Genomic DNA, 115,343 nt, shown 5'->3' with positions numbered 1-115,343 from the left:
CTCGGCCACCTGGGCGTAATGCTCGGACGGCCAGCGCTTGGCCTCGCCGAACTCCGCCCCAGGGCACAGCGCCAGCACCGGACGATCCAGTACCAGGCCGAACTTGGCCAGGGCCGCCTCACGGCTTTGCGGATCGATCTGCAGGCTCGGCCGTGGATAAGGCTGGGGCAGTTCGGCGCCCGGCTCATGGGCCAGGGCCATGAAGCGCTCGATCATCAGCGGGTAGCGCTCTTTGTCGAGCTTGCGCACGTCATTAAGCAGGCCGTAGCGGAACTCGCCGCGCCAGCCGGTGCGCTTGGGGATGCCGGCAAAGAACGGCACCAGGGCCGACTTCAGCGAGTTGGGCAGCAGGATCGCCTGATCGTACTGGCCGGCCAGGGACTTGCCGATCCGCCGGCGGGTGGCCAGCTCCAGGGCGCCGTGGCCCAGGGGAAAGCTCAAGGCCCGACGCACCTGGGGCATGCGCTCCAGGATCGGCCGGCTCCACTCGGGGGCCAGCACGTCGATCTCGCATTGTGGATGACGCTGTTTCAGGCACTCGAAGAGTGTCTGCGCCATCACCATGTCACCGACCCAACTGGGCCCAACGATCAGAATATTCATGTGGTTTCCATAAACGAGCCGGGGAGGCATATGCCTCCCCGCCTCGAGAATCCAGCACCGCGGCCTTCACCGCCGGTTCAGTTTGGGCGAGCCCACAAGGCTCGCCGAAATAGGAGTGGCCCTGTCAGGCCGCTTAGCTTAGCCCCAGCTCGCGCCAAATCCGTAACACTTCCCGTCGTTCGGTCACGAATTGATCACCGGTAATGATTCCGGCCTCATTCTGCAACGCCTGTCGGTGAGCCGCAGAACGATAGGCCTTGTAGACCTCGCGCAGCAGGCTGGCATCGCTCGCCGGCATCAGGCCGACCTGCTCCAGACCTTCCAGAATGCGGATGTTATCGGTGTAGCGCAGCAATGACGGGTGCTCTTCGGACCACGCCAGGGCCGCGTATTGCACCATAAATTCGATATCGACGATACCTCCGGCGTCCTGCTTGAGGTCGAACGGCGCCGTGGCTTCGAAGGCGTTGGCCGCGGTTCCGGCGGCGGTCAGGCGACTGCCCAGGTTGTCGCGCATCTTGGCCCGCATCTCACTGACTTCCTGGCGCAAGGTCGGCAGGTCGCGCTTTTTGCCCAACACCACGGCCCGGACTTTTTCAAAGGCCTGCCCCACATCCTGGCTGCCCACCAGCACCCGGGCCCGGACCAGCGCCTGATGCTCCCAGGTCCAGGCTTCGTTCTCCTGATAGCGGGCAAAGGCCCCCAGGGAACTCACCAGCAACCCCGACGCGCCGGACGGCCGCAGGCGCATGTCCACTTCGTACAACTGGCCGGAGTTGGTCTGGGTGGTCAGCAGATGGATGATGCGCTGCCCCAGCCGGGTGAAGAACTGTGCACCATCGATGGGTTTCGGACCGTCGGTTTCGGCCTGGGGGTCGCCATCATGGATGAACACCAGGTCCAGGTCGGAGCCGTGGCCCAGCTCGATGCCGCCGACCTTGCCGTAGCCGACGATGATGAACCCCGGATCACACAAGGTGCCATCGCTGCGCAGTGGCGCACCGTACTTGGCCACGGTCTGGCGCCAGGCCAGGGCCAGCACCTGCTCCAGAATCGCCTCGGCGAGCCAGGTCAGGTAATCGCTGACCTTCATTAAAGGCAGGCTGCCGGCGATCTCCGAGGCGGCCACCCGCAACCGGTGGGCCAGCTTGAAGTGGCGCAGCGCCTCCATCTGCTGCTCCAGGTCGTCCTCGGGAATCCGCGTCAGGCGCTCGCGCAGCTCGGCCGCCAGCTCCGGCGCCAGGGGCGGCTTGAACAGGCGCCCTTCATTGAGCAATTCATCCAGCAGCAGTGGAAAGCGGGTGATCTGCTCGGCAATCCATGGGCTGGCCGCGCACAGGGTCAGCAAGCGGCGCAAGGCGCCAGGGTTTTCGGTGAGCAGCACCAGATAGGCCGAACGCCGGGCTACGGCCTCGACCAATGGCAGCACCCGTTCCAGTACCAGATCCGGATTGGCGTGCTCCACGGCCTGGGCCAGCAAGCGTGGAATAAAGGCATCCAGGCGTTCGCGCCCCAGGCGCTGCATGGCGCGCAACTGCGGGCTGCCGCGCAAACTGGCCAGGGCCCGCAGGGCCTTGGGCGCATCGACAAAGCCGCCCTCCTGCAACTGCCGGCAGGCTGCCTCCTCGTCCTGGGCCTCCTCCCACAGCGGCAGCCACTCGCCGCCCACCACCACTTCGCTCTCCGCGCCGTCATCGTCATCGGGATCGGCAATCACCTGGCGGAAGTGCCACTCCACCCGTCCGCGCCAGTACATCAACTGTTCATGGAAGGCGCTCCAGTCGGCAAAGCCGAGCATGAAGGCGATTCGCGCCTGGTCCTGGGGATTGTCCGGCAGCATCTGCGTCTGGCGATCGGCAATGGCCTGGATCGCGTGCTCGGTATAACGCAGGAACTCGTAGCCCTCGCGCAGCTCGCTGATCACTGCCGCCGGCAAATAACCCTGCCCCTCCAGCGTGCCCAGCACCTTTAATAAAGGACGCTGCTGCAGGCTCAGGTCGCGACCGCCGTGAATCAGCTGGAAGGCCTGGGCGATGAACTCGACTTCGCGAATGCCTCCCGAACCCAGCTTGATGTTGTCGGCCATGCCCTTGCGCCGCACCTCCTGCTGGATCAGCTGCTTCATGGTGCGCAGCGCCTCGATGGCGGAGAAGTCCAGGTAACGGCGATAGACGAAGGGCCGCAGCATGTCCAGCAATTGCGCCCCGGCCACCTGATCCCCGGCGACCACCCGGGCCTTGATCATGGCGTAGCGCTCCCAGTCGCGCCCCTGATCCTGGTAGTACTGCTCCAGGGCATTGAAGCTCAGCACCAGGGCCCCGGCGGAACCGTAGGGCCGCAGGCGCATGTCGACGCGGAACACGAAACCGTCGACGGTCATCGGGTCCAGGGCCTTGATCAGCCGCTGGCCCAGGCGAATGAAGAACTCCTGGTTATCCAGGGCACGCTTGACCCCCACCGTCTCGCCGCCTTCGGGGTACGCGAAGATCAGGTCGATGTCCGACGACAGGTTGAGTTCCACCGCCCCCAGCTTGCCCATGCCGAGGATGACCATCTGCTGCGGCTCGCCGCTGCGGCCACCGGTGGGCACGCCGAATTGCTGGGTATGACGCAGATACAGCCATTGATAGGCCTGGTCGATGCAGGCGTCGGCCAGATCGGACAGGTCGCGGCAGGTCTGCACCAGATCCGCCCGGCGGGTCAGATCGCGCCAGATGATCCGCACCTGCTGCCGGGTGCGCTGACGCCGCAGCACCCGCCCCAATTGGTCGTCGCTCTCGGCGGTGTGCACGGCTGCGGCAATCTGTGCGCACAACTCTCCGGGGGCGAAACCGCGATCGAGTTCGCCGCTGCGCACCAGCTCCAGCAACATCAAAGGGTCACGCAGACTCTGTTCAATGACGAAGTCGCTGGCGGCACCGACCCGGGCAAACTCGGCCCAGCGCTCGGCAGTCCAATCCGCGACGCCGGGGCTGTCTTCCAGGGCCGCCACCGCAGCGCGGAACGACTGCTCTGCACGGCTGACCAATGGCAGAAGAATCGCGGGAACTGGGGCAAGCGCGGGCAGACTCATGGGCTATCCTTGATCGGCGTGGAAAAGGCAGGCGGAGAGGGATATCGAGGGCAAGCAGCCTGATGGACTGTCGAACAAAAGTTAGAAATAGCTGAAAATAGGTTTTTTTTGGCAGCCGGCATTAATTTTTTACCTATTCCCGTTAGTCACCGACCAACAGTAACGATTATTCTCACAACGCAGCAGGAGGCCATAAGCCGCTCTTCTGTAGTTTTACTACTCGTATATACATTCGAAAGGCTGAAATGGCCGACGATTTGTAGTAAAACTACACGCCGCCGGATCAACCTCCGGCAATCCAAGAATTTATAATCGTCTGCCCACAAGGCCAGTCGCAAACTCAGGCAACCGATTCTGGAAGCCTTTCCGCCCTGGAGCAAGCCATGCAAGACCTCGATCCCGTCGAAACCCAGGAATGGCTGGACGCCCTGGAATCGGTTCTCGACAAAGAAGGCGAAGACCGTGCTCACTATCTGATGACCCGTATGGGCGAACTCGCGACCCGCAGCGGCTCGCAACTGCCCTACGCCATCACCACGCCGTACCGCAACACGATTCCCGTCACCCACGAAGCACGCATGCCTGGCGACCTGTTCATGGAACGCCGCATTCGCTCGCTGGTACGTTGGAACGCGTTGGCCATGGTCATGCGTACGAACCTGAAAGATTCTGACCTGGGCGGTCACATCTCCAGCTTCGCCTCCAGCGCCACCCTGTATGACATCGGCTTCAACTACTTCTTCCAGGCCCCGACCGACGAACACGGCGGCGACCTGATCTACTTCCAGGGTCACGCATCGCCAGGCGTCTACGCCCGTGCGTTCATGGAAGGTCGCATCACCGAAGAGCAAATGAACAACTTCCGCCAGGAAGTGGATGGCAACGGCCTGTCGTCCTATCCACACCCTTGGCTGATGCCTGACTTCTGGCAGTTCCCGACCGTTTCCATGGGTCTGGGTCCGATCCAGGCGATCTACCAGGCGCGCTTCATGAAGTACCTGGAAGCCCGCGGCTTCATCCCGGCCGGCAAGCAGAAAGTCTGGTGCTTCATGGGCGACGGCGAGTGCGATGAGCCGGAATCCCTGGGCGCGATCTCCCTGGCCGGCCGCGAGAAGCTGGACAACCTGATCTTCGTCATCAACTGCAACCTGCAGCGCCTCGACGGCCCGGTTCGCGGCAACGGCAAGATCATCCAGGAACTCGAAGGCGTGTTCCGTGGTGCCCAGTGGAACGTCAACAAGGTGGTCTGGGGCCGTTTCTGGGACCCGCTGCTGGCCAAGGACGTCGACGGCATCCTGCAACGCCGCATGGACGAAGTCATCGACGGCGAGTACCAGAACTACAAGGCCAAGGACGGCGCGTTCGTCCGTGAGCACTTCTTCAACACCCCTGAACTCAAGGCGATGGTTGCCGATCTGTCCGACGACGAGATCTGGAAGCTCAACCGTGGCGGCCACGACCCGTACAAGGTCTATGCGGCCTACCACGAGGCGGTCAACCACAAAGAACAACCGACCGTGATCCTGGCCAAGACCATCAAGGGTTATGGCACCGGCGCCGGCGAAGCGAAGAACACCGCGCACAACACCAAGAAAGTCGACGTTGAAAGCCTGCGTCTGTTCCGCGACCGCTTCGACATTCCGGTGAAAGACGACGACCTCGAAAACCTGCCGTTCTTCAAGCCTGAAGAAGGCAGCGCCGAAGCCCGCTACCTGAGCGAGCGTCGTGCTGCACTGGGCGGTTTCGTGCCTCAGCGTCGCGCCAAGAGCTTCAGCATCCCGACTCCGCCACTGGATACCCTCAAGGCCATCCTCGACGGTTCCGGCGATCGCGAAATCTCCACCACCATGGCCTTCGTGCGGATCCTCGCGCAGCTGGTCAAGGACAAGGAAATCGGCCAGCGCATCGTGCCGATCATCCCGGACGAAGCCCGTACCTTCGGTATGGAAGGCATGTTCCGCCAGTTGGGCATCTACTCCTCCGTCGGCCAGCTCTACGAGCCAGTCGATAAAGACCAGGTGATGTTCTACCGCGAAGACAAGAAGGGCCAGATCCTCGAAGAAGGCATCAACGAAGCGGGCGCCATGAGCTCCTTCATCGCGGCCGGTACTTCGTACTCCAGCCACAACCAGCCGATGCTGCCGTTCTACATCTTCTATTCGATGTTCGGCTTCCAGCGTATTGGCGACCTGGCCTGGGCTGCCGGCGACAGCCGCACCCGCGGCTTCCTGATCGGCGGCACCGCCGGCCGTACCACCCTCAACGGTGAAGGCCTGCAGCACGAAGACGGTCACAGCCACATGCTGGCCGGGACCATCCCGAACTGCCGCACCTTTGATCCAACCTACGGCTACGAGCTGGCGGTGATCATCCAGGACGGCATGAAGAAGATGACCGAAGAGCAACAGGACGTCTTCTACTACATCACCGTGATGAACGAGTCCTACCAGCAGCCAGCCATGCCTGAAGGTGTCGAGGAAGGCATCATCAAGGGCATGTACCTGCTGGAAGAAGACACCCGCGAAGCCGCGCACCACGTGCAACTGATGGGCTCCGGCACCATCCTGCGCGAAGTCCGCGAAGCGGCGAAGATCCTGCGTGACGAGTTCAACGTCGCAGCCGACGTGTGGAGCGTGACCAGCTTCAACGAACTGCGTCGCGATGGCCTGGCCGTAGAGCGCAGCAACCGCCTGCACCCTGGCCAGAAGCCGAAGCTGAGCTACGTCGAAGAGTGCCTGAGCGGCCGCAAGGGTCCGGTCATTGCCTCTACCGACTACATGAAGCTGTTTGCCGAACAGATCCGCCAGTGGGTGCCGTCCAAGGAATTCAAAGTCCTGGGCACCGACGGTTTCGGCCGCAGCGACAGCCGCAAGAAACTGCGTCACTTCTTCGAAGTAGACCGTCACTTCGTGGTGTTGGCAGCCCTGGAAGCCTTGGCTGACCGTGGCGACATCGAACCCAAGGTCGTGGCTGAAGCCATTACCAAGTTCGGTATCGACCCGGAAAAACGCAACCCACTGGACTGCTGAGGAGACTTTCTGTGAGCGAACTCATTCGCGTACCTGACATCGGCAGCGGTGAAGGTGAAGTAATCGAACTGATGGTCAAGGTCGGCGATCGCATCGAAGCCGACCAGAGCATCCTGACCCTCGAGTCGGACAAGGCCAGCATGGAAATCCCTGCACCGAAGTCCGGCGTGGTCAAAAGCCTGAAAGTGAAGCTGGGCGACCGCCTGAAAGAAGGCGACGAACTGCTGGAGCTGGAAGTCGAGGGCGCCGCTGCTGCGGCCCCTGCCCCTGCCGCCGCTGCGCCAGCCCCTGCACAGCCAGCCGCTGCGCCTGCTGCTGCCGCTCCGGCTGCCGCACCGGCCAGCGCTTCGGTGCAACAGGTTCACGTGCCGGATATCGGCTCGTCGGGCAAGGCCCAGATCATCGAGATCCAGGTCAAGGTCGGCGACACCGTCGAGGCTGACCAGTCGCTGATCACCCTCGAATCCGACAAGGCCAGCATGGAAATCCCATCGCCGGCTGCCGGCGTGGTCGAGAGCATCAGCGTCAAGCTCAACGATGAAGTTGGCACGGGCGACCTGATCCTGGCCCTGAAAGTGGCCGGTGCCTCGGCGCCTGCCGCTGCCGCCCCGGCCCAGGCCGCAGCGCCGGCCGCCGCACCTGCGCCAGCCGCTGCACCCGCCGCCCCGGTGGCCGACAGCGTGCAGGACATCCACGTTCCGGATATCGGCTCGGCCGGCAAGGCCAAGATCATCGAAGTCCTGGTCAAGGCCGGCGACAGCGTGGTTGCCGACCAATCGCTGATCACCCTCGAATCCGACAAGGCCAGCATGGAAATCCCATCGCCAGCCGCCGGCATCGTGGAAAGCGTATCGATCAAGCTGGACGACGAAGTCGGCACCGGCGACCTGATTCTCAAGCTCAAGGTCAAGGGCGCCGCCCCGGCAGCCGCTCCGGCACCTGCCGCCGCCCCTGCCCCGGCGAAAGCTGAAGCTGCTCCTGCCGCCGCCGCGCCTGCCGCTGCAGCCCCGGTTGCCGCACCGGCCAAGCCTGGCGCGAAAGTTCACGCCGGCCCGGCCGTGCGTCAACTGGCCCGGGAATTCGGCGTCGAGTTGAGTGCCGTGAGCCCAAGCGGCCCACACGGTCGCATCCTCAAGGAAGACGTGCAGGTCTACGTCAAGGCGATGATGCAGAAGGCCAAGGAAGCACCGGCTGCCGGCGCAACCGGTGGCGCGGGCATCCCGCCGATCCCGGTCGTGGACTTCAGCCGCTTCGGTGAAATCGAAGAAGTGCCGATGACTCGCCTGATGCAGGCCGGCGCCGCCAACCTGCACCGCAGCTGGCTGAACGTGCCACACGTGACGCAGTTCGATTCGGCGGACATCACCGAACTGGAAGCCTTCCGCGTTGCCCAGAAGGCCGTGGCCGAGAAGGCCGGCGTCAAGCTGACCATCCTGCCGCTGCTGCTCAAGTCCTGCGCCCACCTGCTCAAGGAACTGCCTGACTTCAACAGCTCCCTGGCCCCAAGTGGCAAGGCGATCATCCGCAAGAAGTACGTGAACATCGGCTTCGCCGTGGACACCCCGGATGGCCTGCTGGTGCCGGTGATCAAGAACGTCGACCAGAAGAGCCTGCTGCAACTGGCCGCCGAGGCCGCTTCCCTGGCCGAAAAAGCCCGGACCAAGAAGCTCTCCGCGGACGAGATGCAAGGCGCCTGCTTCACTATCTCCAGCCTAGGGCACATTGGCGGCACCGGCTTCACGCCGATCGTCAACGCGCCGGAAGTGGCGATCCTCGGTGTGTCCAAGGCCACCATCCAGCCAGTCTGGGACGGCAAGGCCTTCCAGCCGAAGCTGATGCTGCCACTGTCCCTGTCCTACGATCACCGTGTGATCAACGGCGCGGCCGCCGCACGCTTCACCAAGCGTCTGAGCGACCTGCTGGCGGACATCCGCACCATTCTGCTGTAACCCGCGAACCGGCCCTACCGACAAGGGCGGGCCGGTATCGCACGCTTTCCGAGCGCCACGCTCGTACCTCAACCCCGTCAATTTGGCGGGGCTTTTTTTTGCCGAAAAAACCTCGCCATTGGCCCGTCAATCCGTGAGTCAAAGGCCCAGAAAAGTAACTTTGCAGAAATACTTGTGCCTGCCGATACAGGTTTATAGCACTTAGCCTTCATCTTACTTGTCAGTCGATGCGCCATGATGCAACCTTGCCGCAGGCAACAGTAAAGAGGGCGTGAGCCCGGCGCGATCAGCAATTTCGAAGCGAGTTTCCCCATGAAAAGCCAACCCGATGCCGCCAGCCGTATGGCGGCCGAGGTAGTGACGCAGTTGCCCGTGCCCTCGCGGCTCGGCATGTTGCGTTTCGAACGGCTGAATGAAGCAAGCTGGGCGCTGCTATTTCTCGATCCCAATTGCGAACGCCAGTTCGGTCTGCCCGCCGTCGAACTCTGTGCCCTGGTGGGTTCGCCCTACGCCAGCCTGATGGAGCCCGAAGCGCGCTATCAACTGCACGACACCATCCAGGAACAGCTGAGCAGCAGCCCCCATTACCTGATCCGCTACACCCTGCACACCGGCCAGGGCCCCTTGAGCATCCTGGAGCTGGGGGAAGCCTACAAACAGCACAACCGGCACCTGCTGCGCGGCTACCTGCTGGTCGTCGACGGCCTGTTCAGCGGCTCCGCGCCCCTGCCGACCCAGGACCTGGAAACCCAGAACACCAGACTGCAGATCGCCCTGGAACTCAACCAGCGGGCCCAGCAGGAACAACTTCAGCACCTGGAACGGGTGCGTGCCCAGCAGGACCTGATTCTGCTGCTGACCCGCCAGCGCTACAGCAGCGGCAACTCCCTGAAGGAAGCCGCCGAACTGATCACCCGCTGCGCCTGTGATATCTACCAGATCGACTGTGCCAGCATCTGGAACCTGGAAGACCGGCAACTGGTGCCGATTGCCGCCTACCATCGCGGCCCGCAGGAATACCGGATGCCGGAGCCCATCGACGCCAGCAGCTTTCCCGATTATCTGGAAGCCCTGCACAGCTCCCGCGCCATCGATGCGCAGAACGCCATGCGTGACCCGCGCACCCGGGAGATGGCCGAGAGCCTGCGCCCGAGGGACGTCAACGCCATGCTCGACGCCAGCATCCGTATCGATGGCCAGGTGGTCGGCGTCCTCTGCCTGGAACAGACCGGCATGACCCGCGCCTGGCAGTCCGACGAAATCGCCTTCGCTGGCGAGCTGGCGGACCAGTTCGCCCAGGTCATCAACAATCACAACCGGCGTGCCGCCACCAGCGCCCTGCATCTGTTCCAGCGCGCCGTGGAACAGAGCGCCAACGCCTTCCTGCTGGTCAACTGCGACGGCGTGGTGGAGTACGTCAACCCGAGCTTCACCGCCATCACCCAGTACAGCACCGAAGAGGTTCATGGCCATCGCCTGTCCGAACTTCCGGCCCTGGAGAACCTCAGCGAACTGCTGTTCGATGCCCCCTCCAGCCTGGCCAAGAGCAACAGCTGGCAAGGCGAGTTCAAGAGCCGGCGCAAGAACCTCGAGCCCTACTGGGGCCAGCTGTCGATCTCCAAGGTCTACGGCGACAATCGCGAGCTGACCCACTACATCGGCATCTACGAAGACATCACCCAGACCAAGCTGGCCCAGCAGCGCATCGAGCGCCTGGCCTACACCGACAACCTGACCAACCTAGGCAACCGCCCCGCGTTCATCCGCAACCTGGATGAGCGTTTCGCCCGAGACAGCGATACCCCGATCAGCCTGCTGCTGGTGGATATCGACAACTTCAAGCGGATCAACGACAGCCTCGGCCACCAGACCGGCGACAAACTGCTGATCAGCCTGGCCCGGCGCCTGCGCAACAGCCTGAGCCCCAGCGGCAGCCTGGCGCGTTTTGCCAGCAACGAGTTCGCGGTACTGCTGGACAACACCGACCTGGAATCCGGCCAGCAGATCGCCAGCCAACTGCTGATGACCCTGGACAAGCCGATGTTCGTCGACAACCAACTGATCAGCGTCACCGGCTCGGTGGGCCTGGCCAGTGCGCCGCTGCACGGCCGCGACCCCCAGACCCTGATGCGCAACGCCGGCCTGGCCCTGCACAAGGCCAAGGCCAACGGCAAGCACCAGGTGCAGGTGTTCACCGAAGCCCTCAACGCCGAGGCCAGCTACAAACTGTTCGTCGAGAACAACCTGCGTCGCGCCCTGACCCAGAACGAGCTGGACGTGTTCTACCAGCCCAAGCTGTGCCTGCGCAGCGGCCGCCTGCTGGGCATGGAAGCGCTGTTGCGCTGGAATCACCCGGAAAAGGGCATGATCCGTCCGGATCAGTTCATCAGCGTGGCGGAAGAAACCGGCCTGATCATCCCCATCGGCAAGTGGATCGCCCGTCAGGCCTGCCGCATGAGCAAACAGCTGACCGCCGCCGGCCTGGGCAACCTGCACGTGGCCATCAACCTGTCGCCCAAGCAGTTCTCCGACCCGGATCTGGTGGCCTCCATCGCCAGCATCCTCAGGGAAGAACAACTGCCGTCCTCACTGCTGGAGCTTGAGTTGACAGAGGGGCTGCTGCTGGAAGCCACCGAGGACACCCACCAGCAACTGGAACAGCTGAAAAAGCTCGGCCTGACCCTGGCCATGGACGACTTCGGCACCGGCTATTCGTCCCTGAGCTACCTGAAGAAATTCCCCATCGACATCATCAAGATCGATCGCAGCTTCATCCACGAGATCCCCGACAACCAGGACGACATGGAAATCACCTCGGCGGTGATCGCCATGGCCCACAACCTGAAGATCAAGGTGGTCGCCGAAGGCATCGAAACCGCCGAGCAGCTGGCGTTCCTGCGTCGCCATCGCTGCGACGTCGGCCAGGGCTACCTGTTCGACCGACCGATTCCCGGCACCGAGCTGATCGCCAAGCTCAAGCGCTATCCCCGCGGCCCAATTGCCTGACAGCGCTGTAACACTCGGGCAAACTGCGTGTCTGATTAATTACTCGATCCCACCCTGACTGAGAGGACTGATCATGGTTCTGCGCTCGGAAATTCTGGTGAAAAAAAACGTGCTACCTACCAAAGAACAAGCTCTGCCTGGCCGCGAAACCCCGATGACACTGCCTGAAAAGCACTTTGTCTTCGAAGACACCCCGCTGCTGGGTCCGTTCTTCCAGGACGTCGACTTCGCGATCTTCGGCCTGGGCTGTTTCTGGGGCGCCGAACGTCGCTTCTGGCAGCGCGAGGGCGTGGTCAGCACCGTGGTCGGTTACGCCGGCGGCTTCACGCCGAACCCGACATACGAAGAGGTCTGCTCGGGCTTAACCGGCCACACCGAAGTGGTACTGGTGGTGTATGACAAGGCCAAGGTCAGCTACAAAGAACTGCTGGCGATGTTCTGGGAACTGCACAACCCGACCCAGGGCATGCGCCAGGGCAATGACATCGGCACCCAGTACCGCTCGGTGATCTACACCACCAACCCGGCCCAGCTGGAGCAGGCGCTGCACAGCAGGGACGTGTTCCAGGCGGAGCTGACCAAGGCCGGCCTGGGCACCATCACCACGGAAATCGAAGAAGCGCCGACTGTGTACTTCGCCGAGGCTTACCACCAGCAGTACCTGGCGAAGAACCCTGAAGGCTACTGCGGGATCGGCGGCACCGGAGTGACTTGCCCCATTTGAAGCAGTTGCGAGCTGCAAGCCTCAAGCTGCAAGAGGTTCACCGTCGACTTGAGGCTTGTCGCTTGCCGCTTGCCGCTTATAGCTTGCGGCTTGTAGCTGCTACTCAGCTATGAGCCAGTCCATCTGCCAGCCACCCTGGGTCTGGCCGAGCTTCTTCGACAGCCAGGGCAGCAGCTCGCGCAGCTCCTCCTCCAGGCCCCAAGGCGGATTGGCAATCGCCAGGCCCGAGCCGTTGAGGCTGTTGGGCGTATCCAGCGGATGCACCAGCAACTCCACCCGCAGCAGTTTCGGCGCACCGGTGCCGGCCAGGTCCTGGTAGAAACGCCGCAGGGCGCGCTGGTCCTTGACCGGGTACCAGATGGCCGCCACGGTCTGGCGCATGCGGCCAATGGCTTCCTTGAGCGATGCCGCACAGCGCTGCATTTCGTCCAGCTGTTCAAAAGGCGGGTCGATCAGCATCACCGCGCGCTTCTCCGCCACCGGCAGCAAGGCCCGGGCCACATGCCAGCCTTCCCCCAGGTGCACCGCCACCCGCCGATCGCCCTTCATGTTGTCCTTGAGCAACAGGCCGTCTTCAGGGTGCTTCTCATTGAGCAGCACCCGGTCCTGGGAGCGGGTCAGGCGCCGCGCCAGCTCCGGCGACCCCGGGTAGTAACGCAGCTCGCCATCGGGGTTCATCTTGTGCAGCACCTGCATGTAGTCGGCGGTCAGCGCCGGCAGATCCTGTTCGCCCCACAAGCGGGCGATGCCTTCCAGATACTCGCCGGTACGGCTCGCCTGATCGCCCTTGAGGTCATACAGACCAATGCCGGCGTGGCTGTCGAGGTAGGCGAACGGCTGCTCCTTGCGCGACATCAGGGCGATGAGGCGGGTCAAGGTCAGGTGTTTGAAGACGTCGGCGTGATTGCCGGCGTGGAAGGCGTGACGATAGTTCATGGTTGCTCCTGCGCAGGAGCGCAAGTTTACCTTGTGTGCAGCCTGTCGTCAGTTCACGGCAGGCCCGTACCCGGCGCAGTCGACGACGGGTACGGGGGAGTGGCTCAGGCGAACTCGTGGCTGACCTCGGACCACAGGCTGACCCGCCGTCCCGAGGATTCGAAGACCTCGATCTCGCGCTTGATTCCGCCGCTGTCCTTCCAGCCAGGCAGGTCGAGCACGATCAGCTCCTCCATCATCGCCATGTACAGCGCATCCACCGGCGCCCAGAGCTTGCCGATGGCGGCGTTGTCCTTGCCCACCAGGCACAGGTTGATCGGGTGGGACATGCTCACCTGGCTGAACACGGCATGCCCGGCTTCCAGTATCTGCGCCGCCACCTGGTTGCACTTGAGAAAACGCTCATTGATGACGGCCGGCTCGGAGTGACTGTAGGGGCAGGCGAGGAAAATCTTGCGCATCGTGACCTCGAAATCATGGGGAGGTGGAGCGGGCCATTCAGGCCCGCGCGGGTTGCAGGGCAAAGGCCGCGGCCTGTTCCTGCTCTTGTTGCTCATAACGCTGGGCGGCCGGCACCGAGATACGAATGGCGATCGCCACCGCCAGCAGGCCGCCGAACAGTTTGCCGAACAGAATCGGCAGGATCAGGCTTGGCTGGAAGTTCGCGGTGAACGCCAGGTGGTCGCCGATCAGCGCCTGGGCACAGACCCCGAGGGCCACGCACAGCACCTTGTCGCGGGCAGTCATGTGCTTGAACAGGTGGTAGGTGGCGATGATGTTGGCGAACACCATGACAAAGCCCGCCGCACCGGTGCTCGACAGGTTCAGTTGGCGCCCCAGCAGTTCCATGGGCTTCTTGCAGTAGCGCTGGAACAGGTAGCAGATGGGGAAGGTGCCAGCGAGCATGATGCCGATGTAGCCAGCGATCTCGATGGCCCGGAACAGCTCCTTCTCGTCGGCAAACATCGGGTCGAAGCCCCAGCCGCCGAAGTTGATGCTGAAGAACTTGGTGAAGTGCTCGACGATGCTCAGCGCCAGGATCAGCTTGATCGCCGCGTCCATGATCTTGCCGAACACCAGGAAGCCCTTGACCATCATCTGCGGCCGGTAACGCAGCCCCGCCGCCAGCAGGAAGCAGAACACGAACAGCGGCGCCAGCAGCTTGAGCATGTCGACGAAGCCCAGGGACAGGTAATACAGCGCCTCGGAGTTGGTGGAAACGATGTCCCGCACCGGCAGCTGGGTCGCTGTGATGATCAACAGCGACATCAATACCGCGAAGGGAATGCTGATCAGCCCGGCCATGGCGCCCAGGGCCAGGTACTTGTGGTCCTTGCGTTCGAGCATCGTCAGGCCCACCGGGATCAGGTAGACGATGGTCGCCCCCGAGGTGTAGCCCACCAGCATCGCGGTGATCCACAGATCACGGTTGGCGGTCAGCGCATTGGCCAACTGGTAGCCGCCCATGTCCACGGCGATGATCGACAGCGCCGCAATCGACACATCCGACCCCAGGGCGTTGAAAAACGGTCCCAACGCATGGGAAATGCCCTGCGACAGGTAGGGAATCGCCACCATGATCCCGGCCTGGGCCAGGAACACCGGGCCGATGGAGTGGATACCGTTGACGAACTCCTTACCCAGGCCACTCTCGGGCTTGATGATGGATGACAAGGCGCCGATCACGGCGCCCAGCATGATCAGGTAAATGACGTAGTTTCCAAATTCAGCCATGTGGGTTCATCTCTCTGCGCGTCATTTATAGGGTTCCCCCATCGGGGAAGTTCTTGTTGAGGCCAGCACGGGTTACCCATCGCACAGGTGGCGATGGAGCAGGTGAGGAAACACAGGGCATATCCCGTGCCACAATGTGTATTAGTTGTGGTTTTTACAGACAAATAACCAAATATCGGTCAAAAAAAGCGCTCGGTGTTGCCCCGATAGGCCGACAGCCCTATTGAAATCTCATGACTGCTGAGCATTGTGAAACGTGCAAGTAAATGCTTAACTTTTCCAGCGAACTTGACCGAATACGCACATTTCTGAGTCATGAGTGTGCCTAAGTAACAAAAAATGCCCATTTGTGTGGCGAAGTACCACTAACGGAAAACACCATGCGCCCCAACGAACGACGACAGCACATTCTCGAACTCCTGCGCCAGCGCGAGCGGATCTCCGTGGAAGAGCTGGCGCGCATCACCGCCACCTCCCAGGAAACCATCCGCCGCGACCTCAGCGAACTGGCGGAAAGCGGCCTGGTCACCAAGTTCCACGGCGGTGCGGCGCTACCACCGACCGGCGAGCACGAAAACACCTTCCAGACCCGCATGAACGAACATGCGGTAGAGAAACGCGCCCTCGCCCGCTACGCCGCCGGCCTGTTCTGCGCCGGTGACAGCATCTTCATCGATACCGGCACCACCACCCTGTTCTTCGCTCGCGAACTGGCGCAGCACACGCGCCTGACGGTCATCACCAACTCCCTGCCGATCGCCGGCTGCATTGGCGAATCGGGCAACCGGGTGTTCATGATCGGTGGCGAATATCGCCCCGACTCGACCCAGAACGTCGGCACCCTGGCCCTGGAGCAGATCACCCGCTTCAACGCCGAGCATGCCGTGATCACCATCGGTGCACTGAATGAAGACGGCGCCATGGATTTCTCCATCGAAGAAGCCGAAGTGGCCCGCGCGATGATTGCCCAGGCCCGCCAACTGACGGTCATCGCCGACTCATCGAAGCTGGAACGCCGTGGCCTGTTCAAGGTATTCCCGCTGGAGCGCATCGACCGCCTGGTGATCGATCGCCAGCCCGGTGCCGAGCTGCTGGCCGCACTGGAGAAGGCCGGCGTGGACGTGCATGTCGTGACACAGCCCTGAGCCCCGGGCTATTGCAGGAAATAGTTTTCCACAGCAAAAACCACAGTATAGCGACCGATAAATGACCGAATAGAAAATAAAAACAACAAATATGGCGCGCATTATGCTTTGATTCCTGCACAGATCCTTGGGTGTTACCGCAGGAAACAGGCTTTTATATGACCGAACTTTATCCGAACAATGTGACTTTCGATGTGGCCGTCGTCGGTGGCGGGGTCGTCGGTTGCGCCATGGCCCGGCGCTTTGCCCTGGAAGGCGCACGGGTGGTGGTGCTGGAAAAGGGCAGCGACATTCTTTCCGGCGCCAGCAAGGCCAACAGCGCCATCCTGCACACCGGCTTCGATGCCCCCAGTGACAGCCTGGAATTGCAGTGCATGCAGGCCGGCTACCAGGAATACCTGGAAATTCACTCGGCGATGAATCTGCCGCTGCTCAAGTGCGGGGCACTGGTGGTGGCCTGGAACGCCGAGGACCAGGCCAAGCTGCCGGGGATCCTCGCCCAGGCCCAGGCCAATGGGGTCGACAATGCGCGCCTGTTGGAACGCAGCGAGATCCTCGCCCTTGAACCGCATCTGGCCAATCACGCCGTGGGCGCGGTGCTGGTGCCCGACGAACACCTGATCGACCCCTGGTCCGCGCCCCTGGGCTACCTGCAACAGGCCATGGCCCACGGTGCCCGGGTGCAGTTGCAGTGCGAGGTGCAGCAAGGCCAGTTCGACGGTGACGCCTGGACCCTGCATACCAACCAGGGCACCTTGCGCAGCGCCCAGGTGATCAACTGCGCCGGGCTGTTCGGCGACACCCTGGAGCACAACCTGCTGGGCCACAGCGAATTTCGCATCATGCCGCGCAAGGGCCAGTTCGTGGTCTTCGACAAGGCCGCGACCAAACTGCTGGAGCGCATCGTCCTGCCGGTGCCCAACGAACGCACCAAGGGCATCGTTCTGACCCGCACCGTCTACGGCAACCTGCTGGTGGGGCCCACCGCCGAAGAACAGGAAGACCGGGTGCATGCAGGGCTCGACGGCCCGACCCTGCAAAGCCTGATCGACGCCGCCGTGGAGCGGATTCCCGCCCTCGCGGGGATGCCGGTCACCGCCACCTACGCCGGGCTGCGCCCCGCCAGCGAAAAGAAGGAATACCGGATCCAGGCCGACCACTCCCGGCACTGGATCACCGTCGGCGGCATCCGCTCCACCGGGCTCACCGCCGCCCTGGGCATTGCCCGGCACGTCTATGGCCTGTACAGCCAGCGCCGCCAGCACCATCCGGTGCGGGAGCCGGTCTGGCCGCAGATGCCCAACCTCGCGGAGCACTTGCCCCGCGACTGGCAACGCCCCGGCTATGGCGAAATCGTCTGCCATTGCGAACTGGTGACCCGTCGCGAAATCGAGAGCGCCTTGCACAGCCCCCTGCCCCCTGGCGATCTGGGCGGGCTCAAGCGTCGCACCCGCGCCTGCATGGGACGCTGCCAGGGTTTCTATTGCTCGGCCCAGGTCGCCGAACTCAGTGCCAGCCAGCTGGCCGTCCCACTTGCCACAGGTCGTTGCCATGAACAGCACTGAACTTCTTCAGGCCGAAGCGGCCATTATCGGCAGCGGCCCGGCGGGCCTCGCGGCAGCCATTGAACTGCGGCGCCAGGGCATCGGCCCGGTGATTGTCATCGAGCGTGAAAGCGAGGCCGGCGGCATTCCCCGGCACTGCGCTCACCCGCCCTTCGGCATGGGTGAATACCAGCGTGTTCTCAGTGGCCCGGCCTACGCTCGGCGCAATGTCGAGGCCGCGTTGCAGGCCGGCGTGGTCGTGCTGCTGCGCCACACCGTGGTCAGCCTGGAACCCGGCGGCCTGTTGCGCCTGGCCAGCCCCGACGGGCCGCGGCAGATCCAGGCACAAAAGGTCCTGATCGCCACCGGCGCCCGGGAAACCCCGCGCTCGGCACGCCTGCTGTCCGGCGACCGCCCAGTGGGCGTGATCAACACCGGAGCGTTGCAGAACTTCCTTTATATGCAGCACCTCAAGCCCTTTGAGCGGCCGCTGATCGTCGGCACCGAACTGGTCAGCCTGTCCGCCGTGCTCAGTTGCCGGCGCGCCGGAATCCGCCCGGTGGCGGTGCTCGAAGCCAACACCCGGGCAACCGCGCGCTGGCCGCTGTCGCTGTTTCCACGCTTGCTGGGCATCCCCATGCATTTCGGCGCGCAACTGCTGGCAATCAATGGCACCGGCCGGGTGGAATCGGCCCAGGTGCGCCTGGCCGACGGTCAGCTGCGCGAGATTGCCTGCGACGGCGTGCTGCTCACGGGCCAGTTCACCCCGGAATCGAGCCTGGTGCGCCAGAGCCACCTGCAACTGGACAGCGGTAGCGGCGGGCCGAAGATCGACCAGTACGGGCGCTGCTCGGACCCGGCCTACTTCGCCGCCGGCAACCTGCTGCGGCCGATCGAGACCGCCGGCTGGTCGTACCGTGAAGGGCGGCGCATCGGCAGCCTGATGGCCCTGGCCCTGTGCGGCCAACTACCCGCCCCGCATGACGCGCTGACCCTGAAATACGCAGAGCCGATCAAGCTCGGCGTACCGAGCAGGCTGGTGCGCGGCGAGCTTGCGGGCCTGCGACACATCCAACTGCGGGTCAGCCGGGCGGTCAGTGGCACCTTGCGGGTCCGCGCCCAGGGCCTGGACCTCTGGAGCCGCCCGGTCTCGGCACTGCCGGAACGGCGCCTGCTGATTCCCCTCAAGGAACTGCAACTGCCGGAACACCTCGACCAACTGGACATCCGCATCGACTAGGCCCGTCCCACAACAAGAGAAAAGACCATGCGAATAGCCGCACTTGACCAGGGCACCACCAGCACCCGCGTACTGGTCGTGGACATGCAAGGCCGTGCCGACATCCAACTGGCGCTGCGCCACCAGCAGCACCACCCGCGTCCGGGCTGGGTCGAGCACGACCCGCTGGAACTGCTGGCCAACCTGCAACGCTGCCTGGAAGCCACCGGCCGGGTCGACGCCATCGGCCTGGCCAACCAGGGCGAAAGCTGCCTGGCCTGGGACGCCATCAGTGGCGCACCGCTGTCCCCGGTGATCGTCTGGCAGGACAACCGCAGCGCCGCACGCATCGAAGAACTGCGGGCCAATGGCGCCGAAGCCCTGACCCTGGAACGCGCCGGGCTGCCCCTGGACGCCTATTTTTCCGCCAGCAAGCTGGCCTGGATCGTGGAAAACCTGCCAGAGGCGCAAGCAGCCCTGAGCGCCGGCCGCCTGCGCCTGGGCACCACCGATGCCTACTTCCTCGACCGCCTGGCCGGGGTCTATGCCACCGACATCACCACCGCCTCGCGCACTTCGCTGATGAACCTCGCCAGCGGCCAGTGGGACCCGGAGCTGTGCGCGCTGTTCGGCGTGCCCCTGCAGGCCCTGCCGGAAATCCGCGCCACGGTCGGCGACTTCGGGCGCATCGGCCAAACCCCCATCAGCGCTTCGGTGGTCGACCAGCAGGCTTCGCTCTATGGTCACGGCTGCCGCAAACCCGGAGATGCCAAGATCACCTTCGGCACCGGCGCCTTTGCTCTGACGGTCACGGGCGAGCAGATCATCCGCGCCCCGGAAAAAGGCCTGCTGGCCACCGTCGCCTGGCAGGCCGACGGCCAACCGGTGTATGCCATGGACGGTGGCGTCTATGACGCCAGCGCCGCGGTGGAGTGGGCCGGGCGGCTGGGGCTGTTCAGTGATTTTTCGGAGCTGGCTGCCTTTGACCCGCCTCCGGCGATCTCCCGTGAGCTGGCCTTCGTCCCGGCCTTGTCCGGGCTCGCCTGCCCGCACTGGGACCGCAGTGCCGGGGCGGTGTGGATCGGCATGAACGCCGCCACCAGCCGCCAGGACCTGTGCCAGGCGGTACTGGAAGGCGTGGCCCTGCGCAGCGCCGAAGTCATCACCGCGATGGACGATCACCTCAGCGTCACCGACCAGCTATCGATCGACGGCGGGCTGGCCCGCAGCCCGTACTTCGCCCAGTTTCTCGCCGACATCCTGCAGCGCACCATCGTCACCCAGCGCTTCGACGAACTCACCGCCCTGGGCTGCGCCGCCCTGGCTGCCCGCGGCCTGGGCCTGGAGCTGCCCGAGCTGGACAACACCCGCACCGACTACCACCCGCGCATCGACCGGGCCACGGCAGACGCCTGGCGCCGCACCTTCAGCGCCGCGGTCAAGCGCTCCCAAGGCTGGTCACAGCCACGCTGAAACGCTCCAGTGGCCAAGGATGGCCGCCACTCTCGCGGAACGCCTGCGCTCCCCTTGCCGATCCGCCACGCCTATTGGACACTGACGCGCCCGCCCGCCACCGAGCGGCGGGCACATCAAGCGGTTGCTGGCGACTCAGACACACGGGACCACTGACTGCTGCGCGGGCACACGACCTGCCTGGCTGTGCTCATAAACGGATTGCTACTGAGTCGAGGATTTATGAAAGACGCAACGATTGCGCTGCACCACGGATTCAAGTCGGACCCGACCACCAGGGCCGTGGCCGTGCCTATCTATCAGAACGTCGCCTTCGAGTTCGACAACGCACAGCACGGGGCCGACCTGTTCAACCTGGATGTGCCCGGCAACATCTATACCCGCATCATGAACCCCACCAACGATGTGCTGGAGCAGCGCATGGCCGCCCTGGAAGGCGGGATCGCCGGGCTGGCGGTGGCCGCCGGCAGCGCGGCGATCCACTACGCGATCCAGACCCTGACCCAGGCCGGCGACAACGTTGTCTCCACCCCGCAGCTGTATGGCGGCACCTACACCCTGTTCGCCCACCTGCTGCCCAGCTTCGGCGTCGAAGTGCGCTTCGCCCGGGACGATTCCCCCGAAGCCATCGCCGAGCTGATCGACGACAAGACCAAGCTGGTGTACTGCGAGAGCATCGGCAACCCGGCGGGCAACATCGTCGATATCGAGGGCCTGGCCCAGGTCGCCCACGCCCGCAACGTGCCGCTGATGGTGGACAACACCGTGGCAACGCCGATCCTGTGCAAGCCGATCCAGTTCGGCGCCGACATCGTGGTGCACTCGGTGACCAAGTACGTCGGTGGCCACGGCAACTCCCTGGGCGGGGTGATCGTCGACAGCGGCAACTTCCCCTGGGCCGAGCATCCGCAGAAATTCGCCAGCCTCAACACCCCGGAGCCGGCCTACCACGGCGTGGTCTACACCGAGAAATTCGGCCCGGCAGCCTTTATCGCCCGGGCCCGCACCGTGCCGCTGCGCAACACCGGCGCGGCGCTGGCGCCGATGAATGCCTTCCTCCTGCTGCAAGGCCTGGAAACCCTGGCCCTGCGCATGGAGCGCCACACCGACAACGCCATCAAGGTCGCGCAGTTTCTCAAGGAGCACCCGCTGGTAGCCTGGGTCAGCTACGCCGGCCTGCCCGATCACCCGCACCATGAACTGGCGCGCAAGTACATGCAGGGCAAGCCGTCGGCGATCCTGTCCTTCGGTCTCAAGGGCGGCTACGCCGCGGGCGTGCGCTTCTACGACGCCCTGCAGATCTTCAAGCGCCTGGTGAACATCGGCGACGCCAAGTCCCTGGCCTGCCACCCGGCCTCCACCACCCACCGGCAGATGAACGAAGAAGAGCAGGCCAAGGCCGGGGTCAAGCCGGAGATGATCCGTCTCTCGGTGGGCATCGAAGCCATCGAAGACCTGCTCGAGGACCTCGATCAGGCGCTGCGCCAGGCCTGACCCCGCAAGGCCCGCCGCCCGAGGGTGGCGGGCCCGTGCCCCAAGCATTGAGCAACCCGCGTCGGCACCGGCGCGCCCTCCCCACCGACAGCCCCCAGGAACCTCTCTTACCCGCAAAGGACTCAACCATGATTGTGCGTTACGTAAAGATCACCATGACCCTGGCTGTCGCGGCCTTCGCGCTGCTGGTGGCCTACAACAACATCAGCGACTACGGCTCCAACTTTGCCTTTGTCCAGCATGTACTGAGCATGGACAGCGTCTTCCCCGACAACACCGCCACCGACCGCGCCGTGACCCTGCCGCTGCTGTGGAACCTCGGTTACTGGCTGATCATCGGCGGCGAAGCCCTGACCGGTGTGCTGCTGGTCGTCGGCGCCTTGCGCCTGTGGCTGGCACGGCACGGCGTGGCCAGCTACTTCAACCGCTCCAAGGGCTGGGCCATTGCCGGCTTCTGCCTGGGCTTCTGCGTCTGGTTCTTCGGCTTCATGGTGGTGGGCGGCGAGTGGTTCATGATGTGGCAATCCAAGGTCTGGAACGGCCAGGACGCCGCCTTCAAGTTCTACATGGCGATCCTTGGCGTGTTGATCTTCCTCAACCAGCCGGACGCAGAACTGCACTAACCCAGCCGCCGCCGAGCCTGTGAGGCCTTGCCTCGCGATCTCCCGTCGGAGCTCATCGGCCTTGAGAGCGCCGCGTCCCAACGGGCCGTTCGCAGCCTGCGGCAGCGGCTACACCAATCTCGGATCGGCATTGGTTGTAGCCGCTGCCGAGCCATGGCGAGGCTGCGCAAAGGCCTGCAAGGCCTTGCCTGGCGATCCCCTGTCGGAGCTCATCGGCCGTGAGAGCGCCGCGTCCCTTCGGGCCGTTCGCAGCATGCGGCAGCGGCTACACCAATCTCGGATCGGCATTGGTTGTAGCCGCTGCCGAGCCATGGCGAGGCTACGCAAAGGTCTGCAAGGCCTTGCCTGGCGATCCCTCGTCGGAGCTCATCGGCCGTGAGAGCGCCGCGTCCCTTCGGGCCGTTCGCAGCCTGCGGCAGCGGCTACACCAATCTCGGATCGGCATTGGTTGTAGCCGCTGCCGAGCCATGGCAAGGCCTTGCCTGGCGATTGCCAGACGAGCCTTGGCGTTCTTCAGAGCGCCGCCACCGCTGCGCCGGAATGCCGCCCATCAGGTTCGCAGCCTGCGGCAGCCGCTAGCCGAACCGCAAAAAAAAACGGCCCGCTGCGATAACGCAGCGGGCCGTTGTTCAGCGCCCTGGAGAATCAGGGCCAGGCCTTCGTACTCAGTGGTTGAGCTTGAAATCCTTCTCGGCCGCTTCGAAACGCTGAACCATGCCAGCGGTCGGCGCGCCCATCTTGCTCACCAGCAGGATCGCCAGGCTGGCGAAGATGAAGCCCGGGATGATTTCGTACAGGCCCAGCAGAGCGAAGTGCTTCCACAGGATCACGGTGACGGCACCGACGATGATCCCGGCCAGCGCGCCGTCGCGGGTCATGCCTTTCCACATCACCGAGATCAGCACCACAGGACCGAAGGCGGCGCCGAAACCGGCCCAGGCATAGCTCACCAGGCCCAGTACGCGGTTTTCCGGGTTGGCCGCCATGGCGATGGCGATCAGCGCCACCACCAGCACCATGGCGCGACCGACCCATACCAGTTCCAGCTGCGAGGCGTGCTTGCGCAGGAAGGCCTTGTAGAAGTCTTCGGTCAGGGCACTGGAGCACACCAGCAACTGGCAGCTCAGGGTACTCATTACCGCCGCCAGGATGGCCGACAGCAGCACACCGGCAACCCACGGGTTGAACAGCAGCTTGGCCAGTTCGATGAACACCCGCTCAGGGTTTTCGCTCACAGGGCCGGCCACGTCCGGATGCGCCGAGAAGTAGGCGATGCCGAAGAAGCCCACGGCCACGGTGCCGCCCAGGCACAGGATCATCCAGGTCATGGAGATGCGACGAGCGTTGGCGATCGATTTCACCGAGTCCGCCGCCATGAAGCGCGCCAGGATGTGCGGCTGACCGAAGTAGCCCAGGCCCCAGCCCATCAGCGAGATCACGCCGATGAAGGTGGTGTTCTTGAGCATGTCGAAGTTGGTCGGGTCCTGAGCCTCGATGGCCAGGAAGGTGGTGTCGACGCCACCGGTGGCCAGCAGCACGATGATCGGGGTCAGCAGCAGGGCGAAGATCATCAGGGTGGCTTGTACGGTATCTGTCCAGCTCACTGCCAGGAAACCACCGACAAAGGTGTAGGCAATGGTCGCGGCCGCGCCGGCCCACAGGGCTGTCTCGTAAGGCATGCCGAAGGTGCTTTCGAACAGACGGGCGCCGGCAACGATGCCCGAGGCGCAATAGATGGTGAAGAACACCAGGATCACCACCGCAGAGATGATCCGCAGCAGGCCGCTCTTGTCTTCGAAACGGCTGGAGAAGTAGTCCGGCAGGGTCAGGGCATCGCCGTTGTGCTCGGTCTGTACCCGCAGGCGACCGGCCACGAACAGCCAGTTCAGGTAGGCGCCGACGATCAGGCCGATGGCGATCCAGCTTTCCGACAGACCGGACATGTAGATGGCGCCCGGCAGGCCCATCAGCAACCAGCCACTCATGTCGGAAGCACCGGCGGAAAGCGCAGTCACCACGCTGCCCAGGCTACGGCCGCCCAGAATGTAGTCGGAAAGGTTGTTGGTGGAGCGATAGGCCATGAAGCCGATCAGCACCATTGCTGCGATGTAGATCACGAAGGTGATCAGGGTGGGATTGCTTGCACTCATTGAGTTACGCCCTGGCTTTGTTTTTATGGTGCGGCGGTCACTGCCCGCCGACGCCAAACGATGGTATTTGGCAGACGGTCAGGCGAGCCGCGCATTTATGACTGATGTTTCCCCAGGAAAGCCATCAGCCGATGAACCACCCCAAAAAGGGGTCGGTTGCACCTTGGGCGCGAATCCTATGCAACAAAATGAACAAGGTGCAACCAATTTGCGGCGATTAAGTTGCACCTTGTCGAATAATCGGCTGCCAGCGACGCTTTTGCTCCCTTTTGGAGCAAGAAACCGGTTTTTCAGAAGTAAATGCACCATCAGGAGGCAAGCCGGATCAGGCAGGAATTTTATTCCTGACAAGCTGCGGTTTTTTCCGTCCGAAAATGGGTTGCACCCGGTTGCACCTATTTCAGCGCGCGGATAATCTTGCCGCCAGCTGATGCCACACGTGCGTGGCAAACATGAGGATAAAAATATGGCTACCACCACCCTCGGGGTCAAACTCGACGACCCAACCCGCGAGCGCCTCAAGGCCGCTGCGGCCTCGATCGATCGTACGCCGCACTGGCTGATCAAGCAGGCGATTTTCAATTACCTGGAAAAACTCGAGGGTGGTGCAACCCTGTCCGAGCTGAGCAGTGTCACCGCCAAAGACGGCGATGACGCCGGCGAGGTGCAGACCGATCACGCTCACCAATGCTTCCTGGAGTTCGCCGAGAGCATCCTCCCGCAATCGGTGCTGCGCGCGTCGATCACCGCCGCCTACCGTCGTCCGGAGCCGGAAGTGGTGCCGATGCTGCTGGAGCAGGCGCGCCTGCCGGCCGCCACCGCCGAAGCCGCGAACAAGCTGGCGGCCTCGATCGCCGAGAAACTGCGCAACCAGAAGAGCGCCGGCGGCCGTGCCGGTATCGTCCAGGGCCTGCTGCAGGAATTCTCCCTGTCGTCCCAGGAAGGCGTGGCGCTGATGTGCCTGGCCGAAGCCCTGCTGCGCATTCCCGACAAGGGCACCCGTGACGCGCTGATCCGCGACAAGATCAGCACCGGCAACTGGCAGCCGCACCTGGGCAACAGCCCGTCGCTGTTCGTCAACGCCGCCACCTGGGGCCTGTTGCTCACCGGCAAGCTGGTGTCGACCCACAACGAGGCCGGCCTGACCTCTTCCCTGAGCCGCATCATCGGCAAGAGCGGCGAGCCGATGATCCGCAAGGGCGTGGACATGGCCATGCGCCTGATGGGCGAGCAGTTCGTCACCGGCGAAACCATCGCCGAAGCCCTGGCCAACGCCAGCAAGTTCGAAGCCAAGGGCTTCCGCTATTCCTACGACATGCTCGGCGAAGCGGCACTGACCGAGCACGACGCGCAGAAATACCTCGCCTCCTACGAGCAGGCCATCCATTCCATTGGCAAGGCCTCCCACGGCCGCGGCATCTATGAAGGCCCGGGCATCTCGATCAAGCTCTCGGCCCTGCACCCGCGCTACAGCCGCGCCCAGTACGAGCGCGTGATGGAAGAGCTGTACCCGCGCCTGCTGTCCCTGACCCTGCTGGCCAAGCAGTACGACATCGGCCTGAACATCGACGCCGAGGAAGCCGACCGCCTGGAGCTGTCCCTGGACCTGCTGGAACGCCTGTGCTTCGAGCCGCAACTGACCGGCTGGAACGGTATCGGCTTCGTGATCCAGGCCTACCAGAAGCGCTGCCCGTACGTGATCGACTACGTGATCGATCTGGCCCGTCGCAGCCGTCACCGCCTGATGATCCGCCTGGTGAAAGGCGCCTACTGGGACAGCGAGATCAAGCGCGCCCAGGTCGAAGGCCTGGAAGGCTATCCGGTCTATACCCGCAAGGTGTACACCGACGTTTCCTACATCGCCTGCGCACGCAAACTGCTGTCGGTGCCGGAAGTCATCTACCCGCAGTTCGCCACCCACAACGCCCACACCCTGTCGGCGATCTACCACATTGCCGGTCAGAACTATTACCCCGGCCAGTACGAGTTCCAGTGCCTGCACGGCATGGGCGAACCGCTGTACGAGCAAGTGGTGGGCAAGGTCGCCGATGGCAAGCTGAACCGTCCGTGCCGCGTGTACGCACCGGTCGGCACCCACGAAACCCTGCTGGCCTACCTGGTTCGCCGCCTGCTGGAAAACGGCGCCAACACCTCGTTCGTCAACCGTATTGCCGACCAGTCGATCTCGATCCAGGAACTGGTGGCCGACCCGGTGAGCCAGATCGAGCAGATGGCCACCCTGGAAGGCGGCTTCGGCCTGCCGCACCCGCGCATTCCGCTGCCGCGTGACCTGTATGGCGCCGAACGCGCCAACTCCGCCGGCATCGACATGGCCAACGAACACCGCCTGGCGTCGCTGTCCTGCGCACTGCTGGCCACCGCCCACAACAACTGGAAGGCCGCGCCGATGCTCGGTTGCGCCGCCAGCAACGAAACCCCGGCGCCGGTCCTCAACCCGTCGGACCATCGCGATGTGGTGGGCCACGTACAGGAAGCCACGGTCGAAGACGTCGACAACGCCATCCAGTGCGCCCTCAACGCCGCGCCGATCTGGCAGGCCACGCCGCCGGCCGAACGCGCCGCGATCCTGGAACGCGCCGCCGACCTGATGGAAGGCGAGATCCAGCCACTGATGGGCCTGCTGGCCCGCGAAGCCGGCAAGACCTTCGCCAACGCCATCGCCGAAGTGCGTGAAGCCGTGGACTTCCTGCGTTACTACGCGGTGCAGGCTCGCAATGACTTCAGCAACGACGCCCATCGTCCGCTGGGTCCGGTGGTGTGCATCAGCCCGTGGAACTTCCCGCTGGCGATCTTCAGTGGCCAGGTTGCCGCCGCCCTCGCCGCCGGCAACCCGGTACTGGCCAAGCCGGCCGAACAGACCCCGCTGGTGGCGGCCCAGGCCGTACGCCTGCTGCTGGAAGCTGGGATTCCCGAAGGCGTGCTGCAACTGCTGCCGGGCCAGGGCGAAAGCGTCGGTGCCCGCCTGGTCGGTGACGAGCGCGTCAAGGGCGTGATGTTCACCGGTTCCACCGAAGTCGCGCGCCTGCTGCAACGCAACATCGCCGGGCGCCTGGACAACCAGGGCCGCCCGATCCCGCTGATCGCCGAAACCGGCGGCCAGAACGCGATGATCGTCGACTCCTCGGCCCTGACCGAACAAGTGGTCATCGACGTGGTGTCCTCGGCCTTCGACAGCGCCGGCCAGCGTTGCTCGGCCCTGCGCGTGCTGTGCCTGCAGGAAGATTCCGCCGACCGCGTGATCGAAATGCTCAAGGGCGCCATGGCCGAAAGCCGCCTGGGCAACCCGGAGCGCCTGTCGGTGGACATCGGCCCGGTGATCGACGCCGAAGCCAAGGCCGGCATCGAGAAGCACATCCAGGCCATGCGCGACAAAGGTCGCAGCGTGTACCAGATGGCCATTGCCGACAGCGAAGAATGCAAGCGCGGCACCTTTGTCATGCCGACCCTGATCGAGCTGGAAAGCTTCGATGAGCTGCAACGCGAGATCTTCGGCCCGGTGTTGCACGTGGTGCGCTACAAGCGCAAAGACATCGACCAACTGATCGCCCAGATCAACGCCTCCGGTTATGGCCTGACCCTGGGTGTGCACACCCGGATCGACGAAACCATCGCCAAGGTGGTGGACAACGTCCACGCCGGTAACGTCTACGTCAACCGCAACATCGTTGGTGCCGTGGTCGGCGTGCAGCCGTTCGGCGGCGAAGGCCTGTCGGGCACCGGCCCGAAAGCCGGCGGCCCGCTGTACCTGTACCGCCTGCTGTCGACCCGTCCGGTGGACGCCATCGAGCAATCCTTCGCCCGCGCCGATGCCGCCAACGCTCCGGACCTGCGCCTGCGCGAAGTCCTCGGCAAGCCGCTCAATGCCCTGCAAGCCTGGGCCGAGAGCAACAAGCTGGCGGAACTGGCGACCCTGTGCAAACAGTTCGCCGGCCAATCGCAAAGCGGCATCACCCGGCAACTGACCGGCCCGACCGGCGAACGCAACAGCTACGCCATCCTGCCTCGCGAGCACGTGCTGTGCCTGGCGGACATCGAAGGCGATCTGCTGACCCAACTGGCGGCCGTGCTGGCAGTCGGCGGTTCGGCGGTGTGGCCGGAAAGCGAGCTCAGCAAGGCACTGTTCGCCCGCTTGCCGAAGGACGTGCAGGCACGCATCCAGCGTGTGGCCGACTGGACCAAGGACGAGGTGGTGTTCGACGCCGTCCTGCACCACGGCGACTCTGACCAACTGCGCGGCGTTTGCCAGCAAGTGGCCCAGCGTGCCGGCGCCATCGTCGGCGTCCAGGGCCTGTCCCAGGGCGAGACGGCGATTGCCCTGGAACGCCTGGTGATCGAGCGCGCCCTGAGCGTCAACACCGCGGCGGCCGGCGGCAACGCCAGCCTGATGACCATCGGTTAAGAGCAGCGACAAGCTGCAAGCTACAAGCGGCAAGTAAGGGTGCAACGCCTTTGCCTGCAGCTTGTAGCTTGTAGCTGCTTCTGCCCCTCCATCACCTTTATCAATCTTTCTATTCAGCCTTTATTCACGCGCCTAGACTCGGTCCATTCCCTAGCCAACAGGTATGCCGCCATGTCCGAGACGCTGCTCAGTTCCCGCAATCTGGCTTTCGAACTGTATGAGGTGCTCGACGCCGAGGGCCTGACCCAGCGCGAGCGGTTTGCCGAGCACAATCGCGAAACCTTCGATGCCGCCCTGGGCACCGCGCGCAACATCGCCGAGAAGTACTTCGCCCCGCACAACCGCAAGGGCGATGAACACGAGCCGCGCTACGAAGACGGCCAGGCGGTGCTGATTCCTGAAGTGAAACCGGCGGTGGACGCCTTCCTCGAAGCCGGCTTCCTCAACGCCGCGCGCAGTTTCGACGCGGGCGGCATGCAGTTGCCGACCCTGTTGTCCCAGGCCTGTTTCGCCCATTTCCAGGCGGCCAACGCGGCCACCACGTCTTACCCGTTCCTGACCATGGGCGCGGCCAACCTGATCGAAAGCTTTGGCACCGACGAGCAGAAACAACGCTTCCTGCAACCGATGATCGACGGCCGCTTCTTCGGCACCATGGCCCTGACCGAGCCCCATGCCGGCTCCTCGCTGGCCGATATCCGCACCCGCGCCGAACCGGCAGGCGATGGCAGCTACCGGCTCAAGGGCAACAAGATCTTCATCTCCGGCGGTGACCACCCGCTGTCGGAGAACATCGTGCACATGGTCCTGGCCAAGCTGCCGGACGCACCGCCCGGGGTGAAGGGCATTTCGCTGTTTATCGTGCCCAAGTTCCTGGTCAACGACGACGGCAGCCTGGGGCCGCGCAACGACGTGCTGCTGGCCGGGCTGTTCCACAAGATGGGCTGGCGCGGCACCACCTCCACCGCGCTGAACTTCGGCGATAACGGCCACTGCGTCGGCTATCTGGTGGGCCAGCCGCACCAGGGCCTGAGCTACATGTTCCAGATGATGAACGAGGCGCGGATCGGCGTCGGCATGGGCGCGGTGATGCTGGGTTATGCCGGCTACCTGTATTCCCTGGAATACGCCCGCGAACGCCCGCAAGGTCGCCTGCCGGACAGCAAGGACCCCACCACCGCACCGGTTTCGATCATCCAGCACGCCGATGTGCGACGCATGCTGCTGACCCAGAAAGCCTACGTCGAAGGCGCCTTCGACCTGGGGCTGTATGCGGCGCGGCTGTTCGACGACACCACCACCCTGGCCGACGACGGCGAACGCCAGCAGGCCCACGAACTGCTGGACCTGCTGACCCCGATCGTCAAATCCTGGCCGTCGGAGTTCTGCCTCAAGGCCAACGAGCTGGCGATCCAGATCCTCGGCGGCCACGGCTATACCCGGGAATACCCGGTGGAGCAGTACTACCGCGACAACCGCCTGAACCCGATCCATGAAGGCACCCACGGCATCCAGTCCCTCGACCTGCTGGGCCGCAAGCTGGCGCAGAACGGCGGCGCCGGGCTCAAGCGCCTGATCCGCCTGATCGCCGAGACCGGCGAGCGGGCCCGCGCCCATCCGTCGCTGGATGCCCTGCGCCAGCCTCTGGAGCAACTGGTGTCGCGCCTGCAGGGCGTGACCCTGGGTCTGCTGGGGGATCTGGCCACTGGCAAGGTCACGGCGACCCTGGCCAACTCGGCGCTGTATCTGAAGGCCTTCGGTCACGCGGTGATCGGCTGGCGCTGGCTGGAACAGGCCATCAGGGCCGAGGAAGGACTGGCCCGGGAAGTGGCGGCGGATCGGGATTTCTATCGGGGCAAGCTGCAGGCCGCGCGCTACTTCCTGACCTGGGAAGTGCCGGCCTGCCAGCATGAGCTGACCCTGCTGGAAGCACGGGACGCCACCTGCCTGGAGATGCAGGACGCCTGGTTCTGAGGCCCAGGCGACCTGACACACCGCGGCGCGCGGTTCGCTGGCAAGCCAGCTCCTACCAGAACCTTCACTCCACACCCGTAGGAGCCGGCTTGCCGGCGAAAGCGTCCGGCCTGGCATTGCGCGGCGCGCAGTTCGCTGGCAAGCCAGCTCCTACCAGAACCTTCACTCCACACCCGTAGGAGCCGGCTTGCCGGCGAAAGCGTCCGGCCTGGCATTGCGCGGCCCGAGGTTCGCTGGCAAGCCAGCTCCTACAGGCTGGTCAGTGCAGCTTGAAACCACCCACCTGGCGCACCAGATCCTCGGCCAGGCGCTGCAGGGTCCGGCAGTCTTCACGGCAGCCATGCACTTCGGCCGCCGTGGCCCGGGCCAGATCGGAAATCCCCTGCACCGTGCGGTTGATCTCTTCGGTCACCGTCGACTGCTGCTCCGTGGCCGTGGCCACTTGCTGATTCATGTCGCTGATGCGCTCCACCTGCCCGGTGATCGCGGTCAGCGAGGCGCCGGTGCGCTGACTGGATTCGACGCCGGTGCCGGTCGCCGTCTGCCCGGCATGCATCGAGGACACCGCGTTCTCCGCGCCTTGCTTGAGGCCCTGGATCATTTGCTGGATTTCATCGGTGGAGGTCTGGGTGCGCTGGGCCAGGGTGCGCACTTCATCGGCGACCACGGCAAAGCCACGGCCCATCTCGCCGGCCCGGGCCGCTTCGATGGCAGCGTTGAGGGCCAGCAGGTTGGTCTGTTCGGAAACCCCGCGAATCACCGCCAGCACCTGGTCGATGGAGGCCACCTGCTCCGCCAGTTCGCTCACGGCGCCGGCGGCCAGGGCAATGTCCCCGGACATGCTCTCGATATGCCGGATCGAGCCGCCCACCACCTCCCGGGCCTGCAAGGCTTCGTCCCGGGCCGCCTGGGAAGCGTCCGCCGCCTGCCCCGCATTGCGCGCAATGTCCTGGACCGTCAGGCCCATCTGGTGCACCGCGGTGGCCACCGTGTCGGTCATTTCCTGTTGCTGTCCGGAGCGCTCGGCGGTGTTCTCTACCACCGCCGCCACCTGGCTCACCGAGGAACGCAGGCGTTCGGTGGTGGCCAGCACCTCGCCGATCATGCCGCGCTGGCTGTCGAGGAAGCGGTTGAAGCCCCGCGCCAGGTCCCCCAGTTCGTCGGCGCGGCTGGCGTCCAGGCGCAGGGTCAGGTCACCGCCACCGCTGCCGATGGCCACCAGCCCCTCGGTCACTTGCCGGACCGGACGCACCAGGCCACGGGCCAGCAGCACCACCAGCAACAGGCAGACCGCGGCAATGCCCAGGCCGATCAGGCTGGTGAGCCAGATCGCCCGATGCGCCTCGGCGTAGATCTGCTCCTGCGGCACCTCGGCCACCAGGCTCCAGCCAAAGCCGCGCAGGGGCAGGCTCAGGGCCAGGAAGTCTTCGCCGTCACGCTCGAAATGACTGCTGGTCAGCCCCTCGTGCCCCATCAGCGCCTCGGCGGCGGTCGCGCCGATCTGCTCGGACAACTGTCGCTTGCCGCTGAATTCGGCGTCCGGATGGACCTGGATCAAACCATCGCTGCGCACCAGAAACACCCGGCCGCGCTCGCCAAAGCTGTAGTCGTGAATCAGCTTCGACAGCTCGGTCATGCGCAAGCCCAGGCCGGTGACGCCCACCAGCGCACCGTCTTTCTCGACCCGGTAGTTGATGAACAGCGCCAGCTCGCCGCTGGCAACGTCGATATCGATGTTCAGCACTCGCGGCTTGCCGCTGTCGATAAAGCGATAGAACCAGGCGTCCTTGGGATTGTCCCGGCTGAGGGTCCGGTCCAGGCCTTTCTGGTTGTAGTAATGATGGCTGAGCGGGCTGGCCATCATGGTGGTGAACGCCTGGTTCTCGGCGCGGATGTCTTCCAGGTAGCTGATGAAGCTCTGCGCCCGAGCCGGGTCTTCGCCCGCCGCCAGCCAGTCGCGCAGCATGCCGTTGCCGGCCAGGTCCCGGGCGGCGGTCAGCGGCTGGGTGAGAATGCGCTCGATATCGTTGCGCATGGCTTCGATGCTCGAAGGTAGCGCCCTGTCCACCAGATAGTTCTGGGTCAGGTGATTGATCAGTACCGTGTAGATGGCTACTACCACCAGCAGGCTGACCAACAGGGCCGACCCCATGCTGAGGATCAGCTGCCATTGAATACTGCGTCGCCAGAATTGCATGGAACACCTCTTTCTTATGGTTATAAGAGGCTGAGATACCGCGCCAGCCGCGGGAAGTTGTATACAAACATTGACCCTGCTTGTCCAACCCGTTACCCGCCGGCTGTGTGCACTTCCATCAATTCTGTTGAATGGTCTTGGCGATCACCTCGACGGTGGCGCTCACCTGCTCCTCATAACGGGCCAGTTCCTGGGCATGGCGCTTTTGCATCTCGATCTGCTGCGAGCACAGGTTCATCGCCGCCAGCACCAGCAGGCGCTCGCCAATCAGCGTCGGGTATTTCTTCTTGGTGTCGGCCAGGGCCGCCTTGAGCATCAGCGCGGCGTCCATGAGGGTCTGTTCCTCACCGGCCGGGGCCTTGATCGAGTAATCCTCGCCCAGGATCGAGATCACCTTCACCCCATCGATATGGTGTCTCATGGGTTGGCCGGGCTCGCACTGACGCGCTCAACCAGGGCCTGGATGCGGGCTGCGGTCGCGCCTTGTTTCTCTTCCTGTTCCATCAGGCTCAATTGCAGGCTTTCGTTTTCATCCTTGGCCTGGGCCAGTTGTTCCTTGAGGGCTGCGTTCGTGCCGAGCAGCTCCTGGTTCTGTAGCACCAGGTCGCTGACCAGCTGTTCCAATTGGCTGAGGGATGCTTCCAACATTTTGATCTTCCGGGCTTTTTGCAAAGGGCGCGTACGATAAAGAAAAGTCACCTTGGATACCAGGGTTATCCAGGCGCAAGGCCTTGATTTTACTGGCGATGACCCTTCCGCGAGAGCTGCTAGAGACTGTCATTCGCCCCGTGGGTTCCTGACGTTCCGTCGGGCCGTCGGGACTTTTCTGAAATTTCCCAACGAGCACTCAGACTTTTCTGAAACTGCTCCTGACGATTCAAGAAGCATTTTTTCAACGCGATAGCACAGGTACTTCCCAGCCCCACACGCGCAAGCTGCGCACATCCGAGGTAGGTTCAATGTCCCTGCGTACCCTGAATATCGCTCCGAGGGCATTCCTCGGTTTTGCCCTGATAGGTGGCTTGATGCTGTTTCTGGGGATCTTTGCCCTGAACCAGATGAGCAAGATCCGCGCGGCGACCGAACGCATCACCCAGGACACCATCCCCAGCATCAAGAGCGTCGACGACTTCACCCAACTGAGCCTGCGCCTGCGGGTCCAGGCCTATCGACTGCTGCTCAACCGCGACCCCGAGGAACAGCAAAAGACCCTGGACTCCATCAGCCAGCGCAACCAGAAGATCGATGAAACCCGGGCCCGCTACCAACAGCTCATCAGCAGCCCCGAGGAAAAAGCCGCTTACGATCAGTACCTGGAGCTGCTGAGCCACCACCGCCAACTGGAAGCCCAGTTGATCGAGCTGTCGCACAACAACCAGCTCGAAAGCATGCAGCAGTTGCTCAACACCGAACTGATGGCCAGCGCCGAAAAGATCAACGCCCTCCTCAACCAACTGGTGGAGATCAACACCCAGTACTCCCAGGCCGCCGATCAAGACGCGGCCGAGCAATACACCACCGCCTTCAATCTGGTGGTGAGCCTGCTGGTACTGGCCAGCGCCCTGACCCTGCTGTTCGCCTGGCGACTGATTCGCAGCATCACCCTGCCGATCGCCAACGCTCTGCATGCCGCCGAAACCATTGCCGAAGGCAACCTGACCCAACCGATCACCGTGGATGGCCGCGACGAAGCCGGCCGCCTGTTGCAGGCCATGCTCACCATGCAGGAAAAGCTGCGGGACACCCTGCAACGCATTTCCGCCTCCGCCGGCCAGCTGGCCTCGGCGGCCGAGGAACTCAACAGCGTCACCGACGAAAGCGCCCGCGGCCTGACCCAGCAGAACAACGAGATCGAACAAGCCGCGACGGCGGTCAATGAAATGACCAGCGCCGTGGAAGAAGTGGCACGCAATGCCGTCAGCACCTCCGAAGCCTCGCAGAACGCCACCCGGTCCGCCGGGGACGGACGGGACATGGTTCAGGAAACCGTCGCCGCCATCGAGCGCATGACCGGCGACGTGCAAAGCACCGCCAGCCTGATCGGCGATCTGGCCAACGAGTCGCGGGACATCGGCAAGGTGCTGGACGTGATCCGCGGCCTGGCCGACCAGACCAACCTGCTGGCGCTCAATGCCGCCATCGAAGCCGCCCGTGCCGGCGAGGCCGGCCGCGGCTTTGCCGTGGTCGCCGATGAAGTGCGCGCCCTGGCCCACCGCACCCAGCAGTCCACCAGCGAAATCGAACGCATGATCGGCAGCATCCAGAGCGGCACCGAACATGCCGTGGACTCCATGCGCAACAGCACCGAACGCGCCGAGTCGACCCTGAACATCGCCCGTGGCGCCGGTCTGTCCCTGGACACCATCAACAGCGCCATCATCGAGATCAACGAACGCAACCTGGTGATCGCCAGCGCCGCCGAGGAACAGGCCCAGGTGGCCCGGGAAGTGGACCGCAACCTGGTGAACATCCGCGACCTGTCGGTGCAATCCACCACCGGGGCCAACCAGACCCGCTCCGCCAGCAGCGAATTGTCGGGCCTGGCCGTGGACCTGAACAATCTGGTGACCCGGTTCCAGCTGTAACCCCCCCTTGCGTCCTGCTCCAGCCCTCTAGTGCGGGGGCTGGAGCCAGGGGTAGCGGCGCTTGGCGCTGCCAGGGCGGTGCATGGGCGGGCGGCTAAATCCGCTGCGTGACTCAAGACTTTAGTCGTACGACCGATATGTCACGGTAGATCAGTCTCAAGCCCCGCACGGATGCGCCCTTTTTGGTACTCACCATGTCCCTTCGTAATATGAATATCGCTCCGCGGGCCTTCCTCGGTTTTGCCATGATCGGCGGCTTGATGCTGATCCTCGGGGTGTTCGCCCTGAATCAGATGAGCAAGATCCGCGGTGCCGCCGAGGACATCACCCTGAGCAGCGTGCCGAGCATCAAGAGCCTCGACGAATTCACCCAGCTGACCCTGCGCCTGCGGGTGCTGTCCTACCGTTTGCTGGTCAACCGCGAGCCGGATGTGCAGCAAAAGACCGTGGAACTGCTGGAGATGCGCAACCAGCAGATCCGCACGGCCCAGACGACCTATGAAAAGCTGATCAGCAGCCCGGCGGAAAAAGCCGCCTATGACCAGTACGTGCAGTTGCTGGGCCAGTACCGGCAGATCGAAGAGCGGATGAAGAGCCTGTCCCGCAGCAATCAGGTGGACGAGTTGCGCAACCTGCTCAACACCGACCTGCTGAACAACTCCGAAGCCATGAACACCGTGCTCAACCGCCTGCTGGAGATCAACACCCAGCAGACCCTGGACACCAACCAGCAAGCCGCCGAGCAGTACTCCTCGGCCTTCGCTCTGGTGGTGGCCCTGCTGGTGCTGGCCACCGGCCTGACCCTGCTGTTCGCCTGGTTGCTGACCCGCAGCATCACCGTACCGATCGCCAACGCCCTGAGTGCCGCCGAAGAAATCGCCGAAGGCAACCTGACCCGGCCGATCCGGATCGACGGCAGCGACGAGGCCGGGCGCCTGTTGCAGGCCATGGCCAAGATGCAGGAAAAACTGCGCGACACCCTGCAACGCATCTCCGGCTCCGCCGGCCAACTGGCCTCGGCGGCCGAGGAACTCAACAGCGTCACCGACGAAAGCGCCCGTGGCCTGACCCAGCAGAACAACGAGATCGAGCAAGCCGCGACGGCGGTCAATGAAATGACCAGCGCCGTGGAAGAAGTGGCCCGCAATGCCGTCAGCACCTCCGAAGCCTCGAAGAACGCCACCACCTCCGCCGGCGACGGTCGCGACCTGGTGCAGGAAACCGTGTCCGCCATCGAGCGCATGAGCTCGGACGTACAGAGCACCGCCAGCCTGATCGGCGATCTGGCCAACGAGTCGCGGGACATCGGCAAGGTGCTGGACGTGATCCGCGGCCTGGCCGACCAGACCAACCTGCTGGCGCTCAATGCCGCCATCGAAGCCGCCCGTGCCGGCGAGGCCGGCCGCGGCTTTGCCGTGGTCGCCGATGAAGTGCGCGCCCTGGCCCACCGTACCCAGCAGTCCACCAGCGAAATCGAACGCATGATCGGCAGCATCCAGAGCGGCACCGAACACGCCGTGGACTCGATGCGCAACAGCACCGAACGCGCCGAGTCGACCCTGAACATCGCCCGTGGCGCCGGTCTGTCCCTGGACACCATCAACAGCGCCATCATCGAGATCAACGAACGCAACCTGGTGATCGCCAGCGCCGCCGAGGAACAGGCCCAGGTGGCCCGGGAAGTGGACCGCAACCTGGTGAACATCCGCGACCTGTCGGTGCAATCGTCCACCGGCGCCAACCAGACCAGTGCAGCCAGCAACGAGCTGTCGCGCCTGGCCGTGGACCTCAACAGCCTGGTGGCGCGCTTCAGCCTTTGAAGCACCGGGCCAGGCTCGGCAAAGACCCGGCGCACAGCACGTGCGCCGGATCGGCCGGTGCCATTGAAAGCTTTTTGACAGCGGCACATTTCAACAGGTTAGAATCGCTGGCACGCAGACTGCATGGTCAGTTTGCGCCCGCCTTTTTCACCCTGGAGTACTGCCTTTGAATGCGACGACCATCAACAGCCTGTTCTTGATCGGCGCGTTGCTGGTAGGTGCGAGCATTCTGGTGAGTTCACTGTCCTCCCGGCTCGGCATCCCGATTCTGGTGATCATCCTCGCCGTGGGCATGACCGCCGGGGTCGACGGCGGCGGCATCATCTTCAACAACTACCCGACCGCCTACCTGGTGGGCAACCTGGCCCTGGCCGTGATCCTGCTGGACGGCGGCCTGCGCACCCGGGTGGCGAGTTTCCGCGTGGCCCTGTGGCCGGCGCTGTCCCTGGCCACGGTGGGGGTGCTGATCACCACCGGGCTGACCGGCATGGCCGCGGCCTGGCTGTTCGACCTCAACCTGATCCAGGGCCTGCTGATCGGTGCCATCGTCGGCTCCACCGACGCCGCGGCGGTGTTCTCGCTGCTGGGGGGCAAGGGCCTCAACGAACGGGTCACCGCCAGCCTGGAGATTGAGTCCGGCAGTAACGATCCGATGGCGGTGTTTCTCACCGTGACCCTGATCGACATGCTCGCCAGCGGCCACACCGGCCTGCACTGGGGCCTGCTGGGGGACCTGGTCCGCGAATTCGGCATCGGCGCGGTGATCGGCCTGGGCGGCGGCTGGCTGATGCTGCAACTGGTCAACCGCATCCACCTGGCCAACGGCCTGTACCCGATCCTGGTGATCGCCGGCGGCCTGGTGGTCTTTGCCCTGACCAACGCCCTGCACGGCAGCGGCTTTCTGGCGGTGTACCTGTGCGGCCTGATGATCGGCAACCGCCCGGTGCGCAGCCGCCACGGCATCCTGCACATGCTCGACGGCATGGCCTGGCTGGCACAGATCGGCATGTTCCTGGTGCTGGGGCTGCTGGTCACCCCCCACGACCTGCTGCCCATCGCCCTGCCGGCCCTGGGCCTGGCGCTGTGGATGATCCTGTTCGCCCGGCCGCTGTCGGTGCTGGTGGGCCTGGCGCCGTTCAAGGCCTTCCACGGCCGGGAAAAGGCCTTTATCTCCTGGGTCGGCCTGCGGGGCGCGGTGCCGATCATTCTCGCGGTGTTCCCGTTGATGGCCGGGCTGCCCAACGCCCAGCTGTACTTCAACCTGGCGTTCTTCATCGTGCTGATCTCGCTGCTGGTGCAGGGCACCAGCCTGCCGTGGGTGGCCAAGTGGCTGAAGGTCACGGTGCCGCCGGACCCGGCGCCGATCTCCCGATCGGCCCTGGAAGTCCATGTCACCAGCGAGTGGGAGATGTTCGTCTACCGCCTGGGAGCGGAAAAGTGGTGCATCGGCGCCGCCCTGCGTGAGCTGAAGATGCCCGAAGGCACGCGGATCGCCGCGCTGTTTCGCGGCCAGCAACTGCTCCATCCGTCGGGTAGTACCGTGCTTGAGGCCGATGACTTGCTGTGCGTGATCGGCCATGAACACAACCTTCCGGCCCTGGGCAAACTCTTCAGCCAGGCGCCGGAGCGCGGGCTGGACCTGCGCTTCTTCGGCGACTTCGTCCTCGAAGGCGACGCCCAGCTGGGCGCGGTGTCGGCGCTCTACGGGCTCAAGCTCGACGGCCAGGACGCGGACATGCCGCTGGGGGCGTTCATCGCCCAGAAGGTCGGCGGTGCACCGGTGGTCGGCGACCAGGTGGAGTGGAACAACACCATCTGGACCGTGGCGGTGATGGACGGGAACAAGATCGGCAAGGTGGGCGTCAGATTCCCCGAAGGAAGTCGCCCCGGCCCCGGCCTCTTCCTCTAAACTGCGGAGCGCGTCGGACCTGGTCGCGACGCGTCCCCCCATTCCTATTTGCTTGACCGACTTCTATGCCTAACCTGCGTAAATTCTTCGCTGTTGCCCTGCTGGGCCTGAGTCTCTCTGTCGGCGCCGCACAGGGCGGCGATCCGCCCAGTGCCGAGTCGGTCCAGCAAAGCCTGGACAAGATCGCCGAACGCAAATTGCCGGAAGCCGATCAGAAGGCCCTGCAGACCCTGCTGCAAAACACCCTGAATCAGCTGAACAACAAGCAGGACTACGAGCGACGCCTCAGCGACCTGCGCCAGCAGTTGAGCAACGCCCCGCGCCAGACCACGGAAAACCAGCGGGAACTGGCACGCCTGAAGGCCAGCAAAGTGGTGCCGGTGGCCCAGCGCTACGGCTCGCTGGCGGTGTCGCAACTGGAGCAACTGCTGAGCGAACGCACCACCCTGCAAGGGGAGCTGCAAAAGGCCCTGGCCGACGCCAACACCCTGACCATCACCGCCCAGACCCGGCCCGAGCGGGCCCAGGCGGAAATCAGCAGCAGCCAGACCCGCATCCTGCAGATCAACGCCGCACTCAAGTCCGGCAAGGACGGCGGCAAGCTGCTCGGCGCCGATCAACGCAACCTGCTGAATGCCGAACTGGCGGCGATCAACGCCCTGATTCCCCTGCGCCGCCAGGAATTGGCGGGCAACAGCCAGTTGCAGGATCTGGGCAGCAGCCAGCATGACCTGCTGATGGAAAAGACCGCGCGCCTGGAGCAGGAAATCCAGGACCTGCAGACCCTGATCAACCAGAAGCGCCTGGCCCAGTCCCAGGAAACCGTGACCCAGCAGTCCATCGAGGCGCAGAAGGCCGGAAGCAGCAGCCTGCTGGCCACCGAAAGCGCCACCAACCTCAAGCTCTCCGACTACCTGCTCAAGAGCACCGACCGCCTCAACGAACTGACCCAGCAGAACCTGCAGACCAAACAGCAGCTGGACAGCGTGACCCAGAGCGATGCGGCCCTGGACGAGCAGATCAACGTGCTCAAGGGCAGCCTGCTGCTGTCGAAGATTCTCTACAAACAGAAACAGGCCTTGCCACGCCTGAAGCTGGACCGCGACCTGGCGGACGAAATCGCCGATATCCGCCTCTATCAATTCGAGGTCAACCAGCAGCGGGAACTGCTGGGCAGCCCCAGCACCTACGTCGACAACCTGCTCAAGAGCCAGCCGCCGGAGCAGGTCACGCCGCAACTGCGCCGGACCCTGATCGACCTGGCGATGACCCGCGCCGATCTGCTGGAGCGCCTGAACCGCGAACTCAGCGCCCTGCTCAACGAGTCCATCACCCTGCAGCTGAACCAGAAGCAGTTGCTGAGCACCTCCCAGAGCCTGCGGGCGACCCTCGACGAGCAGATGTTCTGGATCCCCAGCAACAAGCCCCTGGACGCCGAGTGGCTGCAGGAAGTGCCCCAGCGCCTACAGAAACAGGTCACCACCCTGCCCTGGGCCTCCAGCCTCAGTGAACTGACCGACGGCCTGGCGCAGCGGCCGTTGCTGTTCCTGCCCCTGGCGCTGCTGATCGGCGCCCTGCTGTGGCGGCGCAAGAACCTCTACGCGCGCCTGAGCAAGGTGCACAAGGACATCGGCCACTTCAAACGCGACAGCCAGTGGCACACGCCGCTGGCGATCCTGGTCAACATTCTCCTGGCGATGCCGGTGACCCTGGGCCTGGCGCTGTGCGGCTATGCCCTGCAGATCGACGCCCGGGGACAGAACGCCAACCTCGGCGCGGCGCTGCTGCAGATCGCCCAGGCCTGGCTGGTGTTCTACACCGCCTATCGGATCCTCGCCCCTGGCGGCGTGGCGGAACTGCATTTCCGCTGGGAAAAACCCCAGGTGGAATTCCTCCAGGGCTGGGTCCGCCGCCTGGGGCTGGTGGTCCTGGCGCTGGTGGCCGTGGTGGCCGTGGCCGAGCACCAACCCGCGGCCCTGGCCGATGACGTGCTGGGCATCGCCGTGGTGCTGACCTGCTACGGGCTGATGGCCTGGCTGCTGAGTCGCCTGCTGCTGAGCAGCCCGGCCCACGAGAATGCCTCGCTGTTCCGCAAGGCGGTGGGCCTGCTGTTCACCCTGCTGCCGATCGCCTTGTTCATCGCCGTGTGCTTCGGCTACTACTACACCGCGCTCAAGCTCAGCGACCGCTTGATCAACACCCTGTACCTGCTGATGTTCTGGCTGGTGATCGAGGCCACCTTCGTTCGCGGACTCGGGGTTGCGGCGCGGCGCCTGGCCTACCAGCGGGCCCTGAGCAAGCGCCAGGCGGCCAAGGAAGCCGGGGAAAGCGGCGACGCGGTGGTCGAAGAGCCGACCATGGACATCGAGAAGGTCAACGAACAGTCCCTGCGCCTGATCCGCCTGGCCCTGCTGGGCGGCTTCATCGCCGCGCTGTACTGGGTCTGGTCGGACCTGATCACGGTGTTCTCCTACCTGGACAACATCACCCTCTACGAATACACCAGCGGCACCGGCGCCAACATGAGCATGGTGCCCATCAGCATCGGCGATGTGATCGGTGCACTGATCATTGTCGGCATCACCTTCGCCCTGGCGCGCAACCTGCCAGGGCTCCTGGAAGTGCTGGTGCTGTCCAAGCTGAACCTGGCCCAGGGCAGCGCCTACGCCACCACCACCCTGCTGTCCTACGCCATTGCCGGGGTCGGCTTCGTCTCGACCCTGGCCACCCTCGGCGTCAGTTGGGACAAGCTGCAGTGGCTGGTGGCGGCCTTGTCGGTAGGCCTGGGTTTCGGCATGCAGGCGATCTTCGCCAACTTCATCTCCGGCATCATCATCCTGTTCGAGCGGCCGGTGCGCATCGGCGACACCATCACCATCGGCAACCTGTCGGGCACGGTGAGCAAGATCCGCATCCGCGCCACCACCATCACCGACTTCGACCGCAAGGACATCATCGTCCCCAACCAGACCTTCATCACCGGGCAACTGATCAACTGGTCGCTGACCGACACCGTGACCCGGGTGACCCTCAAGCTCGGCGTCGACTACGGCTCGGACCTGGACCTGGTGAAAGAGCTGCTGCTCAAGGCCGCCCGGGACAACCCGCGGGTGCTCAAGGAGCCGGAGCCCCATGTGTACTTCCTCAACTTCGGCGAAAGCACCCTGGACCACGAACTGCGCATGCACGTTCGCGAACTGGGGGACCGCAACCCGGTGGTGGACGAGGTCAACCGCTTCATCAACCGCGAGTTCAAGAAGCAGCACATCAACATCTCGTTCCGGCAGATGGAGGTCTACCTGAAGAACCTCCACGGCCAGGAATACAAGATGGTGCCCATCGAGCCGGAGGCCAAGACCATCGTCCCGGTGGCCGAAGGCAAGCCGCTGCAGGAACCGCCGCCAAGCAAACTCGACTAAGGCCTCTATCCCTAGCAGAATGCTCGGACATTCTGCTGGGAGATGGCCGTTGAAAGCCCTCGACGAACTGACCTTCGACAACCGCTTCGCTCGCCTGGGCGACGCCTTCTCGACCCACGTACTGCCCGAACCTCTCGACAACCCCAGGCTGGTGGCAGCCAGCCCGGCGGCCATGGCGCTGCTGGACCTGGACCCGGCCGTGGCCGAAAGCCCGGTGTTCGCCGAGCTGTTCGGCGGACACAAGCTGTGGGCCGAGGCCGAGCCCCGGGCCATGGTCTATTCCGGGCATCAGTTCGGCTCCTACAACCCGCAACTGGGGGACGGTCGCGGCCTGTTGCTGGGCGAGGTCTACAACCAGGCGGGAGAACACTGGGACTTGCACCTGAAGGGCGCCGGGCAAACGCCCTACTCCCGCATGGGCGATGGTCGTGCCGTGTTGCGCTCGTCGATCCGCGAGTTCCTCGCCTCCGAGGCCCTGCATGCCCTGGGCATTCCCAGCAGCCGCGCGCTGTGCGTGATCGGCTCGGACACCCCGGTGTGGCGCGAGAAGCAGGAGCGCGGGGCGATGGTCTTGCGCCTGGCGCCGAGCCATGTCCGCTTCGGCCATTTCGAGTACTTCTACTACACCAAGAAACCCGAACAGCAGAAGCAGTTGGGAGAGCATGTGCTGGCCCTGCATTTCCCCGAGTGCCTGGAGCAGCCGGAACCCTACCTGGCGATGTTCCGCGAGATCGTCGAACGCAACGCCGAGCTGATCGCCAAATGGCAGGCCTACGGCTTCTGCCACGGGGTGATGAACACCGACAACATGTCGATCCTGGGCATCACCTTCGACTTCGGCCCGTTCGCCTTCCTCGATGATTTCGACGCCCACTTCATCTGCAACCACTCCGATGACCAGGGCCGCTACTCCTTCAGCAACCAGGTGCCCGTCGGCCAGTGGAACCTCAGCGCCCTGGCCCAGGCCCTGACGCCGTTCATCAGCGTCGAGGCATTGCGGGAAAGTCTCGGTCTGTTCCTGCCGCTGTATCAGGCTCACTACCTGGACCTGATGCGTCGGCGCCTGGGCTTCACCCAGGCCGAGGACGACGACCAGAAACTGGTGGAACGCCTGCTGCAACTGATGCAGAACAGCGGCGTCGACTACAGCCTGTTCTTCCGCCGCCTGGGGGACCAGGCGCCGGAGCAGGCGCTGGCCCGGCTGCGGGACGATTTCGTCGACCGCGACGGCTTCGATGCCTGGGCCGAGCAGTACCGGGAACGGGTCGCCCGGGATCCGATCCAGGGCCAGGACCTGCGCCGGCAGCGCATGCACGCGGTCAATCCGCTGTACATCCTGCGCAACTATCTGGCGCAGAAGGCCATCGACGCCGCCGAATCAGGGGATTACTCGCAAGTGCGGCGCCTGCACCAGGTGCTGAGCCGGCCATTTGAGGAACAAGAGGGCATGCAAGGGTATGCCGAACGTCCGCCAGAGTGGGGCAAGCACCTGGAAATCAGCTGCTCGTCCTGAGTCAGACGAAGGTCTCCATCGACACCTTGAAGCGCTCGGCCAGCCAGCGGACCTGCCGCAGGTTGAGCTGGCGCTTGCCGCTGAGCACTTGCGACACCACCGACTGCGCGCCCACCCCGGGCAGGTCGCTTTGAGTCAGGCCATGTTCACCCATCAACGAACGTAGAACTTCCACGGCGCTGACCGCCGGCATCGGATGGTGCTCTTCGTCGTAGGCCTCGATCCAGTCACCCATGATGTCCACCAGCGAAGCCAGTGGGTGCGATTCGTCTTCGCCCATGATGTCCAACAGCTCATCGAGTGCCAGGGCCAACGCCTCGGCCATCGTGCAGAAAAGCGCCAAACACAAGATTGCGCATGGACCCCTCGGCAGCAGATGCGGATAATGCCCGCCCCTGATGTCCAGTACCTGCAAGGATGCGCATGAACCTGTTCCTGACCCTGGTCACCCTGGCTTTGGGCGTGATCACCCTGGTATCGGCCGTCATCTACCTGAGCCGTCGCGCCAAGTACCGCATGAACCTGCAGGACCTGCGCCTGCACGGTAAACCGCACCGCACCATTACCCAGGCCGAACGGGACGAACTGGCCAAACAGACCGCCAGCCTGCAACGTATCCAGGGCAGCGGCGGCATCTCCTACGAGCCGATCAGCGACAGCGTCTATCTGATTAGCGGCGGCACCGCGAGCGACGGGCTGGAACTGCAGGCGCTATCGATAAAACACGTGTCGATCGCCGGTATTCCCGTGGAGTTCCCCTACCCGATGGCCAGCTTCCTGGCTGAAAGCAACCAGGCCGAAGTGGTGATCGCCAAGACGTTCGCCGTGGTCATCGGCCTCAACGGGCATCGCCTGGCCCTGTGACGCACCGGCGGCCCGACTGCCACCTTCACCACTCGCCCATGCCACGAGCCCTGCCCCCCCCCGTCGACACCCTGCAAGAGTCCGCCATGAAACCTCGCTACCTGCTGCTGTTGCCCCTGCTGTTCGCCCTGACCGGGTGCAAGGAAGACTTCGCCACCCTGCACTTCCAGGACTCGGTGCGCTCCGATCCCAAGGCCGGCCCGCAATACTCCGACCAGTTGGTACACGAGGCGTACAAGCAGAGTATCTACACGGCGCTCCGCGCCCAGGGCCTGGACCCGGATGCCATTGCCCTGGAGCGCGACAAGGAGGATGACAAGGTGATCCAGCTGCGTCTGGTGGACTACTCCCTGAGCCCGGAACAACGGGGCCGCCTCAGGGCCGTCTTCGAGCAGGTCACCGAGGCGCGCAAGGCCAGCTCGATGAATCTGCACCTGGAACTGGACAACGCCCAAGCCAAGGTCACCCCGTCGGGCAGCAGCGACTTGCCGGACAGCCTCGACGCCGGCCTGGCGTTCGAGCCGGAGTTCGGCATGCTGCTGGACCGCAGCTACGAAGACAGCATGCAGGCCATCGTCAACGCGAGCGAAATCCAAGGCCCGGTCAGTTGCAAGATCACCGCGCGCCTGACGCTGCCCATGCCCTTGAAACTGATCGCCTACGAAGCCCTTGAACAGGACAACAGCGAGCGCGGCCTGATCTCCTTGCTGACCCGCAGCGGCAGCATTGCCAAGGTGCCACTCAAGGTGCATTTCGATGACCCTGACCTGAACCGGCTCCTGCAGCAGAAAACCGTCCAGGCCTGGCCATCCAGCTCGAAGATCACCCGGCCCGCACCGGTGCCCCTCGACGAATTCGCCATCGTCATCGGCTCCATCGGCGTCCAGACCCTGACCTCGGCCCTGCCCTTCGACACCCGCAAGGACGAGCTGCAAGCGCTGTGCGATCAAAAGATGCAGACCCTGGGTCGGCCATTCACCTTTCAAATAGGCCGGACCCTGGATCGCTTGACCAGCGTCGATTTCCGCTAAGCGCCATTGCGCAACAAGGACCTCCATTGAACCGACGCCTCTGCACGGCAGCCCTGCTGCTGATGCTGCTGACCGGCTGCAAGCAGACCTACCTGACCCTGCATTTCCAGGACGAAGTGGGCGACCCCAAGCAGGCCCGGATCGTGCCGTACTTTGCAGAGACCATCACTCAGATGGCCACCGGGATCGGCATCGAACCCGACGCCATCGGCCTGGAGATGGACCGCAAGGACGACAAGACCCTGCATATCAGCCTGGACAGCAGCGTGCCCGACAGCCAGCGCCAGCGTCTGCGGGCGCTGTTCAACGAAATTGTCGAGGCGCGCGCAGCCGGCACCTTCGAGGCCGTTCTGGAGATCGCCCCGGAAACCGGGAAATACACCAGCCCCGAGTACCGCAAAAGAGCCATGGCCTTGCCGCGCCACTTCTCCCTGGCGCTGGAGCCGGTGAAGTACGCCGCGGTGATGTTTCATTACTCGATGGAGGAATTGATCAGCGGCAAGCTCTCGGCCACCGGCACGCCCAACGAGGCGTTTTGCCAATACCAGGCCACCCTCCAGGCGCCGGGCATGCCGTTCAGCCAGATGGGCAGCAAGGCCGGGAGCGGACCAGGGGACTACAACGTGTATCTGGAGTGGAAAGACCACAAGCGCGAACCGGCGCAGTTCTTGTTCGGCAACATCAGGTTCGCCAACCCTACGCTCAACCAGATGCTGTTCGACAACCGCATCCAACTGTCCGCGATCAAGACCTCCTGGGGCTCGCGAGTGGATCGCCGCGCCGACCGCGTCGGCTTCAGTGTCGGTTCCCTGGGCTTGCAGTACCACGAGGATGGGGAGATTTCTCCGTTTCAGCACATAGGCTTCATGGGCAGGTGCGAGGGCATGGCCATGGAGCTTGGCCGGCCCTTTACCTTCTACATCGGCCGCTCCATGGACCGTCTGCTCAGCGTCGAACTGGCCCCGCCCAGCACGTGAGGCCATGGCGACATCTGCCCGGCGAGCGCCAACTTGATATTCACCCCGGGCGCCGCCATCTAAGGCGCTCCACCTATTTGCGGAGCCCATCATGTCCGAGCCACTGCTGATTCCCTGCCCGCACTGCAACGGCCTCAACCGCATCCCCGGCGAACGCCTGGGCGATCACCCCAAATGCGGACGCTGCAAGGCCGAGGTCTTGCTGAGCAGGCCTTTTGACTTGAAACAGGGCGACTACGCCAGCCAGATCAAGGGCGACCTGCCGCTGCTGGTGGACGTATGGGCCGACTGGTGCGGGCCGTGCAAATCCTTTGCGCCGATCTTCGCGCAGGCCGCCACGCAACTGAGTGGCAAGTGCCGGCTGGCCAAGCTGGACAGTGAAGCCAACCCGCAGCTCTCGGGGCAATTGGGCATTCGCTCGATTCCCAGCCTGATCCTGTTCAAGAACGGCCGGGAAGTGGCCCGGCAAAGCGGCGCCTTGCCATTGCCACAACTCTTGGGCTGGTTGCGCAGCCAGGGGATCTAACGCGACGTCATGAGCCGCAGGACACAGCCTGCGCTCACAAGGACTTGAGGGTCAGGCGTTTTCCAGCAGGTTGTGCAGGTCGACGAACTGCTGGGTCAGCTTGTGCCGTGGGTCGAGATGGATCAGCGGCATGCTGGCCTGGTGCGATTCACGCATGCGCACCGAACTGCCCAGGTAAACCGGCAGCACCGGCAGACCTTCGCTGATCAACTCATCGAGCATCTGCTGCGGCAGACTGGCCCGGGCCTGGAACTGATTGACCACGATGCCCTCGACCTCCAGGCCCTCGTTGTGGTCTTCCTTCAACTCTTCGATCTCCGCCAGCAGGCCGTACAGCGCCTGACGGGAAAAACTGTCGCAGTCGAAGGGGATCAGCACGCGATCAGCGGCGATCAGCGCCGATACCGCATAAAAATTCAGGGCCGGCGGGGTGTCCAGGTAGATCCGGTCGTAATCCTCGGCCAACTCGTCCAGCAGTTTGCGCAGCTTGTTGATCTTGTGCTTGGCCTCAAGCTTGGGCTGCAGGTCCGCCAGCTCGGCGGTGGCGGTCACCACGTGCAGGTTGTCGAAAGGCGTTTCGTAGATATCCACCTGGTTCTTCTTGGCGAACGGCCCGGACGACAGGGTCTGCTTGAAGAAATCGGCAATGCCCATGGGAATGTCCTCGCCGGTCAGGCCGGTGAGGTACTGAGTCGAGTTGGCCTGGGCATCCAGGTCCACCAGCAAGGTGCGATAGCCCTCGCTGGCGCTGACCGCCGCCAGATTGCAGGCAATGCTGGATTTGCCGACGCCACCTTTCTGATTGAACACCACACGCCGCATGTCTAGACCTCCCTGTATCAAAGATCACCGAGTGTAGTAGGCCACGTCGGCCCTTAGCTACCTCGACAGCGCAAGACTTTGCGCAGTCCTGGCAACGCTGGGTCGGGCCGGACCAAGGCTTGGCCACGGCGGCTTGCGCTCAGAGCGGTCCCCGATAGTGGCAAATAGACACCTTCTCTAAGATCAGATTCGGCGTTTTTGCGACCAACAACCCAAGCAGCATTTGCTACAAGCCAGTCGCACCGGGATAATGCGCGCCACTGACGCCTTCGCGTCACCCAGGTCAATCGCCAATCGAAGCGATACACCGCGTCAAGGAAGCCCGCAGGGGCGGGATGAAATCAAGTGATCAAGTTCAACATCGCTCAATGGCGTGCGTGGGCCCCTGGGCTCGAAAGCGTGGACGCCTGGCAGGCCTGGAGCCACCAGCCGACCCTGCCGGAAAGCAGCGATGCCGCTCCCGATGTGTCCTTTCTGCCCGCCATGCAGCGCCGGCGCCTCAGCCGCCTGGCGCGCATGGCCTTCAGCGTCGGCTGGCCCCTGGCCGAGGGCCTGGAGCAGTTGCCGCTGGTGTTCATTTCCCGGCATGGCGAAACCCCGCGCACCTTCGACATCCTCAGCGACCTGGCCGCCGAGCAGCCGCTGTCGCCCACCCAGTTCAGCCTGTCGGTGCACAACGCGGTGATCGGCCTGTGGTCGATCATGCGCGGCGAAACCAGCGAAATGACCGCTCTGGCCGCCGCCGGCGATGGCCTGGAACACGGCCTGCTGGAAGCCGCCAGCCTGCTGGCCGACGGCGCGCCCCACGTGTTGCTGGTGATCACCGAGGAGCAGCCGCCCGAAGCCTATGCCAGCTGGATCGACGACGTGCCGTTCCCCTACGCCCTGGGCCTGCTGCTGACGCCGGGCGACGACTGGCAGCTGTCGCTGGGCTGCGACGACGGTCAAACCCCCAAGGCCCCGTGGCCCCACGCCCTGAACCTGCTGCGCCTGCTGCTCGGTGCACAGAACACTTGCCAACATGCCTGGATGAATCGTGTATGGACCTGGCAACACAAGCACTGAGCGCCAAGGGCCGCAATGCCTACCACTGGCGCCTGATGGCCACCGCTCTGAGCTTTGCACTGTTCGGAATAGGTGGTTTGTGCCTGCGCCTGGTGATTTTCCCGCTGCTTGCCTGCCTGCCCGGCGATGCCCACAGCCACCGCCAGCGGGCGCGCAACACCGTGAGCCGGCTGTTCTGGCTGTTCATCCGCTTCATGGCCAAGAGCGGCGTGCTCACCTATGAGGTGCAGGGCGCCGAACGGCTCGGGCGACCGGGGCAGATGATCATCGCCAACCACCCGTCGCTGATCGACGTGGTGTTCCTCATCGGCCTGGTGCGCGACGCCAACTGCGTGGTGAAGCAGAGCCTGTGGAGCAACCCCTTCACCCGCGGCCCGGTGCGCGCCACCCAGTACATCAGCAACGACGGCAGCCTGGACATGCTCGATGCGGCCTCCGGGGCACTGCAGGAAGGCCAGACCCTGATCGTCTTTCCCGAAGGCACCCGCACCCAGCCCGGCAGCGCCCCCGCCTTTCATCGGGGGGCTGCGGCCATTGCCCTGCGCGGTGCGAAAATCATCACGCCGGTGGTGATCCGGGTCAGCCCCACCACCCTGACCAAGGCCGAGCCCTGGTACCGCATTCCACAACGCCGTGTGCACTTCAGTTTTCACGTCGGTGCCGATATAGACCCACAGACCTTTGCAGCCCAAGGCCCGGCGCCCCAGGCTTCGCGCAAGCTCAATAAGCACTTGCACCACTACTTCATTAAGGAGCTCGCCAGAGATGAGCGATACACACCCGGACCTGATGCTTGAAATCAAACTGCTGATCATCGACGCCCTGGGCCTCGAAGACATCAGTGCCCAGGACATCGGCAACGATCAGACGCTGTTCGGCGAAGGCCTCGGCCTGGACTCGGTGGACGCCCTGGAACTGGGCCTGGCGATCCAGAAAAAGTACGGCATCAAGATCGATGCCGACGCCAAGGACACCCGCAACCACTTCAGTAACGTGGCGAGCCTTGCGGCGTTCGTCACTGCAAAACAGGCAGCTTGAGAACCGACCATGCAAACCCGTGACGACATCTTCAACACCCTGCGCGATGCCCTGGTCGAACTCTTCGAACTGGCCCCCGACAGCATCAGCCTGGACTCCAACCTGTACCAGGACCTGGAAATCGACAGCATCGACGCCGTCGACCTGATCGACCACATCAAGCGTCAGACCGGCAAGAAAATCGCCGCCGAGGAATTCAAGTCGGTGCGCACCGTCAACGACGTGGTCGAGGCGGTCTACCGTCTGGTCCAGCCGGCCGCATGAGCCGGCTGATCGGCCTGGGCTTGTTGCTGGCCGGCCTGCTTTACCCCTTCGCGGTGTACTTCGGCATGGAGCACTTCGCGCCCTGGCAGTTCGGTCTGCTGCTGGGCGGCCTGTGGCTGGCCCGGGCGCTGACCGGCGAACGCCGCCCCGGCAGCCTGTGGATGGCCATTGTGGCAATCGCGTTCTGCCTGCTCCTGGCCTGGTTCGACAACCCGGCGCTGCTGCGCTGGTACCCAGTGCTGATCAGCAGCTTCATGCTCGGTCTGTTCGGCCTGAGCCTGAAATATGGCCCGCCGGTGGCGGAACGCCTGGCGCGCCTTGGCGAGCCGGACCTGCCGGAAAAAGCCATCCGCTATACCCGCCAGGTGACCATCGCCTGGAGCGTGTTTTTTCTCTGTAACGGCGTGCTCGCCGCGGCCCTGACCCTGTGGGCGCCGCTGAGCTGGTGGACGTTGTACAACGGCCTGATCGCCTATGGGCTGATGGGTCTGCTGTTTGCCATTGAATGGCTTTTACGACAACGGGTACGAGGCCGTAGATGAACTGGATTGCCCTTGAGCGGCTGTTGCTCAAGACCCAAGTACCGCGCGTGGTCAGTGCCCAGCCCGGGATCGACCTGCAGGGTCTGCAGCAACAGGCCCTGAGCCTGGCCGCCGCCCTGCAGCAGCGCGGCGTGAGCCGCCTGGCGCTGCACCTGGAAGACGCCGTGGACCTGGCCGTGGCCCTGCTCGGCGCCTGGCGTGCCGGGGTCAGCGTGCTGCTGCCCGCCGACCTGCAGCCCCAGACCCGCCAACGCTGGGCGGCGGACGTCGACCTGTGGCTGACCGATCAGGACACGCCGCTGCAGCAGTTGCAGGCCCAGCCCCTGGAGCCGGCCGAGCTGGACCTGGACGCCTGCCGGTTGAGCCTGTGCACCTCCGGTTCCAGCGGCGAGCCCAAGCGCATCGACAAAAGCCTGCGCCAGCTGGCCAACGAGGTCCAGGCCCTGGAGCACCTGTGGGGCGCCGACCTGGGACCGGCCTGGATCATCGGCAGCGTCGCCACCCAGCACATCTACGGTTTGCTGTTCCGCGTGCTCTGGCCACTGTGCGCCGGGCGCCCCTTCGTGCGCCGCCAGTTGCCCTTCCCCGAAGACCTGCAACGGGCCAGCCGCGAATGCCCGGCCTTCGCCTGGGTGGCCAGCCCCGCGCTGCTCAAACGCATGGGCGACAACCTCGACTGGCCGGCCCTGAGCCCGGTGCGCCGGGTGTTCTCTTCCGGTGGCGCCCTGCCGGCCGAAGCCGCCGACAGCCTGCAGCAACGGCTGCAGCAGTGGCCGACGGAAATCCTCGGCAGCTCGGAAACCGGCGGTATCGCCTGGCGCCAGGGGGCGGACCTGTGGCAACCCTTCGCCGACGTCCGCCTGAGCCAGGACCCTGACGGCGCACTGCTGATCGCCTCGCCCTATCTGCCGCCCGGGCATGTCGAACACACCGCCGACGCCGCGCGCATTGCCGCCGACGGCCGCTTCGAACTGCTGGGCCGCCTGGACCGCATCGTCAAACTGGAAGAAAAGCGCCTCTCCCTGCCCATGCTGGAACAGGCCCTGGAAAGCCACGACTGGGTGGCGGAAGCGCGCCTGGGGGTGGTCGAAGACAACCGCGCCTACCTCGGCGCCCTGCTGGTGCTCAGCGAATCCGGCCTGCATGCCCTGCGCAATCAGGGTCGGCGTCACCTGACCCAGACCCTGCGCCAGCACCTGTCCCGGCACTGTGAGGCCCTGGCCCTGCCGCGACGCTGGCGCCTGGTGCGGCAACTGCCGCTGAACAACCAGGGCAAGCTGCCCCAGGCCGAGGTCCAGGCCCTGCTGCTGGCGCCGCGCCCCAAAGCGCCGGAGGTGCTGGAACAGCTGCAGCACGCCGATGAATGGCAACTGCAACTGGCGGTTCCGCCGGACCTGGCCTACTTCAGCGGGCACTTCCCCGCCACCCCGGTGCTGCCGGGGGTCGTGCAAGTGGACTGGGCCCTGGCCCTGGGCCAGCAACTGCTCGACCTGCCGGGCCGCTTCGCCGGCATGGAAGTGCTGAAGTTCCAGCAACTGGTGCGCCCCGGTGATCGTATCCAGCTCAACCTGCGCTTCGATGCCCAGCGCCAGAAACTGTATTTCGCCTACCTCAATGACGGCGCTCCTTGCTCCAGTGGGCGGATCGTTCTGGAGGCCAGCTGTGGATAAGTTGCAGGAAATGGAACCCGGCACCCCGGCTCCTGCCGTGCAGGGGCCTGCGGCCATGCATAGGCCTTGTGCGGTGATTCCGGTGTACAACCATGAAACCGCCGTGCCCGCGGTGATCGATGCGCTCCTGGCCCGGGGCCTGCCCTGCGTGCTGGTGGACGATGCCAGCAGCCCGGCCTGTGCGGCGGTGCTGGAACAAATGGCCGGGCGCGAGCAGGTGTTCCTGATCCGCCTGGCGGTCAACCAGGGCAAGGGCGGCGCGGTCATGGCCGGCCTGCGCGAAGCCGCGCGGCTGGGCTTCAGCCACGCCCTGCAGGTGGACGCCGACGGCCAGCACGACCTCACGGATGTGGATCACTTCATCCAACGCTCCCAAGCCCATCCCGAAGCGCTGATCTGCGGTTATCCACAGTACGACGCCAGCGTGCCCAAGGGCCGCCTGTACGCCCGCTACCTGACCCATGTCTGGGTCTGGATCAACAGCCTGTCGCTGCAGATCCCGGATTCCATGTGCGGCTTCCGGGTCTATCCCCTGCCTGCGGCGCTGGCGCTGATCGACTCGGTGCAACTGGGCCGGCGCATGGACTTCGACCCGGAGATCCTGGTGCGCCTGTCCTGGCGCAACCAGCCCATGCACTGGCTGCCGACCCGGGTGCACTACCCGCAGGACGGCCTCTCGCACTTTCGCCTGTTCCACGACAACGCGCTGATTTCCAAGATGCACGCCAAGCTGTTCTGCGGCATGTTGGCGCGCCTGCCGCTGATCCTCTGGCGCCGGTGGCGCCCATGAGCCAGACGCCCCCCAACGAACACTGGGCCGAGCACCAGGAGCGCGGCAGCTTCTGGCTGATGAAGCTCACCGCCTTCGGCGTGCGGGTCCTGGGACGCCGCGTCCTGAGCCCGGTGCTGTACGTCATCGTGTTCTATTTCTTCCTGTTCGGCCGCCGCGCCCGGCGCAGCATCTGGCAGTACCAGCAGCGTCTGGCGCAATGGAGCGGGCGCGCAGAGTTGCGCCCCAGCCACGGGCGGGTGTTCGCTCAGTTCATGGCCTTTGCCGATGCCCTGCTGGACAAGCTCGACGTGTGGAACGGCAAGCTGCGCATCGAACAGATCGAGATCATCGACCCGGCGATGCTGCGCCACCAACTGCGCGGTGAACGCGGGCAACTGCTGGTGGGCGCGCACCTGGGCAACCTGGAAGTCTGCCGGGCCCTGGCCGAGCTGGGGGAACAGGTGACCATGAACGTGCTGGTGCACACCAAGCACGCTGAACGCTTCAACCGCCTGCTGGGCGAAGCCGGGGCCAGCAACCTGCGGCTGATCCAGGTCAGCGAGCTGGACCCGGCGATCATGCTGCAACTGAGCCAGCGCCTGGATCGCGGCGAGTGGCTGGCGATTGCCGGCGACCGCGTGCCGCTGCACGGCGGGCGCAATGTGCGGGTGGATTTCCTCGGCCATCCGGCGGCCTTCCCCCAGGGCCCCTGGCTGCTGGCGGGGCTGCTCAAGTGCCCGGTCAACCTGCTGCTGTGCCTGAAACAGCAGGGCCGCTACCAGGTAACCCTGGAACCCTTCGCCGAGGCCGTGCAGTGGAAGCGCAACGACCGCCAGCAGGTGATCGCCCAGTGGACCGCCCGCTACGCCGAGCGCCTGGGCCAGTACTGCCTGCAGGCACCGCAACAATGGTTCAACTTTTACCCATTCTGGAAGACCGATGACGACCTCGACCCATGAGCCGGTAACCTTCGGCGAACACCCCCTGCGCATCGAAGACGTGCTGGCCCTGGCCAACCGCCAGGCGCCGACCCGCCTGCAAGACGACGCCGCCTGGCGCCAGCGGATCGCCAAGGGCGCGCAGTTCCTCGATTCCCTGCTGGACAAGGAAGGGGTGATCTATGGCGTGACCACCGGCTATGGCGACTCCTGCGTGGTGGCCGTGCCGCTGCAGCACGTCGAGGCCCTGCCCCGGCATCTGTACACCTTCCACGGCTGCGGCCTGGGCAAGCTGCTGGACGCCCAGGCCACCCGCGCGGTGCTGGCGGCGCGCTTGCAGTCGCTGTGCCACGGCGTGTCCGGGGTGCGGGTGGAACTGCTGGAACGCCTGCAGGCCTTCCTCGACCAGGACATCCTGCCGCTGATCCCCGAAGAGGGTTCGGTGGGCGCGAGCGGCGACCTGACGCCGCTGTCCTATGTGGCGGCGACCCTGTCCGGCGAACGCGAGGTGCTGTTCCGTGGCGAGCGTCGTGAGTCCGCCGACGTGCACCGCGAGCTGGGCTGGGAGCCCTTGGTGCTGCGGCCCAAGGAAGCCCTGGCGCTGATGAACGGCACCGCGGTGATGACCGGGCTGGCCTGCCTGGCCTTTGCCCGGGCCGACTACCTGCTGCGCCTGGCGACCCGCATCACCGCCCTCAACGTGGTGGCCCTGCAAGGCAACCCGGAGCACTTCGACGAGCGCCTGTTCGCCGCCAAGCCGCACCCGGGGCAGATGCAAGTGGCCGCGTGGCTGCGCCAGGACCTGGCGATCGATGCACCGACCGCGCCCCTGCACCGCCTGCAGGACCGCTACTCGCTGCGCTGCGCGCCCCACGTGCTCGGGGTGCTGGCCGACAGCCTGAACTGGCTGCGTAGCTTTATCGAAACCGAACTCAACAGCGCCAACGACAACCCGATCATCGACGCCGAAGCCGAGCGCGTGCTGCACGGCGGGCACTTCTATGGCGGCCACATCGCCTTTGCCATGGACAGCCTGAAGAACCTGGTGGCCAACGTCGCCGACATGCTGGACCGGCAACTGGCGCTGCTGGTGGACGTGCGCTACAACCACGGCCTGCCGAGCAACCTGTCCGGCGCCAGCGCCGAACGCGCCATGCTCAATCACGGCTTCAAGGCGGTGCAGATCGGCGCCAGCGCCTGGACCGCCGAAGCCCTGAAGAACACCCTGCCGGCCAGCGTGTTCTCGCGCTCCACCGAGTGCCACAACCAGGACAAGGTGAGCATGGGCACCATCGCCGCCCGCGACGCCATCCGGGTGCTGGAACTGACCGAACAAGTGGCCGCCGCCACCTTGCTCGCGGCCAACCAGGGCGTCTGGCTGCGCCGCCAGGAAGCCGATGCCCGGCCGTTGCCGCCGGCCCTGGATGCCATGCACCGGCAACTGGCCGCGGACTTCCCACCGGTGATCGAGGACCGCGCCCTGGAGCGCGAACTGCGCCTGTGCCTGCAGCGCATCGCCGAACAACACTGGAGGCTGCATGCGTAGCAAGGGAGTGATCCACGCCGACACCCAGGTGCTGGTGCCGTTCTTCGACGTCGACACCATGCACGTCGTCTGGCACGGGCATTACGTCAAGTACCTGGAAGTGGCCCGCTGCGCCCTGCTGGACAAGCTCGGCCACAACTACAACCAGATGCTCGAATCCGGCTACGCCTGGCCGGTGATCGACCTGCAACTGCGCTACGTGCGCGGCGCGGTGTTCGGCCAGACCCTGAACGTGCGCGCCAGCCTGGTGGAGTGGGAGAACCGCCTGAAGATCAACTACCTGATCACCGACCTGGCCAGTGGCGAGCGCCTGACCCGCGCCAGCTCGGTGCAGGTGGCGGTGGAGATCGCCAGCCGGGAGATGCAGCTGGCCTCGCCCAAAGTCTTCACCGACGCCGTTGCGAGGGCCCTGCCGTGACCGTGGGAGCGAGCTTGCTCGCGAAGCGGGTCGGTCTGTCTGCCCAGTGCACGGCGCTGCGCACCGTGCTGCGGCGGTTCGCGAGCAAGCTCGCGCCTGCACTCTGGGTGCTGTGCTGTGTTCCGGGCCTGGCCCAGGCCTTCGACCTGCAACAGCTGAGCGATCAGCTGGCGCGGCCGGAGGTGATCCACGGCCGCTTCGTCCAGGAGAAACACCTGCGCGCCCTGCCCCAGCCGCTGACCAGCAAGGGCCACTTCGTCCTGGCGAAAAACCACGGCCTGCTGTGGCTGCTGCAAACCCCGCTGCAACAGGACTACCGCATCACCGCCCAAGGCATTGCCCGGCGCGATGCCGGCGGCTGGCAGATGCTCCCCGGCAAGAGCGCCGGGGCCGAGCAGAACCGCCTGTTTCTGGCCGTGCTGCAAGGCGACAGCAGCGGCCTGCAACGGGACTTCGAGCTCAAGCTGCAAGGCAGCGCCGAAGACTGGCACCTGCAGTTGATCCCCCGCTCCCTGCTGCTGAAACAGATCTTCAACCAGATCAACATCGACGGCGGCGCACTGGTGCAACGCATCGAACTGCTGGAAGCCCAGGGCGACCGCACCCTGCTGATCATGCAGGACAGCAGCAGCGCCGAGCCGCTGAGCGCGACGGAGCAACATGATTTTGCCGAGTGAACGCTGGCTGCCCCGTGCTTTCCTGATCCTGCTGCTGGCGGTGCTGGCCCTGGGTGCCTGGCAATGGCGCCACGGCGCGCCGCTGTCGGCCAACCTCATGGAACTGGTGCCCGGCACCGCTCCCGATGCCCTGGAGCTGCAGGCCGAACAACGCATGCAAGAGCCGCTGAACCGGGAAATCCTGGTGCTGGTGGGTCACGCCGAGCGCCCGCAGGCGCTGAACATGGCCCGCCAGTTGGCCGAGCAATGGCAGGCCAGCGGGCTGTTCGACAAGGTGCAGTGGAACCTTGAGGCCGACCTGCCGGCCTTGCGCAAGCAATTGCTCCAAGGACGGCTGGCGATGCTCGCGGCCAAGGACCGGGAGCAGTTGATCAACCAGCCCCAGGCGTTCATCGAGCAGCGGGTGCAAAGCCTGTTCGACCCCTTTGCCGGCTTCTCCCTGGTGCCGAGCCAGGATGACTGGCTGGGCCTGACCGGACGCATCCAGAACAGCCAGCCGCAACATGGCGCGGTGCTGCTGGATATCGGCAGCGGCGCCCTGGTGGCCGAAGCCGAGGGCCGGCACTGGGTGCTGCTGCGGGCCCATACCCGCGGCAACGCGTTCGACATGCAGTTGCCCCTGCAAGTGGCCGAGCTGCTGCGCCACAGCCGGGAACAGGCGAGCCAGGGCGGGGTCCAGCTGCTGGCCGCCAGTGGCCTGCTGTACGCCGCCAACGGTCAGCTGCAGGCCAGCCGCGAGATCACCTGGGTCGGCGGTGGCGCGACCCTGGGGATCCTGTTGCTGCTGCTCCTGGCCTTCCGCCGCTGGCGGGCCTTGCTGGCCTTCGTTCCGGTGCTGGTGGGCATGCTGTTCGGCGCGGTGGCCTGTGTCTCCCTGTTCGGCCACATGCACGTGATGACCCTGGTGCTGGGGTCGAGCCTGATCGGCGTGGCCGTCGACTACCCGCTGCACTACCTGTCCAAGAGCTGGAGCCTGAAGCCCTGGCGCAGCTGGCCGGCCCTGCGCCTGACCCTGCCGGGGCTGAGCCTGAGCCTGATCACCAGTTGCATCGGTTACCTGGCCCTGGCCTGGACCCCGTTCCCGGCACTGACCCAGATCGCCGCGTTCTCCGCCGCCGGCCTGCTGGGGGCCTACCTGTCGGCGGTGTGCCTGCTGCCGGCGCTGCTCAAGGGCGTCGAACTGCATCCGGCGCAATGGCCGCTGCGGGTCGCCGAAGCGTTGCTCAGGGTGCGTGAAGCGCTGCTCAAGCGTGTGCCGAGCCCGGCGCTGCTGGCCCTGTTGGCGCTGTTCTGCGCGGGCGGCCTGTGGCAACTGGAAAGCAAGAACGATATCCGCCAGTGGGTCGGCGCACCGCCGCAACTGCTGCAAGAGGCCCAGGCCATTGCCCGGATCACCGGCTATCAACCCACCAGCCAGTTCTTTCTGGTACGCGCGACCAGCCAGGAGCAATTGCTGCAACGTCTGGGCGCCCTGGACGAACGCCTGCAGCAACTGGTGAACCTGGGCAAGCTCAAGGGCTACCTGTCCCTGGAGCAACTGCTCAGCCAGGCCCGGGACCAGCAGCGGCTGCGCCAGGCGCTGCAGCAACTGCCGCAGTTCTGGCAGCCACTGCTGGCCCTGGGCGTGCCCCTGGAGGCGTTGCAGGCCGAGTTGCAGCAACTGCAGGAACTGCCGCCCAGCGATATCGACAGCGCCCTCAACGGCCCCCTGGCCGAGCCCTATCGCCCATTGTGGCTGGGGCCCAACGCCGACGGCGTGGCCGCCATGGTCAGCCTGCAAGGGTTGAACGACGCCGCCCTGCTGCGGGTTCAGGCCGACGATCTGCCCGGGGTGCAACTGGTGGACCGCCTCGGTGAATTGAACCGGGTGTTCGCCGCGACCCAGGTCAGCGCCGCCGAACTCAAGCTGGCCTCCTGCGTACTGATCGTCCTGCTGCTGATCCTGCCCTTCGGCTTCGGGGGCGCCTTGCGCCTGGTGGCGCTGCCGCTGCTGGCCGCCTTGTGCAGCCTGGCCAGCCTCGGCTGGCTGGGCCAGCCCCTGACCCTGTTCAGCCTGTTTGGCCTGTTGCTGGTGACGGCCATCAGTGTCGACTACGCGATCCTCATGCGCGAGCAGATCGGCGGTGCCGCGGTGAGCCTGTTGGGCACTCTGCTGGCGGCCCTGACCACCTGGCTGTCGTTCGGCCTGCTGGCGGTGTCCAGCACCCCGGCGGTGAGCAACTTCGGACTGGCGGTGAGCCTGGGGCTGGCCTTCAGCTTTATCCTCGCGCCCTGGGCCGGCCACACGCCGCACCCGACGCCCGAGGCGGAGCGCGGCCCATGCTGATCCTGCTGTTCTGGCTGCTGGTCCTGGGGCTGTTCGCCCTGGCCACCCATCTCGGGCGGCACCTGGGCCTGATCCCGATCGTCAGCCAACTGCTGCTGGCGACCTTCGGCCTGCCGTTACTGATGCTGCTGTGGATCGAGCCGCACTGGCAGCTGGGCGGCGCGCAGCTGGTATCGCCGCAATGGCTCAAGTTCCTCTACGGCCTGAGCTTCGCCCTGCTGCTGGGGCACATCCTCAGTGATGTGATCGACCTGCGCCTGGATCGCCAGAGCCTGAAGATCGCCGTGCCGAGCTTCGGCATTCCCTTCGCCTGCGGCCTGGCCACGGCCTTCTGGCTGCTGCCGGCGCAACCCTGGATCAGCTCCCTGGCGGTGGGCCTGCTGTTCGCCATCACGGCGATCCCGGTGCTCTACCTGTACCTGCGGCACATCCAGTACCCGCCCGCCGCCACCCGGCGCCTGGTGCAGACGGCGATTCTCATCGACCTGACCTGCTGGAGCCTGTTCGCCCTGGCCCAGGGCAGCCTGCACCTGAGCAGCCTGCTGCTGCCCCTGGCCGGCGCCTGCCTGCCGTTGCTGCTGCGTGGCCTGGGCCTGCGCCAGCCGCTGCTGCACAGCCTGGGGTTCTTCGGCCTGCTGGTGGTGGCCGAGCACTACAAGCTCAATGCGCTGATCTTCGGCATCGGCTACCTGCTGTGCATGGCCGCCCTCAAGCTGCCGCTGGTGCTGCCGTTAAAGGCTGCCTGGATGAACCGCTTGCAGAGCAGCATCGCCATCCCGCTGATCCTCACGTTCGGCATCGTGCAGATCAATGTGCACAGCGCCATGGACAGCCTCGGCTGGGTGCAACTGGCAGCGCTGCTGGTGCTGCCGATTGCCAGCAAGCTGCTGGGCAACTGGCTGGGCCTGCGCTGGGCCGGCGCCTCCTTCACGGGCGCCAGCCGCTGGCGGGAAAGCCTGCTGCTGAACATTCGCGGCTTGAGCGAGATCGTCTTTCTCAACCTGCTGCTGCAACAACAGCTGATCAGCCCGGCGCTGTACTTCGCGCTGATGCTCATGGGCCTGATCGCCACCCTGCTGCCGGCCCTGGCCGGGATGCACCGAACGCCTCCGGCAGCGACCCACGCTGCCCCCTTGAATCTGAACATCGCCAAACCGGCAAGGAGCCCCAGTGCCAACAGTTGAAATGCAACGTCGCCAGGTCGTGGTGATCGGTGCCGGCCCCTCGGGGGCCATCGCGGCCGCGCTGCTCAAGCGCCAGGGCCACGACGTGCTGATCGTCGAGCGGCAACATTTCCCGCGTTTCTCCATCGGCGAAAGCCTGCTGTCCCACTGCCTGGATTTCGTCGAGGAAGCCGGGATGCTGGAGGCCGTGCAGGCCGCCGGGTTCCAGTTGAAAAACGGCGCGGCGTTCGCCTGGGGCGAGCACTACAGCACCTTCGATTTCGGCGACACCTTCAGCCACGGCAAGCCCACCACCTTCCAGGTGCAGCGCGCCGACTTCGACAAGCTGCTGGCCGATCAGGCGGCGCTGCAAGGGGTCGAGATCCGCTACGGCGAGGAGATCATCGCGGTGGACGTGGCGCGGCCGATGCCGCAGCTCGACTGCCGTCGCGAGGACGGCAGCCAGTACCGCATCGAAGCCGACTTCATCCTCGACGCCAGCGGCTATGGCCGGGTGCTGCCGCGCCTGCTGGAGCTGGAGGCGCCGTCGAACTTCCCGGTACGCCGGGCGGTGTTCACCCATGTCGAAGACCGCATCGACTGCGAGCATTTCGACCGCAACAAGATCCTCATCACCACCCACCCGCAACACCGCGACATCTGGTTCTGGAGCATCCCCTTCAGCAACGGCCGCTGTTCGGTGGGCGTGGTGGCCGCCGATGAACACTTCGCCGGGCGCGATGGCGACCTGGACGCCTGCCTGCGCGGTTTCATCGAGCAAACCCCGAGCCTGGCCAGGGTCCTGGAAAACGCCGAATGGGACACCCCGGCGCGGACCATCGGCGGCTACTCGGCCAACGTCACCACCCTGCACGGCCCGGGCTTCGCCCTGCTGGGCAATGCCGCGGAGTTCCTCGATCCGGTGTTCTCCTCCGGGGTGACCATCGCCATGCGCTCGTCGAGCATGGCCGCCGCCGTGCTGCACCGGCAGTTGCAGGGCGAAAGCGTCGACTGGGCGAGCGAGTTCGCCGAGCCGCTCAAGCGCGGCGTCGACACCTTCCGCTGCTACGTCGAGGGCTGGTACGCCGGCACCTTCCAGGACGTGATCTACCACCCGGGCAGCTCGCCGGAAATCCGCCGCATGATCAGTTCGATCCTCGCCGGTTACGCCTGGGATGAACGCAACCCCTTCGTCAGCGAGCCCAAGCGCCGGCTCAAGGCCCTGTCGGAAGTCTGCGCGAGGGACGTGGCATGAGCGAGCAAAGCGGCCAGTACCTGAGCCCCAGCTACGTCGAGGAAACCCGCTTCGGTTTCTGGTTCCTGCGCAGCCACACCTGGCAGCACCATGTGCTGCGGGTGGCGATCAACGACCTGCGCTCGCTGTTCGACGGCGAGCCGCCCGCCCATCCGGTGCTGCTGGATGCCGGCTGCGGCCAGGGCAAGTCGTTCCAGCACCTGCGCCAGGTGTTCGCCCCGCAGCGCCTGATCGGCATCGACGCCGACCCTCACAGCCTAAAGCTCAGCGCCGAAGAAGCCCGGCGCCAGCAATTGCAGGTGGAGCTGATCGGCAGCGACTGCGCGACCCTGCAACTGGCCGACGCCAGTGTCGACCTGCTGTTCTGCCACCAGACCTTCCATCACCTGGTGGAACAGGAAAAGGCCCTGGCCGAGTTCTACCGGGTGCTCAAGCCCGGGGGCTACCTGCTGTTCGCCGAATCCACCGAGGCCTACATCGATACCTGGGTGATCCGCTGGCTGTTCCGCCATCCGATGCATGTGCAGAAAAGCGCCGCCGAATATTTGCAGATGATTCGTCGGCAGGGCTTTGAATTCGGCCCGCAGAACGTGTCTTATCCCTACCTGTGGTGGAGTCGCGCCAAGGACTTCGGCCTGCTGGAGCGCCTCGGTCTGCGCCAGCCGCCGCCGGTGGGCCAACGCGAGGAAACCCTGGTCAACGTGGTGGCGCGCAAGCCTCTGGATGCCAGCGTTGCCGGGGCAGGTGAGTCGGCATGATCCGCGCTCTGCTGCTCGGTTGTGTCCTGTTGCTGAGCGCTTGCGTCAGTCAGGCTCCGCTGCCCGAGCGCATGCCCACCCTGGCGTTGCCATTGCAGCTGCATGTCGAGCGCCAGGCCGACGGACAACGCCAGGACTGGCTGCTGGTGATCCAGGCCGAAGGCCCGGACCTGCGCTGGTCGCTGATGGACCCCCTGGGCATCCCCCAGGCCCGCCAGCGCCTGGTGGCCGGCCACTGGCAGGCCGACGGTCTGCTGCCGCCCAACCCGGAAGCTCGGGAGCTGTTCGCCGCCTTGCTGTTCGCCCTCACCCCCAAGGCCGAACTGCGGGCCAACTACCCCGGCGCCCTTGAGCAAGGCACTCGACGCACCCTCGGCCCACGCTGGCGGATTGACTATCAACAACCTCTGGATTTCGAGTTGAACCTGCCCCAAGGCCCGCATTACCACATCAGCCCACTGAGCACCGGGGGCATGCCATGACGGCCTACCTCAATGCCCTCGGAGTGATCTGCGCCCTGGGGCGCAATCGCCGGGAAGTCGCCCGCAGCCTGTGGGCCGGGGACTGCTCGGGCCTGCGCGCCGAAAGCCACTGGGTGCCCGACCGCAGCCTGCCGGTGGCGGCGGTGCGCGGCGCGCTGGCCAGCATGCCCGCCGGGCTGCAGGCGCAGAGCAGCCGCAACAACCAGCTGTTGCTGGAGGCCACGCTGCAGATCGAGGACGACATCCGCCAGGCGATCCGGCGCTACGGCCGCGGCCGCATCGGCATCGTCCTGGGCACCAGCACCTCGGGCATCGACGAGGCCAGCCGCGGCATTGCCCGCTATCTGCAGGACCGGCAATTCCCGGCGGACTACGACTACCGCCAGCAGGAACTCAGCGCGCCGGCCAACTTTCTTGCCGACTGGCTGCAACTGTGCGGCCCGGCCTATGTGATTTCCACCGCCTGCACCTCCAGCGCCCGGGCCCTGATCAGCGCCCGGCGCCTGCTGGACCTGGGCCTGTGCGACGCCGTGCTGTGCGGCGGGGTCGACAGCCTGTGCAAGCTCACCCTGAACGGCTTCAGCGCCCTGGAAGCGGTGTCCGGGCAGCGCTGCAATCCGTTCTCGCGCAACCGTGACGGGATCAACATTGGCGAGGCGGCAGTGCTGTTCCTGATGAGCAGGGAAGCCGCAGGCGACGCCCCTGTGGCCCTGCTCGGCGGTGGCGCCAGCTCCGATGCCTACCATATTTCCGCCCCGGCCCCCGATGGCCGCGGTGCCTTGCAGGCCATGAGCCTGGCGCTGCGCAGCGCCGGCCTGCAGCCGCAGCAGATCGACTACCTGAACCTGCACGGCACCGCCACCCAGCACAACGACGCCATGGAAAGCCTGGCGGTGGCCCAGCTGTTTCCCGAGGGCCTGCCCTGCTCCTCGACCAAGCCGATGAGCGGCCACACCCTGGGCGCCGCCGGAGCCCTGGAAGCGGCGTTCTGCTGGCTGGCCCTGAGTGCCGACAACCCCGACCAGGCGCTGCCGCCCCATGTCTGGGACGGCGCGGCCGACCCGGCCCTGCCGCCCCTGCACTGGGTGACCCCGGCCGACCGCCTGGCGGCGCATTCACCACGCCACCTGATGAGCAACTCCTTCGCCTTCGGTGGCAACAACGTCAGCCTGATAATCGGAGACGCCCCATGATCGACTGGCCGCTCGCCGAACTGCTGCCCCACGCCGGGGACATGATCCTCATCGATCAGGTCCTGGACTTTGATGAAGAACAGATCCGCACCCGCCTCCAGGTTCGCCCCGGCGGCCTGTTCAATCGCCCCGACGGCAGCCTGCCGGCCTGGGTCGGGATCGAGCTGATGGCCCAGAGCGTGGCCGCCTACGCCGGCTGTCGCGCGCGCCAGCAAGGCCTGCCGGTGGAGCTGGGCTTTTTGCTGGGCACTCGCAAGTTCGAATGCAATGTCGAGCACTTCCCGGTCGACAGCCTGCTGGAGATCCACGCCCTGCGCTCCCTCGAAGACGACAACGGCATGGGCGTGTTCGAATGCCACCTCAGCGGCCCCGGCATTGCCGCCACGGCGCGCCTGAACGTGTACCGTCCGCCCCAGGCCGCCGACTATCTGCATGAAACACCTGCCTCTTCTACAGGAACTCCCTCATGACTGACTCCGTACTGGTCACCGGCTCCAGCCGTGGCATCGGCCGTGCCATCGCCCTGCGTCTGGCCCGGGCCGGTTATGACCTGGTGCTGCACTGCCGCTGCGGCCGTAGCGAAGCCGAAGCCGTCAAGGGCGAGATCGAAGCCCTGGGCCGCGGCGCCCGCATCCTGCAATTCGATGTATCGGACCGGGAGGCCTGCCGGACGGCCCTGGAGGCCGACGTCGAAGCCCATGGCGCCTATTACGGCGTGGTACTCAATGCCGGGCTGACCCGCGACGGCGCCTTCCCGGCCCTCAGCGAAGACGACTGGGATCAGGTGCTGCGCACCAACCTCGACGGTTTCTACAACGTCCTGCACCCGGTGATGATGCCGATGATCCGCCGCCGCGCCGCCGGACGCATTGTCTGCATCACCTCGGTGTCGGGGCTGATCGGCAACCGCGGCCAGGTCAACTACAGCGCCTCCAAGGCCGGCCTGATCGGCGCCGCCAAGGCCCTGGCCATCGAGCTGGGCAAGCGCAAGATCACCGTCAACTGCGTGGCCCCGGGGCTGATCGACACCGCCATGCTCGATGAGAACGTGCCGGTGGACGAGCTGATGAAGATGATTCCCGCCCAGCGCATGGGCACCCCGGAAGAGGTGGCCGGGGCGGTGAACTTCCTGATGTCCGCCGAGGCCGCCTACATCACCCGCCAGGTGCTGGCGGTGAACGGGGGCCTGTGCTGATGAAACGCGTGGTCGTCACCGGCATGGCCGGCATCACCTCCCTGGGCAGCGACTGGGTCAGCATCGCCGAGCGTTTTGCCGCCAACCGCAGCGGCATCCGGCGCATGGACGAATGGGACCGCTTCAGCGAACTCAACACCCGCCTGGCCGGCCCCATCGATGACTTTCAGGTGCCGGGGCACTGGACCCGCAAGCAACTGCGCAGCATGGGCCGGGTTTCGCGGCTGGCGGTCGGCGCCGCCGAGCAGGCCCTGGCCGATGCCGGGCTGCTGGGCGACCCGTCGATCAAGGACGGGCGCATGGGGGTGGCCTGCGGCTCTTCCACCGGCAGCACCGACGAGATCAAGGCCTTCGGCAACATGCTGCTGAACTCGGTGGCCGAAGGGCTCAACGCCAACTCCTACGTGCGCATGATGCCCCACACCACCGCAGCCAATATCAGCATTTTCTTCGGCCTGACCGGGCGCCTGATTCCCACCTCCAGCGCCTGCACCAGCGGCAGCCAGGGCATCGGCTATGCCTACGAGGCGATCAAGTTCGGCCGTCTGCCGCTGATGCTCGCCGGCGGCGCCGAAGAGCTGTGCCCCACCGAAGCCATGGTGTTCGACGCGCTCTACGCCACCAGCCTGAAAAACGATGCGCCCCACACCAGCCCCCGGCCCTACGACACCGACCGCGACGGCCTGGTGATCGGTGAAGGCGGCGGCATGCTGGTGCTCGAAGAGCTGGAACACGCCCTGGCCCGGGGCGCGCGGATTCACGCGGAAATCGTCGGTTTCGGCAGCAACGCCGACGGCCAGCACACCACCCGTCCCGAGCAGAGCACCATGCGCCGGGCCATGGAGCTGGCGCTGGAAGACGCGGCCCTGGCCCCCTCGGCCATCGGCTACGTCAACGGCCATGGCACCGCCACCGAGCAGGGCGATATCGCCGAGACCCTGGCCACCAACAGCCTGTTCGGCAGCCGGATGCCCATCAGTTCGCAGAAGAGTTTTCTCGGCCACACCCTGGGCGCCTGCGGCGCGCTGGAATCCTGGTTCAGCATCGAGATGCTCAACCGCGACCTGTATGTGCACACCTGCAACCTGGACCAGGTCGACCCACGCTGCGGCGAGCTGGACTACCTGCAGGGCGGCTTCCGGGCCATGAGCCACGAATTCGTGATGAACAACAACTTTGCCTTTGGCGGGGTCAACACCTCGTTGATCTTCCGCCGCTGGCCTTAACGCCCAACCCCACTGGAGAAATGGAATGTCCTCCCTGTTTCGCGCGACGCTGATCCTCCTGGCCCTGCTGAGCACGGCCGCCTGCACCAGCAAACCGATGTACACCCCGAACCGGGTGATCCCGACCACCATCCAGGCCAGCCAGGAGCAGGTCAAACAGGCGATCCTGAAGAACCTGGTGGCCCGCAAGTGGACCGTGCAGCGCATCAGCCCGGAGCTGATCCAGGCCGAGATCACCGTGCGCGGGCAGTTCCACGCCGAGATCGATATTCCGTACAGCGCCAGCGCCTACAAGATCGTCTACCGCGACAGCCGCGACCTGGACTACAAGGACGGCAAGATCCACAAGAACTACATCCGCTGGGTGCGCCTGCTGGACAAGGGCATCCTGCGCGAGCTGCGGGACAACCAGAACGAGCGGACCGCGCAACAACTGTCAGACGCTGCGACCAAGAGCTTCCCGGCCGGCCAATGATCATCCCCCTGTGACCCCGGTCACCGGGCTGCTTTGCCCCCTTTTCAAGTCAAGGAGACTGCGATGCGTTTGAAGACCCTGGCGGCAACCGCCACCCTGCTGCTGTGCACCCTGCCCGGCGTCAGCCAGGCCCGCGACACCACCCTGTTCCTGCCGTTCGACAAGGTGGTCGCCGAGGCCATCAGCACCGGCAAGATCGATGGCAGCGTGAAGTTCTACCTGGCGGGCAACAAGCCGGCCGGCAAGGTCAGCGTGCTCAGCCCGGGCGCGGTGACCAACAAGAAGACCAACGCCTTCGGCAAGGCCGATCAGGTGGCCTGCGAGTGGGCCCTGCAATCGGCGCTGATCACCCTGCATGAAGCGGCGAAGAAAGTCGGGGCCAACGCCGTGACCGACATCGCCAGCTTCTACAAGAGCCGTGAGCGCAAGGACGCCAGCACCTATGAGTGCCATGCCGGCGCCATCATGGCGGGCGTGGCGCTGCGCGGGGATCTGTCCAAGGTTCAGTGAGCGGATCGTTGCCAACAGGATGTGAAACGTCCGGACGGTGATTTCACACCAATGCCCCGACTGGCTCGGGGCATTCGCTTTTGTAGCGACAAGAGATGAGAAGGGCGTCGCTCCTTCAACTCAGCGCGTGGCCTTTGGGATTACTGGCGATCAGACTGGCACCACAGGCGGTTTTCATCCCGTCCAGCGCCACGGGCACACCGCCAAAATTCAACAAAGCACTGCCCTGCGCGATGGGAAACGTGCCCTTGCACAAAGGGCATATCACCTGATGCCCCAGCCCTGCCACGGGCTTGCCATTCAAGTCAGTCTGGCTGAAAGCTTCTATCACGGTGCCACCATGTGTGGTGGAATCACCGAGTCGAACAATATCCATGCCTGTCTACCGTTTCGTGTATCCGCTCAGGCCTTGTCAGGCTCGACCTTGACCAAATGCTCCTCCAGCGCCTGGCGCTCCTCCACGCTCAGCGCTCGGGAAGGCTTTGGCGTCGCAGCGGGCGCAACAGGATCATCAGCGCTGGCGGTCTGCGGCATCAACCTCACGCCAAAATACTGATTGGCCGGCTTTTCCCCCGGGGTCGGCGACGTCACGCCGATGATCGTCGCCTGGTCCTGACGGCGCATGGGCACCACCACGCTGGTGTCGGCATTCAGGTAGCTGGCCATGGTCGCCAGGGCAAGGCCCACGAAGGGCGATGCCGCGCCGGTGTCACCCAGGCGCTGGGTCAGGTTGTAGCCCTCGCGTGAGTCGAGCAGGTCCAGTGAGCTGTGGGCAGCGCTGAGTGCCGGTGCCAGATCGGCCAGCGGCACGCTGTTCAGGCCGCCGTCATAAAACACTCGCGAAGGTGGAGAAACCAGCCCGTCGGTGGCGGTTTTCCAGGCACCGGCCAACTGCGTGGTCAGGGCTTCGCGCTTCAGGCGTTCACCGGTATCCGGACGTTGCAGCGATACGGTAACGGGGCGATGAATGCGCGCCAGCACCGGCAATGCATCCCACTGCTCGAAAGCACGCTGGGTCCAGGGTTGCGGAATGAACGGCGAGGGTTGGAACTCGACCGCAGGTTTGCGCCAACCCCAGCCAGTGAATTCGGGGTCGATGGGGTTCTTGTTGGTCTTGGTGAATTGGGCGTAGTAGCGCAGCCATTCGACCCGTTCCGGGCGGCCAACGACCAGAGCGACCATGGCGTCGGTTAGTTTGTCTGGTTGACGTGGGCCCGCGACAGCGCCGAGCGACTTTAAAGAAATATCCCTGCTTGATAGAGCGCCCGCCATATTGATGCCTTCAACGCTGTAAATCAGAACAGCGGGAAGATCAGGGTTGCGCTCGAATAATTGAAACAGGTTTTCCAGTAATCCTTCGGGGGTGTCATTACAGACAATGCCGTTCTGCAGATTGCGGATTCGGTGCCAATGTAGGCCGGCATCAGTTCGGTAGCTGTTCACCATGCTGGCCAACATTTCCTGGGTTCTTTCAGGTCTAAAACGCAAATTCGGAGTTTGGGCACTCCAGCTACGGACCACCGTAATGGTTGGAACCGGCCATTTTTCCAAAAAGTTGCGTAACCCCAACTCCAATGCATCAGCTTTCCGTTTGCTGTAAGCCATATTTTTGTCATCAGCAGTCACCGGATACTTCTTCGAGTCCATGGGCAGGATACTGCCAACGTGCAACGATTCTGGCTGTCTCGCATGCTGCTCTTGCAAGGCCTTCCAGAGTTCGCCTTGACGAAACACATCCAAACTCACACCGATGCTGAGTACGTCCAAAGTTTCCAAGTGGGGCGAAGCGCTTGGCGCACGGTAACGGGTGTCAGTGGGCATTGGAGCGATCTCCTTGACAGGGTGAGTAGTAACGGGCGCGGCTGGGCTAGCAAAACAGCGAGTAGACGCCAGAGAAATCTCAGCCGCCTGAACCAGATGACTACTCGACAGAATGCCGATCACGGATAAGAACTGGAGTAATAGGCGCATCAGACTTTTCCTCCGAAGCGGATGGATTTACCGAGCTTTTTTCCACCCCAGGTCTGGCTGGCTACTAAAGAGGGCATATTGTCCCCCACTAAACTAGGTAGTACCCCTGTAGAACGGTATTCAACCGTGCCATCAATCAGTTGGCGATTATTGGCCTCCTCTTGAAAATAGAGCACTTCAACTGCCTCATTTGTCAGATCAGGCTCCTCATAATGTTGATCAATTATCCCGTCATCAGTCCTCTTCCAATCCAACCGCCAATCCGCCACCCGGCACAGATACTCATAGAACGTCAGATCATCCACGCTCTCCCCCGCCCCAATGGCCACGTCATAGGCCAGGACCCGCCGACTGTGCTCCGGATTATTCGGAATCCCCGAGTGAAACGACTGCGGTTCTTGATAGTCTTCGCCTTGCAGGCGCAGTCGGGCTTCGTAGGGTGTTTCTCCCCGGGTCACCAGCACCTGGCCATCCCCCATGGACCGCACGGCAAACACATGGGCCCGCTGGGACAGCTCGTAAAGCTCATCGCGGGCCTCTTTCACGCTGGCGGCATCGCGACCGTATTTGAAAGCGATGCTCTGATCCATCATCTCTTGACGCGCGTATTTCGTATCCTTCGGACGCCAGGCCGGCTTGATCCGTAGCGACTTGTCGTTGCTCAGGCCGATAGCGGCATCGATGGGGTCGAGCTTGTCCATCATCTGGTACACACCGCTGGCCGATCCGGCCCCGGGAGCGGTCATGACGCCATCGGTCGAGAAATCCGCCATCGCCGGCACCGGCAACTGCGCAGCGCTCAAGATCACTGTCGTACCGGGTTTGAGCGTGGCCCTGCCACCGCGGTCTAAAAGCCCTAAACCGGTGTCCTCCCAGGTTGCCTCACCCTCAAGCAACAGAGGGTAGGCATAAGGAGGAACCTGTTTGCCGATCTCTTCCTTGGCGTTGTTGCGCTTGCGCACGGTAAAGATCCGTTGATGGAAGCTCAGTGGTAACTGCGTTCGCGCAGGCTGGCCCTCCACGCTGTCGCCAATGCCCTGCCAGCCAATCCCCTGAACGTTGCCCAGGCCCACGGTCTGATCCTGGGGCGTGAAATACAGGTAACTGCAACCTCGGTTGTCACGTTCGTCGAACAACCGTTTTTCCCCGTCGATGGTGGCCTGCGACGCAGGGCCTCCGCTCCAGCCCGGCCCACCGATGGCGCCATATCCCTGGCAGTTTTTCAGGGCCACGCTGGACAGCGCCGGAACCGGATTCGGACTCTGTGCAATGAACTGCAGAATCCCCTTGAGGGTGGCAATGCGCGCTGGCGTGGTTTGCTGTTCGAGCCATTTCTGGGTCTTTTCGGTATTGGGCTGAAACAGGCTGTACGGCGAGTTGAGCATGATGAAGCTATCAACGGGACGCTGTTCCTGGTCCTTGAGAAAGGCATGGGCCAACAACCCGAGCAACGTGCCCTGGCTGTGACCGACCAGATTGATGGTGTCGTTCGGATAACGCTTGCGGATGATCTTGATCAGCATGGCCAGACGCATGGCCGCCAGTACCATGTAGCGGCGCCCAGCCGCTGAAAACAATGGATGGGTCCGCTTACCGCCAATCAGGTTCAGCGGCAGGATGCCGAACGGATAGCCGTTGAAGCCCTCACCCCACATATCGGGCAGATTGGTGGTGGCATTGGCGAACTGGCCGCCTTCCTTGGTGCCAGTCTTGTCCAGGCGGTTGTTATGGCGGTCCAGCCATTCACCGTGGGGCTCAGTCTTGTTGATGTGCTGCTCTTCTTCGCGAAAACCCCAGTAGAACGGGATCACCACGCTGCGTGGCGCGCTGCCATTACCCGAGGTACTGAACTTGCGCCGGTAATACACCGCATCGGGGTTGCCGGCCTTGCCGCCATCGTCCTGGGGCAGGCTGTAGCTAGCCGACTGGAGAAACCCTGGATTGCTCGCACCATTGGGCAGCTGTGCCGGCATGTCCAGACGCTCATTGAGCCCCTGGCACAGGCCCCGTTCGATACGTTCATAGCAACCGGCGAGATCATTGACCCCGTGCACGACGATGGTCACGCAGGGTTTGGGTGGGGGAGCAATCATGTGCACATCACCTCCGCCCGGCAGGGTGATGGCCTCTGCCGTGCAAATGCTGCGCATGTGGACGGAATCATTCATCTGAGGTTTTCCTCCTTGATCACGTTGGCCCATGCTCGTCCTGAACATGCCGCCGGCTCATGTCAGCACGTTTCAGGGGCGCGACTGGTGTTCCTCGGTATTCCTTCGAGCCAGGCAAAGAGCCGGCTCCTGGACCTGCCACACGTCGCCAACGCTTATCACACAGAATTCCAACAAGGTGCTGGAGACTGTCTGCTTATGCCAGCGGCTGCGTTCATTGAAGTGAATGCGGAGGTTGTAACTACCTCCCGGCTGGAGGGCTGCTGGGTTATAGGTTCTGACGAGTGCGCCTGGATAATTTCCCAACAGCTCTATTTTCGGCTGGACCCAGCCTGCGGGGAGGTCAATGTCCCATAGGGTTTCATAACACTTGCTGGCGGTGCGACGACAGAGAAACACTTGGCTGATCTCCAGGTCATTGGTATCGGCCAGCAAAAGTCGAAGGTCGGCCACCGGACGACCGGATTCCATGATCACCGGAACATCCGGAGGGCGTTTGGAGGCAGCCCATACCGGAGACTGAACCAGTAATGCCGTACACAACGCAGCCCATATCGAATGCTTCATGGTTCAGTACCCCGCCGGAAAGCGGCCCAATACGGGCTTGAGTTTCGCCTGTGCCGCGGTATCTGCCGTCTCCAGGCTCAAGTAGTAATCCCGCACGATGTCTCCTTGCTGCTCGATGTTGTAGTCCTTGAGCGTTTTTCCTGGCTCCAACCGATACGCATACTGATCACCTACCAAGAACTGTTTTGCCTGCTGATAGGCTCCCACCAGCAGGACATTGACCCCGTGATGGTGTTGCCAGACATGTGTCATCTCGTGAATGAACAAGCCCCGGTCATATGACGGCTGCAAGCTCCAATCCGAAATACCTCGCAAATCTTCCCCAAAGTAGATGTGTCCATTGGGCGCCATGACATAGTTCTTGCCCTGCCAGGGCACATAGTTCTCATCACGTAGGCGTACCTTGTCGTAATCGATGGAGTCGCCAAATACACTTTTCGCCAGGGTGATTTCCCCCTCCGTCAAAGCACGCCCTTTTTCATTCCCAGGCTCGGAGAAAACCTTGGTTGCGAGAGCGGCGATGCCTGTGACAGCTGCAGCTACCCGTGGAATGTTCGAACGCTTCATACTCACGCTCGCGATGCTCATGGCGTCTTTCTGCAGCAGTTGCGTCGCGCCTTGCGCATCCGTTATGCCTTCAACGACTTCGCCATTGGCCAGAGTGATGGTGTAGGGCACGTTAGGCATCGGCGACTGGCCATCGATCTGCTTGAGCACGAAGCGACGCTGGGTATCCCCGACGTTGAACTTCGGAAGTTCAGCCGCCAGATCGGCCCCTCCAAGCAGGCTGTGCTTCGCCGCCTTGACGGTAAAGTTGCCCGGCATGCCCAGTTCGATGTTCCCCCCCTTGAGGGTCAGGTAGGCGCCACCGCACATCAGGGTGATGTGCTCATTGGCCGAAATCAGCACATGCCGCTTGCTCGCGCTGAGCTCCAGGCTCTGGTCAGCCTCCAGGCGAATGCTGTTATTTTGCGCCTGCAACAGCATCAGCCCTTGATGAGCGATCTGCCGAATTTCGCCACCTTGGGCAAATAACCCCAGATCGGCACCTGCGTTGAGCAGGATTTTTTGCCCGGAAGTCAGCTGCTGGTTCTGTTGGGCCACGCTGTCAATATGTTCGCCAGCGGCCAGAGTGATGCTCTGCGGGGAAGCAGCCGCGATACCTGCGGGACCGCTCAGGGCGATGGCTGGCTTGCCGCCGTTACCACCCGGTTCATCGTTGGCCCCGCGCCCCAGCTCGCGAACCGCTTCACTGAGCGTTTCCTGAGGCGTGCTGTCATGCGCCACGCCAGCGTGCCCGGTGGCGTACTCGCCCAATCCCTTGGCCAGTTGCAATGCCGCCTCCAGCACTTGAACCACGCTAGCCCGGTTCAGTTGCCCGCCGTCAGCCTTCAATTGCTCCTCGGTGCTGAGCAGTAGTCCTTTCGCGGCACGCAACGCACCGTGCTCGTCGGTGCGAAGCTCGAAACCCTCGCCACGAGCCGCTCCACCAGCGGGTCGTGGATGGGTCAGGTAACCCAAGTGCAGTGCTGTGTTGCCGTGATCACTCATCAAGGCCGCGCTGATCTGCCGGGTGGTATCGTCGATGCGCAACTCGTTGGCTCGCGTCCCCCTGTATTCCTTGCTTTTGATCGTACTGAGGGTCTTGTGATTCGGCAGTTGATAGGGCGGCATATGAGACTTGCGATAGGTACGCCCGGTGATGATCGGCTGGTCGCAATCGCCGTCCAGGTAATCGACTATCACTTCCTGACCAACACGCGGGATCGCCATATGTCCCCATTCCCCGCCCGCCCAATTCTGCGACACCCGTACCCAGCAGGAACTGAACGCGTCGTTCTGGCCTTTTCGATCCCATGGATACTGAATTTTCACCCGGCCAAATTCATCCACATGGATTTCTTCCTCTTGCGGGCCGACCACTGTCGCGATCTGCGGTCCGTCGACCACCGGCTTGGGCAGTGGCTGCGGGCGCCATTCGGTTTCCTCGGTAACGACCTGCGCGGTGAAGTCATAGCTCACGCCTCTTTCAGCACCAGCTGACTCTTCTTGCTGGCTGGCATGCTGAATCCCTTTGTGAGTAATCCTGACCGTGCGCCACCAACGATTGAAGTCAGCCCTCGGGTGACCTGTCAGTTGAAAGGAAAATCCCGGTATCAGGCGCGGATCATCACCCTGCACAATCGCTACCCGAGCATCGCGGCGCAGGCCCAGCAGACGGTTTCGCGTGAAGGGTTTACCGGTAGCGCTGACCTTGTAGCGGCCAGGGTAGTCATAGCGCTCATAGTGCCGAGCCTGATGTTCAAGGTCATCGCCCACACTGCGCTGTTGCTGGTTGAACGCCGGTCGCTTGAAGCTGTAATCACGTTGAGTCTGCTCGGCCGTGCGAACATTTTCCGTGTAGCTGAAGGCATACAGCACCGGCTGTTCAGCATCCCCTGCCGGTTGCCCGCTAAATAGCACCGGCTCTCCTTCGATGCGTTCCTGAACATACAGCTTGTCGCTCTGAATCAACGTACAAATGCTGTCCTGGTGCTTGAAGAAATAGAACAGCCCTTCTTCTGCCGAAAGCCGTTCGAACAAATAGAGGTCGCTGTCACCCACCTGGGCGCAGTACTCACGGGGCAAGTGGTCGGTGTAGATACGTTGCTGAAAATCCAGAACACCGTGCTCATCCAATACCGACTTGAGAATCTCCGGCACGCTTTTGTGTTGAAAAATACGCCAGTCGGAACTCAACCCCAGCCGGGCGAACGGCGGTTCGACCAGCGCACGGTAACGCGTGCGACGAAAACCCGTGGTGCCTTGGGTAAAGCTGGAAACCAGGCCGTGGACGTAGCGCACGGCAGTGCCGCCCTGCCAGATCGTCAGCAAGGCGGGTTGATCGAGGATGTGAGAAAAATCGATGTTAGGTGTGTAACTGGCCAACTCCAGTGCGAGCCGATAAGGCTCGCAAATCGCCTCTTCCAGGGTGAATTCGACAACCTCGAATTCCACCTGCGCTGAAGTAACGGAAAACGTGAACTTCAAGTCCCTTTGGCGCATATGACGGTTCCTTGTCATGCGTGGGCTGGAGTTGGCATCCAGTCTTGAGCGTGCTGCACTTGTTGCAAGCGCAAGAACCTAGCAAAGAGAAGCAAACGGGATCTATAAGATCCGTCTCAAAGTTTCTGCCTGCGCTTTCAACCCAGGCTCCGTCCGACGTGACGCTAATAGCCCTTTCCACTCCGCCAGGAACCAACCTGGCCAGTACAACGCTGATTGCAAGCCAGCCGCTCAGGACGCGGCCCCGGTCTTGCGCGTCAGGAGTTCGACAAAGGCCCTGGCCATGGGTGAGCACTGATCCTTGCGCTGCACCAGCCACACCGCGGTCATGGCTTCGGGGTCCAGCAGCCGGCGGTAGACCACGCCGTCGATGCGCATGCGCTGGTAGGACGCCGGCAGCACCGAAACACCGAGGCCCGCCGCCACCAGGCCGATGATGGTCATGGCTTCCGCCGCCTCCTGGGCAAAATGCGGGGTGAAGCCGGCGTCCCGGGACAGGCTGAGCAATTGGGCATACAGGCCGCTGCCGTAGCTGCGGGGGAAGAACACAAAGGGCTCCTGGGCCAGCGCCGCCAGGTGCAGCCCCTCTTCAGTGCCGCCCGCCAGCGGGTGCTTGGAACTGAGCACCGCCACCAGCGGCTCGCGCAGCAGCTCCACCACCGACAGCGAGTCCGGCAATGGCAGGGGCCGCATGATGCCGACCTGGATCGACTGGTCCACCAGCGCCTCGGCCACCTGGGTGCTGCTCATTTCCTTGAGCTTGAGGTGCACCGCCGCAAAGCGCTGGCGAAAGGCGAAGATCGCTTGGGGAATGGTCGAGTTGAACGGCGCCGACGAGGTGAAGCCGATCTTCAGTTCCCCCAGCTCACCCAATTGCGCGCGCCGGGCCACGTCCGCCGCCTTGTCCACCTGGGCCAGCACCAGGCGCGCCTCTTCGAGGAACAGGCGTCCGGCTTCGCTGAGCTCGACCCGACGATTGGTGCGCTCGAACAGGCGGGCGCCCACCTCCTGCTCCAGGGCCTGGATCTGCTGGCTCAGCGGTGGCTGGGAAATGCCCAGGACCTGGGCCGCGCGGCCGAAATGCAGCTCTTCGGCGACGGCGATGAAGTAGCGCAAGTGACGCAATTCCATGGGGCGGTTCCATTAAGTCGTTAAAGCTATCAAACAGGTCGAACAATATATTGGAAAGGAACATTAGCCAGCTATATGCTTTTTTCCATTGCCTGACCGGCTGCGCTCCCCCCGAGGTTCCCGTGAAAATCGCTGTCGCCCCCCTTGCCCACGAAATCCCCTCCACGCCCGCGGACGAGGTGCTCGCCCAGCTCAACGAGGTGTACATCGAAAAAGGCACGCCGCTGTTCATGCGCACGGTGCTGGCGTTGTTCTCCGGGGGCTTTGCCACCTTCGCCCTGCTGTATTGCGTGCAACCGATGATGCCGCTGCTGTCCACGGAGTTTTCCATCAATGCGGCCCAGAGCAGCCTGATCCTCTCGGTCGCCACCGGCATGCTGGCCATCGGTCTGTTGATCACCGGGCCGATTTCCGACCGCATCGGCCGCAAGCCGGTGATGCTCGCCGCCCTGCTGGCCGCCGCCCTGTGCACCATCGCCAGTGCGCTGATGCCCAGCTGGCACGGGGTGCTACTGATGCGGGCGCTGGTGGGGTTGTCCCTGAGCGGGCTGGCGGCAGTGGCCATGACCTACCTGAGCGAAGAGATCCACCCTCAGCACATCGGCCTGGCCATGGGCCTTTACATCGGCGGCAACGCCATTGGCGGCATGAGCGGACGGCTGATCACCGGAGTGCTGATCGATTTTGTCAGCTGGCACACGGCGATGCTGGTGATTGGCGGCCTGGCCCTGCTGGCGGCGGCCGTGTTCTGGCGCATCCTGCCGGAGTCGCGCAACTTCCGCCCGCGCTCGCTGCACCCGCGCAGCCTGCTGGACGGCTTTAACATGCACTTTCGCGACGCCGGCCTGCCCTGGCTGTTTCTCGAAGCCTTCCTGCTGATGGGGGCCTTCGTCACCCTGTTCAACTACATCGGCTATCGCCTGCTGGCCGAGCCCTATCACCTGAGCCAGGCCCTGGTCGGCCTGCTGTCGGTGGTCTACCTGTCGGGCATCTACAGCTCGGCGAAGATCGGTGCCCTGGCCGACCAGTTGGGCCGGCGCCGGGTGCTGTGGGGCACCATCGTGCTGATGCTCGCGGGCATTGCCCTGACCCTGCTCGCCCCACTGGCCCTGGTGCTGGTCGGAATGTTGCTGTTCACCTTCGGCTTCTTCGGCGCCCACTCGGTGGCCAGCAGTTGGATCGGCCGCCGCGCCACCAAGGCCAAGGGCCAGGCCTCTTCGTTGTACCTGTTCAGCTACTACGCCGGGTCGAGCATTGCCGGCACCGCGGGCGGGGTGTTCTGGCACCTGGCGGGGTGGAACGGCATTGGCCTGTTCATCGGCGCCCTGTTGCTCGGGGCACTGCTGATTGCCATGAAACTGGCGAAACTCCCGCCGTTGTGACGCCTGGCCTGTGTGCAGGCGTTCGTCAGGCAGGTGCAGGTCTCTAGGGCCCTTTCGCCAGCAAGCCGGCTCCTACACGGATCGGGTCTGTGCAGACGGGCCCTTGTGGGAGCTGGCTTGCCAGCGAAGGCGGCCACCAGGCAGGCGCAAGTCTCAAGGACCTATTCGCCGGCAAGCCGGCTCCTACACGGATCGAGTCTGTGCCGGCGGGCCCTTGTAGGAGCTGGCTTGCCAGCGAAGGCGACCGCCAGGCAGGTGCAGGGCTCGAGGGCCTATTCGCCGGCAAGCCGGCTACTACACGGATTGGGTCTGTGCCGGCAGGCCCTTGTGGGAGCTGGCTTGCCAGCGAAGGCGGCCACCAGACAGGTGCAGGTCTCGAGGGCCTATTCGCCAGCAAGCTGGCTCCTACAAAAAAGTGTTCGCCAATGAAAACGCCCGGCAGGTGCCGGGCGTTTGTATGGGGTGACGCTTATGCGTGGTATTGCGCCGACAACTCGTGCACCGCTTCCAGGAAGGCCCCGGCGTGCTCCGGCTTCACTTCCGGGGTGATGCCATGGCCCAGGTTGAACACATGGCCGCTGCCCTGGCCATAGCTGGCGAGGATACGCGCAACTTCGCCACGGATCGCCTGCGGGTTGGCGTAGAGCACGGTGGGGTCCATGTTGCCTTGCAGGGCGACCTTGCTGCCGACGCGGCGGCGGGCTTCGCCGAGGTCGCAGGTCCAGTCCAGGCCCAGGGCATCGGCGCCAGCATCGGCAATGCTTTCCAGCCACAGGCCGCCGCCCTTGGTGAACAGGATCACCGGCACCTTGCGCCCGTCGTGCTCGCGGATCAGGCCGCTGACGATCTTGCGCATGTAGGCCAGGGAGAACTCCTGATAGGCCGCCGCCGAGAGGCTGCCGCCCCAGCTGTCGAAAATCTGCACCGCCTGGGCACCGGCCAGGATCTGCCCGTTGAGGTAGGAGGTGACCGACTGCGCCAGCTTGTCCAGCAGCAGGTGCATGGCTTGCGGATTGTCGTAGAGCATGGCCTTGGACTTGCGGAAGTCTTTCGACGAACCGCCTTCGACCATGTAGGTGGCCAGGGTCCAGGGGCTGCCGGCAAAACCGATCAACGGCACGCGGCCATTGAGTTCGCGACGAATGGTGCTGACCGCATCCATCACGTAACCCAGGTCCTTTTGCGGATCGGGAATCGGCAGGGCTTCGATGTCGGCCAGGGTGCTGACCACTTTCTTGAAGCGCGGGCCTTCGCCGGTCTCGAAGTACAGGCCTTGGCCCATCGCGTCGGGAATGGTCAGGATGTCGGAGAAGAGGATCGCCGCATCCAGCTGGGGATAGCGGTCCAGAGGCTGCAGCGTGACTTCGCAGGCGAACGCCGGGTTCATGCACAGGCTCATGAAGTCACCGGCATTGGCACGGCTGGCGCGGTATTCAGGCAAGTAGCGCCCAGCCTGACGCATCATCCACACCGGGGTGACGTCTACGGGTTGCTTGAGCAGGGCACGAAGGAAACGGTCGTTCTTCAGGGCAGTCATGTCGGCATCCGGAAAAAAAGTGGGGGCATTTTCTCAGAGCCGGGCATAAAAGGCACGGCAAGAGCCGTTTCTTTATGTCTATGAGGTCAATTTGTCGCGCCACAACCCACGTACCTGTAGGAGCGAGCTTGCTCGCGATGGGGGCGCATCAGGCAACATCGGTGGTTGGCTGATACACCGCTATCGCGAGCAAGCACGCTCCTACAAGGGATGGCGGTCAGACGCCCAGGTAGTCGAGGATGCCTTCGGCGGCGTTGCGCCCTTCGAAGATCGCCGTCACCACGAGATCAGAACCACGCACCATGTCGCCACCGGCGAAGATCTTCGGGTTGCTGGTCTGGTGCTTGTACTGACCTTGTTCAGGTGCAACGACCCGGCCCTGGCTGTCGGTCTGGATCTGGAACTGCTCGAACCACGGTGCCGGGCTCGGGCGGAAACCGAAGGCGATGACCACGGCGTCGGCCGGGATGATCTCCTCGGAACCGGGGATCGGCTCGGGGCTGCGGCGGCCACGGGCGTCCGGTTCGCCGAGACGGGTCTCGACCACCTTCACGCCTTCGACCTTGTCTTCACCGACAATCGCGATCGGCTGGCGGTTGTAGAGGAATTTCACGCCCTCTTCCTTGGCGTTCTTCACCTCTTTGCGCGAGCCGGGCATGTTGGCTTCGTCACGGCGGTAGGCGCAGGTCACCGACTTGGCACCCTGGCGAATCGAAGTGCGGTTGCAGTCCATCGCGGTGTCGCCACCGCCCAGCACCACCACCTTCTTGCCTTTCATGTCGACGAAGTCTTCCGGCGACTTTTCAAAGCCCAGGTTGCGGTTGACGTTGGCGATCAGGAAGTCCAGGGCGTCATACACCCCCGGCAGGTCCTCGCCGGCAAAGCCGCCCTTCATGTAGGTGTAGGTGCCCATGCCCATGAACACCGCGTCGTATTCGGCGAGCAGTTGCTCCATGGTCACGTCCTTGCCCACCTCGGTGTTGAGGCGGAACTCGATGCCCATGCCGCTGAAGACTTCGCGACGATTGCTCAGCACGGTCTTTTCCAGCTTGAACTCGGGGATGCCGAAGGTCAGCAGACCGCCGATTTCCGGGTTCTTGTCGAACACCACCGGGGTCACCCCGCCGCGCACCAGCACGTCGGCGCAGCCCAGGCCCGCCGGGCCCGCGCCGATGATCGCCACGCGCTTGCCGGTGGGCTTGACCTTGGACATGTCCGGGCGCCAGCCCATGGCGAAGGCGGTGTCGGTGATGTACTTCTCCACCGAACCGATGGTCACCGCGCCGAAGCCGTCGTTGAGGGTGCAGGCACCCTCGCACAACCGGTCCTGCGGGCAGACCCGGCCGCAGACTTCCGGCAGGGTGTTGGTCTGGTGCGACAGCTCGGCGGCGGCGAGGATGTTGCCCTCGGCCACCAGCTTGAGCCAGTTGGGAATGAAGTTGTGCACCGGGCACTTCCATTCGCAGTACGGGTTGCCGCAACCCAGGCAGCGGTGGGCCTGGTCGGCCGACTGCTGGGGTTTGAAGGGCTCGTAGATTTCCACGAACTCTTTCTTGCGCTGACGCAACAGTTTCTTCTTCGGATCCTTGCGCCCGACATCGATGAACTGGAAGTCGTTATTCAGACGTTCAGCCATTTTCAAAAACCTCTATACAGCAGCTGCAAGCTCTAAGCTGCAAGCCGCAAGTCGATCACGTATGCCCGGCAAACCTCGCACTGCTTCATTTGCAGATTGAGGCTTGCCACTTGCAGCTGCTTTATTGCGGACTCGCACGAGTACTGGTGAGCAGAGACTTCAGGTTCGCTGCCTTGGGTTTGACCAGCCAGAAGCGACGCAGGTAGTCGTCGAGGTTCTCGGCCAGTTCACGCCCCCACTCGCTGTCGGTTTCCGCGACGTACTCGTTCAGCACGTTTTGCAGGTGGCTGCGGTAGGCTTCCATCGCTTCGCCACTGATCCGCTGGATTTCCACCAGTTCGTGGTTGACCCGGTCAACGAAGGTGTTGTCCTGGTCGAGCACGTAGGCGAAACCGCCGGTCATGCCCGAGCCGAAGTTGTAACCGGTCTTGCCCAGTACGCAGACGAAACCACCGGTCATGTACTCGCAGCAGTGATCGCCGGTGCCTTCCACCACGGTGTGGGCACCGGAGTTACGCACGGCGAAACGCTCGCCCGCGGTGCCGGCGGCGAACAGCTTGCCGCCGGTGGCGCCGTACAGGCAGGTGTTGCCGATAATGGCGCTGTCCTGAGTCTTGTAGACGCTGCCCTTGGGCGGAACGATGACCAGCTTGCCGCCGGTCATGCCCTTGCCCACGTAGTCGTTGGCATCGCCTTCCAGGTACAGGTTCAGGCCGCCGGCGTTCCACACGCCGAAGCTCTGGCCCGCAGTGCCCTTGAAGCGGAACGTGATCGGCGCCTGGGCCATGCCCTGGTTGCCGTGGAGCCGGGCGATCTCGCCGGAGATGCGTGCGCCGATGGAACGGTCGCAGTTGCAGATATCCAGTTCGAACTCGGCTCCGCTCTTGTCGTTGATCGCCGAACGCGCCATGTCGACCATTTTTTCGGCGAGCAGGCCCTGGTCGAACGGTGGGTTGCGGTCCACCTGGCAGAACTGCGGCTTGTCCGCCGGGACGTGATCGCTGCCCAGCAACGGGGTCAGGTCCAGGTGGTGCTGCTTGGCCGTCTGGCCCTCTAGCACCTCCAGCAGATCGGTGCGGCCGATCAACTCTTCCAGGGAGCGCACGCCGAGCTTGGCCAGCCACTCACGGGTTTCTTCGGCGACGTAGGTGAAGAAGTTCACCACCATGTCGACGGTGCCGATGTAGTGATCCTTGCGCAGCTTCTCGTTCTGGGTGGCGACGCCGGTGGCGCAGTTGTTCAGGTGGCAGATGCGCAGGTACTTGCAGCCCAGGGCGATCATCGGCGCGGTGCCGAAGCCGAAGCTTTCGGCGCCGAGGATGGCCGCCTTGATCACGTCGAGGCCGGTTTTCAGGCCGCCGTCGGTCTGCACCCGGACCTTGCCGCGCAGGTCGTTGCCGCGCAGGGTCTGGTGAGTTTCCGCCAGGCCCAGTTCCCACGGCGCGCCGGCGTACTTGATCGAGGTCAGCGGCGAAGCGCCGGTGCCGCCGTCATAGCCGGAGATGGTGATCAGGTCGGCATAGGCCTTGGCCACGCCGGCGGCGATGGTGCCGACACCGGCTTCCGCCACCAGTTTCACCGAAACCAGGGCCTGAGGGTTGACCTGCTTGAGGTCGAAGATCAGCTGCGACAGGTCTTCGATGGAGTAGATGTCGTGGTGCGGCGGTGGTGAGATCAGGGTCACGCCGGGCACGGCGTAACGCAGCTTGGCGATCAGGCCGTTGACCTTGCCGCCGGGCAGTTGGCCGCCTTCGCCGGGCTTGGCGCCCTGGGCCACCTTGATCTGCAGCACTTCGGCGTTGACCAGGTATTCCGGGGTCACGCCGAAACGGCCAGTGGCCACTTGCTTAATCTTGGAGCTCTTGATGGTGCCGTAGCGCGCCGGATCTTCACCGCCTTCACCGGAGTTGGAGCGCGCACCGAGGCGGTTCATGGCTTCGGCCAGGGCTTCGTGGGCCTCGGGGGACAAGGCACCCAGGGAGATGCCCGCGGAGTCGAAGCGCTTGAGGATCGACTCCAGGGGCTCCACTTCGCTGATGTCCATGGGCGTGTCCAGGGTCTTCACCTTGAACAGGTCACGGATCATCGACACCGGGCGGTTGTCCACCAGCGCGGTGTATTCCTTGAACTTGGCGTAGTCGCCCTGCTGCACGGCGGCTTGCAGGGTGTTGACCACGTCCGGATTGTAGGCGTGGTATTCGCCACCGTGGACGAACTTCAGCAGGCCGCCTTGCTGGATCGGCTTGCGCGGGCTCCAGGCTTCGGTCGCCAGGGCTTTCTGCTCGGCTTCGATGTCGACGAAACGTGCACCCTTGATACGGCTCGGTACGCCACGGAAGCTCAGGTTGCAGACTTCCTCGGACAGGCCGATGGCTTCGAACAGCTGCGCGCCACGGTAGGAAGCGATGGTGGAGATGCCCATCTTCGACAGGATCTTCAGCAGGCCCTTGGTGATGCCCTTGCGGTAGTTCTTGAACACCTCATAGAGGTCGCCCAGCACTTCACCGGTACGGATCAGGTCGCCCAGCACTTCGTAGGCCAGGAACGGATAGACCGCCGAGGCACCGAAACCGATCAGCACCGCAAAGTGATGCGGATCGCGGGCAGTGGCGGTTTCCACCAGGATGTTGGAGTCGCAACGCAGGCCTTTTTCGGTCAGGCGGTGGTGTACCGCGCCCGTGGCCAGGGAAGCGTGGATCGGCAGCTTGCCCGGAGCGATATGGCGGTCGCTGAGGACGATCTGGGTGCGACCGGCGCGCACGGCCTCTTCCGCCTGATCGGCGACATTGCGGATCGCCGCTTCCAGGCCAACGCTTTCGTCGTAGTTGAGGTCGATGATCTGCCGCTCGAAGCCCGGGCGGTCGAGGTTCATCAGCGAGCGCCACTTGGCCGGGGAGATCACTGGCGAGCTGAGGATCACGCGCGAGGCGTGCTCGGGCGATTCCTGGAAGATATTGCGCTCGGCACCGAGGCAGATCTCCAGGGACATGACGATGGCTTCGCGCAGCGGGTCGATCGGCGGGTTGGTGACCTGGGCGAACTGCTGGCGGAAGTAGTCGTAAGGGGTGCGCACGCGCTGGGACAGCACCGCCATCGGCGTGTCGTCGCCCATCGAACCCACTGCTTCGTAGCCTTGCTCGCCCAGCGGACGCAGGACCTGGTCACGTTCTTCGAAAGTGACCTGGTACATCTTCATGTACTGCTTGAGCTGGTCGACGTCGTAGAAGGCCGAACCGTGGTCGTTGTCTTCCATGGTGGCCTGGATGCGCAGGGCGTTCTTGCGCAGCCATTGCTTGTACGGATGGCGCGATTTCAGACGGTTGTCGATGGCGTCGGTGTCGAGGATCTGCCCGGTTTCGGTGTCCACGGCAAAGATCTGCCCCGGACCGACCCGGCCCTTGGCGATCACGTCTTCGGGCTGGTAGTTCCAGACGCCGATCTCCGAAGCCAGGGTGATGAAGCCGTTCTTGGTGGTGACCCAGCGGGCCGGACGCAGGCCGTTGCGGTCCAGCAGGCAGACGGCATAGCGGCCGTCGGTCATGACCACGCCGGCCGGGCCGTCCCAGGGCTCCATGTGCATGGAGTTGTATTCGTAGAACGCCCGCAGGTCCGGGTCCATGGTCTCGACGTTCTGCCACGCCGGCGGAATGATCATGCGCACGCCGCGGAACAGGTCGATGCCGCCGGTGACCATCAGTTCGAGCATGTTGTCCATGCTCGAGGAGTCGGAACCCACGCGGTTGACCAGCGGCCCGAGCTCTTCCAGATCCATCAGATCGTTGCTGAACTTGGTGCGCCGGGCCTGGGCCCAGTTGCGGTTGCCGGTGATGGTGTTGATCTCGCCGTTGTGGGCGAGGAAGCGGAATGGCTGGGCCAGCGGCCATTTCGGCAGGGTGTTGGTGGAGAAGCGCTGGTGGAACACGCAGATCGCGGTTTGCAGGCGCGGATCACCCAGGTCCGGATAGAAGGCGGCGAGGTCCGCCGGCATCATCAGGCCTTTATAGATGATGGTCTTGTGGGAAAAGCTGCAGATGTAGTGATCGGTGTCGGCAGCGTTGGCCACCGAGGAGCGACGACGGGAGCTGAACAGCTTGACGGCGAAATCCTGATCGCTCAGGCCTTCGCCACCGATGAACACTTGCTCGATCTGCGGCAGGCGCTCCAGGGCCAGACGCCCGAGCACACTGGTATCGATCGGCACTTTGCGCCAGCCCAGCAGTTGCAGGCCAGCGGCCAGGATCTCGCGGTTCATGTTTTCGCGAGCGGCTTCGGCCTTGGCCGGATCCTGGTTGAAGAACACCATGCCCACTGCATATTGCTTGGGCAGATCGGTGCCGAAATGCTCCTTGGCGACGGCGCGCAGGAACAGGTCGGGCTTTTGCATCAGCAGACCGCAACCGTCGCCGGTCTTGCCGTCCGCGTTGATCCCACCGCGGTGGGTCATGCAGGTCAGGGCCTCAATGGCCGTTTTCAACAGGGTATGACTGGGTTCGCCCTGCATATGGGCTATCAGGCCGAAACCACAGTTATCCTTAAATTCATCTGGTTGGTACAGACCTGCTTTCATAGACACTTTCTCACCAGGCTGCCTCTTATCGAGACAAATTTCTTTTCAATTCAACCACTTACCATCCACGCCGAACGTACGCCGACTTTGCGGGGGCAAAAGGGAGGTCATTGTACACACCGACACAAAGCCCCACAAATTTGGCGACGATCTGTCGCAAATTTATGTCGCATTTATGAACGTTTTAAAGCGATATGCTGTGCTAGTCAAAAAGTTTTGCTTTTGACTGCCGCGACTCAAAAACTACTGTGACGCAGACGCCACAAGGCACGCGGCCTGTAAGGCAGCATGCCGATGCGGAAATTTGAGGTTGCCGGGAGAGGCGGCCTGGGTAAGGCCGCCGAATCTTCAGCGAGTTGTTGCCAGTTCTTGTTGAACGCTAGCGACAGTGCGAGGCCAAGGTTTACCAGCCTGAACCTTCGCTGGCAAGGATTTGATGGCGCTGACCGCGGCATCGCGGCTGGAGAAGTTGCCGTAGGTGATCACATACAGCGGCTTGCCATTGAGGACTTTCTTGAAGTAACGGTACTCGCCGCCCTGCTCCTTGACGAAGCTCTGGGCCGTGGCTTCCGAACTGGTGCCAAGGATCTGCACCACGTAGTTGCCCGGCGCTTGACCGGCGTACCAGCTGCCACCGGCGGCCTTGGCCACGGTGACCGGCTTCTCCGCCGGCTTGGCGGCTGGAGCAGGCTTGGCGGCAACCGGTTTTTCCACCGGCTTGGGCGCTGGCGTCGGCTTGGCGGTGGCGACCTGGGTCGGCGCCGGGGTTGGCCGCGCAGCCGGAGTCGGTGCCGGACCGGCCACGGCGCCGGCAGGTGGCGCGGTGGTGGTCACGGTGGGCGGAACCGCGCTGGAGCCTTCCACCGGAACCCCGTCATCCCCCTCGGTAATGCCGCCTGCGGCTTCCGCCAGAGGACCACGCATCACTGGCTGCGACTGGCCGACCAACGGCAGAGGCATCGGTTGGGATGAACCGGCGAACTCCACAGATGGACTGCCATTGGCATTTGGCGTCGGCGTCTGACCCAGCGGCAACTGCGCCTGTTCATTGGTCGGCGTACCGCTGGTCGGTGCCTTGCTGCGCCCCGGCATCAGCCAGGCGGCAGCCACGGCCACCACCACTACAGCGGAAATGGCCAATACGTGTTTCTTCGGCATGTTGAACCCCATACTTGGACGCTTGACCGCAGAGCGGCTGGCGATCATGGCTTCGATCATTGCATCCCTGGCGACCTGGTTGATGTTGCCCGGCCAGCCATCGGAGCTTTCGTGAATATCACTGATCTGATCTGCAGAGAAAAGTTCGATGCCCTGACCCGCGCCTTCGAGGCGCTGGGCCAGATATTCGCGGGTTTCCTCTTCGGTGTAGGGCTGCAGTTCGATGACGTGGAAGCGTTCTTCCTCGGTGCTCAACTGATCCAGGGTGGCGATCAGCGACGACTCGCCGAACAGGAAGACATGAGGGCGGCCTTCCGGAGCCCCTGCCGCCAGAGCCAGCAGCGCCTCGAGCGCGGACTCGTCGAGCTGCTCGGCATCATCCACCAGCAGATAGACTTCCTGGCCGGTCAGGGCCAGTTGCACCACCTGGGCCAGAATCGCGCCGATCTCGGCCTGGGCCACATTCAGCGCCTGGGCCACCTGGCGCAACACGCCGGCGGCATCGCCGGCACCGCGGGCGGAAACCACCACGCTCTGTACCGACTGCTTGTTGGTGCTGGCAACCAGCGCCTGGCGCAGCAGGGTCTTGCCGCTGCCCTGGGGGCCGGTCACCACCAGCAATAACTGGCTATAGCGAGCCAGGTGATGCAATTGCCCCAACACAGGCTTGCGTTGGGCAGGAAAGAATTTGAAGCCAGGAACCCGGGGAGCGAAAGGATCATGGCTCAACTGGTAATGGCCGAGGAAAGCCTCGTCGGCGTGCAAACTAGTCATCGGGATTTTATTAACCTTTAAGCTGAGCCAGGGCGCGGTAATCCGCTCCCAGCGTGGCCTGTAAAACCTCTTTCGGATAATCGTCGGTCACTACGGCTTCGCCCATGCGGCGCAACAGCACCAGACGCAAACGACCGTCGATCACTTTCTTGTCAATTGCCATGTGTTCGAGAAAATCCGCTTCAGTCATCTCTTCAGGCGGGATGACCGGCAGGCCCGCGCGCTGGAACAGGCGAATACCGCGGTCACGCTCCTGGCAGGTGATCCAGCCCAGGCGTGCAGACATTTCCAGGGCCATGACGGTGCCCGCGGCAACCGCCTCGCCATGCAGCCAGACACCGTAGCCCATGTGGGTTTCGATGGCATGGCCAAAGGTGTGCCCCAGGTTGAGGGTGGCGCGCACCCCGGACTCACGCTCGTCGGCACCCACCACGGCGGCCTTGGCCGCACAGGAGCGTTCGATGGCGTAAGTCAGCGCCTGCTGGTCCAGGGCCCGCAGGCGATCGACGTTTTCTTCCAGCCAGGTGAGGAAGGGTTCGTCGCAGATCAGGCCGTACTTGATCACTTCCGCCAGGCCCGCCGACAGCTCGCGGCTGGGCAGGGTATTGAGGCTGGCGGTGTCGATCAGCACCACGTTCGGCTGGTAGAAGGCGCCGACCATGTTCTTGCCCAGTGGATGGTTGATACCGGTCTTGCCGCCCACCGAAGAGTCCACCTGGGACAGCAGAGTGGTCGGGATCTGGATGAAGTCCACGCCGCGCTGATAGCAGGCAGCGGCAAAGCCGGCCATGTCGCCGATCACGCCGCCACCGAGGGCAATCAGGGTGGTGCGCCGATCATGACGCGCGGTCAGCAGGCCATCGAAGATCAACTGCAGGGTTTCCCAGTTCTTGTGGGCCTCGCCATCGGGCAGGACCACCGAGATCACCGAGTATTGCTCCAGGCTGCGGGTCAGGCGCTCAAGGTACAGCGGCGCGACCGTTTCATTGGAAATGATCGCCACTTGCCGTCCGGCGATATGTGGCACCAGCAGCTCGGGCCGGTCCAACAATCCTTCACCAATGTGAATCGGGTAGCTGCGCTCGCCTAGATCGACCTTAAGTGTCTGCATGTGTCCCCACAGTGAAGATGGAAGCAGGCGTTGTGCCTTGTATTGACGATGGGCCTCGTCAGGTCTTCTGACGCTGCCCGATAGCTCTGCGCCACACCCTGGCGGTCATGGCGCGACGCCGAGAATAGCGCATTTCGCTCGGCGCATTAACGGGGTGGCAACTGCTGCAGGCGCTCCAGGATGTCCAGCACCACCATTCGCGGCGGCCGCTCATCGGTTTCCACCACCAGATCGGCGATTTCCCGATAAAGCGGATCGCGGACTTCCAGCAAGTCGCGCAGGGTCTTGGCCGGATCGGCGGTGCGCAGCAAGGGACGATTGCGGTCCCTGGCAGTCCGACCAACCTGTTGCTCCACCGAAGCATGCAGATAGACCACTCGTCCGCCGGCATGCAGTGCCCGACGATTGGCCTCGCGCATGACCGCGCCACCACCGGTGGCCAGGACCACGCCGTCGGTGCCACAGAGCTCGGCGATCATTGCCTGCTCGCGATCGCGAAAGCCCGGTTCGCCTTCCTTATCGAAGATCCACGGGATGTTCGCGCCTGTACGCAGTTCAATTTCCTTATCGGAATCTTTGAATGGCAGGCGCAGCTCTTTGGCCAGTAAGCGGCCTATGGTGCTTTTTCCAGCCCCCATCGGCCCAACAAGAATCAAATTTCGCACAGAATCAACGACTCACAGCAATCGCCTGGTTGTTCATGATACGCGGAGTGAGAAATACCAGCAGCTCGGATTTTTTCTCCGACACCACGTCACGCCGGAAAAGGCGGCCAAGATACGGCACATCGCCAAGAAATGGCACTTTATCTACAACCTTGCTCTGGGTATTGGAAAAAACCCCGCCAATGACGATGGTTTCTCCGTCACGAACCAGGACCTTGGCATTGACCTCGTTCTTCTTGATCGGCGGCACATCCTGGACCTTGTTCAGGTAGTCCGGCTCGTCCTTGGTGACCTTGACCTCCATGATGATGCGGTTGTCGGGGGTGATCTGCGGCGTCACCTCAAGGGACAGCGAAGCCTCCCGAAACGACACGGACGTGGCGCCACTGGAACTGGCTTCCTGATAGGGAATCTCGGTGCCCTTGAGGATCCTCGCGGTTTCCTTGTCGGAGGTGACCACCCTGGGCCGGGAAACAATCTCGCCATTGCCGGTCTTCTCCATGGCGCTCAGTTCCAGGTCCAGCAGCACGTTGTCGGAGAGGTAGGCGATGTCGATGCCCGAGGTATTGGCAACAGCCCCAAGGTCGACGAACGGCGCGCTGCCACTGCCCGGCGCCCTGACCGCCGATGAACCGCCGCCCTGCACCCCGGAAGCCTGCCAATGGCCCCTGTTGCCCAGCGAACCGCCCCAGCGCACTCCCAGGCTCTTGTTGTAATCGAGGTTGGCCTCGACGATCCGTGCCTCGATCATCACCTGGCGCACCGCAACGTCCAGCTGGCCAACGATACGCCGCAGCTCATCGAGGCGCTCCTGGGTCTGGTAGGCAATGATGTTGTTGGTGCGCTCGTCCACGGTGATCGAGCCCCGTTCGCCAGCCTGGTCCTCGGTGCCGGTCACCGAATGGAACAGCTTGGCGATGTCCGCGGCCTTGGCGTAGTTGACCTGTAGCAGCTCCCGGCGCAGCGGTGCCAGATCCTGCAACCGCTTCTGCGACTCCAGTTCCTGACGTTCCCGGGCGGCCATTTCATCCGCCGGGGCCACCAGCAAGACATCACCCACCTGGCGCTTGTCCAGGCCCTTGGTCTTGAGCACCAGATCCAGGGCCTGATCCCAGGGCACACGCTGCAGGCGCAGGGTAATGCTGCCTTGCACCGTGTCGCTGGCCACCAGGTTGAGGCCCGTGAAGTCGGCGATCAGTTGCAGCACCGAACGCACCTCGATGTCCTGGAAGTTCAACGAAAGCTTGGCGCCGCCATAAGCAGGCCCGGCCACAGCGCCGCCGAGCGAGTGCGTCGGGGCTGGGTCCCCCGCCTGAAGCGGCGCGGATGCCCGAGCGGCCTCAGCGGCCGGAGTGGTCTTGAGTTCGGCGGCGCCGACCAGCGGTGCCAGCAGCGCCATCCATAGCGCCACACCGATGGCTGAAACAGTCCTGTTCATTGTGAAGACTCCACCTAAGAGTGTTTTTTCAGCAGCAGCGTCCGTGGTCGTTCCTGCCAGCCCCCCGCCCCATCGGCAACAATTTCCAACACCTCGACCCGTGACTCGCTGATCGCCACGATCCGACCTTCGCTTCGCCCCAGGTAGTCACCGATCTGCAACCGGTGGACACCCTCGGCACTGCGCAACAGGGCGAAGCTGGCGCTGGTGCCGGACATGGTTCCGACCATCTGCAACCGCTCGATATCAAAGCCCTCCAGATACTGCCGGGGTCGCTGCGGATCCGGCCGGACTGCCTGCTCGCTCCATCGACGCTCGACGCGTTCGACGCTCTGCGGGGGCTGGAACGGGCTGCGCAGCCCACTGGCGTCATAGGTGAAAGCGGGGCTGGAGCGGACAACCGGCAGCGGCTCAATCGGCTCCGGCGCTTGCCGCCGCATCTGCTTCATAAAAGCCTGGGTTTCAGCGAAGTCGGCGGCCCCTTCGCACCCGCACAAGCCCATACCAAAGCAGGCCCACATCAGCCAGCGCCAGGCCTTCATGAGTGCGGTTCCGGGCTGTCGTAGCTGTAGGTTCGCGCCCCGATGCTCAAGCGCAAGCGCGCAGGATCACCCGCTTCCAGGGGCCTGAGCTGAAAATCATGCAAGGTGACGATTAGCGGCAGGCCGGCGACGCCGCTGACGAAGGTCGCCAGATCGTGATAGCCACCTGTCACCGTGATCTGGATCGGCAGCTCGACATAAAACGGACGCGGTACGGGCGGTTGCAACTTGATCTCTTCGAGCGCCAGACCGCTGCCCAAGCCCAGGCGACTGATGTCTTCAAGCAACCCCGGGACTTCGCCGTCGCTGGGCAACTGATGCAGCAACTGCTCGAAACGGCTGCGCAGGGCCGCGAGCTGCGCCCGATACAGCTCGAGATTGGCCACTTGCCGAGCCTTGCTGGCGAACTGCTGCTTGAGGCGGGTTTCTTCGTGACGCACCTGCTGCAGTTGCCGCAGATGAGGGCTCAGGTACAGGCCGTAACCTGCTGCCAGGATCACCAGCAGAAGCAAGGCCGCCGTCAGCGCCCTCAACGGCGCAGGCCAGGAGCCGAGGTTGCTCAGCTCCAGCTCTCGCAAATCGGTGCCACGCAGCTGCGCCAGCCACCCGCTCGGCCTCATCGCGTCGTCTCCTCAGGCAGCGGCGGCATCAACCCGACACTGAGCCGAAACAGATGGCTCGGCTGCGGCTGCACCTCGCTGGTCTTTTTCACTTCGGCCAGGCTGGGAGCGGCAAATCCTGCGGTCGCCTGCAGATTGCGCAGCAAATCGGAGATCCGGCCATTGGCCTGGGCAACTCCACTGATACTCAAGTTCTGCCCCTGCAGATCGACTTCGGTGAAATGCAGGCCATCGGGCACGCTGCGGGTCAACTCCTGGAACATCCGTACCCGGGTCGAGCGGCTGTCTTGCAGGGCCTCGATAACCTGCATGCGCTCAAGCAGTTGCTGGCGTTGAGCCTTGAGCTCGCGAACAGCGGCGATCTGCTGATCCAGGTCCACGTTCGCCTGCTCCAGGTACTGGTTGCGGGCCTGCTGCCGAGCACTCACGCGCTCGATGCCGACATCAATCAGCAGCACCAGCCCCAAGCCCAGCAGCAGGATGACTGCCACTATCTGCAAAAAGCGCCGCTGTTGCTGCGCCCGCGCAGCTTCCCGCCAGGGAAGAAAGTTGATCCGGGCCATCAGTCGAACCCTCTCAGGGCCAGACCGCAGGCCAGCAGCAGCTCAGGCGCCTGTTCGGCGAGCGCCTGGGCATCGACCCGGGGCCCGACGCTCATGCCGACGAACGGATTGGCAAGGGTCGTGGCTATCCCCAGTTGCTGTTCGATCCGCCGCTCCAGCCCGGCAAGGCGCATGCCCTCGCCAGCCAGCAGCAACCACTGCACCGGTTGCCGCTGTGGCGACTCGGAGAACTGTTGCAAGGCGCGCTGGACGTTGTGCAGCAAGTCCTGCTCAAAGGGCCGCAGCGCCTCCTCGAGACAGACTGACGGCAAACCTCCCTGGCGCTCGGCTCGCAGCGCCTGATCCAGGGTCAACGAGAAACGCTGCCCAAGGACCTGGGTCAGCTGCCGACTACCGAACAGCTGCTCGCGGCTGTAAATGATTCGCCGGTCGCGCATCACACTGAAACTGCTGACGCCCGACCCTACGTCCAACAGCGCCACCGCAGACTGCGTGGCCGCCGGACTCTGCGCCGTCAACAGCGCCAGGCAACGCTCCAGGGCCAGGGGCGCGCTCTCCACCACCTGCGGCGTCAGGCCGGCCCGGGCCAGCAGCGCCTCCCGGGCTTCGACCGTCTCGTGGCGACAGGCCACCAGCAACACCTGGACCCGCCGAGGATTGCCCGGCACCCTGCCCTGCACTTCAAAGTCGGTGGCCACCTCTTCCAGGGGATAGGGAATGTACTGGCCCGCTTCCAGACTGAGCTGGTACTCCAACTCCGCTTCATCCAGTTCCGCCGGCATGTCGATCAGTTTGCTGATCACCGCTTCACCGGGCACCGCCACCGCGGCCGCCTTGAGGCGACTGCCGCTTGTGCGCCAGGCCTGGCATAACGCCACGGCCTGCGCCTCGGCGTCGACACCGCCCGATTCGAGAAATGAGTCGGGTGCCAGGTCTTGCCGGGCATACGCCTCGACCCGGTAGCCCCGGCCCTCCCGGCTCAAGGACAGGAGCCTGACCGATGTGGCGCCGATATCGATCCCCAACAGGGAACTCGACTTTCTGCTGAAGACTCCAAGCACACCAATTCCCTTTGCCTATCCGTGACTTACGAACCCCAGGAGCAGCAGCGCATTCAATCGCCACACCTTGACAGACGGGCAAATGACGCTCTCGGCGGAAAATGCTTATAATGCCCAGCGTTTTTTCCCGCTTTTCCTGCTGCGTGGGTCGGTCCCTGATTACCTTGAATGCCCTGACGCCTAATTCATTCCTTTCTCTGGAAATCCAAAAGCCTTGATTCGTCTGCTGAAGTTTTTCGGGTGGTCCATCGTCGCTGTGTTCTGCGGGCTGCTTCTCGCCCTCTCCGGTGCGTTTCTTTATCTTAGTCCCGGCCTTCCATCGGTTGAGGCCCTGAGAAGCATCCAGTTGCAGATTCCTCTGCGGGTGTACAGCAGCGACGGCAAGTTGATCGCAGAATTTGGCGAAATGCGCCGTACCCCCATACGTTTCGCCGAAATTCCACCCAACTTCATCAATGCGTTACTAAGTGCTGAAGACGACAACTTCGCTAACCATTACGGAGTTGACCCCAGCAGCCTGATGCGCGCCGCGACCCAGTTGGTCAAGAGCGGACACATCCAGTCCGGCGGCAGCACCATCACCATGCAGGTGGCGAAGAACTTCTTCCTCAGCAGTGAGCGCAGCTTTTCGCGCAAGACCACCGAGATTCTCCTGGCCCTGCAGATCGAGCGGCAACTGACCAAAGACGAGATCCTCGAGCTGTACGTCAACAAGATCTACCTGGGCAACCGCGCCTACGGGATCGAGGCGGCAGCCCAGGTGTACTACGGCAAGTCCATTCGCGACGTGAGCCTGGCGCAGATGGCGATGATCGCCGGCCTGCCCAAGGCCCCGTCACGCTTCAACCCGCTGGCCAATCCGGCGCGCAGCAAGGAGCGCCGCGACTGGATCCTCGGCCGCATGTACAAGCTGGGCAAGATCACCGAAGCGGCCTACACCGAAGCCATCAACGAGCCGCTGAACGCCAGCTACCACGTGCCGACGCCGGAAGTGAACGCGCCGTACATCGCCGAGATGGCCCGCGCCGAGATGGTCGGCCGTTATGGCAGCGACGCTTATACCGAAGGTTTCCGCGTCACCACCACCGTGCCCAGCGACCTGCAGGAGATGGCCAATACCGCGGTCCAGGAAGGCTTGATGACCTACGACCAGCGCCACGGCTACCGTGGTCCTGAGTCGCGCCTGCCCGGCAAGACCCATGCCGCCTGGGCCACAGAGTTGACCAAGCAGCGGACCATCAGCAGCCTGGAACCGGCGATCGTCACTCAGGTCGAGAAGAACGGCCTACAGGTGCTGACCCGCAACGGCGAGGAACATGTGGCCTGGGAGAGCATGAAATGGGCCCGGCCGTTCCTCAACACCAACAGCATGGGCGCCGCTCCTCGCCAGCCGGCGGACGTGGCCCAGGTCGGCGACCTGATTCGCGTGCAGCGCCAGGCGGACAACTCCCTGAAGTTCAGCCAGGTCCCGGTCGCCCAGGGTGCCCTGGTGACCCTGGACCCGCAAAACGGTGCGATCCGCGCCCTGGTCGGTGGCTTTGCCTTCGAGCAGAGCAACTACAACCGCGCGATGCAAGCCAAGCGCCAGCCCGGCTCGAGCTTCAAGCCGTTCGTCTATAGCGCGGCCCTGGACAATGGCTACACCGCGGCCAGCCTGGTCAACGACGCGCCGATCGTGTTCGTCGACGAGTACCTGGACAAGGTCTGGCGGCCGAAGAACGACACCAACACCTTCCTCGGCCCGATCCGCATGCGCGAAGCGCTGTACAAGTCGCGCAACCTGGTGTCGATCCGCCTGCTGCAGAGCATGGGCGTGGACCACACCATCGACTACATCAGCAAGTTCGGCTTCAACAAGCAGGACCTGCCGCGCAACCTGTCCCTGGCCCTGGGCACCGCGACCCTGACCCCCATGGAGATCGCCACCGGCTGGAGCACCTTTGCCAACGGCGGCTACAAGATCACCCCGTACATCATCGACAAGATCGAAAGCCGCAACGGCGAGCTGCTGTTCAGCGCCAACCCGCCCAGCGTCCCCACCGGGAACACCGCCAGCAGCGGCATCGCGGCGCCAGAGCACAACTTCACGGTCAACACCGTGGCCGGCGAAAACCCGGTACAGGCTCCGGTACAGACGCCCGCCGTCGCCGAACGGATCATCGACGGACGCACCACCTACATCCTCAACAGCATGCTCGAGGACGTGATCAAGCTGGGCACCGGGCGCCGAGCCCTGGCCCTGGGCCGTTCGGACCTGGCCGGCAAGACCGGTACTACCAACGAGTCCAAGGACGCCTGGTTCTCCGGCTACAACGCCGACTACGTGACCACGGTCTGGACCGGTTTCGACCAGCCGGAAAGCCTCGGACGTCGCGAATACGGCGGCACTGTGGCCCTGCCGATCTGGATGAACTTCATGGGCGCTGCCCTCAAGGGCAAGCCGCCGCACACCCAGGCCGAACCGGAAGGCATCCTCAGCCTGCGGGTCGACCCGGTCAGCGGCCGCGCCGCCACCCCGGGCACACCGAATGCCTACTTCGAGCTGTTCAAGAGTGAAGACACCCCACCCTCGGTCAACGAGCTGGGCAATGGCGTCGCACCGGGCAGCCCGCTGCCGGCGGACGAAGCGGCGCCAATCGACCTCTTCTAAGAGCAGCGGCAAGCTGCAAGTGATCGGCGGCAAGCAAGAGCGCGCCCCGCTCTTGCAGCTGGAAACTTGCAACTAGCCGCTGATTGCCTGCCCATAAAAAAACCCGGCTCGATGGCCGGGTTTTTTTATGGGCGGCTGTTAGCCGTTGAACACATCGTCCACGCTCTTGAGCGGGTAGTTCTTCGGATACGGCAGGGTCGCCACGCCGGTCTCGATAGCGGCCTTGGCCACGGCATCGGAGATCACGGTGATCAGACGGGCATCCATCGGCTTCGGAATGATGTACTCACGACCGAATTCCAGCTTGATGCCACCGTAGGCGTCGCACACTTCCTGAGGCACTGGCAGCTTGGCCAGTTCACGCAGGGCGTTGGCCGCGGCGATCTTCATTTCTTCGTTGATGCGCTTGGCGCGAACGTCCAGGGCACCACGGAAGATGAACGGGAAGCCCAGCACGTTGTTCACCTGGTTCGGGTAGTCGGAACGGCCGGTGGCCATGATCACGTCGTCACGGGTGGCGTGAGCCAGCTCTGGAGCGATTTCCGGATCCGGGTTCGAGCAGGCGAACACGATCGGGTTCGGCGCCATCGACTTCAGGCCTTCAGCGCTCAGCAGGTTCGGACCGGACAGACCGACGAACACGTCGGCGCCTTGCAGGGCGTCGGCCAGGGTGCGCTTGTCGGTGGTGTGGGCGAAGACTGCCTTGTACTGATTCAGGTCGTCACGGCCAGCGTGGATAACGCCGGTACGGTCAACCATGAAGATGTTCTCGATCTGTGCGCCCATGCTCACCAGCAGTTTCATGCAGGAGATGGCGGCCGCACCGGCGCCCAGGCAGACGATCTTGGCATCGGCCAGGGTTTTGCCAGCGATTTCCAGGGCGTTGATCATGCCGGCAGCGGTCACGATCGCGGTGCCGTGCTGGTCATCGTGGAACACCGGAATGTCGCACTGCTCGATCAGAGCACGTTCGATCTCAAAGCACTCTGGCGCCTTGATGTCTTCCAGGTTGATGCCACCGAAGGTGATGGAGATACGCTTGACGGTGTCGATGAAAGCCTGCGGACTTTCGGAATCGACTTCGATGTCGAATACATCGATGCCGGCGAAACGCTTGAACAGCACGCCCTTGCCTTCCATCACCGGCTTGGAGGCCAGTGGGCCGAGGTTGCCCAGGCCGAGAATCGCGGTGCCATCGGAAATGACGGCAACCAGGTTGCCTTTGCCGGTGTACTTGTAGGCCAGTTCCGGATCGCGAGCGATTTCGCGTACCGGCTCGGCTACGCCGGGGCTGTAGGCCAGCGCCAGATCACGAGCGGTAGCAGTGGCCTTGGTGAGCTCGACACTCAGCTTTCCTGGACGAGGATTGGCATGATATTCGAGAGCGGCAGTTTTCAAATCAGACATGTGGGCATTCCGCTTTTTACTGTTGGACAGACGGACCGCCGAGGATACGCGTGTCGCATAGTCCCTACAAGACTGCCCAGTCACCCCTGTCAAGGCCCGTAGCGTACGACTTTGGGCCAAGAGCCACGGGGTACAAGGCTTTCAACTGTTCACAATCCAATTAAAAAATGTCTACAATTTTTCTTTATCAGAGAAGTCTGAGCATGGAAACGTCAGTCAGCGACAACATCCAGCCTGCCCCGCTCGACCTAAAACCGCCGGAACGCGAACGTGCCAGCACCCAGCCCCGAGCCTCGATCCGCCGCCCGGAAAGCCCCTTGAGCCACTGACGATCGAAACGTCCCAGAACATTGGGTGCAATACGCAATACAACTGCACCGCGCAATGTGATCCAAACCCCGCCACGATTGCGTTCGACCTTGCTCACACGCCCCTCGAGCACGACAAAGCCGGAACGGCGGATCTGCTCCGCTTTCAGTACAGCTGAACGGCGCCAGAGGCCCAGCCCCGCTCGACGCGCGTGGTTTTCCGCAGCCTGCTGACAAGCGACCAGAGCGACGTTCGGCACGATGGCGATCTGATAGGCAAGCCCTTCGGCAATCAACCGGGCTTCCAGATTGGTTCCGCTGACGTCGTAGACATGGGCCAGCGTCCGCCCATGGCGATCGAGCCGCTCGAGTCCGGGCAACAAGCCGACCCGACCACCGCTCTGCGCCACCAGGCGCTGCAAACGTTGCCGCGCCGCCACCGCAAATGGCTCGGCCGGGCGCCCCCGACTGGCCAGCTCCGGCGCATTGAGGCCGATCATGCGCACGCTGCGACCATCCTTGAGATGCAGGGTATCGCCATCCACCACCCGCTGGACCGTTGCAGGAATCAGCCCCTCGGGGGCCGGGCAAAACGCCTGGGCGGCGGTCAGCCAAATCGCGGACACAAAAAAGGCGCCCACATGGGACGCCTTTTTCATCAGCGAGGAAAGTCGGTATCGGCTTTCCAGAACGATCAGCCTCAGGCCTTTTTCGTTGCGCCGAAAGCACCGAAGCGCGACTTGAACTTGTCGACACGACCGCCAACGTCCAGAGTCTTTTGCTTACCGGTGTAGAACGGGTGGCACTCGTTGCACACGTCCAGGCTCAGAGGCTTGGCCAGGGTGGAGCGAGTTTCGATGACGTTACCGCAGCTGCAGGTAGCGGTAACGGCTTCGTATACTGGATGGATATCGGCTTTCATGGTGTATTCCTCAGGCTAGCGTGCCGCCACCCAACACTATTGTTGAATACCGCACGAATTAGGGCGCGGATTCTACCAGACCGCGTCAAACGCGCAAGAGATCCTGAGTACCCCCATCAGAAAAAGCCGGCGCAACCTTGACAGCCCCGGCTTTGCCACGCACGGCACTGAGGTGCCTGCTCGGCCGCGGCAAAACCTCCGCAGACCGGGGAGCACGCACGCTTATACAGGACACCCCACGGCTCGTCTGTTAGGCTCCGGAGCCTATTTACCGTCCGCTCATCGAGATTGTCCCGCGTGCCCGACGCCATTCTGCGCCTCGCCCTGCCTTCGCCTCTGCGCCGCCTCTTCGACTACCGTGCCCCGGCCGGTGTGCTGCGCGCCCAGCTGCATCCGGGGATGCGCCTGCGAGTGCCCTTCGGTCGCCGGGAAATGATCGGCATCCTGGTGGAAGTGGCGGATCACAGTGAAGTGCCGGCCGACAAGCTCAAGCCGGCCCTGGCCCTGCTGGACCCCACGCCACCGCTGCCCCCGGCCCTGTTCAAGCTGTGCCTGTGGACCGCCCAGTACTATCAGCACAGCCTCGGCGACACCCTGAGCTGGGCCTTGCCGGTGCTGCTGCGCCAGGGCGAGCTGGCCGAGGCCCGTCAGGAACGTTTCTGGTCGATAGCCCCCGGCGCCCGCCTGGATGACCCGCGCATCGCCCGCGCCCCGCGTCAGCGCGAAGCACTGGCCACCCTGGCCCAACACCCCCATGGCGTGCCCCACGCTCTGCTGAGCAAGCTGATGCTGAGCAAGGACAGCCTGGACCTGTTGCTGGCCAAGGATCTGGTGCAGGTAGAAGTGCGCAAGCACGCGCCAGGCGTGCGCCATGAACACTGGCTGGCCCAGCCCGAGCTGCCGCTCAACAGCGAGCAGCGCGCCGCCTACGAAGCGATCCGCGCCGGGTTCGACAGCTATCACGCCTTTCTTCTGGCCGGGGTCACTGGCAGCGGCAAGACCGAGGTCTACCTGCAGTTGATCCGCGAAACCCTCGAAGCCGGCAAACAGGCCCTGGTGCTGATCCCGGAGATCAACCTGGGGCCCCAAACCCTGGCGCGCTTCGAACAGCGCTTCAACGCCCGCATCGCCCTGCTGCACTCGGCGGTCAATGACCGCGAACGCCTGGATGCCTGGCTCGCCGCCCGAGATGGCGAAGCCGACATCATCATCGGCACCCGATCGGCGCTGTTCACGCCGATGAAGAACCCCGGGCTGATCATCATCGATGAAGAGCACGACGGCTCTTATAAGCAGCAGGAAGGCCTGCGCTACCATGCCCGCGACCTGGCCCTGGTGCGCGCCCGCCAGGAAGACATCCCCATTGTCCTGGGCTCGGCCACACCGTCCCTGGAAAGCCTGCACAACGCCTACACCGGCCGCTATGGCCTGCTGCGCCTGAACGAGCGCGCCGGCGGCGCCAAGCAACCGCGCTTCCTGCGCCTGGATGTGAAGAGCCGCCCTCTGGACAGCGGCATTTCCGGCCCCATGCAGCAGGCCATCGGCCAGACCCTGGCCGCCGGCCAGCAAGTCCTGGTATTCCTCAACCGCCGCGGTTTCGCCCCGACCCTGCTCTGCCACGACTGCGGCTGGATGTCCGAATGCCAGCGCTGCGACGCCCGCATGACCGTGCACCAGCGCTCCGGCGAACTGCGTTGTCACCATTGCGGCCATGTGGAGCGAGTGCCCCGGCACTGCCCGCAATGCGGCAAGGTCGATCTGCGCCCCGTGGGCGCCGGCACCGAGCGCGCGGAAGAACGCCTGGGCATCCTGTTTCCCGACTACCCGGTACTACGGGTGGACCGCGACAGCACCTCGCGCAAGGACGCGATGAACCAGCTGTTCGCCACCATCCAGAAGGGGCATCCGTGCATCCTGGTGGGCACCCAGATGCTGGCCAAGGGGCATCACTTCCCCCGGGTCACCCTGGTGTCGATCCTCGACGCCGACGGCGGCCTGTTTTCCGGGGACTTCCGCGCCAGCGAGCGCATGGCGCAACTGATCGTCCAGGTCGCCGGGCGCGCCGGGCGTGCCGAAGAACCGGGCAAGGTGATCATCCAGACCCACCTCGCCGACCACCCGCTGCTGGTGCAACTGACCGAGCAGGGTTACTTCGCCTTCGCCGAACAGGCCCTGAGCGAGCGCCGCGCCGCCGGCCTGCCGCCCTTCGCCCATCTGGCCCTGCTGCGGGCCGAGGCCCACAAGCCGGGGCAGGCCGAAGGTTTTCTCGATGAGGCGTGCAGCGAGGCCGAGCGCCTGCTGGCGGAACAGAACCTGGGGGGCATCGAGTTGCTGGGGCCGGTTCCGGCGCCGATGGAGCGGCGCGCCGGGCGTTATCGTGCGCAGTTGCTGCTGCAAGCCAATGCCCGGGCACCGCTGCATCGACTGCTGAGCAGCTGGTTGCTGGTGCTGGAGCAGATGCCCAGCGGACGCCAGGTCCGCTGGTCGCTGGATGTGGACCCGGTGGATTTGTATTGATCGATATCGCGTTTTCGCGGGCAAGCCCGCTCCTACAATGGGCTGCATCAAACCCGCAGGAGCAGGCTTGCCGGCGAAGGCACTCGAATGCCGCCACCGATCCCCAAGCAGCCCTCTATAGTTGGCAAGGCCGTTCCAGCAACGGATAATGCCCAGTTTTTCCACCCGCGCACCAACGCGCCGCCGCGCCAGCGGTCGAACGAGAAGACCATGAAAGACACCATTCGCCAGCTCATCCAGCAAGCCATCACCCAACTCGTCGCCGAAGGTGTGTTGCCAGAAGGCCTGACGCCGGCGATCCAGGTCGAAAACACCCGCGACAAGACCCACGGCGACTTCGCCAGCAATATCGCCATGATGCTGGCCAAGCCCGCCGGCATGAAGCCCCGCGACCTGGCAGAAAAAATCATCGCCGCGCTGCCGGCCCATGAGGACCTGAGCAAGGCGGAAATCGCCGGCCCGGGCTTCATCAACTTCTTCCAGAACACCCAGGCCCTGGCCGCGCGCCTGGACGCCGCCCTCGGCGACGAGCACCTGGGCGTGCGCAAGGCCGGCCCGGCGCAGCGCACCGTGATCGACATGTCGGCCCCCAACCTGGCCAAGGAAATGCACGTCGGCCACCTGCGCTCCACCATCATCGGTGACGGCGTGGCACGGGTCCTGGAGTTCCTCGGCGACACCGTGATCCGTCAGAACCATGTCGGCGACTGGGGCACCCAGTTCGGCATGCTGATGGCGTACCTGGAAGAGAACCCGATCACCAGCGATGAGCTGTCGGACCTGGAGAACTTCTACCGCGCCGCCAAGCAGCGCTTCGACGAATCCGAAGCCTTTGCCGACCGCGCCCGCGGCCTGGTGGTCAAGCTGCAAGCCGGCGACCCGGATTGCCTGGAGCTGTGGACCAAGTTCAAGGACATCTCCCTGTCCCACTGCCAGAAGATCTACGAGCTGCTCAACGTCAAGCTGACCATGGCCGACGTCATGGGCGAGAGCGCCTACAACGATGACCTGATCAACGTGGTCAACGACCTCAAGGCCCAGGGCATGCTGGTGGAGAGCAACGGCGCCCAGTGCGTGTTCCTCGACGAGTTCAAGAATGCCGAAGGCGAGCCGCTGCCGGTGATCATCGTCAAGGCCGACGGCGGCTACCTGTACGCCACCACCGACCTGGCCGCCGTGCGCTACCGCAGTGGCAAGCTCAAGGCCGATCGCGCCCTGTACTTCGTCGACCAGCGCCAGGCCCTGCACTTCCAGCAAGTGTTCGCCGTGGCCCGCAAGGCCGGCTTCGTGACCCATCCGATGGAGATGGAACACATGGGCTTCGGCACCATGAACGGCGCCGACGGCCGTCCGTTCAAGACCCGCGACGGCGGCACCGTGAAGCTCATCGACCTGCTGACCGAAGCCGAGGAACGCGCCTACGCCCTGGTCAAAGAGAAAAACCCGCAACTGCCGGAAGCCGATCTGCGCGGCATTGCCAAGGTGGTGGGCATCGATTCGGTGAAATACGCCGACCTGTCCAAGCACCGTACCAGCGACTACAGCTTCAACTTCGACCTGATGCTCAACTTCGAAGGCAACACCGCGCCGTACCTGCTGTACGCCTATACCCGTGCCGCCGGCGTGTTCCGCAAGCTGGGCAAGGACTTCAGCGAAGTCGGCGGCCAGATCGAACTGCACGCAGCCCAGGAACTGGAGCTGGCGGCCAAGCTGGCGCAGTTCGGCGAGATCCTCAACAACGTCGCCGACAAGGGCACCCCGCACATCCTCTGCACCTACCTGTACGACGTGGCCGGTCTGTTCTCCAGCTTCTACGAGAACTGCCCGATCCTGGCGGCCGAGACTCCGACGCAGATGCACAGCCGCCTGCGCCTCACCGAGCTGACCCGCCGCACCCTCAAGCAAGGTCTGGAACTGCTGGGCCTCAAAGTCCTGGAGCAAATGTAAGTTGGCTGCCAAGAAAAAACCTGCACCCAAGCGTGGCGCCAGCCGCTACCAGGCCCCGGCCAAGAAGCCGATCCCGGGCTGGTTGTGGCTGGCCATCGGCCTGACCATCGGCGCCTTCATCGTGTTCCTGATGAAGCTCGAACCCGGCAAGGGCGGCGACAGCGTCAAGCGCGAGAAGATCGAACAGCAGAAAGCCAGCAAGATCGCCGAGGCCAACAAGACCCCGCCGAGCCCGCAGCAACCGGTGAAGCCGAAGTACGACTTCTATACCCTGCTGCCGGAATCGGAGGTCATAGTGCCGCCGGAAGCGGTGCCGGAGAAAACCCTGCCGACGCCTCAAGTGCCGCCGGTGCCGACCACCCCGGTCACCCCGGCGGAAGCCGCGAAGATCGACACCGCCCGGGCCCAGGCGGCCCTGGCCGGCATCACCCCACCGCCGGCGCCACCGGTGGCCAAGGCGGCGCCGGTGACCAAGTTCTTCCTCCAGGCCGGCTCGTTCCGCAAGCAAGCCGATGCCGACAAGGTACGAGCGCAGATCATCCTGCTGGGCCAGTCGGTGGCGGTGGAATCCGGCACGGTGAAGGATGAAACCTGGTACCGGGTATTGGTGGGCCCGTTCAGCAACCGCGAACAGCTGACCGTGGCGCAGAAACAACTGGCCGGCGCCGGCTTTAGCAATCTGCTGTTACAACAGCGCCAGAGCCGTTAAGCCGACCGCTACGCGATTGATCGCGGCCCAGCCCACTCCTACACGACGCCTCGTAGGAGCGGGCTTGCCCGCGAAGCGCTTGCAGCTTGCAACAAAGACCGCTGGTCCCCCGCTACAGCCTCCGGTTGAAAAACTCCCAGCCACCCCCATATGAGTTTCCATCAGGGCACTTTCGCCCCGCTGTGTGGAGACTCCCCCCTTGACCACCATCGTTTCAGTCCGCCGCCACGGCAAAGTCGTCATGGGCGGCGACGGCCAGGTTTCTCTCGGCAACACCGTGATGAAAGGCAACGCGAAAAAAGTCCGCCGCCTGTACCACGGCCAGGTCATCGCCGGCTTTGCTGGGGCCACCGCCGACGCCTTCACCCTGTTCGAGCGCTTTGAAGGCCAACTGGAGAAACACCAGGGCCATCTGGTGCGCGCCGCTGTCGAGCTGGCCAAGGAATGGCGTACCGATCGCTCCCTGAGCCGCCTGGAAGCCATGCTGGCCGTGGCCAACAAGGACGCCTCCCTGATCATCACCGGCAACGGTGACGTGGTGGAGCCGGAGGACGGCCTGATCGCCATGGGTTCCGGTGGCGCCTACGCCCAGGCCGCAGCCAGCGCCCTGCTGAAAAAGACCGACCTGTCGGCTCGCGAAATCGTCGAGACGGCCCTGGGCATCGCCGGCGACATCTGCGTATTCACCAACCACACTCAAACCATCGAGGAGCAGGATCTCGCGGAATAAGCCTGTTGCGGCGCTCGCGCCACGGCATTCATTCTTGCTTGAGGACCGCCAATTACTATGTCCATGACACCCCGCGAAATCGTCCACGAACTCAACCGCCACATCATCGGCCAGGACGATGCCAAGCGCGCCGTCGCTATCGCCCTGCGCAACCGCTGGCGCCGGATGCAACTGCCGGCCGAACTGCGCGTTGAAGTGACGCCCAAGAACATCCTGATGATCGGCCCCACCGGTGTCGGCAAGACCGAAATCGCCCGCCGCCTGGCCAAGCTGGCCAATGCACCGTTCATCAAGGTCGAAGCCACCAAGTTCACCGAAGTCGGTTATGTCGGTCGCGACGTCGAATCGATCATTCGTGACCTGGCCGATGCGGCGATCAAGATGTTCCGCGAACAGGAGATGATCCGGGTTCGCCACCGCGCCGAAGACGCCGCCGAAGAGCGCATCCTCGACGCTCTGCTGCCACCGGCCCGCATGGGCTTCAGCAGCGATGAAGCGCCGGCCCAGGACTCCAACACCCGCCAGCTGTTCCGCAAGCGCCTGCGCGAAGGCCAGCTGGACGACAAGGAGATCGAGATCGAAGTGGCGGAAGTCACCGGCGTCGACATCTCCGCGCCACCGGGCATGGAAGAAATGACCAACCAGCTGCAGAACCTGTTCGCCAACATGGGCAAGGGCAAGCGCAAGAGCCGCAAGCTCAAGGTCAAGGAAGCGCTGAAGCTGGTACGGGATGAAGAGGCCAGCCGCCTGGTCAACGACGAAGAGTTGAAGACCAAGGCCCTGGAAGCGGTCGAGCAACACGGCATCGTGTTCATCGACGAAATCGACAAAGTGGCCAAGCGCGGCAACTCCGGCGGCGTCGATGTGTCCCGCGAAGGCGTGCAACGCGACCTGCTGCCCCTGATCGAAGGCTGCACCGTCAACACCAAGCTGGGTATGGTCAAGACCGACCACATCCTGTTCATCGCTTCCGGTGCCTTCCACCTGAGCAAGCCCAGCGACCTGGTTCCGGAGCTGCAAGGGCGCCTGCCGATCCGCGTCGAACTCAAGGCCCTGTCGCCGGAAGATTTCGAGCGCATCCTCAGCGAGCCTCACGCTTCGCTGACCGAGCAATACCGTGAGCTGCTCAAGACCGAAGGCCTGAACATCGAGTTTCTGCCTGAAGGCATCAAGCGCCTGGCGGAGATTGCCTGGCAGGTCAACGAGAAGACCGAGAACATCGGTGCCCGTCGCCTGCACACCCTGCTCGAGCGCCTGCTGGAAGAGGTGTCGTTCAGCGCCGGCGACCTGGCCAGCGCCCACAGCGAAGAGCCGATCCGCATCGACGCGGCCTACGTCAACAGCCACCTGGGCGAATTGGCGCAGAACGAAGATCTGTCCCGCTATATCCTCTAAGCGACAAGCTTCAAGCCTCAAGCCTCAAGCTGCAAGTTGATCGCGGTCATCTTGTAGCTTGTAGCTTGCAGCTTTAAGCTGCCCTCATGACTAAACTCCCCTCTGGCATCAACCTGCACAAAGCCTCGAAAACCCTGACCCTGACCTACGGGCCGGACGAGGTCTATCACTTGCCTGCAGAGTTCCTGCGGGTGCACTCCCCCTCCGCCGAGGTCCAGGGCCACGGCAAACCCATCCTGCAGTTCGGCAAGCTCGGCGTGGGCCTGAGCAAGGTTGAACCGGCTGGCCAGTACGCACTGAAATTGACCTTCGACGACGGCCATGACAGTGGACTGTTCACCTGGGACTACCTGTATCAGTTGGCTCTGCGTCAGGACGAACTGTGGAGCGATTATCTGGCAGAGCTCAAAGCCGCCGGAAAATCCCGCGATCCGAATGAGTCGATAATCAAGCTGATGCTCTAGTCCGAGCCTCCGGCTGTTTAGAGGGCATTTTCTAATTCCATCTGTTTGAATGCTGGGCTGTATGGCCAATGAATGGCCTGCTTGCGAAAAAAATTAAACTCGGGTAACCAATGGAACTGGCAAGTTCCCTGCAGAGTTCTCTGCACTTTTAAAGCAGCGGTACGCAATCAACGGTCACCCGAGCAGTAGTACCTGGCATCGTGCTGTGTGACTGCACAGCAGGTCCGGTACTCGTCTCAGGACAATGGAGCGTCGTAGATGAGTAACAAGAATATCGATGACCTGAAACGCCAAGCCTCGGAAAACACACTGGGGCTCAATCCGGTCATCGGCTTGCGTAGAAAGGATCTGCTTACCTCTGCTCGAATGGTGCTCACCCAGGCCATTAAACAACCCATCCACAGCGTCAAGCATGTCGCCCATTTCGGCCTTGAGCTGAAGAACGTGATATTCGGCAAATCGACCCTGCAACCGGAGAGCGACGACCGTCGCTTCAACGATCCGGCCTGGAGCCAGAACCCGCTGTACAAACGCTATCTGCAAACCTACCTGGCGTGGCGCAAGGAGCTCCACGAGTGGATCGGCGACAGCAACCTGTCCGATCAGGACATCAGCCGCGGCCACTTCGTGATCAACCTGATGACCGAAGCCATGGCCCCGACCAACAGCATGGCCAACCCCGCAGCGGTCAAGCGCTTCTTCGAAACCGGCGGCAAGAGCCTGCTGGACGGCCTGTCCCATCTGGCCAAGGACCTGGTGCAGAACGGCGGCATGCCCAGCCAGGTCAACATGGACGCCTTTGAAGTGGGCAAGAACCTCGGCACCAGCGAAGGTTCGGTGGTGTTCCGCAACGATGTGCTGGAGCTGATCCAGTACCGGCCGATCACCGAACAGGTGTATGAGCGGCCGCTGCTGGTGGTGCCGCCCCAGATCAACAAGTTCTACGTCTTCGACCTCAGCCCGGACAAGAGCCTGGCGCGCTTCTGCCTGCGCAACAACGTGCAGACCTTCATTGTCAGCTGGCGCAACCCCACCAAGGCACAACGGGAATGGGGCCTGTCGACCTACATCGAGGCCCTGAAGGAGGCGGTCGACGTGGTCACCGCCATCACCGGCAGCAAGGATGTGAACATGCTCGGGGCCTGCTCCGGCGGTATCACCTGTACCGCGCTGCTGGGCCACTACGCCGCGCTCGGAGAAAAGAAGGTCAATGCCCTGACCCTGCTGGTCAGCGTCCTCGACACCACCCTGGATACCCAGGTGGCGCTGTTCGTCGACGAGCAGACCCTGGAAGCGGCCAAGCGCCATTCCTACCAGGCCGGTGTGCTCGAAGGTCGCGACATGGCCAAGGTGTTTGCCTGGATGCGCCCCAACGACCTGATCTGGAACTACTGGGTCAACAACTACCTGCTGGGCAACGAACCACCGGTGTTCGACATCCTGTTCTGGAACAACGACACCACCCGCCTGCCCGCAGCGTTCCATGGCGACCTGATCGAGATGTTCAAAAACAATCCCCTGGTGCGCCCCAATGCACTGGAAGTGTGCGGCACACCCATCGACCTGAAACAGGTGACCGCCGATATCTTTTCCCTGGCCGGCACCAACGATCACATCACCCCGTGGAAGTCCTGCTACAAGTCGGCGCAACTGTTTGGCGGCAACGTGGAGTTCGTGCTGTCCAGCAGCGGGCATATCCAGAGCATCCTGAATCCGCCGGGCAATCCCAAGGCGCGCTACATGACCAGCACCGAGATCCCGGTCTGCCCCGATCAATGGCAGGAAAACTCGATCAAGCACACCGATTCCTGGTGGCTGCACTGGCAAGCCTGGCAGGCGGAGCGTTCCGGCGAACTGAAAGCGGCCCCCAGCACGCTGGGCAACAAAAAGTACGCCGCCGCCGAGGCCGCACCAGGGACCTACGTCCACGAGCGCTGAGTCCGGGCATTGAACGATGCGACGCCAGGAGGCGTCGCCACGCCCTATGCTTGGTACGAGGCCCGGCCTCGGAAAATCCGGACGACGCCCAGGACGGCGTTGCCCATGGTTCAATTCACAGGGCTACGGCATGCCACACTCTTTCATCTTTCGCACCGTTGATCTGGATGGACAGACCATCCGCACGGCGGTACGCCCCGGCAAGCCGCACTTGACGCCGCTGCTGATCTTCAACGGTATCGGCGCCAACCTGGAGCTGGTCTTTCCCTTTGTCCAGGCCCTGGATCCGGACCTGGAGGTCATTGCCTTCGACGTCCCCGGCGTGGGCGGCTCCTCGACCCCAAGCCGGCCTTATCGTTTTCCCGGCCTGGCCAAGCTGACCGCCCGCATGCTCGATTACCTGGACTACGGCCAGGTCAACGCCGTGGGCGTGTCCTGGGGCGGAGCCCTGGCCCAGCAGTTCGCCTACGACTACCCCGAACGCTGCAAGAAACTGGTACTGGCGGCCACCGCCGCCGGCGCCTTCATGGTCCCCGGCAAGCCCAAGGTGCTGTGGATGATGGCCAGTCCACGGCGCTACGTGCAGCCTTCCCATGTGATGCGCATCGCGCCGCTGATCTATGGCGGTGCCTTCCGGCGCGATCCGAACCTGGCCGCCGAACACGCAGCCAAGGTCCGCTCGGCCGGCAAGCTGGGCTACTACTGGCAACTGTTCGCCGGAGTGGGCTGGACCAGCATCCACTGGCTGCACAAGATCCACCAGCCGACCCTGGTGCTGGCCGGCGACGATGACCCGCTGATCCCCCTGATCAACATGCGCATGCTGGCCTGGCGGATTCCCAACGCGCAGTTGCACATCATCGACGACGGTCACCTGTTCCTGATCACCCGGGCCGAGGCCGTCGCCCCGATCATCATGAAATTCCTCCAGGAAGAGCGACAACGCGCCGTGATGCACCCGCATCCACTGCCATCGCACCCAACGAAATAAAACAACGCTGCCGACAGGATCGTCGCGCGCAAGAAAGGCCAGGAGCGACTATGTTGTCTGTCTTGGATTGGTCTGCTTGTTAGTGGTTTGACGAAGGAGTGTTGACTCATGCAAGACAAGCCTGCACAGTGTTCGCTTCCGGCCCCTGCGGCCTACATCAACGCACAGAGCGCGATCACCGGTCTGCGCGGCCGGGATCTGCTCTCGACACTGCGCAGCATTGCGGCCCACAGTTTGCGCAACCCGTTGCACAGCGCCCGCCACACCCTGGCCCTGGGTGGCCAGCTGGGACGTGTGCTGCTGGGGGAAACCCTGCATAAACCCAACCCCAAGGACAACCGCTTCGCCGACCCGGCCTGGACCCTCAATCCCTTTTACAAACGAGGCTTGCAGGCCTACCTCAGCTGGCAGAAGCAGGTTCGGCACTGGATCGACGACAGCGGCATGAACGAGGACGATCGGGCCCGGGCGCACTTCGCCTTCTCCCTGCTCAACGACGCGGTGTCGCCCTCCAACACCCTGCTCAATCCCCTGGCCCTCAAGGAAATCTTCAACACCGGCGGCAACAGCGTGGTGCGCGGCATCAGCAACCTGCTGGACGACCTGTTGCACAACAACGGACTGCCCAGCCAGGTGACCAAGCACGCCTTCGAGATCGGCAAGAACCTGGCCGTGACCCCAGGCTCGGTGGTGTTTCGCAACGAGCTGCTGGAACTGATCCAGTACAGCCCCATGAGCGAAAAACAGTACGCCAAGCCGTTGCTGATCGTGCCGCCGCAAATCAACAAGTACTACATCTTCGACCTCAGCCCGCACAACAGCTTCGTCCAGTACGCCCTGAAGAACGGCCTGCAGGTATTCATGATCAGCTGGCGCAACCCGGACGTGCGCCATCGCGAGTGGGGCCTGTCGAGCTACGTAGAGGCTACCGAAGAGGCACTGAATGTCGCCCGGGCCATCACCGGCAGTCGGGAAGTCAACCTGGTAGGTGCCTGCGCCGGCGGCCTGACCATCGCCGCCCTGCAAGGTCACCTGCAGGCCAAGCGCCAGCTGCGCCGGGTGGCCAGCGCCACTTACCTGGTGAGTCTGCTGGACAGCCAGCTGGACAGCCCGGCCACCTTGTTTGCCGATGAAAAAACCCTGGAAGCGGCCAAGCGTCGCTCCTACCAGCATGGGGTGCTCGATGGCCGCGACATGGCCAAGGTGTTTGCCTGGATGCGTCCCAACGACCTGATCTGGAACTACTGGGTCAACAACTACCTGCTGGGCAAGGAGCCGCCAGTCTTCGACATTCTCTACTGGAACAACGACAGCACCCGCCTGCCCGCAGCCTTGCACGGCGACCTGCTGGACTTTTTCAAGCACAACCCGCTGAGCCACGAAGGCGGACTCGAAGTCTGCGGCACTCCGATCGATCTGCAGAAGGTCACGGTGGACAGCTTCAGCGTGGCCGGTATCAACGATCACATCACCCCCTGGGATGCGGTGTATCGCTCGACCCTGCTGCTGGGCGGAGAGCGGCGCTTCGTGCTGTCCAACAGCGGGCATGTGCAGAGCATTCTCAATCCGCCGAGCAACCCAAAGGCCAACTACGTGGAAAACCACAAGCTCAGCAGCGATCCGCGAGCCTGGTATTACGACGCCAAGCATGTCGACGGCAGTTGGTGGGGCCAGTGGCTGAGCTGGGTCCAGGAGCGCTCAGGAGCGCAGCGGGAAACCCTGACCACCCTCGGCAATCAGAACTATCCGCCCATGGAGGATGCTCCGGGCACCTACGTGCGCGTGCGCTGAAAACACTTTGCTCCACGACTCCATGCTGGAGTCGTGCCCGCCAATGGACCAACAAGAAGTCAGGATGAAGACCCGCGACCGGATACTCGAATGTGCCCTGCAACTGTTCAACCAGAAGGGCGAGCCCAATGTCTCCACCATGGAGGTGGCCAATGAGATGGGCATCAGCCCCGGCAACCTCTACTACCACTTCCATGGCAAGGAGCCCCTGGTGCTCGGCCTGTTCGAACGTTTCCAGAACGAGCTGACTCCGCTGCTGGATCCACCGTCCGATGCCCGGCTGGCGCCGGAGGACTACTGGCTGTTCCTGCACCTGATTGTCGAACGCCTGGCCCACTACCGCTTCCTGTTCCAGGATCTGTCCAACCTGGCGGGGCGCCTGCCGAAACTGGCCAAGGGCATTCGCCACCTGCTCAACGCCCTCAAGCGCACCCTGGCTTCGTTACTGGCCCGACTCAAGACCCAGGGACAACTGGTCAGCGGGACCCAGGCCCTGGGCCAACTGGTGGAACAGATCACCCTGACCCTGCTGTTTTCCCTGGACTACCAGCGGATTCTTGATCGCGAAGGGGAAGTGCGCCTGGTGGTCTACCAGATCATGATGCTGGTAGCTCCGCACCTGTTGCCGCCGGCGAAGCTGGCCACCGAACAGATGGCGTTGCGCTACCTGGAAGAACAGGCATAGGCGCGCCTGGCGAGTACCAAACGCGGCCCAATAAAAAACGCCCGGCCTTTACAGGCCGGGCGTTGTTTGTGCCCGATGCAATCAGGACTGGCTGCTTGGCGTCGCTGGAACTGGCGCAGCAGTCGGCGCTACCGCCGGGCTGGGGGCTGTAGCAGAGTTTGCCGAGCTGGCCGAAGCCGTCGGGGCTGGCGCTGCAGGCTTGGCCGCCACCGCGGGCTTGGCAGCAGGCTTCTTGGCGGCAGGCTTTTTCGCCACAGCTGGCTTAGCCGCAGGCTTGGCGGCGGGTTTGGCGGCGGCTTTCACCGCTGGCTTGGCGGCGGGCTTGGCCGCAGGTTTTGCTGCAACAGGCTTGGCAGCGGTTTTGGCAGCCGGTTTGGCGGCAGCGGTTTTTGCGGCAGGCTTGGCGGCGGGTTTAGCGGCAGCTTTGGCCAGAGGCTTGGCTGCAGGTTTTGCCGCAGACTTGGCAGCGGCGGTCTTGGCCGCAACCGGCGCGACCTTGGCACCTGTGAGTTTTTCAATCTGCTTGGTCAGGGTATCGACCTTGTCATGCAGCGCTTTCACCTCATTGCGGCTCGGTACGCCCAGGCGCGAGATGGCACTGTTCAAACGCTTGTCGAAAGCGCCTTCCAGTTCGTCCCACTTGCCCAGGGCGCGGTCCTTGACGTCGCTGATGCGCGACTTGGCCGAACTGGCGGAGTCTTTGGCGGCATCAACTTTCTTGCCGACTACACTCTTGGTCAGTTTCTCGGCTTTCTCACCATCCTTGACCAATGTCTCGAAAAGCTTGCTGCCGTCAGAGTCGATTTTCGAGTACACGCCTAAACCAGCAAGCCAAATTTTACGGGAGTACTCTTCGACTTTCCCGATCCACGAGCTGCCTTCTTTTTCAGTATTCTTTTTACCAGCCATCCCGTTCTCCTTAATGTTTACGCGCGACACGTTCGAGCAACGCCGTCAGCTCATCGAGCTTAGCAGAGAGTGTCTCGACGTCATGTTTAGACGGAATGCCGATGCGATTCAAGGCACTGGCGACGCGCGTGTCAAAGGCCTTTTCGACCTTGTCCAGTTGCACTTCGACTTTGCCTTTAAGAGTACTGACATCCCCTTTAACGCTGTCTATCTGACTATTGGCCGCTTCAAGTTGTTCAGTGACAACTTTTTTGCCTTTCTTTTCAACGGATTGACCGGCCTTGATCAACTCCTGGAAGTATTCGCTGCCCTCGTGACCGACTTTGGCGTAGGCACCCAGGCCAGCCAGCCAGATCTTGCGGGCATAGGATTTGACTTCGCTCAGAGCAGTCGATTGAACATCAACTTTTTTCTTCAGAATCACTTTGGCCATGGTGCACCTCACGCGCGGAAGGTTTGAGGAACTGTCCTCGGAACGAGGACCTGAGGCACAACCTAGAGAGAAAAATTAGAATCGGCACCCTAACGAATGTCATCAATTGATGTAGGGGCCGGCTCGCCGGCGAGGCTCTTGAGCGTGGCGCCGTCGCAGCGCCTGCGATTTGCCTGCAAGCCGGCGCCTGGGGATCGGGGCTCAGGCCAGGGCCTTGTCCAGGGCTTTTTCAATTTCGGACTTGATGGTGCCGCTCATGGCCGACATCAACAGGCCCAGTTCCACATCGATCCGGATCGACGCCTCACCCACATGCACAGCGCCTTTGACCCCGGAGCGCTTGAGGTTCAGCGTATCCCCCGCCCATTGCGGCTCCAGGCCATATTGATCGGCGAGTTTCTGCGCCAGTTTGTCGGCCTTTTCACGGGCTACCTGCTTACCCAGGCCATGGGCGCGTTCAACACTAATACGGGCCATCGAAGGACTCCTGCTGTTTGCGGACTTGCCTGAAGCATCTTGACCCTGTGTGCGTCAAAACGTCCCGGCGGTTCGCTATCTTACATTCAGCCTTGCCAAGACAAAGGCCGCCACCGGGATTAGAATGTCGCGCATTCTCTTTTGGTGACAGCGATATGACTGATCAGCGCAAAGGCAGCGATGCCGAACCCACCACGCACTTCGGCTTCAAGAACGTTCCTGAAAGCCAGAAAGCGGAAAAAGTCGCAGAGGTGTTCCACTCGGTAGCGGCCAAGTACGACCTGATGAACGACGTACTGTCGGGCGGCATGCACCGTTTGTGGAAACGCTTCACCATCGAGCTCTCCGGCGTGCGCGCCGGCAACCGCGTGCTGGATATCGCCGGTGGCACGGGCGATCTGACCAAGCGCTTTTCCCACCTGGTGGGGCCTACCGGCCAAGTGGTGCTGGCGGACATCAACGAATCCATGCTCAAGGTCGGCCGTGACCGCCTGCTGGACCTGGGTGTGGCTGGCAACGTCGAATTCGTCCAGGCCGATGCGGAAAAACTGCCGTTCCCGGACAACCATTTCGACTGCGTGACCATCGCCTTCGGCTTGCGCAACGTCACCCACAAAGAAGATGCCCTGCGCTCCATGCTGCGGGTGCTCAAGCCCGGTGGCCGCCTCTTGGTGCTGGAATTCTCCAAGCCGACCAACGCCCTGATGTCCAAGGTCTACGACGCCTATTCATTCGCCTTCATGCCCCTGGCCGGCAAGCTGATCACCAACGATTCGGAAAGCTACCGCTACCTGGCCGAATCGATCCGCATGCACCCCAACCAGGAAACCCTGAAGTCGATGATGGTCGAGGCCGGTTTCGA

General features: G+C 63.8%; 88 protein-coding genes and 5 pseudogenes (2 of these 93 cut by a window edge). 58 read left to right on the top strand and 35 right to left on the bottom strand.

The features are described from left to right. Together waaF and glnE are read right to left on the bottom strand one after the other, a co-directional pair. Positions 1-603: the 5' portion of a lipopolysaccharide heptosyltransferase II gene (waaF, locus tag PST29_RS02565; RefSeq protein WP_060837218.1), read on the bottom strand. The gene continues 432 nt to the left of window position 1, outside the view; the window shows 603 of its 1,035 coding nt (coding positions 1-603); it begins with the start codon at positions 601-603; its stop codon lies beyond the left edge, outside the window. Between the two features lie 133 nt (positions 604-736). Further along, complete coding sequence (glnE, locus tag PST29_RS02560) at positions 737-3,676, bottom strand: bifunctional [glutamate--ammonia ligase]-adenylyl-L-tyrosine phosphorylase/[glutamate--ammonia-ligase] adenylyltransferase (RefSeq protein WP_060842297.1); 2,940 nt, start codon at positions 3,674-3,676, stop codon at positions 737-739. A 383-nt stretch (positions 3,677-4,059) separates the two neighbouring features. On the opposite strand from glnE, the gene aceE reads away from it, so the two are divergent. The 4 genes from aceE to msrA all read left to right on the top strand — a co-directional run bounded on the left by aceE (position 4,060) and on the right by msrA (position 12,384). After that, entirely contained in the window at positions 4,060-6,705 is a 2,646-nt protein-coding gene (gene aceE / locus PST29_RS02555) for a pyruvate dehydrogenase (acetyl-transferring), homodimeric type (RefSeq protein ID WP_060837216.1), read from the top strand. 11 nt (positions 6,706-6,716) lie between these two features. Next, positions 6,717-8,654, top strand: coding sequence for a dihydrolipoyllysine-residue acetyltransferase (aceF, locus tag PST29_RS02550; protein WP_060842296.1), 1,938 nt, complete (start codon positions 6,717-6,719; stop codon positions 8,652-8,654). A gap of 312 nt (positions 8,655-8,966) precedes the next feature. Continuing rightward, positions 8,967-11,660: a sensor domain-containing phosphodiesterase gene (locus PST29_RS02545; RefSeq protein WP_060837214.1), complete on the top strand. Its 2,694-nt coding sequence runs from the start codon at positions 8,967-8,969 to the stop codon at positions 11,658-11,660. 73 nt (positions 11,661-11,733) lie between these two features. Then, the gene (gene msrA, locus PST29_RS02540; RefSeq protein ID WP_060837213.1) at positions 11,734-12,384 is read left to right on the top strand and encodes a peptide-methionine (S)-S-oxide reductase MsrA; all 651 of its coding nucleotides are present in this window, start codon (positions 11,734-11,736) and stop codon (positions 12,382-12,384) included. A gap of 99 nt (positions 12,385-12,483) precedes the next feature. Here msrA and PST29_RS02535 read toward each other — a convergent pair whose 3' ends face one another. The 3 genes from PST29_RS02535 to eutH form a co-directional block, all read right to left on the bottom strand. Continuing rightward, positions 12,484-13,320 (bottom strand): 23S rRNA (adenine(2030)-N(6))-methyltransferase RlmJ, encoded by an 837-nt coding sequence (locus PST29_RS02535; RefSeq protein WP_060837212.1) that lies wholly within the window; start codon positions 13,318-13,320, stop codon positions 12,484-12,486. A gap of 104 nt (positions 13,321-13,424) precedes the next feature. Continuing rightward, on the bottom strand, positions 13,425-13,781 hold the full coding sequence (locus PST29_RS02530) for a DUF1937 family protein (RefSeq protein WP_060842295.1): 357 nt from the start codon (positions 13,779-13,781) through the stop codon (positions 13,425-13,427). Positions 13,782-13,818: 37 nt separating this feature from the next. Continuing rightward, positions 13,819-15,054 carry an ethanolamine utilization protein EutH gene (eutH, locus tag PST29_RS02525; protein ID WP_060842294.1) on the bottom strand — a complete coding sequence of 412 codons (1,236 nt, stop codon included), beginning with the start codon at positions 15,052-15,054 and terminating at the stop codon, positions 13,819-13,821. A gap of 380 nt (positions 15,055-15,434) precedes the next feature. Here eutH and PST29_RS02520 point away from each other — a divergent pair, with 380 nt between their 5' ends. The 6 genes from PST29_RS02520 to PST29_RS02495 all read left to right on the top strand — a co-directional run bounded on the left by PST29_RS02520 (position 15,435) and on the right by PST29_RS02495 (position 22,552). After that, positions 15,435-16,199 carry a DeoR/GlpR family DNA-binding transcription regulator gene (locus PST29_RS02520; protein WP_060842293.1) on the top strand — a complete coding sequence of 255 codons (765 nt, stop codon included), beginning with the start codon at positions 15,435-15,437 and terminating at the stop codon, positions 16,197-16,199. 158 nt (positions 16,200-16,357) lie between these two features. After that, positions 16,358-17,764 (top strand): NAD(P)/FAD-dependent oxidoreductase, encoded by a 1,407-nt coding sequence (locus PST29_RS02515; protein WP_060842292.1) that lies wholly within the window; start codon positions 16,358-16,360, stop codon positions 17,762-17,764. Further along, positions 17,751-18,983, top strand: coding sequence for an NAD(P)/FAD-dependent oxidoreductase (locus PST29_RS02510; protein WP_060842291.1), 1,233 nt, complete (start codon positions 17,751-17,753; stop codon positions 18,981-18,983). Before PST29_RS02515 ends, PST29_RS02510 begins: the two co-directional genes overlap by 14 nt. Positions 18,984-19,010: 27 nt before the next feature. Then, positions 19,011-20,435: a glycerol kinase gene (locus PST29_RS02505; RefSeq protein WP_060842290.1), complete on the top strand. Its 1,425-nt coding sequence runs from the start codon at positions 19,011-19,013 to the stop codon at positions 20,433-20,435. Positions 20,436-20,657: 222 nt separating this feature from the next. Next, positions 20,658-21,929, top strand: a complete 1,272-nt coding sequence (locus PST29_RS02500; protein WP_060842289.1) for an O-acetylhomoserine aminocarboxypropyltransferase/cysteine synthase family protein — start codon at positions 20,658-20,660, stop codon at positions 21,927-21,929. A gap of 128 nt (positions 21,930-22,057) precedes the next feature. Then, a complete protein-coding gene (locus tag PST29_RS02495; RefSeq protein ID WP_060837205.1) occupies positions 22,058-22,552 on the top strand; it encodes a DUF2165 family protein in 495 nt (164 codons plus the stop codon). A 665-nt stretch (positions 22,553-23,217) separates the two neighbouring features. Here PST29_RS02495 and putP read toward each other — a convergent pair. Next, positions 23,218-24,702, bottom strand: coding sequence for a sodium/proline symporter PutP (gene putP, locus PST29_RS02490; protein WP_060837204.1), 1,485 nt, complete (start codon positions 24,700-24,702; stop codon positions 23,218-23,220). 466 nt (positions 24,703-25,168) lie between these two features. Here putP and putA point away from each other — a divergent pair, with 466 nt between their 5' ends. Together putA and PST29_RS02480 are read left to right on the top strand one after the other, a co-directional pair. After that, positions 25,169-29,122 (top strand): trifunctional transcriptional regulator/proline dehydrogenase/L-glutamate gamma-semialdehyde dehydrogenase, encoded by a 3,954-nt coding sequence (gene putA / locus PST29_RS02485; RefSeq protein WP_060842288.1) that lies wholly within the window; start codon positions 25,169-25,171, stop codon positions 29,120-29,122. 171 nt (positions 29,123-29,293) lie between these two features. Next, positions 29,294-31,096: an acyl-CoA dehydrogenase gene (locus PST29_RS02480; protein WP_060837202.1), complete on the top strand. Its 1,803-nt coding sequence runs from the start codon at positions 29,294-29,296 to the stop codon at positions 31,094-31,096. A 259-nt stretch (positions 31,097-31,355) separates the two neighbouring features. Here the strand turns inward: PST29_RS02480 and PST29_RS32655 are convergent, their stop codons facing one another. The 4 genes and pseudogenes from PST29_RS32655 to PST29_RS02465 form a co-directional block, all read right to left on the bottom strand. Then, positions 31,356-32,096 (bottom strand): methyl-accepting chemotaxis protein, encoded by a 741-nt coding sequence (locus PST29_RS32655; RefSeq protein WP_375136275.1) that lies wholly within the window; start codon positions 32,094-32,096, stop codon positions 31,356-31,358. A 126-nt stretch (positions 32,097-32,222) separates the two neighbouring features. Beyond that, positions 32,223-33,248: pseudogene (locus PST29_RS32650) on the bottom strand (HAMP domain-containing protein); the annotation flags it as partial. Between the two features lie 163 nt (positions 33,249-33,411). Next, entirely contained in the window at positions 33,412-33,714 is a 303-nt protein-coding gene (locus PST29_RS02470; RefSeq protein ID WP_060837200.1) for a cell division protein ZapA, read from the bottom strand. Then, positions 33,711-33,941 (bottom strand): hypothetical protein, encoded by a 231-nt coding sequence (locus PST29_RS02465; protein WP_016962666.1) that lies wholly within the window; start codon positions 33,939-33,941, stop codon positions 33,711-33,713. The genes PST29_RS02470 and PST29_RS02465 overlap by 4 nt, the downstream gene beginning before the upstream one ends. Before the next feature lie 311 nt (positions 33,942-34,252). Between PST29_RS02465 and PST29_RS32645 the strand changes: the two are divergent. The 7 genes and pseudogenes from PST29_RS32645 to selO form a co-directional block, all read left to right on the top strand. Beyond that, a pseudogene (locus PST29_RS32645) lies at positions 34,253-35,023 on the top strand (MCP four helix bundle domain-containing protein); the annotation flags it as partial. Next, positions 35,006-35,878 carry a methyl-accepting chemotaxis protein gene (locus PST29_RS32640; RefSeq protein WP_442966405.1) on the top strand — a complete coding sequence of 291 codons (873 nt, stop codon included), beginning with the start codon at positions 35,006-35,008 and terminating at the stop codon, positions 35,876-35,878. The pseudogene PST29_RS32645 and the gene PST29_RS32640, both read left to right, overlap by 18 nt. Before the next feature lie 194 nt (positions 35,879-36,072). After that, a pseudogene (locus tag PST29_RS32635) lies at positions 36,073-36,843 on the top strand (MCP four helix bundle domain-containing protein); the annotation flags it as partial. After that, complete coding sequence (locus PST29_RS32630; RefSeq protein ID WP_442963163.1) at positions 36,826-37,698, top strand: methyl-accepting chemotaxis protein; 873 nt, start codon at positions 36,826-36,828, stop codon at positions 37,696-37,698. The pseudogene PST29_RS32635 and the gene PST29_RS32630, both read left to right, overlap by 18 nt. A gap of 166 nt (positions 37,699-37,864) precedes the next feature. After that, complete coding sequence (locus PST29_RS02450; protein ID WP_060842284.1) at positions 37,865-39,607, top strand: potassium/proton antiporter; 1,743 nt, start codon at positions 37,865-37,867, stop codon at positions 39,605-39,607. 65 nt (positions 39,608-39,672) lie between these two features. Further along, positions 39,673-43,026, top strand: a complete 3,354-nt coding sequence (gene mscK, locus PST29_RS02445; protein WP_060837196.1) for a mechanosensitive channel MscK — start codon at positions 39,673-39,675, stop codon at positions 43,024-43,026. A gap of 49 nt (positions 43,027-43,075) precedes the next feature. After that, positions 43,076-44,539 (top strand): protein adenylyltransferase SelO, encoded by a 1,464-nt coding sequence (gene selO / locus PST29_RS02440; protein WP_060842283.1) that lies wholly within the window; start codon positions 43,076-43,078, stop codon positions 44,537-44,539. Position 44,540: 1 nt separating this feature from the next. On the opposite strand, the pseudogene PST29_RS02435 reads toward selO, so the two are convergent. Next, positions 44,541-44,858: pseudogene (locus PST29_RS02435) on the bottom strand (helix-turn-helix domain-containing protein); the annotation flags it as partial. A 104-nt stretch (positions 44,859-44,962) separates the two neighbouring features. Here PST29_RS02435 and PST29_RS02430 point away from each other — a divergent pair. From PST29_RS02430 to trxC, 4 genes are all read left to right on the top strand, one after another. Beyond that, entirely contained in the window at positions 44,963-45,403 is a 441-nt protein-coding gene (locus PST29_RS02430) for an IgaA/UmoB family intracellular growth attenuator (RefSeq protein WP_060842282.1), read from the top strand. Positions 45,404-45,489: 86 nt separating this feature from the next. Then, entirely contained in the window at positions 45,490-46,434 is a 945-nt protein-coding gene (locus PST29_RS02425) for a hypothetical protein (RefSeq protein ID WP_060842281.1), read from the top strand. 26 nt (positions 46,435-46,460) lie between these two features. Further along, positions 46,461-47,411: a hypothetical protein gene (locus PST29_RS02420; RefSeq protein WP_060842280.1), complete on the top strand. Its 951-nt coding sequence runs from the start codon at positions 46,461-46,463 to the stop codon at positions 47,409-47,411. A 91-nt stretch (positions 47,412-47,502) separates the two neighbouring features. Then, positions 47,503-47,937, top strand: coding sequence for a thioredoxin TrxC (gene trxC, locus PST29_RS02415; RefSeq protein WP_060842279.1), 435 nt, complete (start codon positions 47,503-47,505; stop codon positions 47,935-47,937). A gap of 51 nt (positions 47,938-47,988) precedes the next feature. Here the strand turns inward: trxC and PST29_RS02410 are convergent, their stop codons facing one another. Beyond that, the gene (locus PST29_RS02410; protein WP_060842278.1) at positions 47,989-48,759 is read right to left on the bottom strand and encodes a ParA family protein; all 771 of its coding nucleotides are present in this window, start codon (positions 48,757-48,759) and stop codon (positions 47,989-47,991) included. Between the two features lie 345 nt (positions 48,760-49,104). Here PST29_RS02410 and PST29_RS02405 point away from each other — a divergent pair, with 345 nt between their 5' ends. The 22 genes from PST29_RS02405 (at position 49,105) to PST29_RS02300 (ending at position 68,272) form a co-directional block, all read left to right on the top strand. Then, positions 49,105-49,824, top strand: a complete 720-nt coding sequence (locus PST29_RS02405; protein WP_060842277.1) for a beta-ketoacyl synthase chain length factor — start codon at positions 49,105-49,107, stop codon at positions 49,822-49,824. Then, the gene (locus tag PST29_RS02400; protein WP_060842276.1) at positions 49,800-50,621 is read left to right on the top strand and encodes a lysophospholipid acyltransferase family protein; all 822 of its coding nucleotides are present in this window, start codon (positions 49,800-49,802) and stop codon (positions 50,619-50,621) included. The genes PST29_RS02405 and PST29_RS02400 overlap by 25 nt, the downstream gene beginning before the upstream one ends. Further along, a complete protein-coding gene (locus PST29_RS02395; protein ID WP_011058851.1) occupies positions 50,590-50,862 on the top strand; it encodes a phosphopantetheine-binding protein in 273 nt (90 codons plus the stop codon). The genes PST29_RS02400 and PST29_RS02395 overlap by 32 nt, the downstream gene beginning before the upstream one ends. Before the next feature lie 9 nt (positions 50,863-50,871). Further along, complete coding sequence (locus tag PST29_RS02390; RefSeq protein WP_060837187.1) at positions 50,872-51,126, top strand: acyl carrier protein; 255 nt, start codon at positions 50,872-50,874, stop codon at positions 51,124-51,126. Further along, the gene (locus tag PST29_RS02385) at positions 51,123-51,668 is read left to right on the top strand and encodes a hypothetical protein (RefSeq protein WP_060837186.1); all 546 of its coding nucleotides are present in this window, start codon (positions 51,123-51,125) and stop codon (positions 51,666-51,668) included. The genes PST29_RS02390 and PST29_RS02385 overlap by 4 nt, the downstream gene beginning before the upstream one ends. Continuing rightward, the gene (locus tag PST29_RS02380) at positions 51,665-53,338 is read left to right on the top strand and encodes an ApeI family dehydratase (protein WP_060842275.1); all 1,674 of its coding nucleotides are present in this window, start codon (positions 51,665-51,667) and stop codon (positions 53,336-53,338) included. Before PST29_RS02385 ends, PST29_RS02380 begins: the two co-directional genes overlap by 4 nt. A gap of 55 nt (positions 53,339-53,393) precedes the next feature. Continuing rightward, a complete protein-coding gene (locus tag PST29_RS02375; RefSeq protein ID WP_060841866.1) occupies positions 53,394-54,128 on the top strand; it encodes a glycosyltransferase family 2 protein in 735 nt (244 codons plus the stop codon). Further along, on the top strand, positions 54,125-55,069 hold the full coding sequence (locus tag PST29_RS02370) for an LpxL/LpxP family acyltransferase (RefSeq protein ID WP_060837184.1): 945 nt from the start codon (positions 54,125-54,127) through the stop codon (positions 55,067-55,069). Before PST29_RS02375 ends, PST29_RS02370 begins: the two co-directional genes overlap by 4 nt. After that, positions 55,050-56,594, top strand: a complete 1,545-nt coding sequence (locus PST29_RS02365) for an HAL/PAL/TAL family ammonia-lyase (RefSeq protein WP_060842274.1) — start codon at positions 55,050-55,052, stop codon at positions 56,592-56,594. Before PST29_RS02370 ends, PST29_RS02365 begins: the two co-directional genes overlap by 20 nt. Continuing rightward, positions 56,587-57,012, top strand: a complete 426-nt coding sequence (locus PST29_RS02360; protein ID WP_060837182.1) for an acyl-CoA thioesterase — start codon at positions 56,587-56,589, stop codon at positions 57,010-57,012. Before PST29_RS02365 ends, PST29_RS02360 begins: the two co-directional genes overlap by 8 nt. Beyond that, positions 57,009-57,689, top strand: a complete 681-nt coding sequence (locus tag PST29_RS02355) for an outer membrane lipoprotein carrier protein LolA (protein WP_060842273.1) — start codon at positions 57,009-57,011, stop codon at positions 57,687-57,689. The genes PST29_RS02360 and PST29_RS02355 overlap by 4 nt, the downstream gene beginning before the upstream one ends. Further along, positions 57,673-60,015: an MMPL family transporter gene (locus PST29_RS02350; RefSeq protein WP_060842272.1), complete on the top strand. Its 2,343-nt coding sequence runs from the start codon at positions 57,673-57,675 to the stop codon at positions 60,013-60,015. The genes PST29_RS02355 and PST29_RS02350 overlap by 17 nt, the downstream gene beginning before the upstream one ends. Next, a complete protein-coding gene (locus PST29_RS02345) occupies positions 60,009-61,199 on the top strand; it encodes a hypothetical protein (protein ID WP_060842271.1) in 1,191 nt (396 codons plus the stop codon). The genes PST29_RS02350 and PST29_RS02345 overlap by 7 nt, the downstream gene beginning before the upstream one ends. Then, positions 61,186-62,433, top strand: coding sequence for an NAD(P)/FAD-dependent oxidoreductase (locus PST29_RS02340; RefSeq protein WP_060842270.1), 1,248 nt, complete (start codon positions 61,186-61,188; stop codon positions 62,431-62,433). Before PST29_RS02345 ends, PST29_RS02340 begins: the two co-directional genes overlap by 14 nt. Further along, positions 62,430-63,191: a class I SAM-dependent methyltransferase gene (locus PST29_RS02335; protein ID WP_060842269.1), complete on the top strand. Its 762-nt coding sequence runs from the start codon at positions 62,430-62,432 to the stop codon at positions 63,189-63,191. The genes PST29_RS02340 and PST29_RS02335 overlap by 4 nt, the downstream gene beginning before the upstream one ends. Next, complete coding sequence (locus PST29_RS32325) at positions 63,188-63,673, top strand: DUF3261 domain-containing protein (RefSeq protein ID WP_060842268.1); 486 nt, start codon at positions 63,188-63,190, stop codon at positions 63,671-63,673. Before PST29_RS02335 ends, PST29_RS32325 begins: the two co-directional genes overlap by 4 nt. Beyond that, complete coding sequence (locus PST29_RS02325) at positions 63,670-64,866, top strand: beta-ketoacyl-[acyl-carrier-protein] synthase family protein (protein WP_060842267.1); 1,197 nt, start codon at positions 63,670-63,672, stop codon at positions 64,864-64,866. The genes PST29_RS32325 and PST29_RS02325 overlap by 4 nt, the downstream gene beginning before the upstream one ends. Beyond that, complete coding sequence (locus PST29_RS02320) at positions 64,863-65,336, top strand: ApeP family dehydratase (RefSeq protein WP_060837174.1); 474 nt, start codon at positions 64,863-64,865, stop codon at positions 65,334-65,336. Before PST29_RS02325 ends, PST29_RS02320 begins: the two co-directional genes overlap by 4 nt. After that, positions 65,333-66,061, top strand: coding sequence for a 3-oxoacyl-ACP reductase FabG (gene fabG, locus PST29_RS02315; RefSeq protein ID WP_060842266.1), 729 nt, complete (start codon positions 65,333-65,335; stop codon positions 66,059-66,061). The genes PST29_RS02320 and fabG overlap by 4 nt, the downstream gene beginning before the upstream one ends. Then, a complete protein-coding gene (locus tag PST29_RS02310) occupies positions 66,061-67,287 on the top strand; it encodes a beta-ketoacyl-ACP synthase (RefSeq protein WP_060842265.1) in 1,227 nt (408 codons plus the stop codon). The genes fabG and PST29_RS02310 overlap by 1 nt, the downstream gene beginning before the upstream one ends. A gap of 25 nt (positions 67,288-67,312) precedes the next feature. Beyond that, on the top strand, positions 67,313-67,762 hold the full coding sequence (locus PST29_RS02305; RefSeq protein WP_060842264.1) for a hypothetical protein: 450 nt from the start codon (positions 67,313-67,315) through the stop codon (positions 67,760-67,762). 63 nt (positions 67,763-67,825) lie between these two features. Beyond that, positions 67,826-68,272 (top strand): hypothetical protein, encoded by a 447-nt coding sequence (locus tag PST29_RS02300; protein ID WP_060837170.1) that lies wholly within the window; start codon positions 67,826-67,828, stop codon positions 68,270-68,272. Between the two features lie 115 nt (positions 68,273-68,387). Here PST29_RS02300 and PST29_RS02295 read toward each other — a convergent pair whose 3' ends face one another. From PST29_RS02295 to PST29_RS02270, 6 genes are all read right to left on the bottom strand, one after another. Then, a complete protein-coding gene (locus tag PST29_RS02295; protein ID WP_060842263.1) occupies positions 68,388-68,648 on the bottom strand; it encodes a PAAR domain-containing protein in 261 nt (86 codons plus the stop codon). A 26-nt stretch (positions 68,649-68,674) separates the two neighbouring features. Beyond that, the gene (locus tag PST29_RS30655; RefSeq protein ID WP_332455301.1) at positions 68,675-70,243 is read right to left on the bottom strand and encodes a type VI lipase adapter Tla3 domain-containing protein; all 1,569 of its coding nucleotides are present in this window, start codon (positions 70,241-70,243) and stop codon (positions 68,675-68,677) included. Next, positions 70,243-72,411: a T6SS effector phospholipase Tle3 domain-containing protein gene (locus PST29_RS02285; RefSeq protein WP_060842261.1), complete on the bottom strand. Its 2,169-nt coding sequence runs from the start codon at positions 72,409-72,411 to the stop codon at positions 70,243-70,245. Before PST29_RS02285 ends, PST29_RS30655 begins: the two co-directional genes overlap by 1 nt. A gap of 72 nt (positions 72,412-72,483) precedes the next feature. Further along, positions 72,484-72,978 carry a hypothetical protein gene (locus PST29_RS02280; protein WP_060842260.1) on the bottom strand — a complete coding sequence of 165 codons (495 nt, stop codon included), beginning with the start codon at positions 72,976-72,978 and terminating at the stop codon, positions 72,484-72,486. A 3-nt stretch (positions 72,979-72,981) separates the two neighbouring features. After that, positions 72,982-76,023 (bottom strand): type VI secretion system Vgr family protein, encoded by a 3,042-nt coding sequence (locus PST29_RS02275; RefSeq protein WP_060842259.1) that lies wholly within the window; start codon positions 76,021-76,023, stop codon positions 72,982-72,984. Between the two features lie 231 nt (positions 76,024-76,254). Beyond that, positions 76,255-77,154, bottom strand: a complete 900-nt coding sequence (locus PST29_RS02270) for a LysR family transcriptional regulator (RefSeq protein ID WP_060837169.1) — start codon at positions 77,152-77,154, stop codon at positions 76,255-76,257. A gap of 122 nt (positions 77,155-77,276) precedes the next feature. On the opposite strand from PST29_RS02270, the gene PST29_RS02265 reads away from it, so the two are divergent. After that, a complete protein-coding gene (locus PST29_RS02265) occupies positions 77,277-78,536 on the top strand; it encodes an MFS transporter (RefSeq protein ID WP_060842258.1) in 1,260 nt (419 codons plus the stop codon). 469 nt (positions 78,537-79,005) lie between these two features. On the opposite strand, the gene hemE is transcribed toward PST29_RS02265, so the two are convergent. From hemE to pilM, 11 genes and pseudogenes are all read right to left on the bottom strand, one after another. Continuing rightward, positions 79,006-80,073: a uroporphyrinogen decarboxylase gene (gene hemE, locus PST29_RS02260; RefSeq protein WP_060837167.1), complete on the bottom strand. Its 1,068-nt coding sequence runs from the start codon at positions 80,071-80,073 to the stop codon at positions 79,006-79,008. 217 nt (positions 80,074-80,290) lie between these two features. Then, on the bottom strand, positions 80,291-81,709 hold the full coding sequence (locus tag PST29_RS02255; protein ID WP_016966156.1) for an FAD-dependent oxidoreductase: 1,419 nt from the start codon (positions 81,707-81,709) through the stop codon (positions 80,291-80,293). 121 nt (positions 81,710-81,830) lie between these two features. Next, positions 81,831-86,276, bottom strand: a complete 4,446-nt coding sequence (gltB, locus tag PST29_RS02250; protein ID WP_060837166.1) for a glutamate synthase large subunit — start codon at positions 86,274-86,276, stop codon at positions 81,831-81,833. A 348-nt stretch (positions 86,277-86,624) separates the two neighbouring features. Further along, on the bottom strand, positions 86,625-88,208 hold the full coding sequence (locus PST29_RS02245; RefSeq protein WP_060837165.1) for an SPOR domain-containing protein: 1,584 nt from the start codon (positions 88,206-88,208) through the stop codon (positions 86,625-86,627). A 10-nt stretch (positions 88,209-88,218) separates the two neighbouring features. After that, positions 88,219-89,319, bottom strand: coding sequence for a 3-dehydroquinate synthase (aroB, locus tag PST29_RS02240; RefSeq protein WP_060842257.1), 1,101 nt, complete (start codon positions 89,317-89,319; stop codon positions 88,219-88,221). A 146-nt stretch (positions 89,320-89,465) separates the two neighbouring features. Further along, the gene (aroK, locus tag PST29_RS02235; protein ID WP_016966152.1) at positions 89,466-89,984 is read right to left on the bottom strand and encodes a shikimate kinase AroK; all 519 of its coding nucleotides are present in this window, start codon (positions 89,982-89,984) and stop codon (positions 89,466-89,468) included. 4 nt (positions 89,985-89,988) lie between these two features. Beyond that, positions 89,989-91,245, bottom strand: a pseudogene (locus PST29_RS02230) (type IV pilus secretin PilQ); the annotation flags it as partial. A 191-nt stretch (positions 91,246-91,436) separates the two neighbouring features. Then, positions 91,437-91,964 carry a pilus assembly protein PilP gene (locus PST29_RS02225; RefSeq protein ID WP_060842255.1) on the bottom strand — a complete coding sequence of 176 codons (528 nt, stop codon included), beginning with the start codon at positions 91,962-91,964 and terminating at the stop codon, positions 91,437-91,439. Then, a complete protein-coding gene (locus PST29_RS02220; RefSeq protein WP_060842254.1) occupies positions 91,961-92,584 on the bottom strand; it encodes a type 4a pilus biogenesis protein PilO in 624 nt (207 codons plus the stop codon). The genes PST29_RS02225 and PST29_RS02220 overlap by 4 nt, the downstream gene beginning before the upstream one ends. Next, the gene (locus tag PST29_RS02215; protein ID WP_060842253.1) at positions 92,581-93,147 is read right to left on the bottom strand and encodes a PilN domain-containing protein; all 567 of its coding nucleotides are present in this window, start codon (positions 93,145-93,147) and stop codon (positions 92,581-92,583) included. Before PST29_RS02215 ends, PST29_RS02220 begins: the two co-directional genes overlap by 4 nt. Beyond that, on the bottom strand, positions 93,147-94,208 hold the full coding sequence (pilM, locus tag PST29_RS02210) for a type IV pilus assembly protein PilM (RefSeq protein WP_060842252.1): 1,062 nt from the start codon (positions 94,206-94,208) through the stop codon (positions 93,147-93,149). The genes PST29_RS02215 and pilM overlap by 1 nt, the downstream gene beginning before the upstream one ends. A gap of 217 nt (positions 94,209-94,425) precedes the next feature. Here pilM and PST29_RS02205 point away from each other — a divergent pair, with 217 nt between their 5' ends. Then, entirely contained in the window at positions 94,426-96,858 is a 2,433-nt protein-coding gene (locus PST29_RS02205) for a penicillin-binding protein 1A (protein WP_375136272.1), read from the top strand. A 138-nt stretch (positions 96,859-96,996) separates the two neighbouring features. Here the strand turns inward: PST29_RS02205 and PST29_RS02200 are convergent, their stop codons facing one another. The 3 genes from PST29_RS02200 to rpmE all read right to left on the bottom strand — a co-directional run bounded on the left by PST29_RS02200 (position 96,997) and on the right by rpmE (position 99,495). Continuing rightward, entirely contained in the window at positions 96,997-98,265 is a 1,269-nt protein-coding gene (locus PST29_RS02200; RefSeq protein WP_060837157.1) for a malic enzyme-like NAD(P)-binding protein, read from the bottom strand. A gap of 187 nt (positions 98,266-98,452) precedes the next feature. Beyond that, on the bottom strand, positions 98,453-99,232 hold the full coding sequence (locus PST29_RS02195; protein WP_060842251.1) for a thermonuclease family protein: 780 nt from the start codon (positions 99,230-99,232) through the stop codon (positions 98,453-98,455). 41 nt (positions 99,233-99,273) lie between these two features. Next, positions 99,274-99,495: a 50S ribosomal protein L31 gene (gene rpmE / locus PST29_RS02190; RefSeq protein WP_016962748.1), complete on the bottom strand. Its 222-nt coding sequence runs from the start codon at positions 99,493-99,495 to the stop codon at positions 99,274-99,276. 297 nt (positions 99,496-99,792) lie between these two features. On the opposite strand from rpmE, the gene PST29_RS02185 reads away from it, so the two are divergent. The 10 genes from PST29_RS02185 to PST29_RS02140 all read left to right on the top strand — a co-directional run bounded on the left by PST29_RS02185 (position 99,793) and on the right by PST29_RS02140 (position 112,662). Beyond that, complete coding sequence (locus PST29_RS02185) at positions 99,793-102,012, top strand: primosomal protein N' (protein WP_060837155.1); 2,220 nt, start codon at positions 99,793-99,795, stop codon at positions 102,010-102,012. A gap of 210 nt (positions 102,013-102,222) precedes the next feature. After that, positions 102,223-103,959, top strand: a complete 1,737-nt coding sequence (argS, locus tag PST29_RS02180) for an arginine--tRNA ligase (RefSeq protein WP_060837154.1) — start codon at positions 102,223-102,225, stop codon at positions 103,957-103,959. 1 nt (position 103,960) lies between these two features. After that, complete coding sequence (locus PST29_RS02175; protein WP_016962745.1) at positions 103,961-104,668, top strand: SPOR domain-containing protein; 708 nt, start codon at positions 103,961-103,963, stop codon at positions 104,666-104,668. A gap of 199 nt (positions 104,669-104,867) precedes the next feature. Continuing rightward, entirely contained in the window at positions 104,868-105,398 is a 531-nt protein-coding gene (hslV, locus tag PST29_RS02170) for an ATP-dependent protease subunit HslV (RefSeq protein ID WP_003186641.1), read from the top strand. Between the two features lie 57 nt (positions 105,399-105,455). Next, the gene (gene hslU / locus PST29_RS02165) at positions 105,456-106,793 is read left to right on the top strand and encodes an ATP-dependent protease ATPase subunit HslU (RefSeq protein ID WP_060837153.1); all 1,338 of its coding nucleotides are present in this window, start codon (positions 105,456-105,458) and stop codon (positions 106,791-106,793) included. Positions 106,794-106,879: 86 nt separating this feature from the next. Next, on the top strand, positions 106,880-107,257 hold the full coding sequence (locus tag PST29_RS02160) for a gamma-butyrobetaine hydroxylase-like domain-containing protein (RefSeq protein ID WP_016962743.1): 378 nt from the start codon (positions 106,880-106,882) through the stop codon (positions 107,255-107,257). A 258-nt stretch (positions 107,258-107,515) separates the two neighbouring features. Further along, a complete protein-coding gene (gene phaC / locus PST29_RS02155) occupies positions 107,516-109,195 on the top strand; it encodes a class II poly(R)-hydroxyalkanoic acid synthase (RefSeq protein WP_060842250.1) in 1,680 nt (559 codons plus the stop codon). 130 nt (positions 109,196-109,325) lie between these two features. Next, positions 109,326-110,186: a poly(3-hydroxyalkanoate) depolymerase gene (gene phaZ, locus PST29_RS02150; protein ID WP_060837151.1), complete on the top strand. Its 861-nt coding sequence runs from the start codon at positions 109,326-109,328 to the stop codon at positions 110,184-110,186. A 108-nt stretch (positions 110,187-110,294) separates the two neighbouring features. Beyond that, the gene (gene phaC / locus PST29_RS02145; protein WP_060842249.1) at positions 110,295-111,977 is read left to right on the top strand and encodes a class II poly(R)-hydroxyalkanoic acid synthase; all 1,683 of its coding nucleotides are present in this window, start codon (positions 110,295-110,297) and stop codon (positions 111,975-111,977) included. Positions 111,978-112,041: 64 nt separating this feature from the next. After that, positions 112,042-112,662, top strand: coding sequence for a TetR/AcrR family transcriptional regulator (locus PST29_RS02140; RefSeq protein WP_060842248.1), 621 nt, complete (start codon positions 112,042-112,044; stop codon positions 112,660-112,662). Positions 112,663-112,743: 81 nt separating this feature from the next. On the opposite strand, the gene PST29_RS02135 is transcribed toward PST29_RS02140, so the two are convergent. The 3 genes from PST29_RS02135 to PST29_RS02125 all read right to left on the bottom strand — a co-directional run bounded on the left by PST29_RS02135 (position 112,744) and on the right by PST29_RS02125 (position 114,481). Next, positions 112,744-113,571, bottom strand: a complete 828-nt coding sequence (locus PST29_RS02135) for a phasin family protein (RefSeq protein ID WP_060842247.1) — start codon at positions 113,569-113,571, stop codon at positions 112,744-112,746. Between the two features lie 10 nt (positions 113,572-113,581). Further along, positions 113,582-114,004 (bottom strand): phasin family protein, encoded by a 423-nt coding sequence (locus PST29_RS02130; RefSeq protein ID WP_060837147.1) that lies wholly within the window; start codon positions 114,002-114,004, stop codon positions 113,582-113,584. Between the two features lie 201 nt (positions 114,005-114,205). Next, positions 114,206-114,481: a polyhydroxyalkanoic acid system family protein gene (locus PST29_RS02125; RefSeq protein WP_060842246.1), complete on the bottom strand. Its 276-nt coding sequence runs from the start codon at positions 114,479-114,481 to the stop codon at positions 114,206-114,208. A 155-nt stretch (positions 114,482-114,636) separates the two neighbouring features. Between PST29_RS02125 and ubiE the strand changes: the two genes are divergently transcribed. Continuing rightward, positions 114,637-115,343, top strand: the 5' portion of a protein-coding gene (gene ubiE, locus PST29_RS02120; protein WP_011058802.1) for a bifunctional demethylmenaquinone methyltransferase/2-methoxy-6-polyprenyl-1,4-benzoquinol methylase UbiE. The gene runs 64 nt beyond the window's last position; 707 of the gene's 771 nt are visible here — the first part of the coding sequence; it begins with the start codon at positions 114,637-114,639; its stop codon lies beyond the right edge, outside the window.

Source organism: Pseudomonas sp. St29 (genome assembly GCF_001547915.1).
Taxonomy (GTDB): domain Bacteria; phylum Pseudomonadota; class Gammaproteobacteria; order Pseudomonadales; family Pseudomonadaceae; genus Aquipseudomonas.
The sequence above is the reverse complement of the archived record's forward strand: the minus strand, read 5'-3'. Positions and strand labels throughout refer to the sequence as shown.

What these genes read in the sequence shown, in the direction of transcription:
- glnE (WP_060842297.1), bottom strand. Translation starts at nt 3,676, where the DNA reads ATGAGTCTGCCCGCGCTTGCCCCAGTTCCCGCGATTCTTCTGCCATTG.
- aceE (WP_060837216.1), top strand. Translation starts at nt 4,060, where the DNA reads ATGCAAGACCTCGATCCCGTCGAAACCCAGGAATGGCTGGACGCCCTG.
- PST29_RS02545 (WP_060837214.1), top strand. Translation starts at nt 8,967, where the DNA reads ATGAAAAGCCAACCCGATGCCGCCAGCCGTATGGCGGCCGAGGTAGTG.
- msrA (WP_060837213.1), top strand. Translation starts at nt 11,734, where the DNA reads ATGGTTCTGCGCTCGGAAATTCTGGTGAAAAAAAACGTGCTACCTACC.
- PST29_RS02535 (WP_060837212.1), bottom strand. Translation starts at nt 13,320, where the DNA reads ATGAACTATCGTCACGCCTTCCACGCCGGCAATCACGCCGACGTCTTC.
- PST29_RS02530 (WP_060842295.1), bottom strand. Translation starts at nt 13,781, where the DNA reads ATGCGCAAGATTTTCCTCGCCTGCCCCTACAGTCACTCCGAGCCGGCC.
- eutH (WP_060842294.1), bottom strand. Translation starts at nt 15,054, where the DNA reads ATGGCTGAATTTGGAAACTACGTCATTTACCTGATCATGCTGGGCGCC.
- PST29_RS02520 (WP_060842293.1), top strand. Translation starts at nt 15,435, where the DNA reads ATGCGCCCCAACGAACGACGACAGCACATTCTCGAACTCCTGCGCCAG.
- PST29_RS02515 (WP_060842292.1), top strand. Translation starts at nt 16,358, where the DNA reads ATGACCGAACTTTATCCGAACAATGTGACTTTCGATGTGGCCGTCGTC.
- PST29_RS02510 (WP_060842291.1), top strand. Translation starts at nt 17,751, where the DNA reads ATGAACAGCACTGAACTTCTTCAGGCCGAAGCGGCCATTATCGGCAGC.
- PST29_RS02505 (WP_060842290.1), top strand. Translation starts at nt 19,011, where the DNA reads ATGCGAATAGCCGCACTTGACCAGGGCACCACCAGCACCCGCGTACTG.
- PST29_RS02500 (WP_060842289.1), top strand. Translation starts at nt 20,658, where the DNA reads ATGAAAGACGCAACGATTGCGCTGCACCACGGATTCAAGTCGGACCCG.
- PST29_RS02495 (WP_060837205.1), top strand. Translation starts at nt 22,058, where the DNA reads ATGATTGTGCGTTACGTAAAGATCACCATGACCCTGGCTGTCGCGGCC.
- putP (WP_060837204.1), bottom strand. Translation starts at nt 24,702, where the DNA reads ATGAGTGCAAGCAATCCCACCCTGATCACCTTCGTGATCTACATCGCA.
- putA (WP_060842288.1), top strand. Translation starts at nt 25,169, where the DNA reads ATGGCTACCACCACCCTCGGGGTCAAACTCGACGACCCAACCCGCGAG.
- PST29_RS02480 (WP_060837202.1), top strand. Translation starts at nt 29,294, where the DNA reads ATGTCCGAGACGCTGCTCAGTTCCCGCAATCTGGCTTTCGAACTGTAT.
- PST29_RS32655 (WP_375136275.1), bottom strand. Translation starts at nt 32,096, where the DNA reads ATGACCGACACGGTGGCCACCGCGGTGCACCAGATGGGCCTGACGGTC.
- PST29_RS02470 (WP_060837200.1), bottom strand. Translation starts at nt 33,714, where the DNA reads ATGAGACACCATATCGATGGGGTGAAGGTGATCTCGATCCTGGGCGAG.
- PST29_RS02465 (WP_016962666.1), bottom strand. Translation starts at nt 33,941, where the DNA reads ATGTTGGAAGCATCCCTCAGCCAATTGGAACAGCTGGTCAGCGACCTG.
- PST29_RS32640 (WP_442966405.1), top strand. Translation starts at nt 35,006, where the DNA reads ATGCTCACCATGCAGGAAAAGCTGCGGGACACCCTGCAACGCATTTCC.
- PST29_RS32630 (WP_442963163.1), top strand. Translation starts at nt 36,826, where the DNA reads ATGGCCAAGATGCAGGAAAAACTGCGCGACACCCTGCAACGCATCTCC.
- mscK (WP_060837196.1), top strand. Translation starts at nt 39,673, where the DNA reads ATGCCTAACCTGCGTAAATTCTTCGCTGTTGCCCTGCTGGGCCTGAGT.
- PST29_RS02430 (WP_060842282.1), top strand. Translation starts at nt 44,963, where the DNA reads ATGAACCTGTTCCTGACCCTGGTCACCCTGGCTTTGGGCGTGATCACC.
- PST29_RS02425 (WP_060842281.1), top strand. Translation starts at nt 45,490, where the DNA reads ATGAAACCTCGCTACCTGCTGCTGTTGCCCCTGCTGTTCGCCCTGACC.
- trxC (WP_060842279.1), top strand. Translation starts at nt 47,503, where the DNA reads ATGTCCGAGCCACTGCTGATTCCCTGCCCGCACTGCAACGGCCTCAAC.
- PST29_RS02410 (WP_060842278.1), bottom strand. Translation starts at nt 48,759, where the DNA reads ATGCGGCGTGTGGTGTTCAATCAGAAAGGTGGCGTCGGCAAATCCAGC.
- PST29_RS02400 (WP_060842276.1), top strand. Translation starts at nt 49,800, where the DNA reads ATGGACCTGGCAACACAAGCACTGAGCGCCAAGGGCCGCAATGCCTAC.
- PST29_RS02395 (WP_011058851.1), top strand. Translation starts at nt 50,590, where the DNA reads ATGAGCGATACACACCCGGACCTGATGCTTGAAATCAAACTGCTGATC.
- PST29_RS02390 (WP_060837187.1), top strand. Translation starts at nt 50,872, where the DNA reads ATGCAAACCCGTGACGACATCTTCAACACCCTGCGCGATGCCCTGGTC.
- PST29_RS02385 (WP_060837186.1), top strand. Translation starts at nt 51,123, where the DNA reads ATGAGCCGGCTGATCGGCCTGGGCTTGTTGCTGGCCGGCCTGCTTTAC.
- PST29_RS02380 (WP_060842275.1), top strand. Translation starts at nt 51,665, where the DNA reads ATGAACTGGATTGCCCTTGAGCGGCTGTTGCTCAAGACCCAAGTACCG.
- PST29_RS02375 (WP_060841866.1), top strand. Translation starts at nt 53,394, where the DNA reads ATGCATAGGCCTTGTGCGGTGATTCCGGTGTACAACCATGAAACCGCC.
- PST29_RS02370 (WP_060837184.1), top strand. Translation starts at nt 54,125, where the DNA reads ATGAGCCAGACGCCCCCCAACGAACACTGGGCCGAGCACCAGGAGCGC.
- PST29_RS02365 (WP_060842274.1), top strand. Translation starts at nt 55,050, where the DNA reads ATGACGACCTCGACCCATGAGCCGGTAACCTTCGGCGAACACCCCCTG.
- PST29_RS02360 (WP_060837182.1), top strand. Translation starts at nt 56,587, where the DNA reads ATGCGTAGCAAGGGAGTGATCCACGCCGACACCCAGGTGCTGGTGCCG.
- PST29_RS02350 (WP_060842272.1), top strand. Translation starts at nt 57,673, where the DNA reads ATGATTTTGCCGAGTGAACGCTGGCTGCCCCGTGCTTTCCTGATCCTG.
- PST29_RS02345 (WP_060842271.1), top strand. Translation starts at nt 60,009, where the DNA reads ATGCTGATCCTGCTGTTCTGGCTGCTGGTCCTGGGGCTGTTCGCCCTG.
- PST29_RS02335 (WP_060842269.1), top strand. Translation starts at nt 62,430, where the DNA reads ATGAGCGAGCAAAGCGGCCAGTACCTGAGCCCCAGCTACGTCGAGGAA.
- PST29_RS32325 (WP_060842268.1), top strand. Translation starts at nt 63,188, where the DNA reads ATGATCCGCGCTCTGCTGCTCGGTTGTGTCCTGTTGCTGAGCGCTTGC.
- PST29_RS02325 (WP_060842267.1), top strand. Translation starts at nt 63,670, where the DNA reads ATGACGGCCTACCTCAATGCCCTCGGAGTGATCTGCGCCCTGGGGCGC.
- PST29_RS02320 (WP_060837174.1), top strand. Translation starts at nt 64,863, where the DNA reads ATGATCGACTGGCCGCTCGCCGAACTGCTGCCCCACGCCGGGGACATG.
- fabG (WP_060842266.1), top strand. Translation starts at nt 65,333, where the DNA reads ATGACTGACTCCGTACTGGTCACCGGCTCCAGCCGTGGCATCGGCCGT.
- PST29_RS02310 (WP_060842265.1), top strand. Translation starts at nt 66,061, where the DNA reads ATGAAACGCGTGGTCGTCACCGGCATGGCCGGCATCACCTCCCTGGGC.
- PST29_RS02305 (WP_060842264.1), top strand. Translation starts at nt 67,313, where the DNA reads ATGTCCTCCCTGTTTCGCGCGACGCTGATCCTCCTGGCCCTGCTGAGC.
- PST29_RS02300 (WP_060837170.1), top strand. Translation starts at nt 67,826, where the DNA reads ATGCGTTTGAAGACCCTGGCGGCAACCGCCACCCTGCTGCTGTGCACC.
- PST29_RS02295 (WP_060842263.1), bottom strand. Translation starts at nt 68,648, where the DNA reads ATGGATATTGTTCGACTCGGTGATTCCACCACACATGGTGGCACCGTG.
- PST29_RS30655 (WP_332455301.1), bottom strand. Translation starts at nt 70,243, where the DNA reads ATGCGCCTATTACTCCAGTTCTTATCCGTGATCGGCATTCTGTCGAGT.
- PST29_RS02285 (WP_060842261.1), bottom strand. Translation starts at nt 72,411, where the DNA reads ATGAATGATTCCGTCCACATGCGCAGCATTTGCACGGCAGAGGCCATC.
- PST29_RS02280 (WP_060842260.1), bottom strand. Translation starts at nt 72,978, where the DNA reads ATGAAGCATTCGATATGGGCTGCGTTGTGTACGGCATTACTGGTTCAG.
- PST29_RS02275 (WP_060842259.1), bottom strand. Translation starts at nt 76,023, where the DNA reads ATGCGCCAAAGGGACTTGAAGTTCACGTTTTCCGTTACTTCAGCGCAG.
- PST29_RS02270 (WP_060837169.1), bottom strand. Translation starts at nt 77,154, where the DNA reads ATGGAATTGCGTCACTTGCGCTACTTCATCGCCGTCGCCGAAGAGCTG.
- hemE (WP_060837167.1), bottom strand. Translation starts at nt 80,073, where the DNA reads ATGACTGCCCTGAAGAACGACCGTTTCCTTCGTGCCCTGCTCAAGCAA.
- PST29_RS02255 (WP_016966156.1), bottom strand. Translation starts at nt 81,709, where the DNA reads ATGGCTGAACGTCTGAATAACGACTTCCAGTTCATCGATGTCGGGCGC.
- gltB (WP_060837166.1), bottom strand. Translation starts at nt 86,276, where the DNA reads ATGAAAGCAGGTCTGTACCAACCAGATGAATTTAAGGATAACTGTGGT.
- PST29_RS02245 (WP_060837165.1), bottom strand. Translation starts at nt 88,208, where the DNA reads ATGACTAGTTTGCACGCCGACGAGGCTTTCCTCGGCCATTACCAGTTG.
- aroB (WP_060842257.1), bottom strand. Translation starts at nt 89,319, where the DNA reads ATGCAGACACTTAAGGTCGATCTAGGCGAGCGCAGCTACCCGATTCAC.
- PST29_RS02225 (WP_060842255.1), bottom strand. Translation starts at nt 91,964, where the DNA reads ATGAAGGCCTGGCGCTGGCTGATGTGGGCCTGCTTTGGTATGGGCTTG.
- PST29_RS02220 (WP_060842254.1), bottom strand. Translation starts at nt 92,584, where the DNA reads ATGAGGCCGAGCGGGTGGCTGGCGCAGCTGCGTGGCACCGATTTGCGA.
- PST29_RS02215 (WP_060842253.1), bottom strand. Translation starts at nt 93,147, where the DNA reads ATGGCCCGGATCAACTTTCTTCCCTGGCGGGAAGCTGCGCGGGCGCAG.
- PST29_RS02200 (WP_060837157.1), bottom strand. Translation starts at nt 98,265, where the DNA reads ATGTCTGATTTGAAAACTGCCGCTCTCGAATATCATGCCAATCCTCGT.
- PST29_RS02195 (WP_060842251.1), bottom strand. Translation starts at nt 99,232, where the DNA reads ATGAAAAAGGCGTCCCATGTGGGCGCCTTTTTTGTGTCCGCGATTTGG.
- rpmE (WP_016962748.1), bottom strand. Translation starts at nt 99,495, where the DNA reads ATGAAAGCCGATATCCATCCAGTATACGAAGCCGTTACCGCTACCTGC.
- argS (WP_060837154.1), top strand. Translation starts at nt 102,223, where the DNA reads ATGAAAGACACCATTCGCCAGCTCATCCAGCAAGCCATCACCCAACTC.
- hslU (WP_060837153.1), top strand. Translation starts at nt 105,456, where the DNA reads ATGTCCATGACACCCCGCGAAATCGTCCACGAACTCAACCGCCACATC.
- PST29_RS02160 (WP_016962743.1), top strand. Translation starts at nt 106,880, where the DNA reads ATGACTAAACTCCCCTCTGGCATCAACCTGCACAAAGCCTCGAAAACC.
- phaC (WP_060842250.1), top strand. Translation starts at nt 107,516, where the DNA reads ATGAGTAACAAGAATATCGATGACCTGAAACGCCAAGCCTCGGAAAAC.
- phaZ (WP_060837151.1), top strand. Translation starts at nt 109,326, where the DNA reads ATGCCACACTCTTTCATCTTTCGCACCGTTGATCTGGATGGACAGACC.
- phaC (WP_060842249.1), top strand. Translation starts at nt 110,295, where the DNA reads ATGCAAGACAAGCCTGCACAGTGTTCGCTTCCGGCCCCTGCGGCCTAC.
- PST29_RS02140 (WP_060842248.1), top strand. Translation starts at nt 112,042, where the DNA reads ATGAAGACCCGCGACCGGATACTCGAATGTGCCCTGCAACTGTTCAAC.
- PST29_RS02135 (WP_060842247.1), bottom strand. Translation starts at nt 113,571, where the DNA reads ATGGCTGGTAAAAAGAATACTGAAAAAGAAGGCAGCTCGTGGATCGGG.
- PST29_RS02130 (WP_060837147.1), bottom strand. Translation starts at nt 114,004, where the DNA reads ATGGCCAAAGTGATTCTGAAGAAAAAAGTTGATGTTCAATCGACTGCT.
- PST29_RS02125 (WP_060842246.1), bottom strand. Translation starts at nt 114,481, where the DNA reads ATGGCCCGTATTAGTGTTGAACGCGCCCATGGCCTGGGTAAGCAGGTA.